This window comes from Cellulophaga sp. L1A9 (assembly GCF_009797025.1).
Classification (GTDB): Bacteria; Bacteroidota; Bacteroidia; order Flavobacteriales; family Flavobacteriaceae; genus Cellulophaga.
The window spans coordinates 1787816-1903158 of record NZ_CP047027.1 but is presented as its reverse complement, the minus strand read 5'-3'; the positions used below and the strand labels follow the sequence as shown (position 1 = coordinate 1903158).

Sequence of the window (115343 nt, the reverse complement as noted above, 5' to 3'; positions counted from 1 at the left end):
TGTGCTGATAATTCTAATGCAATAACTATTAATGCTCCGGAATTTCCTATTACGGCAATAGTTAGTGAACAGTCTAATGTAACTTGTGATGGCAATAGAGGAAGTATTTTAGTAGATCCTTCTGGAGGAAAAGGACCGTATACAATCACAATAGCTTCTGCTACACAAACATTCACACAAACAGATGTACAAGCTTATATTTTCACAGGCTTATCTGCTGGTAATTTTGCAATTACTATTACCGATGCCCTTGGTTGTGTGAATGATACCTATTCTCAAACACTAGTACAACCAGCACCTATAGTAGCAGCTATTTCTGCTGATATAGCTTTAGAGTGTTATGGTGATGATACTGGTTTTGTAACTGCAACAGTTACTTCTGGCGGACTTGGAACTTTACAATATAGATTAAATACATACGATTCTACAGGAACCGTAATTGTAACCACCTCAGCAGCGCAAACTTCAAATACATTCTCAGGTTTATTCTCTGGATTATATAGTATATCAATAGCTGATGATGTAAGATGCTCTACAGAAACACCTATTGCAACAATTACAGATCCAATAGATATTTTTGGTTCATTGACTATGACACAATCTATAACCTGTGTTAATGATTTAGAATTATTATTAACAGCAAATGGAGGAACCGCACCTTACAGTTTTAGTACAGACGGTACTACGTTTACCGCCTTTAATAATGGTAATGAACATATTTTTAATGCCCTACCTTCTGGTAACGCAGGAGCAGGAACGTATAGATATTATGTACAAGATTCATTTAATTGTACCTCTACACTTTCTAATGAAATACAAGCAGATGCTGTAGCACCAATTACTATCGCTGTAGATGAAACTGCTGCAACAATTAGTTGTAATGGTGATAGTTCTGCACAGTTAATTGCTAGAGCAAGTGGTGGACTAGGAAATTATTTCTATGAATTATTAGATAGTCCAGCAAGCACAACACCGCTACAAGGACCTAATACTACTGGAATCTTTAGAAACTTAGAAGCTGGTAATTACTACATAAAAGTAACTAGTGAAGATTGTGAAGAAACAACAACCGTAATTACTATAGCAGAACCAACGCCTTTAATATATACAGATGATTATACTGCGGTAATTTGTGCTGGTGATACGAACGGATATATTAATGTTTCCTTATCGGGTGGATCTGGTGATTATATCTATGCTATTTCTCCAAATTTAGCACAGTTTGATACCATCAATTCATTCACAGATTTAGCGCCAGGTACATATACCGTAATTGCGCAAGACAAAAATGGTTGTTTTGTACAAACAGAGTATACTATTACTGCGGCAACACCGATAGTGATAGATGCGACCCCTACAGGAGAAACTTGTTTAGGTAGTGATGACGGTACCATAGAGTTAATTATTTCTGGTGGTACTGCTCCGTATAGTACACGATTAGAAAATACAAGTTATGTTGCAGATATGATTCGTTATACTGATTTAGCTTCTGGCGTACATACCGTATATGTAGTAGATGATTTAGGATGTGAAACAACTATTGAGGTTACTATTACTGAAGGTGTAAACCTAAAAGCAAGCGTGGTGCCGGTTTATGAATGTACTGGAGATACACCAAATAATTATTTGGCAGTGACCCATGAAGATACGAGTGTAGAAGGTTTAGCCTTATATCAATTAGATGATGAAAATTCTGCTGATGTACGTTTAGAACCTAATTTCACGAATATTGCTCCTGGAACACATACCCTGATTATCTCTTTAAATGGTTGTTTAGAAATAATACCATTTACCATAGAAGATTTTGATCCATTAGTGTTGAGCTTAGAAAACAATAATATCAATGAAATTACAGCAATTGCTGCTGGTGGAGATGGCAATTATACTTTCTATTTTGGTGATAAAAACAATGAAGAAGACAATACAATGTACATCAACGAATCAGGTACATACACTGTAACTGTTGTAGATGGTAATGGTTGTGAGGCAATTGCAAGTATTGAAATGGAATTCATAGATATTGAAGTTCCAAACTTCTTTACACCAAATAATGATTCACAAAATGATACCTGGATTCCTGAAAATTTAGAAGGCTTCCCAAATATACTAATGATCATTTTTGACCGTTATGGTAGAGAGGTTTATAGACTGGGTGCAAACGACCCAGGATGGGATGGCCTTTACCAAAACACTGAGCTCCCAACAGGTGATTATTGGTACATAATAAAATTACAAGGTGAAAACGATGAAAGAGAATTTGTCGGACATTTTACACTGTATAGATAAAAAATTAACCTACAAGTGCAATGAAAAAAATTGGAATTACTTTAGTGCTCTGTTTGTGCAGCTTATTTGCAAAAAGCCAAGAGTTAAACTCACCTCAACTCTCGCAGTATTTAGCAGACAATCCGTTTGTGCTATCACCTACCTATGCAGGTATTGGTGATCACGTAAAAATACGTATCAACGGACTTACACAGTGGGTGGGTATTGAAGATGCCCCAGATACACAATCTTTAGCAGCAGATATGCGTATTGGTAATAGATCTGGTGTAGGTATCTTTTTATACAACGATAGAAATGGCTATACCAAGCAACAAGGTGCACGACTTTCTTTTGCGCATCACTTAACATTAGATAGATATGACGACGAATTTTTATCATTCGGTTTGTCGTATAATTTTAATCAATTTAGAATAGACATTCAAGAATTTGTTAATGCTGGTGGTGATCCTGGTGTTACGGATGATAGATCTACAGCAAACCATAACTTTGATGTTGGGGTTTTATATAGAAAAGATAAATTCTATGCTAGTTTAAATGCATCTAACATTTTAGATAAAGATTTATCTGGGTTCAATATTACCTATGAGCCTAATCGTTTAAGAAATTATTATTTATATACAGGATATAGATATAAGAAAAGTAAAAATAGTGATCTTGAAATAGAGCCTTCCATTTTATATAAAATGTTTGAAAGTGATGGCCGTTCTGAAACGGATATGAACTTAAAATTTAGATTTTATCAATATGAAGATTACTATTATGCAGGAATCAACTATCGTTTTTTAAATGATCAGATTGGTACCCCTCTATATATCGCTCCTATTGTTGGTCTTAAAAAGAATAATTTATACTTCGGATATTCGTACCAAATACAATTAAACGAAATTACAAACTATAGCACAGGAACGCATGTTATTACCTTAGGGGTAGATTTATTCCAAGGATTGAGTAATTGTAGATGTACATATTAACGTTTTAAAACGGTAATTTTAAAAATACATGCTTTAAATTTACCAAAATTGTAAGTACACGTGGGTAAAATTAGCGTTAGTAATATTAGAGTCTACGCCTATCATGGGTGTTTAAGAGAAGAAAGTATCAACGGTAGCGATTATCGGGTAGATGTAGAAGTAGAAGCAGATTTAGCTAAAGCATCAGTTTCCGATAATTTAAAGGATACGGTTAATTATGTGGTAATAAATTACATTGTTAAAGAAGAAATGGCAATAAAGTCAAAACTTTTAGAACATGTTGCGAAACGTATTTTAGACCGAATATTTAAAGAATGCCCTACTGTAAATTCTGGCAATGTTACGGTATCGAAAATTAACCCTCCAATTAACGGAGATGTTGAAATGGTTTCGATAAACTTACAATTAAGTCGATGAACTACACACTTAGCAGATAGGATAACGTGATAATTATTCAGACATTTGTACCACAATTATGGCATTGTGGTCGAATTGGATAGACAAAGTTCCGCAAGAACTTTCATAGTGGTTCGAGTCCACTCGATGCCTCCAGTATCAAGTCTAAAACATTATTTTTACGATTTACAAATAATGTTGAATTATAATAGTTTTGGTGTTTTAAAACAAGTTATTCGTTTGTTTTATACCCATTAGCTGAAAAAGAAAAATCGAAAAAGAAAGCTCTAAATTTTTTTAAAGAAAGATTTAGAGCTTTTTTGCATTAAAATTGAATAATCATTGCAATATTTAATTTCTATTTTAATTAATTATTGTAAATTTGCAATCCTAAATTGGCATTGTGGCCGAGTGGCTAGGCAGAGCTCTGCAAAAGCTTGTACAGCGGTTCGAATCCGCTCGATGCCTCTTCAAAATCCTCTTCTTTCATTAGAAGGGGATTTTTTGTTTTATAAATAGTGGACTATGCCTTTATTAAAAATACCAAATTAAAAGAAAATTGGTCCCTAATTCTCCCTAAGTATCAGGACACAAGATGATATTATAATATCAAAAACTAAGCTAATTAAGAGTATTCCTAGTTAGTCCAAACGCTTTAATTCGGCACTTAAATTTTCTCTCGCGGTAGCTTCAAACTGAGTTTTAAAGAAATCAGTTTTATAAATCCCTTCTAAATTCAACATATTCATCAATACTTTTTTTCTTCCTTTACGATACATAAAATCGGGATAGATATAATATTCCTTTAGTATAGCTTTGGCATAAATAAGATAATTTTCAGGCTTTTCTCCTAAAACTGCTAAATCTAAATCTAACAGCACATTTGTATCATGATCTTTAGATAACTTATGTTCTTTTGTAGCTTCAATAAGATCCATAACTTCCGTAATAGCATCAAAAGATGTTTTTGAAATCATTTTTTTAAAATACAAGGCACTTTGGTGCTCATTATCACTTTTGGTAATACTATAAATACTATCATGATAATAAATAGCAAATAACAACGCATCTAAATGCTCCACTTTAGATTTCACTGTTTCTAATAAAGCAAACATATATGCCAAATGTTCCAAATTATGGTAATGTCTAGAAGTAGCGCTATACTTAAGTTCTAGTGCTTTCCAACATGCGGTAGCATACAAATCATCGTTAGTATACTTTCTAAAAAGATTCAAAAAAATTTCTTCCATTAGGGCTAATTTTTATATTCTTCAAAATTGATTTAAGCAGTAGTACCAATCAACCTAAAAAATGCGTGTAAAAACATTTTAAGTCGTTCTTAGCTACTTTTAGTACTTATCTTACTACGTATTAGTTTCTTCTATTTATAATGAATTAGAACTACCTTAATGCATTACAAGTTTTTATGTGCTGCTTTAATTTCATCATAAATACGTTTGGTACATACGGTTGCACTATTTTCTAAAATACCATAGGTAATAACAGCCCCTGCAAACAATTCTAATTCTGTTTTATTCTTTCCAGAATGCACATCCAATTGTAAAGAAGTAGGTGTCGTTGGTGGAAAAGTACCTGCCTTTTCAAAAGTTTTCTGAATAATATCTTCTGCTAAAAGAATACCTTTTTTTGCCGCAATAGTTTTTATTTCAAGCATTATTTGGGTAGCTTCTTCTTTCTGAGAAGCCACAGTACATACCGCACCTATAGAAGAATTGTGTTTAGCAGTTACCAAACCAAAACTAGCAATAAATATAAATTTTGACCAGATAGCCGTTTGCGCATTCTCTTTTAATTCAAAATCAATTTTACTGTTTTCTAATAGGGCGACTATCCACTCTAAATTTTCTGAATTATGTGCTTCATCTTTGCCTAATATTAACTTTCCAGCTGCACCTTTGTGCGCAACAATACCTTTTTCTTTTATATGTGAAGCTACATAAACACAAGAAGGCAAAATAGTAGTATTTGGTGCTAATGCCCTAATACGATCATAAATATCTGCACCATTCATCATAGGCAATAAAATGGTATTGGGTGTAATAGTATTAGAAAGTTGTGTACAAACATCTTCTAAATCATATTCTTTCACACAAATCAATATTAAATCAGGATCTTTAATAGCTGAAATATGTTCATAAATAGCATCGGGATAGGTACTACTATTTTCATATTCAGAAGACAGTAGTGTTAAGCCTTTTTCTTTTACAGTAGCATAGGTATTAGCTCTAGCAACAAAGGATATCTTATATTGTTTATTTTTTTCATTGGCTTGGTTAATTTTAAATCCAAAATAACCACCAACACCACCAAGACCAATAATAACTATATGTTTTTTATTCATCATTACATTTGTTTTTCACAAAGATGAATAGGCATTTTTAAAAAGCCACTTGATAAATGACAAGAAATTACATTTTACTAATTTCTTTTCTAATTCTACTCAAAGTACTATCCGTAATCCCTAAATAGGACGCTATAATTTTAAGCGGTACATGTTGGAAAATATGCGGTTGTACTTTTAAAAGATTTAAATACCTAGTTTCTGCTTTCTGACTAGCCATTTCTATCAATCTATCATTTAATTTATAGTAATTTATAACAAACAGTAGCCTGCTAAATTCTCTAAATTCAGTGATGTTATGAAAGTTAGCCTGTACATTATCAAAATTAGTTTCCCAAAAAGAACAATCTGTTAAGGTTTGATACACTTCTTTGGTGGGTTGCTTTTTAAAAAAAGATAAAAAATCATTGACAAAGCAAGGAGCTGCATAAATGTTTGTAGTTACTTCCTCATTATCTTCATTTAAAATATAAGACCGTACATACCCTTGTTCTAAAAAATAAGTTTTAGTACTGATGGTATTTTTATCTAATAAAATGGTATTCTTTTCTAAAGTAAAAGGGCAGAATGTTGCTGTAATTTTTTCGACAACGGGTTCTGGAATAGGAAATAGAGAATGGAAATAGGTATTTATTTTGGATTTCTCCATACATTAATTTGTTTGTAAAACTACTTTACCTCATGTATTAACAACTGTGATTAGAGCCTACATTATAACAGGAATTTCTAATTTATAAACTACAATGCTATTGTTGCTCCGCCTCCCTAATTAATTCTATTCCTTCTTGAAGGTTTAATTTGTCTTTAGGTAAAAAGCCTTTCGTAATTAATACAAGACCACAGATAATTAAGATAATACCCAATACTTTTTTTACTAAAAAGATACGTTTTGGAGTTAATTTTTTACGTAACTGCTTTGCTAATAACATTTTAAAAATATCAGTTACAAAATAAGCACCTATCATAGCACCAAAAAATACGAGAATACGATCGCTATTATTATCTAAACTAGGACCAACAATAATGATAATTCCGAGCCAGAAAACCAGCACACCAATATTAATAAAATTAAGGAGAAAGCCTTTTACGAATAAACTTAGGTAATGACCGCTAGTTACTTTCACCGCTTCATCTCTAAGTTTTACTTGTTTGGTTTTAAAAGTAATAATACCATAAACCAATAATATAGCGCCACCAAAAACATAGAGTCCTGGCTGATTGCTCAAATTCTCAAGCAATTGAAAACTACTAAAATAAGCTGCTGTAATAAATAATATATCTGCTAAAATAACGCCTAAATCAAATATAAGCGCAGCTCTAAACCCTTTTGTAGCACTTGTTTCTAGTAATACAAAAAAAACAGGGCCAATCATAAAGCTTAAAAAAAAACCTAATGGAATGGCTGCCTGTATATCTTCAATCATAAATTTTTACATTCTGGTTATAGTCCCGCCAAAAACAGTTTTTTCGTCCATTTTTTTCGGATTGCCATACACTAAAACTTCTCCTCCTGCCTTAACACTTGCTTTCACATAGTTAATAGCATAAATTTCTGCTTTAGAACCTGCATTTACATTTACAGTAGTAAAATTTGTTTTAAAAGATTTTCCTTGATAAATACCACCGGTATTGATCATCACATCTTGATTATCAGAAAATCCTGTAGTCGTAATAATACCACCAGTAACAGTTTTAATAAGTAATTGTTCTACTTGAGTGTTAATAATTAACTCACCACCTTCCTGAGCTTTAAGCTCTAGTAAATCCTGTTTTATAACTTCTTTACTGGTAATACGTGCATCTTCATTAACATCGATAGTAATTAACTCATCAGTATAGTACAAATCTACGAAAGTTCTATAACCACTGAAAATTTTACCAATCTCCATTCGTAATTTTAATACACCATCATTATTAATAATAGCAACCTTACTGGTATTTGCACCGGTGATCACTGCTTTATTAACGGTAGATTTTATTAAATTAATAGACAACCCATCAAAGGCTTTGACCGTCGTAAATTTATCAAGATCTTGAGTAACCTTCTCGGTTTGTGCATGCCCATTAATTAGTACAAACACTAAGAAAGTTACTATAAAATATTGTTTCATTTTTTTTGTTTTTAGGTAATACTAAACATTACTAAACAAATTCTATTCCAAAATATAAAACTTCGTTATTCTGCTTTACCAATCAGTGTAAAATCTAAATGTCTTTTTACAAGATCTGTATTCTTCACCATTACTTTAACTTCATCCCCAAGTTGGTATACTTTCTTGGTACGTTCCCCAATAATTGCATATTCCTTTTCATCAAAATTATAATAATCGCCTTTTATATCACTAATACGAACCATTCCTTCGCATTTGTTTTCTATAATTTCTACATAGATACCCCATTCTGTTACTCCAGAAATAACACCAATAAATTCACGATCTTGATGATCTTCCATGAATTTAATTTGCATGTACTTAATAGAATCACGCTCTGCACTAGAGGCTAAACCTTCCATGTCAGAAGAATGTTTACATTTTTCTTCGTACACTTCTTTTTTAGCAGAGGCACCATGATCTAAATAATGCTGCAATAAACGGTGTACCATAACATCAGGATACCTACGTATTGGCGAGGTAAAATGTGTATAATAATCAAAAGCTAAACCATAGTGACCAATATTATCTGTGGTATAAATAGCCTTACTCATGGTTCGTATAGCAAGAGTATCTACCATATTTTGTTCGCCTTTGCCTTTTACATCTTCTAAAAGTTGATTTAAAGAGCTGCTTATGGTCTTTTTATTTTTGAAGTCTAACTTATGACCAAAACGAGATATGATTCCGTTTAATGCCATCAGTTTCTCTTCATTTGGCTCATCATGCACGCGATACACAAATGTTTTCTCTGGTTTTTGCTTCCCGATAAATTCTGCAACTTTTCTATTCGCTAAAAGCATAAACTCTTCAATAAGTTTATTAGCGTCCTTTGCTTCTTTAAAATAAACACTTTCTGGTTCACCTTCTGGTGTTAAATTAAATCGTACTTCTAATTTATCAAAAGAGATAGCCCCTGCATTCATTCTACGCGCACGCATAATTTTTGCAAGTTCATCTAATTTTAAAGTGGCATTAACAACAGCATCAGAAACTTCATAAGCAGCATCTCTAATAGAAATATCTTCAGGAATGCTATTTACTTTATTTTCAATAATATGCTGTGCTTCTTCGTAAGAAAAACGTTCGTTAGAATTTATAACCGTACGGCCAAACCATTCGTTGATAACATGTGCTTTTTTATCTATTTCAAAAATAGCAGAGAAGGTATATTTCTCTTCATGCGGACGTAAAGAACAGGCATTATTAGAAAGTACTTCTGGTAACATAGGTACTACTCTGTCTACTAAATATACCGATGTTGCTCTTTCATAAGCTTCATCATCCATCACGGTATCTGGTAAAAGATAATGTGAAACATCTGCAATATGAATTCCTATTTCAAAATTCCCATTATCCAATACTTCAAAAGACAAGGCATCATCAAAATCTTTAGCATCACGTGGATCAATTGTAAAGGTTAGCGTATCACGCATATCTCTACGCTTTGCAATTTCTTCTGGTTTAATAGACGTATCTAAATCATTAGCAAATTGTTCTACTTCTACCGGAAATTCATAGGGTAAACCATATTCTGCTAAAATGGAATGTATTTCTGTATTGTGTTCTCCTGGTTTTCCTAAAACTTGCGTAATTGTTCCGTAAGGAGAATCTGTTTTATCGGGCCATTCATTAAATTCTACAATAACTTTATCGCCGTCTTGTGCATTGTTAATTTTATCTTTCGGAATAAAGAAATCAGTATACATTCTAAAATCTCCAACACGAACAAAAGCAAAAGACTTTTGCATATCAAGAATCCCTACAAAACTAGTCTTAAAACGTTTTACAATTTTAGTGACTTCGCCTTCTAATTTCTTCCCTTTTCTACGTGGATAGATGTAAATTTCGACCGTATCCTTATGAAAAGCCTTGTTTATTTTGTTTACTGGAACGAAAACATCATCGTCCATACCATCAATAATAATGTAAGCATTACCTCTTCCTGTAATATCTACAGTACCAGTATGGTATGTTTTAGTATTCTCTATAGCCTTGTATTTTCCAGGGGAAGTTTCTACAATTCTACGTTTCTCTTTTAGTTGTACTAATCTCTTTATTAAGTCATTACGGTCGTTAGCATCACTAATTTGTATTTTAGCAGCAATCTCTTTGTAATTAAAACTTTTATTAGGTTCCTTTTCTAGGACAGTGAAAATACCTCTTGTAATTTCATTCTTTTTCTGTCCTGAAGACCTTTTCTTTTTCTTCGACATTCAATTCTTTAATTTATCGGAAAATTACAAATTATAATCCATAGGTAGCATTAAGCATTCGTAAAGTCACTTTTTTAAATCTTCTTAGTTATAAACATATATAATATATATACTTTTTCTTTTTTTTAAAATTTAAATAAAATGGTGATTATTATAGTGTGTTAATAACCGATATAAATTTAATTAAGTTTACTTGTTTTGCGTGTATAAATAACTTTATTGACAATTTATACAATTGATTATAAATTTAAAATCAGTCCTTTAAATACGTTATCAACTAATCTTAATAACTTCTGTTAACATCAATTTATTGATAAGTAGATGTAAATTTATTGTTAACTACTCGGTTTGAAGTGGTGATATCTTTCCTGTAGATTTTTAGAAGTTTATCGTTGAAATACCAATAAGTTTCGTAAACCAGAATTACTATTTAATATCAAAATTTACTAGTTAGTTTTTTTAAGTAGTTTATCAACAATTCCACATAATTACTAAAGAGCTAAGTAACAGCATCTTTTCGGTATGGTTAAAAAAATGTTGTTAATAAGCCAAAATCTGTGGTGAAACCATAGGTATTTGTACCTTTACGGTATAAATAACAGTGTATTATGAAGATAGCTATAGGCAATGACCATGCCGGTACAGATTACAAATTAGCCATAGTAGGCATGTTAAAATCTATGCATATAGAGGTTAAGAACTACGGAACTGATAGTTTTGATAGTGTAGACTATCCAGATTTTGTTCATCCGGTGGCGGAAGATGTTGCTTCAAATGCTGTAGATTTTGGTATCATTATATGTGGTAGTGGTAACGGCGCTTCTATTACAGCAAATAAACATCAACAAGTACGCTCTGCTTTATGTTGGACCAATGAGATTGTAGCATTAGCTAGGCAACATAATGATGCTAACATATTAAGTCTTCCTGCACGTTATATTTCTTTACCTCAAGCTTTAGAAATGGTAAAAACATTTTTAGATACCAAGTTTGAAGGGGGTAGACATGAAGGTAGAGTAGAAAAAATACCTTGTAAATAATTTAGGATATGGGTCACAATCACGCACATGGCCACCAACATAACCATCCAGATTTAAAAGGAAGAAACCTCCTTATTTCTATCTTATTAAATATCATCATCACCGTAGCGCAAGTTATTGGGGGTTTAGTTTCTGGTAGTTTATCTTTATTATCAGATGCGCTGCACAATTTTAGTGATGTCTTATCGCTTATTGTAAGTTATATAGCGACCTTATTTGCAAAGAAAGAAGCTTCTACCAATAAGACCTTTGGATACAAACGTGCAGAGATTATTGCAGCCTTTGTAAACGCTGCTTCCTTAATTGTAATAGCCATTATTTTAATCAAAGAAGCTGTAGAACGTTTTTTTGAAGCGCAGCCTATTATTCAATCAAATATTGTTATCTGGCTTTCCTTATTGGGTATTGTCGCTAATGGGTTGAGTGTCTTATTATTAAAGAAAGACGCTGATAGCAATATGAACATGAAATCTGCTTATCTGCATTTATTAACAGACATGTTAGCATCCGTAGCGGTATTAATAGGAGGTTTGGTCATGAAATTTTATGAATTGTATTGGGTAGATGCTCTACTTACCTTAATTATTGCGTTTTACCTTATTTATGTAGGCTATGATCTTTTAAAAAGTTCTACACGGGTACTTATGCTTTTTACTCCCAATACCATAGAAGTAAATAAAATTGTTGAAGCATTACAGAAGATAGATACGATTAAGAATGTGCACCATGTTCATATTTGGCAATTAAATGAAGACGAAATACATTTAGAAGCTCATATAGATTTTGATACGGATATTCGTTTATCAGAGTTTGATGTTATTCTAGAAAAAATAGAAGAAGAGGTGTTTCATAAATTCGGAATTAACCATGTAAATATTCAGCCGGAATATGATAAGATTGATAACAAACAAATTATTGTTCAAGATTAAGCTATGCTAAAGGTTCAAGTAAAAAAGTTCGAAGAATTATCTACAACAGAATTGTATGCTATTTTACAATTACGAAGTGAAGTTTTTGTGGTAGAACAAGATTGTGTATACCAAGATGTAGATGGTAAAGACTTTAAATCATTACATGTTATAGGGTACAAGGATGCTGATGTAGCTGCCTATACGCGTATTTTTAATGCAGGCGATTATTTTGATGAAGCCAGTATAGGTAGGGTAGTGGTTAGTCCCAAATACCGAAAAGATGGTTTTGGTAAAGAAATTATGAACGCTTCTATTGCAGCAGTTAAAAGAGCTTATGGAGAAGATACGATTCGTATTTCTGCACAGAAATACCTTTTAAAATTTTATACATCATTAGGCTTCAATGTGGTTGGTGAGGAGTATTTAGAAGATGGTATTCCGCATATGAATATGATTAAAAATTAGCCTGTTCATAACTTGTTAATTCATGAACGGTTGTTGAATTTTTAGTACCACAATAAATATCATTTCAAGGACGGTTGTTGATTATTTCATGAACGGTTGTTGAAACTGGGATGTCACTTCGAGTGAATGATTTTGTAGCGATAGCGGAGAAATCATTCCTATCGAGAAGCTTTTATCAGGCATGGGTTCTCGATACACTTTTCCTTTCGTTTCACTTCATGAAAAGCACTCGAACTGACAATTTCGTTTTTTCTTTTAGTTTTGGTTTTTCAATGATGGTTGTTGAAATAGAACTGTCACTTCGAGTGAATGGTTTTGGAGCGATAGCGGAGAAGTCATTTGTATCGAGAAGTTTTTTATCACGCATGAGTTCTCGATACACTTTTCCTTTCGTTTCACTTCATGAAAACCACTCGAACTGACAATTTCATTTTTTTTAGTCTTGATATTTCAATGACAGTTGTTGATTTTTCAACATCATAGCAAGTACAATTTCAAGGACAGTTGTTGATTATTTCATGAGCAGTTGTTGAAACAGGGATGTCACTTCGAGTGAATGATTTTGGAGCGATAGCGGAGAAGTCATTTGTATCGAGAAGCTTTTTATCAGGCATGGGTTCTCTATATATTTTTCTTTCCGTTTCACTTCATGAAAAGCACTCGAACTGACACTTTTGTTTTTTTTCAGGTTTTATTTTTCAATGACGGTTGTTGAATTCGTATTACTACTTCTAGTACAAGTTCAAGGACAGTTGTTGATTATTTCATGAACGGTTGTTGAAATTGTACTGTCACTTCGAGTGAATGATTTTGGAGCGATAGCGGAGAAGTCATTTGTATCGAGAAGTTTTTTGTAAGGCATGGGTTCTCGATATATTTTTCCTTTCGTTTCACTTCATGAAAAGCACTCGAACTGACAATTTCGTTTTTCTTTTAGACTTGATTTTTCAATGACGGTTGTTGATTTTCAATGACAGTCCTTGAATTCTATTGCCAGTTGTTCATTATTTCATGAACAGTTGTTGAAATTGTACTGTCATTCCTATCGAGAAGCTTTTTAGTAGGTATGGGTTCTCGATACACTTTTCCTTCCGCTTCACTTCATGAAAAGCACTCGAACTGACACTTACGTTTTTCTTTTAGGTTTTATTTTTCAATGACGGTTGTTGATTTTCAATGACAGTCCTTGAATTCCATTGCCAGTTGTTCATTATTTCATGAACAGTTGTTGAAATTGTACTGTCACTTCGAGTGAATGATTTTGGAGCGATAGCGGAGAAGTCATTTGTATCGAGAAGCTTTTTATCAGGCATGGGTTCTCGATACACTTTTCCTTTCGTTTCACTTCATGAAAAGCACTCGAACTGACACTTACGTTTTTCTTTTAGGTTTTATTTTTCAATGACGGTTGTTGATTTTCAATGACAGTCCTTGAATTCTATTGCCAGTTGTTCATTATTTCATGAACAGTTGTTGAAATTGTACTGTCATTCCTATCGAGTAGCTTTTTAGTAGGTATGTGTTCTCGATACACTTTTCCTTTCGCTTCACTTCATGAAAAGCACTCGAACTGACACTTACGTTTTTCTTTTAGGTTTTATTTTTTCAATGACGGTTGTTGATTTTTCAAGATCATAGCAAGTGCAATTTCAAGGACAGTTGTTCATTATTTCATGAGCAGTTGTTGAAATTGTCCTGTTACTTCGAGTGAATGATTTTGTAGTGATAGCGGAGGAGTCATTTGTATCGAGAAGCTTTTTGTCAGGCATGGGTTCTCGATACACTTTTCCTTTCGTTTCAATTCATGAAAACCACTCGAACTGACAATTTTATTTTTTTTAGGTTTTATTTTTCAATGACGGTTGTTGAATTTCAATGGCAGTCCTTGAATCCATTGCCAGTTGTTCATTATTTAATGAGCAGTTGTTGAAACTGGGATGTCACTTCGAGTGAATGACTTAGCAGCGCTAGCGGAGAAGTCATTTGTATCGAGAAGTTTTTTATCACGCATGGGTTCTCGATACACTTTTCCTTTCGTTTCACTTCATGAAAAGCACTCGAATTGACAATTTCGTTTTTCTTTGAGGTTTTATTTTTCAATGACGGTTGTTGATTTTTCAACATCATAGCAAGTACAATTTCAAGGACAGTTGTTGATTTTTTATGAGCAGTTGTTGAAATTGTACTGTTACTTTGAGTGAATGATTTTGTAGCGATAGCGGAGGAATTATTCCTATCGACAAGCTTTTTATCAGGTATGGGTTTTCGATACACTTTTCCCTCTGGTCAAAGCACTCGAACTGACAATTTTATTTTTTTTAGGCTTGATTTTTCAATGAAGGTTGTTGAATTTCAATGACAGTCCTTGAATTCCATTGCCAGTTGTTGAAGCTGGGATGTCACTTCGATTGAATGATTTTGTAGCGATAGCGGAGAAGTCATTTGTATCGAGAAGCTTTTTGTCAGGCATGGGTTCTCGATACACTTTTCCTTTCGCTTCACTTCATGAAAACCACTCGAACTGACAATTTAATTTTTTTTTAGTCTTGATATTTCAATGACAGTTGTTGATTTTTCAACATCACATCAGGTACAAGTTCAAGGACAGTTGTTGAAATTGTACTGTCACTTCGAGTGAATGATTTTGGAGCGATAGCGGAGAAGTCATTCGTATCGAGAAGCTTTTTATCAGGCATGAGTTCTCGATACACTTTTCCTTTCGTTTCACTTCATGAAAAGCACTCGAACTGACAATTTCGTTTTTTTTAGTCTTGATATTTCAATGACAGTTGTTGATTATTTCAATGACGGTTGTTTAAATAGAACTGTCACTTCGAGTGAATGATTTTGTAGCGATAGCGGGGGAGTGATTCGTATCGAGAAGCTTTTTATCAGGCATGGGTTCTCGATACACTTTTCCTTTCGTTTCACTTCATGAAAATCACTCGAACTGACAATTTCATTTTATAATATGCTTCATAGTTTCAACGACGGTTGTTGATTTTTCAACATCATAGCAAGTACAATTTCAATGACAGTTGTTGATTTTTCAATGACAGTTATTGATTTTTCAAGATCATAGCAAGTACAATTTCAAGGACAGTTCTTTATTATTTCATGAACGGTTGTTGAATTTTCAAAGACAACTTATGAAATCATTAGAATAGAGAAGCTATTAATGCTCTTAAAACTTATAGCCAAAGCAGAACATTCACTTTAAAACCTCAGCAGAAAATAATAGTTAAAGAGTGACGTTTATGTAGTAATTCGTCTTTATCATAATACATAGATGAAAGAGGCGATTCAATCCCAAGCCAGTACCTGATTAACCTAAAGACCAACATCAAAAAAAGATGAAAAAAATACTAATTATTTTAATACTACTAGCCATTTATCAGCCTGTAGTATCACAATCAACCCCATGTGTAAAAGGTGATTCTGCTTCTTGTTTATCTTTAAAAGACCGTGGAGAAATTGTCATTACGCCCTTAAACAAATTAAGCTGTAAAAAACAAAAAGCACATTTATATGCTAAGTTTCCCAAAGTAACGAGCTATGCTGGTTATCTATTTAAAAAGATCAATGCTTGCACGGCAACGGATATAGATCCATACCATGGGCAATTAAAATTTACCTATTGTTTGCCAGAAACTTGTCAAGAACTGCGCGTTACGATATTCGATTTTAATGATCCATATTTTAAGACAGAATCAGGAAGCATTCATAAAGAGATGTATCTCATGGCTTTTGATGCTACTCCGGCATCGGTAATTATCGGAGCACATCTGGCAACAAGCATTAATCATTTTGATAAAGAAATTATTATATCTCCACGTTTTGGATCTATGGGTGGTAGCTCAGATACGGTAGGCTATTTGGCTTATGATAGCAGCAGGTATTTAATAAGTATAGAAGTTGATGATGAGAACAAAAAATTTACAGCACCTAGCCAAGTAGAACAATTTATTGCGGACTATGTACAACAAATTAAAAAATAATACACAGGCTTATTATGCATAAAAAAAGCGCCCATAAGGCGCTTTTTCCATTGCTTTTTTAAAAATTAAAGTTTTATAGGTTGTTTGTTTGCTAGATTAATATCTTCTAGCATATCCTCTGTAAATTTATAATGCCCTTTAGTCGTAATAATCCTAAACCGTTCTGATCTCATACGGCTTATGGTATCTAAAAACAACCATTTGGTCTTCAATAACCTAGGTTTTTTAGATTTTAGACTAATATCAAAAAAGTACTTTCTACCATTTTTTATCGCAACAATATCTGGAGTTATTTTGGAATCATGCCCTTTTCTGGTGTATGATTTCGGAGTCTCGTAACCTTCAATATCAGCTTTAATGTGCTCAAATCCGGTAGCCTGCAAATGGGTCACCGATTTTTCAATTAAGTTCTTGTTTTCTAGTTTTTCAGATTCGATCATAATCTTGAAAGTACGTAATATCTACACCACTACAAAATAATAAGCATTGATTAACAGTGTGTTAAGGTTTTTAAGGCTTTAGATTTTACCCTTAATAACACCGTTAAGTTCTTGTTAGGAATACCGTGTAACTAAAAAAATAACCTTAATTTTAGGGCTGACCATTGCTATCAAATTTGTGTCCATGAAAAAAATTAGTTCTATTATTACCTTTCCCTTCCTACTATTCACTTTATTTTCTTGCTCTAGTGATGATAAAAATGATGCTGTTTTAGTGGATGATATTGCAACTATACGATCAGAATACGCCCCAGATAAGCGGGTAGCTTTATTTGATGTTTCTGCCTATAGAATAAAAAATAACTATACGCTATATGGAGAAAGTAACCTTCCTGAAGCTGTAACGGCATTAAGAGAACGTTTAACAGCAGAGGGAATAGAATTTGTAGACGATATAAAAATATTACCTGAAGAAGATTTAAAAGATAAAACTTTTGGTCTGGTTACCATATCTGTAGCCAATTTAAGAAGCAATCCTAAACATTCGGCAGAACTAGGCACACAAGCAACATTAGGGACGCCTGTAAAAATAATTAAGAAAGACGGGTCGTGGTCCTTGATTCAAACGCCAGACCAGTATTTATCATGGGTAGATGATGGCGGAATTGTAGCTATGAATGCAGCCGATTATCAGCATTGGAAAGATGCACAAAAGATAATCTATACTAAGATTAGTGGAAATACGTATACCATGCCAGATGAAAACTCTCAAGTAGTTTCTGATATTGTTGCAGGGGGAATTCTAGAATTGCTTGTAACGGATGAAGATGAAGAAAGTGATTTTTTTATGGTAAAGTACCCAGATGGGCGAGAAGCTTACGTTGCTAAAACCGAGGCTAGCTGGTACAGAGAATGGTTGGCAACTGCAGAACCAAGTCAAGAAAACTTAGTGGCTACTTCTAAACAATTAATGGGCGTACCGTATTTGTGGGGTGGCACTTCTACCAAAGGAGTAGATTGTAGCGGTTTTACAAAAACCATTTACTTTTTAAACGGAATGATTATTCCTCGTGATGCATCGCAACAAGTACATACGGGGGAACTGATTGATACCAAAGAAAATTTTAAAAAACTCCTTCCTGGAGATTTATTGTTTTTTGGGAAACCAGCTACGGATGATAAAACCGAAATAGTGGTGCATGTAGGGATGTGGATAGGCAATAATGAGTTTATACATTCCTCAGGGCAGGTACATATAAGTAGTATGGATAAAAAGGCCGATAATTATGATGAAGCCAATCACGATAGGTTTTTACGAGCAAAACGTGTGGCAAAAAGTACGGTGGGCGCGCTTGTAAATTTGAAGCAGACGCCTGTTTTTAATGACTAGCACCAGTTCAAATTATTCATAAAAAAAGGTCCTACAACAGTGTTATAGGACCTTTTTTTATGAGAGCAGTTACTTATTCGTTTTCTTTCTCAATCACTTGGTGTGTTTTTAACCACTCTTCGCCTTTGGCATCTAAAAAGAAATCCATCCATACATAATACATCACTTTTTCTTTAGCTACCGTTACAGAATGGCTAGAGCCTAACGGAATATGTAATAAAGCATATTCCTCTAAAGGCGTATGCTCATCATCTGCATAAACAATCACATCATTTTCAGAAAGTCCTAAAAATAGTTGTTCTAACATAGGATGCTCATGCGGGTCTACTTTATCTGGTCCTGTTGTTTGTACCGTTCCCATGGCAATTCTAGGAATAATCTTATTAGGCATTATTGTTCTACTCACCGTATTTGGGCTCTTTATAGGCTCCGTATACGGCTCGCAATCGGTAAACTTCTTATAATATACCTGTTGCGTATTCTCTTTAGGAAACGTCTCTAAATCAATAAGATCTTGCTTGCTTAGTTTGCTCGCTATTCTTAAATAATGAAGCGTATCATTTGCACTTGTTTTTAGTTGAATCTCTTCAATGGCATTAGGCAATAAAATAGTTTCAGGCACAATAGCATATTCTGTTCCTGCAGCGGTTACCGTCCCATTCCCTTTAAAAAATAAGTAGATTAATTTATTGCCATCTGCTGTAGCATCTAAGACGGTGTTTTTTCCTGTTAGCGCAATATGCTCTACATGGATGCCTTTAATTTCATCTGCTAATATGGTTTTAGCGTATTGCTGACTGTATTGTGGTAATAAAGTGTTTAGATTCTCTACTGGAATTTCTTGAGCAGTAAGGCCCATCATTGTGGTTACTAAAAATGCGCCTAGTAACACTGGAAAATTTTTTTTCATCATTTTCAAAATTAGGACGATAATATACAAACTTAAAAGACTGCCAAACATTTAAAAACCAACTTTTTAGGCAATTAGATCATTTTTTAACGAAATTCCAGTTTTCTATGTATTTCTATAGGGAATCAGTTGCAGAGAAAAAGAGGATGTATAGGTATTAATTAGGGTAATAATCAATCACTTCTAAGGCCTCATCTACTAAGTACACATAGTTGTAATGCAATTTATCATTCTTATCAAAATTACCGTCTTTATTGGTGTCTTCAATACTTTTTACATACAAACGGTCTATTTCTGGTATGATCTTCCACTCTAGTAATTCATGATTTTTTGGCATCAAACGTTTAAAACTAGAGCCGTCTATTTTGCTGATATATAGGGTTTTTATATCCATACCATCTAAGGCGCCATCGTTATTCGTATCAGCATCAATCACGTCATAAATAAATAGCTGTTTGCCTGTTTTCTCATACAAGTCCCATAGGAAATGAGCAGACGTAATCACCATATTTTTATCGGTAAGCGGTACAAGTTTGTTGGTGCCTGCTTCTTCAAACTTTATATTTTTTAGCGTTCCGTTTAGGGTATAATTGTTGTATTCTGCAATACTAAAGTTAGTGCCAGCGGCATAACTCCATGAACTCGATGATAGCTTACGATCCTTAGCATACAATTGTAATTCGCCTATAGGATGCATTAAAAAGTTAGTACTGTCTATCAGAATAGGTAAATCTGCCACAACAATCACAGACGTGTCTTTTACAAGCGTTTTAGCTTCTTGGTCCGTATAGACTACTTTTGGTTTTTTCTCTTGAGTACAAGAGGCTAGAAATGTTAGGCTTAATAGGGTGATAATAATGGCTTTCATGTGGATTAGTTTTTTAGATTGATGATTCAAAACTAAGTCCTTTTCATGAAGATGAATACAAGAAACGAGGGAAGTAGCACTTTCCTTGAGGGAACAGGTTTTTTTAGGGTGATGTTGTACATTTTTAATACAATCAATAGCAACTAATTATCAATTACTTAAATAAAATTAGGTTGCAGGAATACTATTTTATCAGAAGCTCCTTTATCAAACCTTGGAATGGTCTAACTATTGAAAATCAGCATCTAAAATTTCCACCATGGTTTTTTCTTTGGTTTTTCTAGCGTAATTTTTGTTTTTAAAAACTCAAAATATTTAGGGTCGTCATCCGCAAATAATTCCTCACCTTCTAGCGCATACGCTCTGGTAAGCTCGTCTGCGGCTCTATCTAAATTTCCGGTTTCAAACTGACATTGTCCAAGCCTTAAGTGTATAAAAGGATTGCCGATGCCATTAGGGCAATGCATGGCATTGCTGAGGTTCTCTACACCCGCCTGAAAATCTGCACCTAAAAAATTAGCATCGCCAATGGCCACCAAGATCCAAGTGGTAGCTTCCCAATCTGTTTTGGGCTCTGGTACTAGATCATAAGCATTCCAGTATGCGGTAAGGGCATCGCTATAATTACCCGTTTCAGCAAAGGCATCGCCTTGCTCAGATAATTTTTCTATTTCAAGATGTAGGTTTTCGTCTAATGTTTTCATTTTACTTTTATTTCAAGTGTTCTTTAAAAAAAGCGATAGTTCTGCTCCATGATAAATCGGCCGCTTCTTTATCAAATCTTGGGGTAGTGTTATTATGAAACCCGTGGTTTACTTTAGGGTATATATAAACTTGATACGGAATAGCATTAGCTTTTAATTCGGCTTCATAAGCAGGTATTCCTGCATTTACACGTTCGTCTAATTCGCCATATTGTAAGAGTAGCGGTGCTTTAATTTTGGCAACATCTTCTGCTTCGGGTTGTCTACCGTAATACGGTACCGCAGCGCCAAGCTCAGGAATACGTACCGCCATCATATTGGCAATCCACCCACCAAAGCAAAAACCAACAACGCCTATGTGCCCATTGCAGTCTTTGTGTGCTTTTAAGTATTCATAGGCCGCAATAAAATCTTCCAACATTTCTGCTTGGTTCCGTTCTTTTTGCAAGGCTCTTCCATCATCATCATTTCCAGGGTAGCCGCCAAGCGGAGTTAAGGCATCAGGAGCTAGACTTATAAAATCCGCTACGGCTACGCGTCTGCCTACATCTTCTATATACGGATTTAGACCTCTGTTTTCATGAACCACGATTACTCCAGGAAGTTTGGTTTTAATATCCTTAGGTTTAGAAAGTAAGCCTTTTATAGTACCACCACCTTTAGGAGAATCATAGGTAATATAGTCAGAATCTAAGCTAGGATCATTGGGTTGCACCAGTAAGGTATCTTTATAGTTGGGCGACATAAAGCTTAATAAAGAAGCTACCGTAAGACCACCCACCGCGTAGAGCGATAGTTTTTCTGCAAATTGCCTACGGTCTAATTTATTGTGCGCATAATCATCATACAAATCAAATACCTCTTGAGAAATAGCCTCCTTTTTTAAATCTTTCATAGCCCTATTGTTTGTGAGTAGGAAAGTTAAGAAATTTTTTATTGATGTTTTAATACAAAAAGGCACTATGTGTAAACGATAAACGAAAGGGCATACCGCTATAATAAAAACCAACGCCTACAGCTCACTACCGACCAAATGCACAGAGTTCCGCCAAGCGGAAAATAGTGTACGTGTCATTAATCGAGGTAGTTTTACCGCTTAGCGGATATTTTCCAAGACAACGAAAAACAGTGTCGTTGAGCGAATGAGAACCTAGTAAAACAAGAGGTACTGCGTTATACTAGTGTAACAAATTACAAGACATGAAAACTTTACTTATCACTATCTTTTTAATCTTTATCGGAGTAACTGCTCAAGCACAAGAGACTACTAAAGAAGTGAAAGTAGAAACGACAACAAAAACTATCGTTACAACAACAAACTACGAAACGTCTACGGCACGTTTATATATGCACAAAAATTCTAGAGTTAAAAAGGAATTGTCTTTCACTACAAAAGCGAACAAGACTAAATTGTCTTAATACGCCCAATCAATACAATTTTTCTTTAATTCCCATTAGATTTTTTCACCTCTTACATCAAACGGAAATAGAACAGCAAAGCAATTATCTTTAAATCTATTTTGAAGATAAACGCTTTAACTCAGCATCTAACTGGTTTATTCTAGCCTCTAACTTCGAAGCAAATTTTGGGTATTGTTTTAAAAATACATACGAAACCTTCCAGAAATACACAGAAACACTATAAGGTATTAATAGTGGCGGAATATTAATATGATCAGCTAACAAATTATACCCTGTATCTGAACTATCAAATCTTCTAATGAACAATTCTTCATCTAGCAATACAATTACTACATCTCCTTGAACAAGATCTTTTGGCGCTACATGTTCGCCAACAACAACATCGTTAAGAAACAATCCTTCACCATTCGATTCCATAAATAAATCTTGAACGGTATAGGCTAATAAATGAACGCTAGCTTCTACAGGTATTTTAATTTTAGGTAAGGAGCTATAACTTTGTGAACTTTTAAATTCTTCAATAAAAATTTTACGATTGAGAGCATTAACGAATGGTACCTCTGAAAAACCTGCTTTTACAATTTGATTTACATCTGTAGTTATATCACTATCAAAACGCAATAATTGGTTAACAGTTATATCTTTAGTTAGCATATCATCAATAGATATACTAAAATAATTAGCAACTTTTATAATCGTATCAATCTTAGGTTCGCTCCTGCCCTCTTCATAAGCACCTAAAGTTGCTCTTTTTAAATGGAATACATTTGCAAAAGCTTCTTGACTTAATCCTTTTATTCCTCTAATTTTTTTTATATTTTTCCCGAAGAACGACATAATTCAGCTAATTAAATTTGCAATTTAAGCGGCAATAGTTATATTTGAGACATCAAAAGTAACAATTTTTAGAGAAAACAAAGATAGTTCTAAAATAATTAGCAAAAACTTATAAGGATGAAAGCTCTGAAAAGTCAGAAAAATTCGTAAAAATCTATGAAAAAACAATTTAAAATTATTAAAAATTACTTGCTTGAGTTGAACTATAACATTACTCATGAAAACGAGAAAGATGGAATTTTAATGATTCAAAATGAGGATGAAGGCATCAACAATTTGATTATAGGAATTGCTAGCCCAATTTTAATAATTGAGCAGTATATTTTTAAAATTACAAAGCCAAGTGAAGATATCTTTAAACAATTATTACAAAAAAACAGAGACATTATACATGGTGCTTTTGTTTTAGATGAAACAGGAGAAAAAGTAATTTTTAGAGATACATTACAAATTGAAAACCTTGATTTAAACGAATTAGAAGGTTCTATAAACTCTCTAAGCTTATTGTTAAGTGAATATTCTGAAAACATAATTCAGTTTTCTAAAGCCTAATTACAAACTATTAATAAAAAAACATGAATATATTTAAAAGATTATTTAACGTAGGTAAAGCTGAAGCTCATTCTGCTATTGATAAAATGGAAGATCCTATTAAAATGACTGAACAAGGCATTAAGGACATGAAAGGTGATTTAGGCGAGGCTCTTGAAGGGCTTGCTCAGGTAAAAGCTATGCTAATTCGTTCTCAAAACGAAAAAGTACAGTTCGAAACAAAAGCTAAAGATTACCAAAATAAGGCTATGTTAATATTGCAAAAAGTAGGTAAAGAAGAACTTTCTAACGAAGATGGAGATCGTTTAGCGACTGAAGCTTTAGTTAAAAAAGAAGAAAACGCAGAACATGCAAACCGTTGTACTGTTGAAGTCGAAAAATTTTCTCAATCAGTTTCTCAATTAGAAACTAATGTAAATGTTTTAAGAAATAACATTAGCAAGTGGGAAAATGAACTAAAAACCCTTAAAGCTCGTGTAAAAGTTTCGAAAGCTACCAAAAACTTAAATAAGCAAATGGCAGCAATTGATAGTTCTAGCACTGTAAACATGTTAGAAAAAATGAAAGAGAAGGTTACTGAAGAAGAAGCCTTGGCTGAAGCTTATGGAGATATTGCAAACGAATCTAAAAGTATTGATGAAGAGCTTGATAAAGTTTTAGATGGCAAACAAATAAATGCCGAAAATGACCTTGAAGCCCTTAAGAAAAAAATGGGGTTATAATATTAGTTCAATACTATAACTTCGGTAAACAACAAGCTCTTCTTTAACCAAAGAAGAGCTTGTTGTTTATTTACAATACCAATATTTAAAAAAATAATACGTTAATAGTAAACCTTTCAAAATTAGTTTTTAACAGTTATAATATGCGTGTTAATTCGGCAACGAACTTTTTTAATTACTTTAAAGATTGTTATAAGCTAGACTATAAAGAGTTTACGGTAAATAACATATTAAATAATAAGTATAAATTTAAGTGGTTTGTAAAAGATAATGAGCAGCTGATAAATCAAAAATCACCTATAATTTATTATGACAATAAAGACCTTGAAAAGCTAGAGAAAGAACTACTCTTATACAAATTAGAAAAATCATTGTATTATGCTAGTTTTTATTTTATAGGAAAAGAAACACCAACAGGGCTTAGTACTGATCCTATAATTTGTAGCCCTTTAGTATTATACCCCTGTGATATTGTAGAAAAAGATGATGATAAATTCATTAGAATAAATCAAAACGACTTTTTATTAAATACTTCTTTTTTAAATAAAATTGCTAAAGATGATGTTTCAAAAGATAAGTTAGAAAACAGGCTAACAGAGCTATTTTCTGATAAAATTGAAGATGCATTCGAAATAGAAAAAGCTTTCAATTCATTTGCTCAAAATATAGATACTTCAGAGCTTACTTTTTTTCCTCAAAACTGGAATATTACAAAAATAAGGAAGCAACTTAAAGACCATACCACCGAAGAGCCTTTTAAAATTGTTCCGGCTAGCGGAACTGTATTTATCGAAAAATCGATTGCTTCTACAAAAATCATTAACGATTTAGAAAGTATTGCAAGTAATAACGAGTTTAACGCAGCTTTAAAAGAATTATTCAACCAAACAACAAGTACAAATAGCCCATCAGAAACTTACCTTGAAAACAGACTAAACCCAGAGCAGTTAAAAGCCCTTTACAATAGTCAAAAATATAATAACTCGGTAATTATTGGCCCACCTGGCACAGGAAAATCATATAGTATAAGTGCTATTGCTATAGATGCTATTCTTAAAAAAAAATCAGTACTTGTAGTCTCTAAAACTAAACAGGCTGTTGAAGTAATTAGAGAGAACCTGATAAAAGATTTTGAGTTAAAGGACTTACTTATTCACACCTCTGGTAATCGGTTTAAAATAAGTTTAAAATCTAAAATTAAGAAGAAAATTAGTGGCATTGTATCAAGAACTTATACTGACTCAAGCAACATACATTCTTTACATAAAAGATCAAAGACACTCATTACAAAGTATGAAAAGATAGTTGCTAAAGAATTAAAACTTTCGAACCTGACTTTTAAAGATAAATTGACTTTAAAGGAAAAAGTTCATCGAATACTATTACAGTTTATTAAAAACGAAAATCTCGATTTTTTAAATACAATACATTATGTAAATATAAACACAAGCCTCATTGTTAGTGAGCTTAAAACATATGTTAAAAACTTAAGCCTTGAGCAGAGTAATAAAAATGCTGCTAAAAATAGGCAAACACTAGTGCGCTATTACGATGCATTATCCGCATCTAGTTTTAGTGAATCAAAAAAAATAATTGAAGAACTAGATTTTACGAAAATCCTTGAAGTTTTTCCTCTTTGGCTGGCTCATTTATCAGAATTAAACACTGTCTTTCCATTAAAAAAAGAAATATTTGATTTAGTAATTATAGATGAAGCAACACAATGCGATATTGCTACTGCGCTACCTGCTATTTATAGAGCAAAACACGTTGTTATTTGCGGAGACCCAAATCAATTAAGGCATTATTCATTTATTGGTAAAGCACAACAGTTAACTTTACTAGACAAACATAAGCTACCTAAAGACCCTATTTTTGACTATAGAAATAGAAGCATTTTAGATATTTATATAAGTAAAGTTTCTAACCAAGATCAAGTTACTTTTTTAAGAGAACACTACAGATCTACACCTTCATTGATAGAGTTCAATAATCAAGAATTTTACGATCAACAATTAGAAATAATAAAATCGACAACTGAGTTCACTTCTAAAAAACAAATTGAAATAAATTATATTAATGGTGAGCGTAACATCCAAGGTGTTAATGTAAAAGAAGCAAATAAGGTAATTGAAAAACTTACCGAGCTTATTAAACTGCATGAGGGTAATGCTACAGTACCTTCTTTAGGTATTATTACGCCATTTGCAAACCAAGCAAAACACATCAATAAATTAATTGGTGATAAATTTGATATAACAATTATAAAACGCTTTGATTTGCTTTGTGGTACACCCTATAATTTTCAAGGTTCAGAAAGAGAAATTATTCTTATTTCTTTTACTGTTTGCAAAAACACACACCATTCTGCTTATAACCATTTAAATAAAAGCGAGGTCTTAAACGTAGGTACTACAAGAGCTAAATCATTTCAATACATATTTACATCTGTCGCTAAAAAAGATTTAAAACAAGATTCTCTATTTTTAAAGTATTTAAGTTTTATTGAAAATTATCAGTATCAGAAAAAGGAAAACGAATTATCTGAAGATGTTTTTCAAAAAGAAATTACATCTTATTTAAATAGTATTGAAATTAAAGAAATTAATTGCGGATACCCTTATGCGGGGTCTATTTTGGATGTATTTTTCACTCATAATGATGAAAATTACTTTATAGACCTTATAGGGTATCCTGGTCAATTTTATAATGCATTTACTATAGAACGTTACAAAACTTTTGCAAGAGTTGGTATTCATACAATACCATTACATTATCGATTTTGGAGTGAAAATAAAATACAAGCTAAAGCAAAACTAAAACAACTCATAAACAAATAACATATGGGAATATTTGATTTTTTAAAGAAAAAAAAGGAAGAAAGACATTACGACCCTACCAATATAACCGTTAGGGATTTGGGTAAAGGCTATATTTTTGAATATGGTATAGAAACTTGGACCGTTACTGCTTTGTTTGAATACGATTGGGGGAATAGTTACTTTACTCGTGAATTTGTTATCAAAAACGGTACTATTGAAAAGTTTTTACATATTGAAGATGATGGAGGTTTGGTTGTAACTTTATCGGAAAAAGTAAAATTAAGAAAACTAGGAGAAGATGTTTGTGATTATATGGAGTCTAACCAGAAGCCTCCAAAAAAAATAAATTACAAAGGTGTTATGTATTACCTAGACGAAAAAACACCTGGTTATTCTAAAGAAATTGATGCCGCAAATTGGGAAGAACTAGTCTCATATAATTACTTAGATGAAGAGGAAGAAAAAACACTTTCTATTGAGCAATATGACGACGAAGAATTTGAGGTGAGTAAGGGAATTATTATTAAAGAAATTGAAATTTCTAACATTTTACCGGTTGCAGACAATTATTAAACATTAAATTTGATTTTAAACCAACTACAATGAAACTATTTAAAACGATACTTTTTACAAGTATGCTTCTGCTAATTGTATCTTGTGGAGAAGAGCGTAAAAAGTACCTTAAATCTCCTCTAGACACCATTATTACAACACATATTGACACTCAGAATTACAGTGTAATTCTTGCTGATATGGATTACAAAGAAGATACTGATAAATATTATCATAAATATAAAATCATTATTGAAAAAGCTAAAAACACCACAGAAGCTGTTGAAGATGATTTTGATATAAAAACAACAGAATGGCAAGAAGTTTCTGCCATTACTTTTGAAGATTATCAGGAAGATTTAGGCATGACTATATTATCTAAAAAAGAGGGTGTTTTAGATAAACAATCTACTCCTGCAGGGTATAGCAATTATGTAGGTAACGAAAAATATGGGCATTGGCAAACACATAGCAATGGTAGTTCTTTCTGGGCTTTTTATGGACAATACCATTTTATGAGCTCTCTTTTTTATGGTCCTAGCCATAGATACTACAGAAACGATTATGATTATTACAGAACTAATCATTACAGAAGAAGTAGCTATTATGGTAGAAATAAAAATTTTGGTACTTCTACGTATAAAAATGCAAACTCGAACTGGAACTCAAAACCTAAAACATTTAAAGACAAGGTTAGAACTAATGTAACCAGAAGCTCTTCTGCTTTAAAATCTAAAGGCTACAGCTCAAGTAAAAGTTACAATGGCTCAAGCCAAACGTCAAGAAACACAAACAGGTATAGTAATTCAAGTTCTTCTCGCTCTCGAAGCGGAGGTTTCGGAAAATAATACGCACAAAACGCTAGAAAAACATGGACAAATACATAGATATTTTAGATTTATCACATTCATTGGGGTACATCTTAAGTGGATTTATCATTTTTATTATTGGTAAATTAGCTTATAAACTTTTACACCCAAGTATTAATATTCAGGAAGAACTGGTTGAGAAAGATAACTTTGCTTTCATCCTTTCTTATGTGGGTTATTTTGCTGCTTTAATTATCGCTATTGGTGGGGCTATTGTAGGGGAGAGTTTTGACTTTATTACTGATATTCAGCACATTTTCATTTATGGAATTTTTGCTATTTTATTGCTATTATTAGCTGCTTGGATTAGTAATAAAGTAATTCTAAATAAATTTGATTTAAAGAAAGAAATAATTACTGATAAAAATGAAGGTTCAGGGGTTATTGAAGCTGCTATTTATATTGCAAACGGACTTATTTTATATGGTGCGTTAGTCGGAGAATCTGAAACATTAATTGAAGGGCTTTCAACATTTTTTATATACTGGGTTATCGGTAATGTTGTTTTAATTATTGCTTCTAAAATATTTATCGCATGGATGGGTTATAGCATACATGACGAAGTAGAAAAGGATAATGTTGCGGCTGGAATAAGTTTTTCTGGAGCAATATTAGCCATTGGTATTATTACCATGAATGCTATTTTAGATCCTTTTGTAGATTGGACAACAACATTAATTGATATTACACTGCAAACTGTAATAGGTTGCATTCTACTACCTATAATGCGTATTTTCACTGATAAAGTTTTATTACCAGGAAGAAAACTTACGGATGAAATTATCAATCAAGAAAAACCAAATGTCGGTGCAGGGTTAATTGAAGCCTTTGCTTATGTTGCTTCTGCTATATTAATTACATGGAGTATCTAAAAAAAAACTCTTTCATATTAAAAGCAGCAATTTTTGCAACAGGCTTTGCAGGGATTGTAGCTGAATACACCCTATCTACATTAGCTACTTATTTTATTGGAAATTCAATTTTTCAATGGACAATGATTGTATCTCTTATGCTATTTTGCATGGGCTTAGGTAGTCGGTTAAGTAAGTTAATTACGAAAAATTTAATTCAGAATTTTCTAATTTTAGAAGCTTCATTATCTTTAATCGTAGCATTCTCGTCTGTACTGGTATATACACTTGCCGCTGTAAGTGAATATTACGGCATTGTTATTTATTCTTTATGTATGCTAATTGGGTTATTAATTGGATTAGAAATTCCGTTAGTAGTAAGAATTAATAAAGAGTACGAAGATTTAAAAAGTAACATTTCTTCTATATTAGAAAAAGACTATTACGGAAGCCTTATCGGAGGTGTATTTTTTGCATTTATAGGCTTGCCTATTTTAGGATTGTCTTATACCCCATTTGTCCTTGGAATTATCAATTTTTTAGTCGCGTTAATTGTTTTTTATCGTTTTAAAGATAAAATTAAAAAGCGACAGATAGTACAATTAAAAGCAGTGTTAACCATTGTATTCGGTATTTTAATTACCGGTATTGCTTTTACAGAACCTATCATACAATGGGGAGAGCAAAAAAAATATAAAGATAAAATTGTCTATTCCGAGCAAACTAAATATCAGAATATCGTTTTAACCGAATGGAAAGATGAACATTGGCTATATTTAAACGGTAACTTACAATTCTGTTCTATTGATGAAAAAATGTATCATGAACCTTTGGTGCACCCAATCATGCAATTACACCCAAATCCGCAACGTATACTAATACTTGGTGGTGGCGATGGTTGTGCGGTTAGAGAAATTTTAAAATACCCAAGTGTTGAAAAAATAGATATGGTTGATCTAGATCCGAAAATGACAGATTTAGGAACCAATCACCCTGTGTTAATAAATATCAACCAAGGTAGCATGAACAGTAAAAAATTACAGATTTACAATAAAGATGCCTACATACATTTAGAGCAAAATGTTACTGACTTTTATGATGTCATTATTGCCGATTTGCCTGACCCAAGAAACATAGAACTAGGTAGGTTGTACTCTCATGAGTTTTATTCGCTTTGTTACAGAAAACTTAGGCCTAATGGCTTAATTATTACACAAGCGGGCAGTCCATATTTTGCAACAAAAGCTTTTAGTTGTATTGATGAAACATTAAAATCTGCAGGTTTTACAACCGTAAGATTACACAACCAAGTAATTTCTATGGGAGAATGGGGTTGGGTTCTTGGAACAAAAAACACAACGATAACTTCTGAGCAATTAAAACAGAAAATTCAAAATATTCAATTTAAAAATGTTCAAACAAACTGGATAAATAATGAGGCTATGCAATTAATAACATCATTTGGTAAAGATTTTTTCAAATTAAATGATAGTATTGAAGTTAATAAAGTACACAACCCTGTTTTATATCAGTATTATTTAGATGGTAATTGGGATTTATACTAAATATGAATACAAATTATAAACATACAGAAGCAAATATATACAACCATAACTTTTGGTCTACTTGTACAGATCCCGAAGAGTTAAAAAAAGTATACAGCAAATTGCTAAAGCAAGCTGGTTTCACCATTATTCTTTTTAATGAGCACCACTTTCCTGAGCAAGGATATACTTGTTTTTGGCTACTAGCCGAAAGCCATTTAGCCGTTCACACCTTTCCTGAAAGCAATAAAAGTTATATTGAATTAAGTAGTTGTAACGAAGAAAAACTAATATCGTTTATTGATAAAATAGAGGATAAAGAAGTGTAAAACACTTTTTTTTAAAATATGTTTTACATAAAAACTTGAATAAAATGAAAAAAAAAGTAAGCGATTTTATTAATTACAATCAGTATTTCATCAAATTCATTTATGCGCTTATTGTATTAAACATACTCGCTTTAATACTTGAATCGTATGATGAACTGAGAACTAAATTTAGTCTCGCTTTTTATTTTTTTGAACTGTTTTCTGTTATTGTTTTTACTCTTGAATATTTTATACGAATTTGGGTTTCTGACAAAACAAAAGAAGATAAAAGAGAACGGCTTAATTTTGCCTTTTCTACCAGCGGAATTATTGATTTACTGGCTATTCTCCCTTTTTACTTGCCCTTTATTTTTCCTTTTGATTTAAGGGTTATTAGAATTCTTCGTTTATTTAGATTACTTAGAATTTTCAAACTTGGCAGGTATTCAAGTTCTTTAAAAACTATCCAATACATTTTTAAAGAAACAAAAGCCGAACTAACCATTACAATTTTTGTAACTTTTGTGTTGATGATTTTATCATCTACATTAATGTTTTATATAGAGCATGATGATCAACCAGAGCAATTTTCAAATATTGGAGATGCCTTTTGGTGGTCAATAGCTACATTAACTACGGTTGGTTATGGAGACGTTTACCCAGTTACAGGTTTGGGTAAATTACTAAGTGGTGTTATTGCCTTAATAGGTATTGGTTTTGTTGCGCTTCCTACAGGTATCATTAGTTCTGCCTTTATTAGCAGAATTCAAACTAAAAAGAAAAGCAAAGAGTGTAACTGCCCACATTGCGGGAAAAGTATTGATATATGATTCCGATTAAAAACAGTATCATATTTGTTCTATTTATTTACATCGTTTATGGGATTAGTCTTTTTACACCCATTGCTAATTTTGGTATCGTCCCCCGTACTGTAAATGGACTTATTGGTATTATTACATCGCCTTTTTTACATGGTGGTATTTCGCATTTAATTTCAAATACAGCACCCCTAATTATATTACTTACAACCCTAAATTATTTTTACCCTAAAAAAGCAACATCTGTAGTTTTATTTACAATTATAGTTGGCGGAATACTTGTTTGGATATTTGCAAGAAACGGAAATCATATTGGGGCTAGTGGCCTCATATATGGTCTTGTAGCATTTTTAATTGTAAATGGTTTTTTAGAAAAAAAATTCATACCTATCCTCGTCTCTATTGCTGTTACGTTAGTTTATTGGGGTTTAATTTGGGGAATATTTCCATCTTTAGAAAGTTACATATCATGGGAAGGTCATCTTTTTGGTGCTATATCAGGTGTTTTAATAGCATTTATACTTACAAAAAATAGACGCTGAAACGTTAGTAACCAACAACAAGGTTAAAGTGTCTTAAAAAATAATCAAGAATTTAAATTCAAAACATATTCTTTTTTTAGCGCCGCTAGGGTAGTGGCATCAATTAAAGTGTTTTGTAGTAATTGATACAGATGGTAGTTGTCTAAGCGATTAATTTTAGGGGTATCCATGACTTTAAAACGATGTCTTGTTCTTGTAAATGGTTTAGCAACCGTAAGACAAGGTAATATTTACGTATTTAATTTCTGTAGTACCATTGCTATGGTGTAATACTATCTTTAAAAGAGCATCAGCAATAAAATGCACTAAAGGTCTTCCTTGGTAGCTCATCGTCGCTGTAGTGCCTCCCATTTCTCCTGGGTAATGCACCAGCGTATCATTTAATTTTAAATTTACCTGCCTAGAGGTTTCAACTTCATCATACCCTATTTGAGGAAATAAGGCCATATTTCTTGTGAGTGGTAGTTCTTTAAAAGGGCCATACCCCTCCCAAGCATATTTTTCTTTTGATTTTGATGCATCAAAATTATATTCCCAAACCGATTCTTTAAACGTATAGAACAATTCAATTTTAGTGGTGTTTACCTTCGGTTCAATATAAAGTAACCGGTCTCCTAAATCATTAAATACCGCTTCATACATAAACAGGGTATCTTTCTTTATGGTAGTAGAAGTTTCAGAGCCCTTCTCCGTTTCATAAAAATAAAAGCTAAGATCAAAACTGTCAAATTTTAAGGTGGTTTTTTCCGTGGTAAGCGCATCAGAAGGGTTGTACGGTTTGTGTTCATTTTTTAATAAATACCCACTAAAGACATAACCGGTTAAGATGGGTTTGTTGTCCCAAGCATTACGCATCGTTTTTACTTTAAACCAGTTTCCGTTTACGGCTACGCCATGATCTGTAAGCGACAAATAGGTACCCGTATCTTCTAGCAATTCTACATATTCTCCAGGAGGGAATTTTCCTAATTTTTCACCACGAATAGAAGCTTCACTCCTAACCGTAAGGCCATTTTTAGCAGCAACGGTATAGATGGGATTGTCTTTGGGTTGGTGTTGAGACCGTAGCTTAAAAGGAGCACATAAAATAAAAACAAAGAGTAGTAGGTACAGGTTATTCATATAATGTGGGTTAAAATTTGGTGTCCTTTAGCGCATCATAAGATACAGTTTTCTGCTTTTATAGCGTGCGGAAGAGTAACAGGAAAGCAATAAACCCTAAAAAGTAGAGCGCAAGACCTAGATAGAGTTCTAGTAGGTGTTGCTTAGCTTCTTGTTTACGTCCATGCACTTTTAAGAAGGCGATGTACCTAAAATGCTTGTTATAGGCAAAGCCTGTTAAAATAGGGCTCCAAGGTTTTTTTTCTAAAGCCGTATTAACATCCGTATGGACAGCGGCATATTTTTGTGCCAATCGCTCTTGTTCATATCCCGATAATTTACGCGAAGCATATTCTTTTTTGAGTGCTGCTAGGGTACGGGTATCAATGGCTTGGTTTTGTAGCAATTGATAGAGCTGGTAGTTATCTAAAAGGGCTATTTTATGGGGTTTCATGATTTTAAAACGGAGTCTTTTACTTGTAATTGTTTGCCACTATAAGTTCTATTAAAAAAAAATGGGAGCTTCTCTAAAGCCCTATGATAAATCTGCTTGTACCCAATTGGGTATATGCAGACCATACTTTTTAAGCCTTTAGGTCCGTATTAGGTAAAGATCATGTGTATTAGAATTCTTTTTCGAACGCTCTTTTAAGTTCCCTTTTTTCAAGATAGAGATAACAGTTTTCTACAGGTCCGGCATTTGTTATCGCAATATATGTTTCGCCAAATTGCTTTTCTCTTTCGGCTCTAATATCTTTAGCACTAAATATTTTTTTTGCAATCGGGTCAATGATACTATCAAATTCCTCTTTTGAAATAGTCGGATTTTCAGAAAATATCTTGTAAATTTTTTCTGAAATGGTTTGTGTTCCTACGCCAATCATTTCAATAGGCTTATCTTTTCCTTCATTCATTTTCAGCAGATCAAAATAGGCTATTTGTCCAATTTCATCACCCTTAGCATTGAGGTTTACAATCTTAAAATTGCGATCAAGATTTTCATTTTCCGAATCAGGTTTTAAGATTATAATATTGTTGAAAACATTTAGAACCTCATATTTTTTAAGACCTATAGTAAATTTTTTGCCAATATCTTTTGGGGTGATTACTACTTTGTCATACCCAGAAAGAAAGCTTGCCCTTAATTGTATGGTTCCTGAAATACCAAGAGTATCTTTTTTTGATTCTATCTCGAAAGCGCTTCTAATGGTTCTGTAGTTGTATAAAAACTGTTGACCATTTTTGATTCCTGAATTAGATATAGCACCAAAATTAGTTCGTGCGCTTTCCTTTAGACGTATCGGGTTTTTATTTGCATCGAATAAGGTATAGTCCATTAATTCTATGGTAAAGATGTCGTCAAGATTTTCGATACCTTCTACTTTAGAGCTAAAGACCACATTAATTTCCTCAAAATGACCTTTCTCTACAACAATAGACCCATTAGAAATTATAGTATCTAAACCCGTAGCCAAATTTTCCATGCTGCTATTGGATAACTTATCCCAAGGAGCCATGTAGTCCTCTTTTATTTTATAGGAAAGTTCTCTTGTTTTAAAGAGATCATGCCCCATACCATAGGTTACTTTTTTAATAAATTCTAGTTGCTTTAAAGCGGTGGAATCTATTTCTTGCCCCATAATTGTTTGAGAAATACCAATGGATAAGGCTAAAAAAGATAAGAGTAGTAGTTTGGTCATTTTTTTTGAATTGTCACTAACGATTAGGCCTAGCTCATTTTCTGCCAACCTACTGAAAGGTGATTTTTTACTTTGAAGATAGATATTAAAGACTTAACGACTTCATAATCCACTTAAAAAATAGATAATTAGAAATTAAATCAAGACTAGTTTTAGAGTACTATTTTAAAAGGTTTCTTAATTCATTATTTTAGATAATCAAGCCCTTTTTGAGTAAATACGTAATGCACATTATTTTTATCTTTTTCTATGTACCCATAATCATCGCTCAATAAGTCAATAAGTATGCTTGAATTAACGACATCTTTGTATTTGAAGTTGTCGTTCTTTTTTACATATGAAAGAGCTTTGGATTCTATTATTGATAAATTAAATCTAGGGTCTTTAAACTCTAGAAAAAATAATTTAGCGTGCTTTCTTAATTCCTCGGAAGATATCATCATGATTTTATTTGTTTTGCAACCTTTACGTGTCTAGAAAGTTAGGTGTTTATGTGCAAGGAATACCCAAAAGGAAATTTAGATATAATAGAACAAGCAATAATCCTTATTTAATTTTAAAATCTACATTTTTTTGTAAATTTTTTTTTAGACTAGCGTTAAAAAATTTTATAAACACCAACTTTTAAATAAATATTTTCGTATTCTTTCTCAGTTTTAATTTTGAATTTTTTCATTACAATATCTCGGATTACATCATCGTCCATTCCAATATACTTTTCATCCATCATTTCGTTGTAAATTTCTAATTCTCTTTTTGTGGGCAAATCCTCTTTTTTAATATTACCAACTTTTTCTTTGATGATTATATCAAATCGATAATTCGTTCGAACATTTTTTAGGGCTATTTCAGGTGTTACATTTCCTATTTTAGCATTGGGCGCCCATAGTAATTTCCCGAATGTATAACCAGTTCCGATGTCCTTTTTATCATCATAAGCAAATATTAGAATTTCATCAATGTCATTATTTTTTTCTGTTTCCTCATGAACGATGGATTTAAGAGTATTTTCAAGATTCTTTTTCGAAATATCGAATGGTACGACAATAGACATTGTCAATCTGATGAAGTTTGGTAAGTCTTCTAGTTCTTGAGTAGAATAGTCAGATAATTTTTGTGTCAAAGCTTTTAGGCTGGAAAATTCAGTATTCTCAACCGTGAAGTTTAATATTTTTGTAGCGTCGAAATCTATTTTGTACTTCGGTTTAGCTTTCATAGGTTTTTCTAGTATTGTATCCTTTATAATTTCAGTTTTAGTTTTTGTAATTGATTCTTTATTTTCTTTACAACTTAATAAAATTAGAACAGGTAAAATCCACAGGGTTTTATTCATAATTTACTTTTTATAATGTGTTTTCTGACTTTTTCAAATTGCTGCTAATGGTAAGTATTTAACAAGTAGGAGATTTCGAAGCACTAAACTTTCAGTAAAGCACAAAGGTTAATCCTAACTAATGGCTTATATTTTAGCACTGAATCGTCTATTTTTTTTATACATGGTTAAGCACAGTTATTTATTCATCTTTATTTGTCAAACGACATTAAATCGGAGTCTTTACCCTCGTATATTGTATAATACGTATATTTATCAGCTCCTTTATACCATCTGTAGCGCGATTGGTTAAATCTAAACATTTTCAAAACTTCATTTACCTGTTCTTGAAATTCCTGTTTATTCTTGTTCGCTGCGAAAACTCCTCCCGAAAAATTTATATATCGATTCCCTCTACTGCTTGAAGTTACGTCAATATCATTTTCCCATATTTTTTTGGCAACTATTTTTGTATATTCTTTTCTTAAGATCGGAAATTCTCGCACTTGTAATTTTACAACTTTAGATTTTAATTGGGTGGCAAGATTTTTAATTCCTGTGTCATCTGAATTTTCTCCGTCTGCGATTGTTTTTGCCCAGGAAGTAAATAATATTAATTCTATTTGAAGAGATTCGACATTTTCTCTGTAACTTGAAAAGTCAATACCATCCGCAATAGATTTTAATTCACGGTTAAGTTGCTCTTTTTGCTTTATTTTTTCTTCCTCCTTTGTTTTTGCTATTTCCGCATTTTTGGCCAACAATTTTTCTTCTTCAGTTAGTTTGATTAAACTATCCGTTTTTTTAATAATTTGTTGAGCTTCTTGATACAGAGAATTGTCTTCTTTTACCTTTTTAAGATATGTCATTGCATTTTCATATTTCCCCTTCTCAATATATTTATTTGCAGATTCGATATTGGATATAGCCATTTCATCTTTATCTGTTGTCACGATTGAAATAATTACCATGCCAATAAATCCGATAATGCAAAATCCGAAAACTTTAAGTCTTGTTGGTTTTTTTGACCATCTTAAAATTATTGAGGGTTTAATAAGTCCTACGATTAAAGCAATGAAAAGTGCAAGAGCTAAAAAGCCAAAAAAAGCGTTCATAGTTGGTTTGTTTTGGTTAGTGTTTTTTTAAAAGTTTGCTAACGTATTTATATACGCAAGTATGTATTTATTAATTTTTGCTGTGTGGGGGAGAGTTGTAATTTCTTACAGATACTAATGTAGATTTAATAAAAACACCTATTCTGCGGTTTTCCGCAGAAACGGGATATTTTCTTTATAATAGTTTATTTAATCGTTGAACTACACTGTTTAGAATAATATAATCTTGTAGTTTATCTTCTGCAATTCTGGGCAATTCTACTTCATCATTTCATTCACTAGTTTTTGAGTCGCATCTTTTATAAAAACTTCTAGTTCATCGCGTTCTACGCCTTCATACGCTTCAGTCTTATACCGTTCTTGCTTACTGCGTTCCTTGCGCAATTGACTAGTAGATTTTGAGATAGAGCAGCCTTTGCCTTGAGAACAAGGAGTGTAGTTAAACTTATATACACCGGCAAATTCATTGCTTTTAATAAGTACTACTTTAAACTCAACCGCGGCGCCATACCTTTTATAGGTGTAGAAACTTTCAATACGTTCACGGTCATTTTTATCATAATACTTGTTAGTTTCATAAGTAACTTGTGGGTTTAGCTTTGTGAGTTCTAGAATTAGATCGGTATCAGATTTTTCTTTAAGCTTTTGATAATCAATATTATTTTCTTTGTTCCCAATAATTTGATTAAAAAGTTGGCGGTCTCTAACGATAAAACCACTAGCTAATAATTGGTTTTCAATGGCATTGTACAAATAATCATTGTTTTGGTCTTCGGTAACGTTTGCACTAACAGAGCCTTCATTAATTCGTAATACTACCTTCGGTTTTTTGTTGGAATCTAGAAATTCTTTTAATGATGTTGTAGTTACAATATCATCTGCTTTCTGTGAGAATTTTAAATTTTTTGTAGAGGAGCAACTTGTAAAAGTTACCGCTAGTAGTACTAATGGTATAAGTTTGGTTTTGGTCATAATAGTGTGTGTTTGATTAATATGATCTGTTATAAATGTTTAGCTTTTATTGTATTTTAGTTATGGTAAGGGCTGAGGTTCATTTTTTATGGTTTATTTATGTTAACATTTTCATCCCATTTAATTATTGGCTTCATAAAATGAATCCAAATCATTGCTAAAATTGGAGATACAAAGCCAAAAAAGCCCCACCCTCCGGTACTTCTATTTAGTTCTCCTGCTTTATTTACGCAAACAAAAAGGCCTACAATTCTTAATACTAGTTGGATAATTACTACTGCTCCATCGTCCATATTTTATTTATTTAAAGTTGATATTTAGATTAGTTATTGCTATTTGTTTTAAAGCGTTTAATTTTTCATAGTCTCTCCTGTTCTTAGAAATTTCTTGAAAAAGATCTTCAGCCATTTTTTGCTTGTCTGTGTTTATGAAACGATCTGGGTGGCATGCTCTGCTTAATTCTTTGTACAAATCCTTTGAACCATTTATGCTATTCATTAGATTATCCATATCTATATTTGAATTTTTAGCATTTCTTACTTTATCCTTCGATAAATTGGCAAATTGTAATTCATTTTTTTTCTTATTTGATCTTAGGAGTAGATAAGTGATGATTACTAACTCTACAGTTGCAATCCAAAACCAAATTGAAAGTGAATATGTATCTTGATTAGTTAGTTCGGTAACTGTAATACTATCTTTAGCACCTTGTAATAGAATATTTTTCATGTTTATTAATTTATAAAGCCTCCTATTTTGGCGTGGTCTTTTAGTGCCCACTTTGCTCCATTGTATCCTTCATTTGCATGGACTTCTAAAGTGTCCCAACCAAGTGAAATCATTTTTCTAGTAAGAATTTCATTATCTAATACCACGCGACCTATTTCTACAAGTTCATTTTTTTCTAAAGCACGTCCAGAAAGAGCTTTAATTCTAAAACCCCCGCCCATCCACTTTGAAAATGCATGGCGATAATTGCTATCTCCTTTAGTTATTTTTGCTTCTAGCAGTGTTGGAGCAACCCCTACTATAAATGAATTTTTTGCAGCTCGATTAAAATCTTTAACTAGTCGGTATCGCTCGGACATTTCACCAAACCATTCCGTTACTTCCATAATTTTATACCACATGTTTTCCTCTTTTTATTTTGAAAATTTTCGTTAAATCGAAGGTAATAGGAGTGCAAATGGTATACTTGCGGTTTTCCACAGAGGTAACAGAGTTTTCTTTAAAGTGTTCCTATTAATCGTTGAAATGCATGATTTAAGGGAAAATAACAGGGTATTTTCAATACTAAAACAGTTTTAAGAGATAAAGACAAGTATGTGAGCTAAATGGTAAGAACCCGTAGGAGGTAAGCTTAGGGTTGAGCGCAGGGAGTGTAGTAACTGGAGTTTATTTTTATAAGTTTTGGGTACATGTTCATTTTTTTCTTGATAAAAAAACGAACCAAACCTGCCTGCCGGCAGGCGGGAAAATCAAGGCTTGCCCCTTCGGATATATTTCACATCCTTATTCGCTAAATCAAATGAACTCGCTATCGCTCAAACAGCATTTGATTTTTAACGCTCTTTACGTTGGAAATAATAATCCTGCCAGGGATCTAGGCCAACCTACTGACTTTGCAATCTCTGTTAGCTACTATAGTAAAATAAAAAGAATTGGCTACACTACAGTTTTTAGTAAAAGCGGTAAATAATATATATAATTAGTTGTTTAAAATACACTCTTTAAATCTTAATAATCGGGTATTTTCAGTATTAGAAAGGTTTTAAGAGACAAAGATAATCATTTGGATTATTAGGTAAGATCCTGTAGGAGCTAAGCTTAGGGTGGAGCGCTGTGAGTGTAGTAACTAGATAAGTAGGAAATAAATTGAATAAAAAAAGCTCAGAGATCCTGATTTTAGAATCTATGAGCCTAGAGTAGTATTGCCTCAGATTAAGGAAGAGTTTGTTTGTTTTTTAGATCAGTTCTTTGATGCCATTCGTTGTCTATTGGAATTTCATTAGTACATCAATACCTATCCCTAACATTACCACAAGAAAATAAAATGTAATCATTCCTAAAATATAGGCTACTATGCCTTTCAAATAATTCATTTTTTTCTTTTTGTCAAAAAACTGTCCTATTGCCCAAGAAGTATATATAAACCCTAAAATCGCACCAAACTGTAATATTCTTATTTTAATAATACTTTCAATCATGCCAAATGCTGTATAAATCAACATTCCTATACCCATTACAAAACTCAATAGGATTATAATTTCGAAAAAATTGTAATTATATTTTTTAAAAAAAAGTTTAATCCAAAACGCGATGAAAATTGACATTAGAATATTTGCATAGCCGTAGTTTTTTTTTATCCATTCGTAAACATTTGTAATTGCTGAATCTCCAAAACCACTAGCATTAACATAACCATCCTCAAATTTTAGAAGTTGTTGTGTTAAACTGTAAATAAACGAGCAAACTATTAGAAATATAATAGGTTTTACAAGTCTTTTCCTATCGCTATGAATAAATTTATGAACGTTTTCTCCTGGTCTTATAAGTAGTTCTTTTACCGTATAGAAAATTCCTTTATCAAAGTTTAACACACTAACTACTTCTGAAATAACATATTTTCCATTAATTTTTGGTAAAGTCTTAGGGCTTCCACATCTACAGCAAAAGGCATCGGTCAATTCTGTTCCGCATTTCTTACATTGTTTATAATGTATTTCTTCATTCATTTTAGTTGTTCACTTTGATTGAGTAATTAATTAGAAATCATTGGCCATAAAAATTCTCTAATCACAGCCCATAAAATAAAGCCAACAATGAGACCAGTATAGAAATTTCCTTTACTTTTTTTTGGTTTTTCTTTTTCCATATTTGATTAGTTTAAGTTTTTCTTTTTTCACCATGAATGCCAACGTATCAATATACGTAAGTATATAATTTTTTTTTAAAAGTTGGGGAGCGTTGCAATCACTTGTAGCTACTAAAGTAAAATAAAAAGAATTGGCTACACTACAGTTTTTAGTAAAAGCGGTAAATATTATATATAATTCGTTGTTTAATCATTAAAATACACTTTTTAGGACTACATAATCGGGTATTTTCAATATTAGAACGTTTTTAAGAGACAATGGTAAGTATCTTGGTGTAATAGGTAAGAATTTATAAGAGCTAAACTTAGGGTGGAGCGCTATGCGTGTAGTAACTGGAGTTTATTTTTATAAGTTTTGGGTACCTGTTCATTTTTTTCTTGATAAAAAAACGAACCAAACCTGCCTGCCGGCAGGCGGGAAAATCAAGGCTTGCCCCTTCGGATATATTTCATATCCTTATTCGCTAAATCAAATGAACTCGCTATCGCTCAAACAGCATTTGATTTTTAACGCTCTTTTCGGTGGAAATAACAATCCTGCCAGGAATCTAGGCCAACCTACTGACTTTGCAATTTACTGTGCAGCTTAAACCTATTGTAGGGAATGTGTGGGAACGTACAGCTGGGTATAAGTTAATGTATAATGATACGTATGTAGATTATTATTAAGAATATATAGAAGCTAAGTTTAGGGTTGAGCGGTGAGCGTATAGGGCCTGGATAAATAGCAGATTCATTGCATAAAAAAAGCTCAAGAATCTGAATTTAGAGTCTATGAGCGTAGAGTAGTCTTGTCTTAGATTAAGGAAGAGTTTGTTTGTTTTTTAGCTCAGTTCTTTTTTGGCAACTGGCTTTTCTATTCAACATTATTAATTCTAGAAATTAATCTGGGTTTTTATCTTTTCTATGGTTCTCAAACATTTCGATTGCAGCTTTTAAAAAACCAAACATCCCTAAACTTAATACGATAAGTCCTACCGCTAAATTTTTTAAAATTCCATTATTAGCATTTAAGAAACCAATCAATCCCAAGATGAGAAATAGCAATATAGTTACGGACATTGTTATGATAGTAATTTTTCCTTTTTTTGGGCTCTCCCATATTTTTTTTGAAAAATTATTTTGTGTTTTAGTAGTATCTTGCAAAGAGGAAAAACTTACTCCAAGTCCCATAAATATTAGTAAATTATTTAGGTTTTCAAAAATTACATCAGGGTTTTCTCTTAATTTTTCCATTCCAATCAGATATGGACTTAACGCAAAATAAAAACCAATTAGCATTAGCGGATATTGCAAATAACTTATATAGTGAAATGTTGTTTTAAAGTTCATTTTTTAAATTTAATTCTTTAATTTTCTCAAATTCAGTTCCGATTTAATTTTCTTCATATTAATATAGTGTAACAGAAGAATTGCACAACAAGAGATTCCAACTGTAAGTAAAGAAATAAATGTAGATTTATCTTCTTTCGTTAATAATCCATAAACTGTAACTCCAATTAAAAGGGTTATCGCAAAAATAAGTGTGATCGTAATTCCTTTAATCGTATTTAGGTTCGATTTTAATTGTTCGGTCGTTTTATTTTTCATCTGTTCGTTTTCAGTTTGTTGGAAACGTATAAATATATGTGAGAATATTATTTTTTAAAAAAGTGGGGGAGCTTTGCAATCGCTTGCAAGTACTAAAGTAAAATAAAAAGAATTGGCTTTGCAACTGTTTTTCGAAGAAGCGGTACATATTATATATAATTGGTTATTTAGACAATGAAATACACGCTGCAGGACTAAATAAGTTGGGTATTTCAATGCCAGAAAAGTTTTAAAAGATCACTGCGAACTTATTAGGGGCTAAACTAGGATATACACAAGTAGGTTTTTTTCATCTTTATTTTTATAAAAGCCAAATTTAGAAATTTTGCCAATTTTGTAGATGAGCGATAACCTTTCAATTTAGCATTAATTAATTACGTTTTATACACTGTGTTGAACTACAGTTCTCATTCGTCTGCTAATTAACTTGTCAATTCGTCTTTTATTTTCTTGTTGTAATAAGGAAGGATATAAATTCATTAAAGTATTCGGAATCATCATTGATATTCCGACTATTGAGCTTTTAGCAAAACTTAAATATACTGCAACTATTGCCACAAAAATAAACCCAATTAAGTGACTTATTTCTGATAGGGTCATTTCGTGTCGTATTTCGGTTAAATCTGTTTTTTTATTTTCCACCTTTATTTTTTGATTAAAGAATTTGAAGAAAGTATTTTTCACAATCCACTTGAAGTATTTAATTCCGATATTTTTATTTATAATTTCACTGTTTATAAAATTAAAATTGGATAATTTTTGATAATATTCAGTTTTAGAAAGAATAGCGTTAATTATCATTCCTACTATCCACGATAGCAATGACATTGTTATTCCAAATATGAATCCTGCAATTAAGTGTTTCGGCATCATTTTTTTAATTGTTGCTAACGTAAAGGCTATAGCCATTTTTAGCTTTAGTATTTATTTGGTCAATTTACCAATTTTGTATTCATTCTTCTTTTCCTGATATTCATTTTCACTGATGAATTTGTTATTGAGCAACCAATTCATTTGGTTCATAAACGTTTCCTCTGGTAGGTCGGAATCAATTCTTGAATATTTTTCCTTTATTTTTTCTTTCGATAGGTATATCAGTTTTGCAACAAAAGTTTCTACTTCTTCTTTCGAGGGTGAATCCAGAAAAAAAATTAGGTTGATATGACCACCACTTAAAGTTAGGGTATTGTCCATTGGCGCTTTAAAACAAGTAAAAGCTAGAACAGTCATGAATAAACCGCCCCAAATCAATACGTCAAGTTTCTCGCTCTGGTTTTCAGTAAAAAAAGGCGTAATCCAACATACTGTTGCGATTATTATAAAAAAATAACCAATAATATTTACTGATTTTCTAGAATGTGTTTTTATTGTTTTCTGATGGCCAATATATTCTATGTCAACGGTCCGCTCCTTCGTGCTTAATAGGTATTTCTCTTTAATGACCAGTTCAGTTTCGTTAATTAGTTCAAACTCTTTTTTTTGAGAACCAATAGTCTGTTTTAGTTTCATTTAAATTAAGTGTTTCTTCATATTAAAGCTAACGTATGGTAATACGCAAGTTTTCAGTTCATAATTGTGGGGGAAAGCGTCGCAATCTCCTGCGGTTACTAAAGTAAAATAAAAATAATTGGCTATGCAACTGTTTTTTGTAAAAGCGGAATTTTTTTCAGAAGTCTGTTTAATCGTTAAAAGACTCAATTTGCCGCTAGATAATCCGGTATTTTCAATGCCAGAGCGGTTTTAGGAGATAATGATACGTATGTGGGTTATTAGGTGAGAAGCTATAGGAGCTAAGCCTAGAGTTGAGCGGTGAGCGTGTAGGGCTTGGAGTTTATTTTTATAAGTTTTGAATACCTGTTCATTTTTTTCTTGATAAAAAAACGAACCAAACCTGCCTGCCGGCAGGCGGGAAAATCAAGGCTTGCCCCTTCGGATATATTTCACATTCTTATTCGCTACATCAAATGAACTCGCTATCGCTCAAACAGCCTTTGATTTTTAACGCTCTTTACGGTGGAAATAATAATCCTGCCAGGGATCTAGGCCAACCTACTGACGTTGCTATTTACCGTGCAGCTTAAATCTATTGTAGGCAATGTGTGGCAACGTTTAGTATAAACGGTCGTTTTAATGCCGTTTACATTTTGTGTGTGCCCAGCATGGGCATCTTTTGATTTACTGAAAGGTAAATAATTAATCTAGAGGGTGCAAGTCCCTTATGTGCAAGAGTAACGTCTTGAACCATTAGTAAGCTGCAAGGTTGCTAGTTGTGAGACTAGGACTGAAGAAAGCAGGACTACAAAACTCGGTACTGACGAACACTTTTTTGTGCTGTTTTACGTAGTAAAACCAAATGTCTGGTAGACATTTGAACAAATAAAGCGGTGATGTGGCTGGGAGATAGGAGGCATAATTATCTGGGTAAGCAACCACATCATTGTAACGCCCTAAAGAATACCAAAAAGATAATTATGTAGATACGGCAGTTATTGAGAGAAAGAAGATGTTCTTACCTGGGGAGATCTCTATAACCACGAGTTGGTATAGTAGAGAAGTCAGCAGAGGTCATAGTACTCACGAGAAACGAGTTGCAGCATATCTGCATAGGTCTCACAAGTGAGGAAGGTCTGAAAGTAATCCTTTCTGAAATGCCAGATGGAGCATTAATTTTCGTTATTGGGTGACCGATTCCCTAGAAAATTTGTGGTCATTTGATAAAGTAAGAAATAGTTTTGATTGGTGTAAAGAGCAATTGGAAAGATGGGTTACTAACCGCCGTATACGAGACCCGTATGTACGGTGGTGTGAGAGGCGCACTCCGTTTCTAATTAAGGGCGGAGCCGTCTACTCGATTACCTACTGTATTTCTAGTTTCTCGATTATTTCTTTTTTCCATACTTTTATTTCTCTATATTTTTGATTGTATTCGTTTAAAGAAATGTCAAGCAATTTATAAAGAGGTTCAGATTTATCAAATCCTAGTTTGTTTCCAACTTTTTTAAATGTTTCTATGTTAAGTATTTCATCAATATCATCTTCATAGTATTGAAACATAATATCAAATAGAAGTAATTCCCAATTTGTTTCATAGTCAGTATATATTTCGTCATTTTCCAATTCAAAGTGAAATATCTTTTGGATTGAGTCATTATATCCAAACACACGAAAAGAATTTCCTTCATCGTATATTGGAATTATATTAAGTCCACTCAATATTTTATAATTAGTGATTTTTGGAAAATAAAAATAAGCAGCATCTACATTTTCAACTCGAAATTTTATTTCAGGGATATTTCCTATGCTTTGAATAAATTTTTTAGGCGCTCCAAACTCTATAAGTTTAGATTCTCTTTCTTCTATTGATATTAATTTTTTCATATTGTAGGTAACGTTTAATATATGGCATGTTGGGCAGAAAACAAGTGATTATTTTCGAGCTAGCCACAAGCCAAATCTTTTGTATTTTGTTTTAATTTTTCTCTTTTAATACCAAATCAAAAGATTTGGCGACTTTGCAAATAAACAACAACCTTTGGATTAAGCAATAATCGCCCAATTTGCTATATATAGTGTTGTATGGCGTTTTAATTTTTCAGTACAAGCACATAACCTTTTAATTCAATTGCATATTTTAAAAACTTTTTAACTTCAATAAATACATTTTGTAATTCTTCAATATTTTCATTCACTTGTTCAATTTTATAGACTCCTTCATCAATCATTTTTCTAAAATCATAGAATGTATAGAGTTTTTCAAATGATAAAGAATCTAAAATTTTCTTTTTCTTTTGTAGAATATTTAAATCCCAATATATTAAACTAAACCCTTGACCAGATTTGCAATTTTCAAATTTAATCCCATCATAAAAAAAGGAATTCGAATCATTAATATCTACATTTTCTCTTTGAGCAATTAAATAATCAAGAACTCCATACGTTCTATTTGTATCAATATAGAACTTAGAGTCAAATTTTCCTTCAGGGTAATTTTTAACTAAATCTTGAGCGTCATTTTTAAATTCAATCCAGTCAGAATGTCCAAAATCCTGAAAATCATCTTGAAAAGCTCTTGGAAGATGAAAAATTATATCTGAATACTCCGAATCTAATTTACGTTCAGCTTTTTTTAGAATATTTTCAACTTCTTCCGGTACTGCTAATAAAGCTATGTTTTGACCCCTATAAAACAAGAGTAATCTTTTAAATTTCGATTATAGCTTAAGCTGTTATTTTTTTCATTAGAATTAGGTGTTTATCAGCGTTCCATTTTTCCATTGGTGTAATACGCCCTAAGAGCCCATGTAACCTAGTATTGTTGTAAAAAGTCACATACCTTTTTAAGATTTGTTCAATTTGCCCAAAACATGTGTAATCCACTCTTTTAAAAATTTCTTTTTTTAGTATTCCATGATAGGCTTCTATATGCGCATTTTCTTCTGGTGTGGCTATATGTGTAAATTCTTGCTGAACCCCAATTAGTCCAAGGTATTCACGTACATTATTTGCAATAAACTGACTACCGTTGTCACTTCTAATAACAACGTTATCAGGGTATTGGTATTCTGCAAACAACTCTGATAAAAACGCTATCACCTTATCCTGTTTAATAGAAAAAGAAAAATAGTCTTTTAATATTCTACGAGTATGTACGTCTATGATGGATAATAAATAAGCGTTTTTACCCACATTAGGAATCCATACCATCTTTATATCCATCTCTAAACATTCCATTGGTCTTGAGGTATTTACTTTTCTGAATTTTACAAATTTACGCCCAGAACCACTCCTGTTTATCCGATTCTCTAGTTTTAGCATTCCCTGTTCTTTCATAATTCTGTAGAGCTTTTTATGATTAATCAGGTATGCTTCTTTTTTTAAGTAAGAAGTCATTAATCGGTAACCACAATCTATAAATTCATGACTTAAAATCTCTTTTATAGAAGCAATAACAGCGTCTTGATTAACCCAACCTCTAGATTTATGATAGGTGAGTTTACTAGGAGTATTACCCTTTTTACCAAAACTGGGAGTACGGTAATAGCTACTATGAACCATCCCTACCATATTAATTATGTTGGTTTTACTAATTTTATGCTTGCTATAAACAGCATTCACTAAATCTTTCTTGGATCGGACGTTCCAAACTTTTTTTTTAAAAGTTCTCGTTGTACTTCTAATTCAATTTCCTTATTGCTTAGAAGCTTACGTAGTATTCGGTTTTCTTCTTCTGCCTGCTTGTGTTCTTTACTTTTAGTATCATAGATGACTTTTAAGCCTGCTTCTCCTTGACTCTCATGTTTCGTCTTCCAACTATAAAAAGTACCTGTACTAACTCCGTATTTACGACAGGCTTCTATGATGCCGATCTCTTCTGAAATAGAGAGAATTTCTAACTTCTGATCTAAGGTCCATTTCTTGTATTTCATATCTCAAATATATTAAGTTTGAAATTTAAAAGATCACTCCGAACTTATTAGGGGCTAAACTAAGCTAAATCTAATCCCATAATTTGATTTTCACAATGACATACAACGTACGGATATACGCAAGTAGGTTTTATCTTTTTCTTTTTAATTGCCAAATTAAGAGATTTGGCGGTGTTTGTAAATGGCTCTGAACTTTCGGAAACCACTGAATGCCCAATTTGCTATATATAGTGTTACCACGCGTTTTTAAGCTAATTCCTCTGAGACTATTTCTATTTTATTTCCATTTTTATTAATAGTCCAGATTTGTAAAGTGTCAAATCCGTTCCGTTTTACTTTTTCAAAGTCAACTTTTTGTCCGTTAATTAATTCTATTTCTCCATTTGAGTCAACTTCGTCTCTATATTCGTCTTCATAATCAATTCCGTTATAAGTTGAAATAATCAATTCGAATTTGCTATTTCCTTTTTCGTCATTGTATATTTTGTCGGGAATTCTATTATTTATTTGTTCGTCAGAATATTTGTCACAAAACATAGCATTATATCCGTGTTTGCATCCGTCAAATAATAAGTATTCACTTTTGTTACTTATATTAACCGCAATAATTTTAGCAGGAGCAAAGTCAGTTCCTACGATTAAGTTTTTATAGTCAGAGTGAAGTTGTCCATAATACTTAATTTCGAAAAATGTTTCACCATTTTTTGATTTAAGTTTACGTCTCCACTCGTGAGAATGTAATTCCCTTGGGTTAGAAATATGTTCAATATTTTCTTCAAGAAAAGTCGGTCCTAAAATTCCATTTTCAGTTGTAGAGTTTGAGTTTGATTTCTCTTTTTTGAAGATGTCAAATATTCCCATTTTTTCTTTTTTGTAATGTGTGGTAACGACTGAGCTAAGCGTAGTGCGGGAGTACGGAAACTTTTCGTTTCCGTCTGCGCACGAAGCTAAAGCTTATTGTTTAGTTTTATTTTTCTTGTCCAAAGCTAAATCCATAAGATTTAGCGACATTATAAATATACACAGACCTTTGGTTATAGCCCTAAAGTCCGCATTACGTTTAGGTTTTGTTGTAAAAAGTGTTTCTCTAGAATACTGCTTACATACCGATAGTATTTTCACCCACCACTTACGTTCAATTTAGAATACCATCTACACAAGGCTTGGTAATTCCATCTATGTCACGGTTACGTTTGAGTGAGAATTTCATCTGGTTATAGCTTGTAAATCTATCTTGTGAAACAGTTTTTCACGCAACCATTTTAAATTCTGTCTTTGGACTAATTTTAAGAATAAAACTAGCCATCTATTTTTTTCTTTTGAGAGATACTCCATACAATGCCAATAATTACTATTGCAACAACTATGTAAAAAGCAATGTTTTCATATTCTTCGCTCATATAATTATTCGGAATATAAGAAAGGGCGAACCCTCCAAGAATAGCTAGGTATGGTTTTACTGATTTCATAAGGTTTTTATCTTTTTAAATATTCTATAATCTTGTTTAGCATTTTTTACAACGTACGGATATACGCAAGTATATACTTTTAATTTTTCATATGGCGGAGAATAGCAATCTCCCGTAGCTACTAAAATAGCATAAAAAGAATTGGTTCTGTTGCAGTTTTCTGCAGAAATGAGGATATTTTACTTATCATAGGTTGTCTAATCGTTGAAATGCACATATTAGCACTACGTAATCGGGTATTTTCAACACTAAAACGTTTTTAAGAGATAATGATAATCATTTGGATTATATTAGGTAAAACCCATGGAGGATAAGCTTAGGGTTGTGCGCTACGAGTGTAGTGACTGGAGTTTATTTTTACAAGTTCTGGGTACCTGTTCATTTTTTTCTTGATAAAAAAACGAACCAAACCTGCCTGCCGGCAGGCGGGAAAATCAAGGCTTGCCCCTTCGGATATATTTCACATCCTTATTCGCTAAATCAAATGAACTCGCTATCGCTCAAACAGCATTTGATTTTTAACGCTCTTTTCGGTGGAAATAATAATCCTGCCAGGGATCTAGGCCAACCTACTGACTTTGCAATTTACCGTGCAGCTTAAACCTATTGTAGGCAATGTGTGGCAACGGTCTTGTATAACTGTCAGTTACGGTTAAGCAAGCGGTAAATATCGTTCGGCACTGGCTAAAGCAAGTACCAGTGGATTCGGACGTAGTCGAATCCGCATAATTGCTGTTATACTTTGTTAACTTTTGTTGTTTTATCCACAACGATTAAAATATGCATACTCTTCACCATTCCAATATATAATTCCACAACCGCATGCAGTTTTAATGAAAATTGACGGTACATCTATTATTAACTCACCATTTTCTCCATTACCAGAATATTCTTCAACTCCAGGATAATGAATTTTAGATTTACTAATATTCCAGCTTTTGACTGAATTATCACTACAGATTTCTTCACGATTTTTTAATCCTTTTCCATCAAAAATCTTAAAACTTTCATTACTATTTCCATGTATTATAAGCCACCCCTTTTTTTTAGATTCTATATTTTTGATAGTTATTATTATATCTAAAACACCATCATTATTAAAATCTTCCTCTAGATAGTAGGGATTCGACGTTTCGTTAATCTGGTATTTAGTTTCAAATTTGACATGACTAATTGAGTTAGGATTGTAATATCTTTTTGGTATTCTATTGTTGTTGTTTTGATGTGTAGAATCCAATCTAATAATTTTAGCTATTTTAATTGTGTCTATAACTCTTTCAAAAATTTCAATCGTATCCACAACTGTATCATAGTTTCTAATAGTGTCATAGATTTTAATTGTGTCATAGACTTTAATGGTATTTTGTATTGTAGGTTCATTTAAAACTTTATCACTTTTAAATGAGCATGAATATGTCAAGAATATTAATATTATATATATATATATATATATATATTGCTTCATTTGTTTATAAATAAAAGTTAACGTTAAATATATGGCAAGTAGGTTTTATCTTTTTCTACTATAAACGCCGTATGTTTTTTATACCTTGTTGCCTTTCGTTTTTTTGTTTCCTGTTCAGGAGTTTTGATATATTTTTTAGAAAACGGATAAAAATAAGATAGTGCTCTGTTAGTTTTTCTAATATTATATTCTAAAATCCTTTTTCTTAGTATATTTAGCGTAAAGTCCCTGTGTGTTATTTTTGTTTTTCAAAATTTAACAAATTACTCAAAGTAATTCAATGGTTAATGTTCAATTTTAAACTTTTGCCTTTTGAAGAAATAATATCCTAAATAAATTGATATAATAACTAATTCAGTGGAAGATATTATTATCATTGATATTGTATTTCTAAAAAACCTCTCTCCCATAACTAAAGGAAAAAAAATAACGTGCATAAAAAACATTCCCCAAAAGAAAATTCTAAAAATTTTATGTGTTTTAAATCTAAATGTAAATACTATGCTAAGTATTATACTTATAAACATTAATAGAAACCCTGTATTTAAATCTGCTTGTTGAATTTTTATATATGAATTTGCTAATATGAATAATAAAACACCTGTAAAAATTATAAATAAAATTATTTCAATTATATAATTAAGGTCATTTTCTGATTTTTTTTTCATAGTTTATTTTTAATGAATGCCAACCTACGGGTATACGTAAGTATGTCTTTTTATTTTTTTGTGGGTGGAAAGTTGCAATCTCTTACAGATACTAAAGTAGTGTAAAAGAATTGACTATGGTACCGTTTTTCTTAGAAGCGGTATATTTTATCTGTAATTGGTTGTTTAATCGTTCTATTACACACTTTAGCACAATATAAGCGGGTATTTTCAATATTTTAATGATTTTATTCGCTAATGGTGAGAATGGTTTTGTTGGGTAAAAACCCATAGGGCTAAGCTTAGATTTAAGTGCTACAAGTATAGCGCTTGGGGTTTTTATTTTGCCTGCCTACCAGCGAGGCAGGTTTTATTTTTTGATTTGAACCCACATTAAGAGATTCGGCGACTTTGCAAATAGACAATGACCTTTTGATTAAAGACTAATCGCCCAATTTGCTATATATAGAGTTGTGGTGTCGTTCTTTTTATTTCCTCAAGATTCTTCACATCGATTTTCCCTTTTGTCGGTATCATATTTTTCCAAACCCAATTATAATGTTCTATCACTTTTTTAGCCGTTAAATGTGGTCTTTCTCCTGTTGTGTGTCCATCAGAAACGATAGTAATATTATAGTCTTTTGTCAAAGCAGACTGAATTGTAGACTCCACACAAAAATCCGTTGCACATCCTGTAATAAACAATTCGGTAACATTTAGTTCCGTCAATTTTGATTTAAGTTCTGAATTATAAAATACATCATTTACATATTTGTCTATCAGAATATCTGTGGGTTTAACATTTAGAGAGTCCAATAATTCCCATTCCATTGTGTTTTTTTCAAATTCTCCAGTCCCAGTTCCATCGTGCTGGATATAAATTACAGGTGATTCCGCTTTACGAAATAATTCAGCAAGTTCGTTCATCCGCTTGACAACTCCATCAACATCAAATCGAGGTGTTTTAGGTGTAAAAGAACCTTTTTGCATATCAATTATTAAAAGGGCTTTTTTGTTTTTCATTTATTCACAATGTTTTTTTCGAATGCACCACAACGTACGGATATACGCAAGAACGTTTTATCTTTTTAATTGCCAAATCCAACAGATTTGGGGGACTTAGTAACTAAGACTAAACCATTAAAATTACACTTTTTTGTCCTATTTGCTATGGGCATTGGTGGCAACTGGCTTTTCTCCGTTTAGCTTGTTCCCGTAAGTGTTCATAGCACTCCAAATCTCTTTGAATTGAGGTATAACCTTATCATCAAAATCCGAGTCCGTGTTTAATATTAAAATTCGCCCAAGTCCAGTATTAGGATTGAAAAACATTCCCGTAACAACTCCTGGGTCACCTCCACTATGTCCAATTGTTTCAAAATTGTCTCCCATGAACCCTTTTGAAAAATCTAAAAATATGCCAAAATTAGCTTCTGTACCTTCAGGCATTTGACTTTCAGAGAGTTGATTTTCAAACAGTTTTTTGTAGCTTTCTTTACTTAATAGTGTTCCTTTTCCAGCATATCCTTTTATAAATTCGGTTAGGAGTTTACTCAAATCACTACTTGATGTTAAGAGTCCACCGTCGGGATATGTTAGTATAGAATAATCTGCCAATACACTTTCATAGTTCGCATATAATTTTGAAATTTTTGTCGAATCTACAGCTCTAATTGACCATCCTGAATTGTTCATTTCGAGAGGTTTTAAAATATTCTCTTGCGTGAACTTGTCGTATGATGTATTTGTTGCAGATTGTATAACCAACGCACATAGTGTGGCACCAAGATTTGAATAACTGAATTTTTCACCGGGTTTTTCTTTTGAAAAGTTATCGGGAATATATAATTCACCATTGTCAGTCAATAAACTTTTAAGAAAGTCTGCTAATGGTATTTTAGAATCAGGGGGTTTCATATATCCAAAAACACTTACACTTTTAGAATGGTCCGTTTTCTTGAGAATGTATGTGTTTTCCCAAAAATTGTCCGAGTCCATTATGGTTGATGTATGAGTGGCCAAATGCCTAATTGTGATAGGAATGTTTGGATAAGTTGGGTTAACTATTTTGAATGGCAGATAATTGTTCACTGGGTCATCAAGATTTAATTTCCCCATTTCTTGGGCTTTGAATAATGAAATGCCAATTAATGTCTTTGAAATAGAAGCAATATTCTGAATTGTACTTTCTGTATATTCTTTTTGATTTCCAATTTCTGAATACCCAAAACCTTTGTTGTAAAGTATTCCGTCTTGATTAATTATCGCTGTTGAAAATCCGGCAATGTTCTTTCTATCTTTTAATATATTCAAATCGGATGTTAGCGAGTCCTTTAAAGACGAATAATCTTTTGGTTTCTCTGATATCGTATTGGTTTTTTGTTTGCAGGAAATGAGTAATGCAATTATTAGAAGCAGAGGTAGAAGGTTTTTCATTTATTTTATTTTTTTAAACTTGTTGCCGACGTTTACGTACAAGAATAGTTGCGGGTTTGTGTGCGCGAATTTTCCAAAGGTAAATCAGACGTAGCAAACGTGCAACGGCCTTTAAATTTAGACCAAACTAGCAATTTTTTATATAAGGTGCTACCTGCTGGCTTTATTTCATATATTCTTCCAAATATCCGCTGTCTTTTAAAAACCGGTCATAATCTTCAATATTTAAAATATGATTCACAGCTAATTTCTTGTCTTTTGATTTATTGAAATATGCCTTCACAATTTCGTAGCCTATCCAATATCCCAAATCATTGGGTCTATCATCTTTTTTACTAGTTCCATAAAGCCAATCCTGCATATCGTTTCCATTCATTTTTTCCACAAACTCATTGCATAACTCTTCATTGTGCTCATTTCCGTAGTTGTTTGCTTCTTTATTTCCCTTTTGCCCTGTGACTAGTTCTGCGATAAAATCTGCCGCCCCTTCAATGATAGACAGTTGCAGTAAATTTGTTTCTCCACCTTTGAGCCTTTTTTGTTGGAAATGTATGGATTCGTGAATTATCAATCCAGGAAGATGGTCTAAAGTTGTAAGTTTTTCGGCTCCAATTAGTAAACCGTCTTTGGATCTAGTTCCTGCACTATTAAAGCGCCCTATAACAAAATAAACTGGTGGATAAACAGCATCTGGATACCAATATTCCAATGCATAAAAGTATGGTTTAATCTTTCTTTCTTCTTCTTTAATTTTTACAGCAATACCTCTGATTTTTTCATAATCTTGTCTGCGTTTATTTACCATATTTAGTAAAGAGTCTGCGCTAATTATTCTATAGGGAATAAAATCTTGAAGTCCAATTGTTCCGTTTTGGATATAAGTCTTGAAAGGGTTTTCATCTGAGCTTTCTATAGTATCAAAAGCTTTCCAAAAATTTTGAATATCTAAAGTCTCAAATATCGCTTCTTGTGGATCTTTTGGGAAATTTATCTCTTGTCCAACTACTTTTGTCAGACTTAATACTGTGAAAAGTAATATTACTGTTTTATACATTGCAATTGTGTTTTCAAGCTTGCTGGTAACGGTTTAGTTATGAACAGCACGGAAGCAAACTAGCGTTTACTTTCCGCCACTCACATAGCGAAATCTTTTTATTTTGCCTGCCTGCCGGCGAGGCGGGTTTTTTCTTAGTCAATTCCTAAATCATTTGTAATCGAATGTTTTAATTCAATTTCGCTTATGGGAATCCCCATATTTTCACTTATTATTCCCGAAATAATTCTTTCTATTTCATATTTGTCGGTAATACTTTGAATGTCAATTATAGCATCAAAGTTCAATGATATAGTCCAATCGATTAACTGTCTAATTGTTCCTTTCGATATGGGTAAAGTTCGTTTTATGGTTCTAATTCCCAAAATTTTGACATGAGAATCTAAATTTGGATTAAAATCAAGAGCAACTAATTCCGGTAATTTTAGCCCGAGTTCAGTTTCTATTTTTTTCCAATTTGTTTTTAGTTCCAACTGAGTGAATAATTCCGATATTTTAGTATCAGGTTGTATAATTACTTTCTCAAAATCTAACGTTTGGTATGCTTTTCTAATACGATAAAATATTAGTTGCTTTAGACACTTTTCGGTCGGATTTATTGAAATCCTTTTAAAAACAGAATCGGCGAAATCTTGAACAGTAAAAATTTTTTCGCATTCATCATCAGGAATTCTAATTCCAAATTTGTCTTCTACTGACACAACTAATTCGACTGAATCTAATCCCATTCTCGGTTTTGCTAAATGTTCATTAAGAGCATGAAACGTAGGGCAGGTGATAAGGACTATCGCTTCGGTTTATTGCTTAGTTAAATATAAATATTTGCTTTTATATTTTTTGTGCCGTATTAACTGCTTTTCTTCCTCAATGTTAGATTATATGCATCCAAAAAATATTGATGTTCATCACCTTCAAAATTTACATCTACTATAGCCCAATCATTTCCTAATTCCGTAAAATCAACTTTTCCATCTACAGCGTTTCCTTTTAATGTTGTGTATGACTTGTCAAAGTCTAAATTCAAATAGTTACATTTTAATAGAAACGTAAATTGTCCAAATTGAAATGCAAAAACCTCACCGCTATCTGAATTTATTAATAGGTTAGAAGTACTTAATGTCACTTTTGTTTTTTCAGGTAGTAATTTACCATATTCGTAAAAAAAAGTTTGACTGCCAGAATCAAATCCACTTCCAGCATCTTTTCCTGTTTTGAAATACATTTCTTTTTCAATGTTTAATTTCAATACATTCAAGACTCTTTTATTTTCTTTAAAATTGAATATTCTCTTTTTAATATCATTTTTATCTGAACATTTACATTCAAAAGGCTGATTCTTATTAAGCCAAATATCAAATTCATTTTTGTCTTTGATAACTTGATGTTTATTAAATTGCAAATCGGATATTTTTATTGGAAATCCTGTCATACATACTTTATCACAAACATTTTTTAATCTAGTTTGATGAGAATTCCAAAAAGTGCTTTTATCACCAAAATAGTCTTGGCCAAACAACTCTATAGTGTAGGAATCTTGAAATTCAATTTTGTGTTTAAATTCGAACATTTTTAGTAATTTCAGTTAACGTCTCGACTCGTATGTTTGATACGGGAATTAAAAGTAGTGAACTTTAGATTAAGCACTTAGCCAAAACTTTTAATTTTGCCTGCCTGCCTTCCGGTAGGAAGGTAAGCCCGAAGCCCATATTGTTTATAAGTGTTGTTAGCTTTAGTATTTATCGCATCAGTTTAGATGTTTTATATTCGTTTTTCTTTTCATAATATTCACTTTCGCTAATTAATTTATTGATGAGCAACCAATTTAATTGGTTCATAAATGTATCTTCAGGTATGTCCGTGTCAATTCTTGAATATTTTTCTTTTATTTTTTCTTTTGATATCTTTATCAGATTGTCCACAAATATTTCTACTTCTTTTTTTGAAGGGGAATCCAAGAAGAAATTTAAGTGGACATATCCACCGCTCAATGTTAATTTATTGTCCATTGGGGCTTTAAAACAAATTAAGCTAAGAACCATCATAAATAATCCACCCCAAATAAATCCATCTAAATCCTCGTTAGGATTCTCTGGAAAAAGAAATAAGTACAAGCAAAGTATTGTTATTAGGATGAAAAAACCGCCAATAATTTTTAATCCTTTTCTAGAATGCGTTTCTATTGTTTTTTGATGACCAATGGTTTCTATGTCAACAGTTCTCTCCTTTGAACTCAGTAAAAACTTTTCTTTAATCCGTAATTCGGTATCGTTAATTAGCTCAAATTCTTTTTTTTGAGAACCAATAGTTTGTGTTAATTTCATTGAAGTCAGCAAGGTTTTTTTAATATTAAAGCTAACGTACGGAGATACGTAAGTAACTATTTTTAATAAATGGGGAGCTTTGCAATCTCTTGCAGTTACTAAAGTAGAAAAAATAGTAATGGCTACACTATTGTTTCTTGGAGAAGCGGTATATTATCTGTATGATAGCTAGTGCTATAAGATCTGTTCTTTTACTCCAAAAGTCGGTAATGCATTTTTTTGTCATTTTCTACCCACAAGATTTCAATATATAATTTATTATTTTCTTTAATTCTACCAATGGTAAGTTTAGGTTTGACTTTAGAAGATTTACCTGAAACATCAGACCACCATTGATACCCATTCCATTCACTTTCGAATACATTGGTTGTATTTTTTACAGAAACTTCCTTTACATCCTTTAAGATATAGTCATTGATAAATACAGTTGTTGATTTTAAGTCTATTTTAATTAATGGGCAGTAACTATTCTCCATTGGTCTTATTATGAATAATGAATCTTTGGACTCAATTTTTAGTTTAATAGCACCTGCGGACTTGAATTCCAAGATTGGTTCGTCTTCCTTTTGATCCATATTAAATTTGGAATCCAGTATTTTCCCGTTTTCATCTACCAACAGAGGTTCTGCATATTGTCTTGGATTTTTCTGGTTGGTCATCATTTTAAATATATGGTCCCCAGTATTTAATTCGGTTTGAATAAAATTTATTACGTCACTTTTAGACGCTTGAGCAAATCCAATATGAATGTTGCATGCACATATTAAAAGCAGGGTAAATATTTTTTTCATAACTTAATAGTATAACGTTTACGTACAAGAATAGTTGCGGGTTTGTGTGCGAGGATTTTCCTAAGGAAAATTAGAAGCTAGAAACAAAGCAACTGCCATTGGTTGTCCTAAAAATAGCAATTTTTTATATAGGGTGTTGCCTTTAGTTTTTATTCCAATTGCTTACTTATTTCGCGCTTGTAAAATGAATCCCAAAAAGCTTTATCATAGTTAACCCTATTTAATGAATTTTCTTTTTTATTGTTATTTTCATAATATTCAATTTCTTCTACATTCTTTAACTCAAAGTCAAACAAATAGGAATCGCGTTCATAAACGTTATTTTTAGTTTTACCATGATTATACGTGTATTCCTCGTAGGACCTATTAAAATATCTTGTAGCATACAATTTGCCAGTATCTAAAATAGCTGTATAATCACAAATATTTTCTTCCTTAATGGTCATTTGAACAATATTTTTATAATTTTCATATCCTTTATAATATTTTTCAATCTCTACCTTGTTTAGTCTAGTTTCCCAGTTTTCAATCACTTTTACAATAGCAAAATTTTCTTTATCAATATAAACTCTTCCAGAATATTTTGTAGGATATCCTCGGTTCGTATAATTCCATTTATTCCTTGCTGTTTCGAATGCTATTATATATACTCCGTCGTCATTACTGTTATTGGACTTTACAAATTTTAGTTCAAATTTCTTATACTTTCGCTTATCTAGAATATTGGAGTAACGAATCGCATTTTGTCTATATGAGAAAAATTGAGATGATAATTTATACTTTTTAGGAGTACTATTTTTATTCCATTTAATTTGTTCTACTCTTTGTGATATAACAAAAGGAGATAAATAACCAGCATCATAGTCTTTAGTTATTAACTCTAAATCCAATTTGGTAGTGTCATTTTTATTTACTAAAACATTACCATACCTGTGAAAATTAAATGGTGCTGTGGGGTGATTTAGTTTCTTGTTTAAAACCGCTTTCTTCAATACGGTCTTCGGCAATAAATATCCAGTTATGACAACTTCAGATAATTCTTCAAACTTCGGTTTTAAATAACTTTTATCCTTTAATTCTTTTACGGTAATTGTATTTGAATCATAACCCATTGATGAAATAACAACCGATGAGTTTTGTAGCATTGTTTTTTTTACTGGTAATTCATAAAATCCATTTTCGTCTGCTACACGATAAATTTCTTCCTTTTTTAAAATTATGGTTGCAAATGGTATTGGTTCGTTGCTTTCCTTGTCTAGTACCTGACCTTTAAGTATAACATTTGCATCTACTTCAATTTGCGCAATACTTTTAGCTAATTCTGCTTGTTCATCAGAAACTATTAAGCTATCTGTTGTGGCTTGTCGTTTGGGTAGGGTTGCGTTTTGAAAAAAGATATAACCATCATGTAATTGATCTAACCGTGCTGTTGTGAAATCGATAAAATTTAATAATCTGGTTTCCTGTAAGGAATGCATTTTCTCTTGGTTTGAGCTTATAAATAGATACGGCTTACCTAAACCACTTAATTCACTTTCAAAAGAATTGCTTTTTATTGGGGTTAATGCCCATTTTTTTATTCTGGATTCAAATAGTGAATCATTTGCGTGTATGGTTGCTAAACTATATGACTTGTCTTTTAACGCTGTATGAATGTAGGAACCCATAGAAATAAAATCTTTTGCAATCGGTTTTGTTATGCTTGAATTATCATTTATAATATGGATGTTATCTGCCCAGCAAATAATTTTTTCATTCGGATTCCTTTTTATATAGCTCAACAAATTATCGGCCATTTGCTTATCTCGGATATTATGATCTTTGTTACCAAGATCTGTTGCCATAATTTGCTCTTTATTATAATATGCGTCTTGCGAACTGGCTAAAAGATTTTTTGTAAATTGTTTCCAATAGTAATTAGTTTGGTTGTCTTTTAACTTTTCTATTTGCGCTAGAATTCTAGTAAGCTCTTTTTCGTAATTTTCATATGTAATGTCATCTTCCTCAACAGTATAATTTTCTAAAATACCTTCTATTACAATACCTAAATCATCCTCATCTAATTTAAAAGGTATATGTTGACTTTCGCAATACTCATAAAAGTCTTCTATAAATTGAGAAGGACTAATTACTTGAGAATCAAAACCAATTACCTTTAAATTATTTTTATCGATGTAATTTACCAATCTCTGAAACTCAAGTGCACTAGACCAAACTCCATAAATAGCGTTATTAAATTCATCGGGATTAAATTCACTTTTATTCATTTTCCAAATGTCATACATAGAAGATTCCATCGCTATGGTGGTAAACCCTAGCTCTTGATGAAGATATTCTACTATTCTTGCTTTCATCTCAAAAATATTTCCATACATGTGCGTTTGTTCGCCTAGCATTATCAGTTGTTTTTCCTTTAATTCATCTTTTAGAAATGATAAATCTTTAAGTTCTGTTGATTCTGGCGGAAGAAGTTCTAGTGTCTTTAATTTTTGTGAAGAGCCGATTGTCAAAAAAAGACAAAAAATTAGAGTTAAAATGTTTTTCATTTGTAGGGTGCTATTAAAATTTTAATTAATTCTTAGATGCTTGGTTACATTATTGGTAACAATAAATGCTGGGCAGGTTAATCAGAGCATGAGTTATTTTTAGATTATTTAAAGTAATTCTGTTTTTATTAATTCAAACCTAAGTTCTTTACCATCTCTAAAGATTGTAATGAATAATGGGCCTGTTTGGTTATTAAAATCGTCATTAGCTAAATCACAATATTGATTTTCTGTAATGTTTGCATAATTGGTATCATTTATACGCAATATTTTATCCCCATTCTTTAAAAATTTAGATGCACTAGAAGTCTCAACAATTGCATTTACGCGAACGTTTTCTTCAAAAAGTGTTGAAAATCCATAGGTTTTAAAAACGTCATTACCTGCCTTGGTAATTTCTATCATTTTCATTTTTTTCTTTTTCCAGTTTAAGATTACTCTATAGTTTTGAAAGAACGCTAACCCTAAGTTATTGGCAGATCCATTACGTACCCGAGTAAATATATTATTGACAGTATGATTACCTATTTTTAATTCCTCGATAATTGTATGATGAAACGTTTGTGTTTCAGTAAGACCAAATCCGCCAGAAGCTTTTTGACTACCCTTTACATACTTTTTTATTAGATTAGCATCTAATTGCTCTTGAAAAATCTTTGTTCTCAATAGATTTGCTCCACCATTTCCAAAATCGACCGTATGATTTAGTACTTTCTCCCCATTAATTTCCAAGGTAACCGCAGGTACTCCTGCCGCTCCAATATAGAGTTTAGAATCTATAGTTTCAGTCGGAATATCTAATTGCTTTTCGCTATTTGCTATTGTTATTAACTGATTTTTAAAATCAAAATCCCAAACTGCTTTTCTCATTAAATTGGAACCAATTAGTCCGTCAATATCACTACAACGTACTGATTTCATATTACTATTGAGATCAACTATGGACGAAATAGTATTTTGAAAATCAATATTGCCTATTTTGATATTATCAATTTTCGTATACTTGGTTGTATTCTGGGTATTGTTAACATCGCTCATTTTTTCAGTACCTAGAACCTTACTATTGAGTTCTGCTGCTAATTCTGTGGTTATTAAGTTTGAATGACCTGTGTCTAAAATAAAATTATACGCTTTATTTTCAATTTCCACTTCTATAACAATCCAACCATTTACGTATGTAAAGGGTATGGTAGTTTTGAAATCTTCTTGTAGTACCTTCCCTTGCTTTAATACTTTGTCAATATTTGAACCTGCGCAGCTTGATAATAATAGTATGATTGCGATAAGGGGATAAATAATTTTTTTTAATTTCATAAGGAGTGTTTATTTATGTCTTGGTTTTTTAGTAATGGGCAGATATAGTTTTGTACCGCTAATTAGATAGACGTAAATTTTTTTGAGATGGTTGCCTGAAGGTTGAATTTTTTTTCGCTATGGTTTATAACGTATAGCGATACTTAAGTATGTACTATTTTTTTTATGGGAGGAGTGTTGCAAGCTTTCGTAGCTACTAGCGTAGAATACTAGGTGCTGGCTATGCAACTGTTTTTGGTAGAAGTAGGTATTTTATTATAGTAGTTTATTTAATTGTTGAACTACATACATTAAGACTCAACAATCGGGTATTTTCGGTATTAGAAGGGTTTTACATGCATTGATTAATAAGTATAGTAACGATTCAATAAGCTCACATGTAAGTACTTTAAAATTACCTTATCATTTACTAAGCTAAAAAAAATAACCGCCTTTTTAAGGCGGTTATTGTAGTCGTTATTTTGCGAATTATAGACTTGTGCATCGGTTACCATTGTTGTAGGTAGTTAATTTCACTCTAAATAATCACTAAAACTAAAACAACAATGACAACAAAAGCAATTGAAATATAGATATATTCTTTTTTTCTATCAGCTTTCAATTTTTTACGAATATCACTTTTTACTTTTTCCAATTCTTTTTCTGTCAATTCTGGAAAGTTATATTCTGGTTTTTCATCAGAATCTTTATAGTCTGAATTTCTAACAGCTCTCGATTGTCTCTTTTGGTCGCGTTCAATTTTTCTTGCTAAAGTCGCTTTAAATTGCGACAAACTTCCATGTGCCATTATTGTGAGCGTTTAGTTAAATATTTCATTTTTTTCTCAAGTTTTTCTTACAAAGAGATGAGTAGTTAATTTATCTTATCTTCAAGAAAGTTTAATATTTTTTAAAAATCATTCTTGTCCACTTCAGATTCGCTAATTACAAAAATATCTTCCTTAAATAATTTTGGAACTAACAATAAGTTGGCATTCTTAACTTTATATTTTTTGAAGTCTTTCCAAAAAAGCCAAGTACAAGAATAGTCATTTGAAAACCTCAGACAATTATTTGCAAGCTTAAAAATCCCAAATGATATTATTTCACCATTTTCCGTTAATTCCCGGGTCGCTCTTATGTGTCTATTTTTTATAATTTTCTTGTTTAGAATAAATATCCTAAATATTCCAACGGTAAAGAATAGAGTATTTAATTCACTTCCAAAATGGAGAATAATTATTCCTGCACTTAAAAATGACAATGTAAAAATTGCCGTGTTTTTAATTTTTTTATATTCAATTGAATAAATATATGGCAAACTCAGTTTCGTCTGCTCAATGAAAATTTTTTTCTCGAATGGTATTTTATATTTAAGCAGGAGATTCTCTTTTAATTACTTAGAACGTATGGATATACGTGAGTATATAGTTTTAATTTTTCATATGGCGGTGATTTGTAATCTCGCATAGCTACTAAAGTAGCATAAAAAGAATTGGTTGCGCTGCGGTTTTCTGTAGAAGTGCGAGTATTTTGCTTAGTATAGATTATTTAATCGTTGAAATACGCACTTTAGAGCTACATAATCAGGTATTTTAAATACTATAGTGGTTCTAAGAGATAATGACAAGAATGTGTGTTATAGCTAAGATCCCTTAGGAGGTAAGCTTAGGTTTAAGCGCCAAGAGTATAGTAACTGGAGTTTTTCTTTTGCCTGTCTGCCGGCGATGCAGGTTTTCTTTATTCTATTAAAGCTAAGTCTGAGATTTTGTGACCTTATAAAAACACAATAACCTTTCGGTTTTGCCCGAAGCTCGTATTGTTTATAGGTTTTAATACCTGCAGTTATTTTTTAGATTTAAGTGTTTTTTCGATGTGCCGTATTGCTTTCTCTTTACCAATATTAATTTGAGTAATATTTAATTCATCCAATGAGGTTTGAGAAATTCCGAGTTTCGTTTTTCCTATAGTCCTTATTGCATTTAAAATTACGGAAATAACAAAAGGGTCTGTTTCACTTAGTAGGGCTTTTTCAAATGCTCGATAAGCTTTAGTTTTTACGCTTTTTCTATTAAACCACATTTGCATAAAAGATGAAGCACTCCATGCTCTACATTTTTCATTTTTATCTTCAAGTAGATGTTTTTCTAAAATTTTAGTTTCAGCACTCTTTCCAATCCAACCTAAAACAATAATTGCTTTTTCACGAGTGTAACTATTTTGGTCTTCAGCTAATTTTTTTGCATACTCCAAAATTTTGGCTTTGTGCTTTTTGTTTATTTTACCTAACAAATAAATTATTTCGGAATGAAATTCTATATCTTGATTATTTATTAATTTTCCAATAAGAAAGTCTTCTGCTTCTATATGTTCATTAAATCTAGATTTTAAATCACGACTGAATTCGTTATTTAATCCGTTATCTATAATTAGAGAATAGTGAAATTCAATGAAAGGACTTCTCATAAGTTCCCAAACAAATTCAAGATGGTCTAATTCATTATTACGTTGAATTTTTTTTAACCAAATTTTATATTCCTCTAATGTTTTCATTACTAAATGCTAGTTTTTTTATTAGGATAGTAAGTTAGTTAACTTATTTCAGGACGATGCATTTTTCTAATTGCTGGAAATGTACAGCTATACGTAAGTATATAGTTTTAATTTTCATATGGGAGAGATTTGCAATCTCCCGTAGCTACTAAAATAAAAAGAATTGGCTACACTACAGTTTTTCGCAGAAGTAGGTATTTTATTATAGTAGTTTATTTAATTGTTGAACTACATACTTTAAAACCACCTAATCGTGTGTGTTCAATATTATAACTGTTTTGTTCTGAATTGCTCAAAGTCGGATGCACTACTACATAGTAATTAGTCTTTAATTTTCTATGCGAACAGTTTCAGAATCAAGTAATATGTCAGAATTAGGATCAACATATTTAGCCGTGGCGGATTGACGATCTAAATAAAAGATGCTTCTTTTATACGCTACACCATTGATATCTAAATTTGGATAGGCCTCCAAAATTTCATCGGGCAATTGATAACTAAAAGGGTAATGATCACCCCTATGAATTACAGCCCAATGTACTTCAGAATAGTCCACATCTTTAGTCCCGGAACTTGTTTGCCAATGATGGCTTTGCGTGTAAAATAAATTAGTTGAAGGGCCACTAAATTGAAAATTATGTATGGATTCATTTGTTACCTCTACATTCCATTCTTCAGGATATCCGATATAGATTCTTGTTGGGATTTCGCCATATTTTTTATAGCTATAGTTAAACTTATCCTTAGTATAGTTAAACGTTGTGATATACCGATCTAAAGTATTTAAATATCCTAGATTTAGAGTCCCAGAGGTTATTTTTTCATTGTCAAAAGGAAAAATCAAATTTAAAATATATCCATTTCCTTGGCTATATTCCTGCCCTTGATTATAGCCAAATACGGATGAGTAATATTCACCTCCTTCAGGAATATATACGGGTACCGTTTGGTCAAATGTTTTTAGTTGTGTATTGTCAAGAGTAACAATTTGGCCATCTGTTAAATCATCTAAAAACATATATTTCCCTTCGCCATTAGCGTCAAAAAGAGAAAGTAAATAACGATTATCATTAAAAAGAAGGACATTATCAAAAGATAGAGCGGTTTGTTGGTCTACTGTAGAGATACTCGCGCCTCCTGAAAGCGTGGGTCCAAAGGAATTGGATACATTATAGGAAGCCGGTGAAATTAAATTGTTTGCTTTGATCACTAGTGCTCCAGTTGGATTTTCTCTAGGTGTAAATTCCGGTGCGGTAGGACTGTCTAAGGTCCATTCTGTACCATTGTCAATAAGAGTATAGGTAGAAATATAGAGGCTAGTATTGCCGTTGTCTGTTGCTATGCTTAATAAACTAATATTGGAAGCAATAAAGAAATCGGATTTGAGTTTTTCAAAAGTGTAGGTGGTTCCATTTGTTAAACGCTGGTAATCCAAAACATTATTGTTATTGGGATCATGAAGTACAACCCAAGCTTCAGTGGTATCAGAAAATTTAGTTTCAGGAACGTTTAAGGTAAAGTAGGTCTCATTTTCTTGTGTTATAATTTCTTCCTCGATGGGTTCCTCTACTTCCGAAGATTTTTTTGAACAGGCAAATACGAGGAATAGCAAAGGAAGAAAAACAAAAACTAATTTTTTCATGGTATCAAAAGGTTGGTTAAAGGTATGGTTAGGAGCAGAAACGTAAGGCAGGTGATAAGCATTTTGTTTCAGTTTCTTATTTCCCTAAATATAAATATTTTGATTAGAAAAGCTGAAAAATTTAGAATTGCCAGGCTTGGTTAATAAGTATAGAAATTTCAGTTTGCTCATGCAATGTACTATGATTTAAACCTATTTTCGAAGCTTAGTTTTTGCGTCCACTTTTCAAAGGCATCTATAAATAGGTTCAATTCTTCTTCTGTTTGCTTATCCATTATTTTTCCATCTTTACTAACTTTTCCTTTCACTCCTTGAATGAGGAGCGTTGTTTGGTCTATAAATTTTGTTTGGATTGTCTCCATGATTAATTTAAGCTCTGCGTGCCCTTTTAAGCCACTTGCAGAAGCAGTGATAAGTCCAACAGGCTTATCTATGAAAACAGTTGTTGAAACGCACCATTCTATCATGTTTTTTAAACCACTAGGAATACTGAAGATATATTCTGGGGTACAAATAATAATTCCGTCTGCATGAGCAATTTTAGCCCGAAAGGCCACAATCTGTTCCGGTACATTTTCGTCGGTCAGTGCTGTATTAAAATGTGGTAATTGGGTTAAATCTTCTACTAGCTCCAGATTAAAATTTGCCTTTTCAGCATTTGCTATCCAGTTGAGGATTGATAGGTTGGCAGAACTTGGACTCGCACTTCCACAAATTCCGATTATGTTTTTCTTTTTAGTCATTCAAGTAGTCTTAAAATAGTTTGTTTAAAAGGTTTGTTTGCTAGTAATGCTATGAGCGGGCAATTGGGAGCAAACTTCAAGGGGCAAAACTCTTATAGTTATTAGAACCACTAAATTATACACTTATTCATCAACTTTTCTCAACACCAGCTTATTCCAATTTAAATACATGATTGCTGCGATTAATAAACATGCAACCGCAAAAACAGAATACCCAATACCGATGGTTTTATGAAAGCAAAAAGAAGTTATAAACAACAGAAAAAGGATGCGCAATAATCTAAAAGGAGATGCATATAAAACCTTAGACATCTTCGTAATTTCAAGATGAAATTGGCCTTTATTCATGTTTTTATTCCAGACAACAGTATGCCATAAGCAAGTACCAAACCAGCGCTGCATAATATAAATTTCCCTGATTTATAATTTCGGGAAATAATTGACCAATTAAAAAGGAAAATAAATACAGGCAAGAAAAAAGGATAATAGTCATAACTAGATTTTAAGTCTATTCCAAAACCATCAAACCTTAGGGGCGTGTTGAAGGTTAAAAATTTTGTAAAAACAAAAAGAACTAACATAAATACGAAAATGGAATTTGCATTTGCAATCCTATTTTTAAAGGTTGCTTTTCTATTTTCATAGGTTGGCTTACTCGTCCAAAAATACATGGTATAACAAAAACCAAGAGACGATGATGTCAAGGCTATTAAAAAATTAGTATAGCTATTTGCAGAAAATTGTGCCATTGAAGTGACATTGTTAGTTGTCAAATCCAACACTAAAAATAATCCCTTATCTAAAAGTCTAAACCAAAAATTTACCAAAAGGCCATATCCAATGCCTAGAGCGATACCTCCATAGCATCTAAAAGTTCCAATTTTATTAAGGGTAAGAACAGGTTTTATTTTTTTCAAAGCCTTTTGTTATAGTTAGAATGTGCGTTAGTCTTAGCGGGTTAGCCTCCTTGATTTATAAGATAAAAAGGTCTTTCAGTTCCATCATCGTGAGGCATTAATCCTTCAAAAAACACATTATCTTCATCTTCCATTTGCTCACAGATTTCATTATGAACTTTATAAAGAAATTCTTTTAAAGAAAACCCCTTACTATTAGTCGTCTTTACAACAAAGCTTTCTTCAAATTGGTCTTCCTCACCGTCTTCATCTTCTCCCCAAAACATATACCCAACCGTTATTTCTTTAGAGCGATTAAATATCCTATCAATGTCTATACTGCTATTTGGTTTTATACGGGTATTGTATTCAAGAAGTGCTTTAGAAAAGAGTTCTAGGCTATCAAATTTGTCGGTTCTAAAACTCCACAATACATCCGTTAATAAATCTTCAGGTTCAATTTTCATCGTTGTTGGATTATTTTTACGCCCTTGTTTTCGCAGTTCGGGCCTTATTAACGTAGGATCTATTTCATCTGTCAGTTGGATATATTTAGCTAAACTATCTTTTTGCATAAAATAGTTATAGGCACCGGCTAATTGCGCATAAATGGTTGCATTTTTAGGATTAATAGTCAAGGATTCTTGGTAACAACTGATTCCCTTTTCTAATGTTTCTACTTCTTTTGTTTTAAAAAATAGTTGACAATAACTTACGGCTCTCGATTCCCAAACTTTTGCGTTTTGGGAATTTAAATGGATAGACGCATCAAAAAAAGCGAGAGACTCCTCAAAGTGTCCACGTTGTCCTGTTAAATTTCCATAGCCCCAGTATATATCGGCATTGCTTTTATCTAATAACCAAGCCTGATTAAAACGTTTCATAGCTTCATCTCTCTGCTTAGCATCATATAAGTCCCAAGCCAAATCAATATGATGTACGGCAGCAACGGCTCTGCTTGGATAAATTTGGTCACATTCTTGTAGAAATTGAGCGTCGATACGCAGCTGTTCTGCGCATTTTTTAACGTTCCCATATTTAGGTAAGATATTGAGGTCTTCGGGACAATCTGTACCAGCGCAGCTATTAAAAAAGATGCTTACAAAAAGAAATAGGATAGGCTTCATGATGATTTTTAATTATGGATTTGGGTTAATTAGTATGGTTATAGTTTATGTCAACCGCTCCGGTATTTTATGGTTTCTTCAATTCAATTAACCTCAAGCTACGTTTTATTTTTTTAATGTAGAGTGGCTGTGCACTAATTTAAATTAAGCGCGTTAGTTTTCTGTAAATCTTTAATTACGGGTATAGGAAGCATACCCAAGACCTACTGACACCCGAGTGCTATCAATTGTTTCATTCGTTTATTGGGTGATGCCACGGTAAACAACATAGCATTGCTTCGTTTTTTTATAAACTTAGTCGTCCCGTCTGCCGCTATGCATTTTATGAGGTCTATTTTATTTTCTCCTATGCGTATGGTGTCTCCAATTTTATACCCATCATGATGGTCTGCAAAAATGGCTACATCGCCTTTTATGACACAAAAATTTACGCCTAAAGGGCTTGGTTTGCTATAGTTCCTAGTATTTAGGGTAATAAGGTATTTGTGAGTATCCGTTTGTTCTTCCACAGCACAAATTGTTCCGCTCACTTCTAACTCCAAATTTGTAAAATAGACTTTCGTTATGCTATCAGTATTTGAAATTGAGGTATTTATCGTTAGGTTTATTATGATGATCATAATTACCATAATGCCTAGCATTAAAAAAAATAGTTTTTTTGCGGCCATAAAGCTGTTTAATGTAGCTCGTATAAATGCTTACTATGCTTTTGTTGCTACAAATTAAAGATAAACTATTCAACTTTAAAAAAAAGTAGCCTAAGAGGCATGTCACTTAGGCGCCGAACTTGTGGGTAAATCGTATGCCTCCAAAATAGAAAAGTAAGATCCAATAAAAGAGTTGAAAAGACAAGGAAATAAAAAAGTGTTTCCATACTATTTGTGTCTTAGATAATAAAACAATACCAACGACTAAAGCCACTACTTCTAGAATACAAAATAGGGTGAATAATTCCGTTTCAAATTTCTTTGGGGTAAGTGGTGAGCAAACTGTTAATACTACAAACAGCAAGAACATAATAGCTGAAGGCAATAAAATAGTAACATCTAATTTGAATATGTACTTTAACAAGAACCCCATGATAACCAATGGTAAAGCAAAATAAGTGATTTCTAGAAGGCTTGTGTTCATTTTAGATCTATTTATAGGGGTTAAACTACTTTTTGTATGCCTGTTTTATGTAGTAGCCATAGCTTAGATTACCTACAAATTTCCATCTATTAATGTTTAAGTACTACCCCTTTTACAGGGAAATGGATAGTACATTTATTAGGGTATTAGTTTTCATATCGGTAATGACCAATAATTTTATAATCAAAAAGACAATCTTGTAACACTTGTCCTCTGCCAATATTATGAACGATTAAATTACGCTTTCCGTCTTTTGATTTTTTATCCACTACAATTCCGATATGAGTTAGTGAACCACTTAGATTCCAACAAACAATATCACCAGCTACATAGTCATCTGCTTTGTCCGAAATTGGCTTTTCGGCACCTTTTCTTTTAAAGTAGGTCATTAAATTAGGAACTCTACGGTGGTCAATATTTCTATCGGTGGTTTTTAATCCCCATAGTTTTGGATAAGCGCTAAAATTAGATTTCATATCTACATGAACTTCTTTCTGCAAATCTACTCCAACTTTTCTATACGCACGAATAATTACATCTGTACAAACTCCTTTATCACTTGGTACATCTCCATTTGGATAATCAATAGAGAAGTAACTTGGGTCATACGTTACCTCTTGTTTTGTTAATTCAATAGCAGCCTCAGATAGCTCAATTTTCTTAATTAATGCTTGAGATAAACAAAGATTGAAACTAAAAAATAATAGGACTAGAAATATTTTTTTCATAGAGGAGCTAAGGTTTCAGCTAAATATAGTGCCAGAGGTAAGGAAATTTTTTGGTTACGTCTTTGTGCGCAGCTGAAGCTTGTTTCCTGTTTACAGCTTAGTTTCTTTTTTCTTGTTTAAAGCTAAATCTAGTAGCTGTAACGTCATCATAGAAGTACATAGCCCTTTAAATTTAGTAAAAAGTTTTTAGTTTTAGCGCTCCTATTTTAGTTTCATCTTTTTGTTTTCTGAATTCAGTTCATAATTTTCATTTAAAGTAACCTTTGAAAAGGCAATACTATCTGCGCTAATCCAAGAAGCTTTTTGAATACCCCAACCTTCTAACGTTACCGTTTTTAGAGTATTAAAACCTAATGAATCTACTGTTATTAATTGATACCCATTGTCATCATAACCAATTTCTAGGTCAACATTTGAGGTAAAGATGTACTTGCCATTATTAGAAAACATTGGTTGTCCGTATGAAAAAATGGTGTCTCCTGTATTTAAGTCGGCTAAAATATGATAGGAGTATTCGTATGCCGTAGCTTGTAATTCAACAATATTATAGTTGGGGTAAACATGCGCAACAGAAAAACTTGAAGCCCCGTAATTTTCTTTAAGCTCATCATAATACTCATTCACTAATAAAATGATAGTATCTCTGGCAGTTAATCTTAGCGTATCATTTTTTCTATTTAAAAAACTATATGGAGCTAGATCTATTTCATCAATTTTCCAATCAGAAAAGTCGGTATCATAATTCACAGTTGCTTTTTCGTTCTCTAAAATTATTGGAGCTATTTTACTACCTATTTTGTTTTCAGTTAAAGTATCTATAGGAGTTTTATTTTTTTCTTGTGTGCTTTTTTGGTGGTCTTTGCACCCTATCAAAAAAAGCATAAAAAATGTAAGTAGACTGGTTTTCATTTGATGGCTTTAGGGTTCTTAAATTAGTATGCTGTTATTTTTTAGCGTTTGACAAAAAGAACAAAAATAGCAACGTAAGAATATTTTAGCACATTAATTATTCCTTTAGAGGCTAGGGTCTATCTATTTCATAAAGGAAAGTGCTGTTTTTTGCCTCAGTTCTTTAAAACTATTGGTTATTAATCCGTTGTTGTTTTAACGGGTACTAAAAATGTATGAGTAAAATCCTTTCCGTTTTCAATGCGCTCAACTACTTTAATTTCTAAATTTCCTTCTACAAGAGATTTCTTAATTGGTGTTATTGTAAATCGGAAATCACCTTTGTGGGCACTATTTGCCATAATTCCGGGTCCAATAATCATAAATTTTTGGTCATCAATATTTTCAGTATTAAAATTTGCTCCTGTCGGTTTTCCAACAATTAAAAATTCCGCACCGTTTTCTAAAACCATCTCTACTTTTTTGTTAGCGTTTGAGTCATACAAGAGTTTTCCATTTTCATGAAATTCTTTCCATAAACCTTCTTTTTTACCTTGAATATTTTGTCCTTCTTCTTTTATTTGTCCATTTCCATAATAATCTTTTTTAGGTGTTTGAGCGCATGTTGAGAATACAGTACATAAGAGTAATGGGTAAAGTTTTGTGGTAAACTTTTTTAGCATATTAATTTTGTTTTTTAATATATATAGTACGTTAATTTATTTTTTGCAATTGGCTTAACATACTGATATCAGTATGTCAAAGTTAATTAATTCGTGGCCTTTTTATTCGTAGCACCTTTATTCTCAATTAGTGTCCAAAATACACAATTATAGCGCTTGTTTTACGCAATAATTGCAGGGCAACTAGTGAGGAGCATCAATTTATGCCGTTTACTATGTATTATTGAATTAGAATTTCATCGTCTTTAAAAATAATATACCAAGAATATGAGGAGGTCACATAAGCTTCATTATCACTACTATAGGAGGGTTCAACGTTGGTAAGCGAAGCGATAACCGTTTTACATATTTCGGGTAGTTCAGGGTTGGTACTTTTGGTTCTGAATAATGATGGGACGCCCTCTTGGTTTACCCGAACACCAATAATAAGAGTGTCTGCTACTAAGGCTACCCCTTTTTGTTTAGCGAGTGCCAACACTTTATTATTTATGGTAGTTAAAAAGCAGTCTTCTGTGGGCGTGTTTATACATCCAGGCAGTAAGGGTATTGTAGTGGTGTTGCTAAATTTTGGTGTTTTTGAAGCTTGATTTTTCACTTCCTTACGGCCAATAAGGCTGCTCTTCGGCATGGTGTTGTGCTCTGATACTAGTTGGTAGGTGACATGAACTTTATGGTTGGGGTAGGTGTTTGTTTCTGGTTGTAGAGTGTTAGACATTTGCAAGACTAGTGTGGTGTTTACACGCTCTTCTGTCCAGTAGATTGCTTTGTAATAGTCATCAGCATCATTAATAGTGGTTTGAGCGTCAAATGTGCCATGCTCCGCTTTCTTTGTATTGGTGGCACTTGTTATTTCCGCTACGTTTAAAAAATGAGCTGCAAGCGCTTTCCGGAATGCTAGGCTTTTCTTTTGATGCGTATCGTCTGTATCCAATTCATACCTGATTTCTGCAACCACCGAGTCTTTTTTTGCATATACATAACGTACAATGAGATCTAAATCTGGGACCGTGTTGTCTTTTCTGATAAATGAGATGATATCATAATCTTCCGAAAGCGCATAGACGCTAGGGTCTATAATTTCTCCGCCAGTATACTGTTCTTCAATGGTTCTAAAATGTGATAAGCTATACCCGTTACGGTCTATATCTATTCGTCGCGCACACGATTGTATCACCAATAAGAGCAATAGAATAAGGAGTAGGCTATTTTTTTTCATAAAAAGGGAGTGTTCTAAAGGTTTTCTTCTAGGCTATGATATATAAAAGTACGCTTATCTATAACTATAGAAACACCTTCATCTTATATTTTACGCATGCAATGTAATGAATATAGTATACATGAGCTTGTTGTCACTACCGCTGTAATTGTAGCTGTAGTTCTCGTTTGATGTGCTTGGTATTTTCATGTACGCTTATTAAAATATTCATGAACCCTTGTTGAAATCGTGATGTCACTTCGAGTGAATTATTTTGGAGCCTTAGCGAAAAAGTAATTAGTATCGAGAAGTCTTTGTGTGTTCAAAGGTTCTCGATACAACGCTTATTTCGTTAGCACTACACAAGCGCCACTCGAACTGACAATTTCATTTTCTGATAACCCCGATGTTTTCATGTACGCTTATTAAAATATTCATGAACCCTTGTTGAAATCATGATGTCACTTCGAGTGAATTATTTTGGAGCCTTAGCGAAAAAGTAATTAGTATCGAGAAGCCTTTGTATGTCCACGGGTTCTCGATACAACGCTTATTTCGTTAGCACTACACAAGCGCCACTCGAACTGACAATTTCATTTTCTGATAACCCCGATGTTTTCATGAACGGTTGTTGAATTTTCAAGGACAGTTGTTGAAATCATGATGTCACTTCGAGTGAATTATTTTGGAGCTTTTGCGAAAAAGTAATTAGTATCGAGAAGTCTTTTTGTGTCCATGGGTTCTCAATACAACGCTTATTTCGTTAGCACTACACAAGCGCCACTCGAACTGACAGTTTCGTTTTTGGATAACCCCGATGTTTTCATGAACCGTTGTTATATTTTCAAGGACAGTTGTTGAAATCGTGATGGCACTTCGAGTGAATTATTTTGGAGCTTTTGCGAAAAAGTAATTAGTATCGAGAAGTCTTTCTGTGTCCACGGGTTCTCAATACACTTTTCTCGTTGGTCGAAGCACTCGAACTGACAGTTTCGTTTTTTGCGAGGCTTAGTAATTTCATGAACTTGCCGAATTATTTCGGGAATTGAACTATCCTGGTTTGCATCCACGATTCTAGACTTGTATTTATTGTATAAAGTGTATGCCTCTCTTAAAGTAGCTTTCTTGTAAAAAGCTATAAACTAAGTAGTACATCAGAAAGAATAACAAAGAGAGCATTAAGATTTCTTAGTTTTACTTTTTACTTTTTAGTTTGTGCGTTAGTATCAACCATAAATAGTTAAAAAAGACAGACCATCCACTTAACTTAGGATTGGGTTTTTTTCCTTTTCCTATTCGTTTTATTTGAGATTCGTACCATACGATATTCATCATACCATCAATTACTTTTACTCCCGTTTTTTTAATAGCTGTAGTAAAATTTAACCGAGTTTCATTGAGTATTTCATTTCCTATGTTTGGGAACACAGCAAAAGGTCTGGCAATTCCGATGATGTCTAATTGATTGGAAGCAACAGCATCTTTCATCACCGAAGTGGTACGAAACCCTCCTGTTAACATTAAAGGAGTATTTGTTATTGCTCTCACTTTCTCAATATAATCTATAAAATAAGCTTCCCTTTGTACGGTACTCTCTTTACGTTTCCCCATCATCGCAGGAGCTTCATAGGTTCCTCCTGATATTTCTATTAAATCTATTCCTTCTTTGGAAAGTATTTTAACAACTTCCATTGATTCTTCTTCTGAAAAGCCACCTTTTTGAAAGTCTGTAGAATTTAATTTAATTCCGATAGGAAAACTACCTCCAACGTATTCTCTAATCTTTCTATACACTTCTACAACAAATCTAGATCTATTTTCTAAGGTTCCTCCCCACTTATCTTCTCTAATATTTGTATAAGGCGATAAAAATTGGCTCACCAAATAACCGTGCGCACCGTGAATCTGAATTCCTGAAAATCCAGCTTCTTTTAATATAAGGGCTGTATTTCCAAAAGCTTCAATAATCTCTAAAATTTCTTTTTCGCTTAAAACCTCAGGCACTTTTTTTGTTGCATTTTTTCGCCCACCAGTTTTCAGAGGGATAGCAGAAGGTGCTTTTAAATGGCTATTAATTAGCTCCATAGCTTGTCTTCCTGGATGGTTTATCTGAGCCCATAAATGGGTGTTGGTACCTTTTACCGTTTGAGCCCATTCCTTAAGGATTTTAAGGTTTTTCCGGTTTTCTACAACTACATTTCTTGGTTCCCCGATAGCATTAGAATCAATCATGATGTTACCAGTAATCAATAATCCTGCACCACTTTTAGACCATACTTTATATGCGTTTAACAGAATAGGGGTTGGTTCATGATATCTGTTTGATAAATTTTCGCTCATTGCAGATTTAGCAATTCTATTACTCAGAATTACTCCATTAGGTAAAATCATTTCTTCTTGTAATGCATTCATCAGCGTCGTGGTAAAAAGTGTTTAAATAAAATTTAGTGTAGAAATAGGATGTATTCTGTTTTTTGTTTCCGCAGGGTCACGAAGGTATAGCTTTTTGCGTGCTCGCGGGTGAGGTATTACACGGATATTTTGCTTCTTCCTTCATGGCGGCACCTCGTTAAAATTTTGTTTTGTATTCAACCTTTTTATTCCGTTTTTATACTGCTATATATCTGACCGTTCCAAAAAAGGTTTTTGTTAGGTTCTAAAGTGTTTTCAAAATTAAAATTGAATACAGCTTTTAAAATTCCCTGTTCAAATAGATTTCTGTCAATTTTAATTGCTCCATTTTCAAGAGGAAAATTATGTTGCCCCAAATCTCTAATACTATTAAAGTCAACCCAAACAGCACAAGAATCATTTTGTATTTCTATAATTAAACTGCTGTTTGTTGAAACATTATTTGCCGATTTCCCTCTTATAATTCCGCCTTTAATTTTTTGAAAATCGATATAATCTGTTCCGGAATATTCATACATTTTGTTTTTAGAGCGTAAAGAGTGAAATACATGAGTGGTATCAATAATCGCATAAAATGCGTGCAATGAATCTTGATAAATTTTTCCAGATTCATCTTTCATTCGATCAATTTCTACTGGACAGCTTCCATCGCAACTTAACTGTCCATGTCTGTTTTTATATATAAATTCCTGATAACTCCATTTTTCTTTGAAAGAAAAATCCTCTTCCAAGTGCTCGGTCCACTCAATCTTAATTTTTCTATTTGAGTTCGTTTCCTTTACAGCTGTTGTATAAGAAAGCCCTATTAGGACTAAAATTAATAGCAATACAAATTTAATTTTCATGGGACTAAAAGATAGGTCATTTTTTGTGTTTGAAGCTATTTCTTGAATACGAAACGGCACAGGTTTCTAATTCATGGAATCTCAAATCTACACTTTTACACATTTAAAATAGCGCATACTAAAGCCCTTATCTTGCCCTTTTTTAAAAGTGTTTTAAGCGCGTAGCTATAGCTTAAGGTGTTGTGCGAATTAGCACTATTTTACTTCTTGCGTCCAACAAAGCGAATTACAGAGCCTATACCGTTGTGATATAATCCTTCATTCAGCGCAATTTCTTTTTCTACTAATTCAATAATTTCAAAATTCATGAAATCTGATTTTATTTCTTCAATGGAAAATAGAAAATCTATATTTTGGGGTCCTCCTACTTTTGGATTTGCTGCTCTATATTTCAAATGATTTTTGCTAAAAGCTTCTAAAATAACGAGTCCGCCTTTTTTTAATAGGTTACATAACTCCTTATGATACTCCGCCTTTAATTCAGGAAGAAAATGGGCATATATTAAGGCGATAGCGTCAAAAGATTCTTTAGCATAATTTAAACTTGGCAATTCGCCAACGCTATAATCAAGGGCTACATTATTTGCCTTGGCAAGTTTTAAGGCCTTCTCTTTCCCTTGTTCACTAATATCAAAGGCAGACACGTTCCACCCTAAAGTTGCTGCATAGACGGCATTTCTGCCTTCGCCTTCAGCGGCGAAAAGAAGCTTACCGGGAGTTATATTCTTTAACTGTTCTTTTAAATATTCATTTGGACCTTCTCCATACGCATATTCATCGGCGCTAAATACAGTATTCCATTTTTTATGATATTCCTCTTTCATAGTATTATTAGTATTTATTGGGTTGCAAACCTTTGTTCTTTTTGTAGCATTATTTTTTTCCTTTAGTCCGCTATACTATTATGTGGTAGGTTATAATATGATGTAGAATTCTCATAGGGTTTAAAAAAATATACGGTACCAAATTCAATCTTCCTAAAATCGGTAATTAACTTATGATCTTCAAGAAGCCCTATTCTAAACTTAGAGGAATGATATTCATTAATTAGTAATGCTGGTAGAATATACATTTTTCTGTTTTGTTCAAAATATCCGTTCTTAACGCGACCTCTAATGGTATAGGTTTTTAAAATACTGCCCTTAATTTTAACAGTGGCATTCACTTTCTTTTTATTTACTACTTTAAGTGTAACGACATATGGATTTTTCTCTTGAAAGACCTTTTTAGAAACGACTTTAAATTCCTTATTCTTAAGATAAGAGCCCCAGAAATAATCTAAATACGGTGGACTCATACGTTCATTATTTTCATAAGTTCCGTTGATTAAATGTAGGTTTTCATTCGTTAATTTAATCTGATGCTCCGCCATTTCATTTTTTTTTAAGGTAGCGCAGGAACCCATCAGTACCAAAAGGCACAGGCATAGCATTATTTTAGTTATAGGCATCAGTCTTTGCGTTTCGTTTTTTAGTTATCAATATCCTCAATTTTTAAGAGATGCATTAACCGATGGGCAAAAGGAGCAAAAAAGATGGCTACTGTGCTCAAAAAAATAACGCCACTAAAAATAGCATAGACAGAAGCAAATAGCTTTGCAGCATCGGTCTTCATTTCATCAACAGGACCCATGCCCGTTAAAATCATGGAAGCATTATAGATACTGTCTATCCAATGTAAGCCACCAATATAATGGTATCCTAAAACCCCAATCCCTAGAGAGAACGTTAAAAGAATGGTTGCAAAAACTGAATATTTTAATACTCGTTTTGCAAATTCTTTAGGAGGGAGCATGTTGCTACTATTTTTTTTAGTCATACTAAGTTGCTACGGTGTATATTCAATAGATTTCTAGTAAGAATTATATTTTAATAGTACACGTTCGTTCCTATTTAATTCCTTCAGGATAGGAAGTTACTTTAAAATCGGGAAATCGTTGCTTAAATTTAGAAGAATCAAAGATATTATCAATGGTATACCTAGGAAGTAGTTCTTGTGTTTCTCTCATGTTTTCATTAAAAAAAGCGCTGAGTTTTAATAAACCTCGAGAAAATTATAGCGTTCTGGGGTCTAAAGGGGTGTTTACTTCCGGAGCATTATTGGTAAATTTTTTAGCATAATATTGAGTAGCAATGGCGCTGCGGTTAAAGTAAATTGCATGCTCACTATCATTCTCACCCTAATTTCGCAATCACAATTTAGGGTTTCAGGTGCGCCATATACAGGCCTAATTCTCAAAAAAAATAGGACAAATTTTTAGATCCAATAGGCTATTGTGCTGCAGCCTTGAAATAGAAAGAACGGTCTAACTCTGAAAAATCTACGCTCATTAAATATTCTTCGATATAGGCTAGGGCGGTGGTACAGGAATGGATACTTTCTACACCTTTCATTTCAATTTTAAAAAGGTATTTATCCGCATAAGTAGCTTCAAAATATATTTCATGCTGTAAATTAGTATAGGTTATAAAGGGCTTTTCATAATTAGGGAGGTTAAGTTGCGGTACTAGAGCTCCCCCTTGTAGCTCTGCAGAATAATCTATACTAACCTCTTTTACTCTTTCATACATTTCACTATGCGTATTGAGGTAAAATTCGCGTTGTGGTTTATACTGCATTTGTGCTGTTGCAGCGGGTAAAGGAGTTCCGTTTTCTACTAGTAATTTTTCTAAATCTTGGCGGTCTGCATTGGTGTATTCTTGCATCACAATATCTAATAAATCCAAATCGGTAAGAAATACAATCATTCTAACGTGCTCTTTATAAGTAGGTATTTCTATACGCAGCTCATAGGCTTCATGCCGCACTATAGAATTACTATAAGCCTTATATAGCTTTTTATTTTGAAAATCTTTCTGAATATATTCATTGGAAGTTAGGTCATACTTGTAAATTATTAATTTGGGCAAGACATTAAATAAATGCTCTGCCCGCTGTGATGCTTCTAATAAACAATGCTGGCTGTCATTAGATCCATTTTCTATTTTATAACAACTTTTTTCCCAGTCTATATTTTGTGCTTTGAGAGGAGCATAGGCGATAAGAATAAAAATGAATATTATTTTTTTCATAAGGATATCGTTTAAGGAATTCTATTATTAAATGTACTCATGCGCATCTGTGGTCTAATGGTATTTTCCGAGGCTAAAATTGCTGTAATTTTAAAGAGAACGGAATATGGAATACCATGTGTTTTTGTTAAGTTGATTAAGATATTATTAAGCTTAAAGTGGTAGGACTCTCTATATTCATTTATACTAATCTGATAGTTATCATGATTGGCGTCAGTATAATTATTCGTGATATTCGTTACGTTAGCATTCGTAAAACTTTGATCATAGGATTGTGGTTCAGAACAACTACAATCGTCGATGTAGGAGTTTGCCAGAAATTGTATGAGGGATAAAATTACAAGAGCAATTATATTTTTACACATTGAAGTTTCCTTTAGCTCAAAAAAAAAAGAATATTCTAAAGTAGCATAAATTAGCATGTCATGTTGTTCTGAATTGTAAAGAAAAGATTAAGATTTGTCTGTCTTTGCGCCTCAATTTTTAAGAGATGCACTAACCGATGGGCAAAAGGAGCAAAAAAGAGGGCTACTGTGCTCAAAAAAATAACGCCACTAAAAATAGCATAGACAGAAGCAAACAGTTTTGCAGCATCGGTCTTCATTTCATCAATAGGACCCATGCCCGTTAAAATCATGGAAGCATTATAGATACTGTCTATCCAATGTAAGTCACCAATATAATGGTATCCTAAAACCCCGATCCCTAGAGAGAACGCTATAAGAATGGTTGCAAAAGCTGACTATTTTAATACTCGTTTTGCAAACTCTTTAGGAGGGAGCATGTTGCTACTATTTTTTTAGTCATACTAAGTTGCTACAGTGTAACTTCAATGGAGAACAAACGAGCATTACATTTCAGTATCAGACGTTCGTTCCTATTTTATTCCGAAATTTTTAATAATTTCCTTAATTCCTTCAGGATAGGAAGTTACTTTAAAATCGGGAAATCGTTGCTTAAATTTAGAAGAATCAAAGATATTATCAATGGTATACCTAGGAAGTAGTTCTTGTGTTTCTCTCATGTTCTCATTAAAAAAGGCGCTGAGTTTTAATACAAAAGAACTAAGTATATCATACTGAACCGTACGCCCTAATTGTTTTGAAATTTCATCTAGAATATCTTTGTAGGTGAGCCGATTATCATCACATGGGAGGTGCCAAGTCTGTCCGTAAGTATCTGGTGTATTTCCTAATAATGCCATGGCTTTACTGGCATCAGGGGTATAAATTAGCGTTCTTAGAACAGTGTCTTTTAGAAATACTTTTGGTTTTTTTCCTATTTTTAGTCGTTCAAAAATCAGAGAATTTGTAAGTCCTTTTGTTTTTCCAGGACCGTAGAATTCAGGGGCTCTACAAATTAGCGCATAGATTTCTTTTTCTTTAATAGCTTTTAGTAATAGTTCTGCAGCTATTTTTTTGGCGATTCCTTTTTTTCCTTCTGATTTAAAAGAGGTGTCTTCAGTCTGAATTTTACTGTCTTGGGCGTAGGCATACGTATTATCAAAATAAACAAGTTTACAGTTATGGGCTTTACAAGCTGTAATGACATTTTGCATAATTTTTGGCCAATCGCTTAACCAAACCGATGATTTGTAGGGAAGCCCAACAGTCATATATGCAATTTTAGCATTTTCTAAAGCTTTATGAACATCTTCAGATTTTAATAAATCGCCTTTAAATAAGTGATCTTCTGGGTGTACTTTTTTAGGGTTTCGGCCCACTAACCTAATATTATCTGTATACTTGGCACGTAATTCTTTTGCCAATTCTTCTCCTATAATTCCGTTTGCTCCTAAAATTACCTGCATGTTCTCTTTTTGTCTTTAGAATGTTATTCCCCACTGCAAAGATACTGGGGAATAGTGCTTATTAAATAGTATATAAATGTAAGTAAAACTTAGGATTGAGATGTTCTCGTTTCATGATTTTAAAACACTACCTGAGCCTTTCTTGTTAACCAAGCAATACTTTGCAAAACAAGCAACGTGCTCCACGCTCTGGAGCTGTAAATGTAGTGATGAGGTTTAAGCCAAGTTTTTGTAACACCTTTTTTGACGCTGTATTGTTTGGGTGTACCGTTGCTACAAGTTGTGGCAATTTTAGTTGGTTTCTAGCATGCTGCAACCAGAAATTCCCAATCTCGGTAGCGAAACCTTGACCCCAATAGTCATGGTGAAGAATAAACCCAAATTCGTGAGAATCTCGTTCTAGATAATGGCAAGGGTGAATACCTGAAATGCCCATAAGGGAACCGTCTTCTCGAGAGATAACACACCAAAACCCAAAGGAATCTTTTTCACTATGAATAAATTCGTCTTTGACCAAGGCTTTAAATTCTGCCTTAGTAAACACGCGACTTTTGAGGGTCGTCTTCATGACGAGCTCATTTTCGCAGCACAGGTTTTCTAAGGCAGCTTCATAGTTGCTATGAAAGGGTTTAAATTGAAGGCGGTCTGTTTGTAGCATATTCGAGGTATTGATCTAAACAATAAAGTTAAACTTTTGTTTCTCTAATAGGTCTCAATACAACACGAACGGACATGGGTGGTTTTATTAATGTTTAAGGTTTATGAGTAATGTAATTTTAGTCTTCTAACCCAAGAACTTTCCATTGGTTGTTTATTTTATAGGTGTTGAATTTTTGTGCCGATTTTCCGCCGTCAGGGTATTGACAAATTTCCGTTATAATACAGTTTTCTTCAGAGATGTTCTGCCTTTTAAAAGCTCTTTTAATGCCGTTAAATTTAGGCATGCCGTGTTCTTGCATATTTTTAATGTAGGACAGGCGCAGTAATTCTGATGTAGAGGCAATGAGCTCCTCATTAATTTCTATTTTAATGGTTTTCTTTAGCATAAACTCTGCTTCTTTATGAAAATCTTTACAGCTCATCGCTGTTTCTAAATCATCATGATCGTAAGCTTGCTCTAATGTTAAAATGGCTCCTTCTGGAGTTTCAAGATTCGGAATAAAATAGTCTTCTCCGTCATCTACTAACATCCCGCCAAGGTTTTTATCAAAGCTTGCTAATTCACTCCCTGTTAATCCGTCTCGAATAGCTCTTATTGTATAGCCACCAATCAGCCTGCCATTTTCAATAATCATCCAGTCAGAAACTTCATTTAACGTGATGCCTATTTTTTCATTGATCCTGACATTTGTTACATCTATAGGTTCATTTCCAACGACTCCAAAGATGTTGCCATCCCTATCAAAATTAGGCTCTAAAAGCCATATATGTTCTATTTTACCAGCATCTTCTATTCTCGCTTTTATAGAGAAATACTGTTGCTCCTCTTTCTGGTTGGACACACATTCTTCAAAATAATGTAAGGTAAGTTTGGCCTTTTCTATTGCCCAATTCATCCGATCATTATCGTTAGAAGTATCGTAGACATCAGGGTTTCCTTCACGCGTTCTTACCTTCTTTTTTTTACCAAATAATCTGTTTAATATTCCCATATAGCTTTGTTGTTGTGGCTAGTACACCTATTTCCCTCCTAAAATAGAGAAAAAAAGCGGTATTGCTAAGAGAATTAGATGAACTGCAGTATTTAGGTAAAAGCAAAGGCTACCAAAATGGGTAGCCTTTGCTTTATATGTTGTTAAGTACACAACGATTACTTCAATATACTCTTATATTTTGAAGCATCATTTAAAAGCTCTGTAGCGGTTAAAATAGCATCATCATGCGTTAAGTAATAATCATAAAGGCCTTGGCTATAGAAGTAACGAGTAATAATTTCATCTTCTAATTGTTTTTTAATTTCTTTCTTAGATTTATCTAAGCCTGTAATTTTCTTGGTATTTATTTCGGCTAATAATTCACGATATTTCTCTTGTACTTGTGTGTCTAATAAATCAGTATCGTTTAAACTCATGGCTTTATTCAATGCTTTTTCAGTCGCAGTTTCAAACGTAAACCCAGATGATTTTATATAGTTTTTAAAAGCTTCAAAATGGGCATCAGAAAACTCAAAAGCGGCTACATCTGTAATGGTGTTATTGTAATAGAAGTCTGTTGCGTAATTAAAAATCGCATTTTCACGAAGTAAAGCTGTTGTAAGAGTATTGGTTTTTAATGCCGTAATCTCTACATCAGGTAAAACCCCACCACCATCTTGCACTTTACGACCGTTACGGGTTTTAAAGTCGTGAATATCTGTTGTTTTCACAGCGTTACCAGCATTATCCCTATTCCAATAATCTAAGGATTGAATACACCTTCCAGAAGGCGTGTAATAGCGAGAAATGGTTACTTTTAATTGTGTACCATAAGTAAGTTTTAAAGGACGTTGTACTAATCCTTTCCCAAAACTACGAGCGCCAATAATTACGGCTCTATCTAAATCTTGTAAGCCACCAGAAACAATTTCACTTGCCGATGCACTGCTGCCATTCACTAACACCACTAAAGGAATTTCTGTGTCTACGGGAGAATTTTTTGTTTTGTATTCTGAGTTGAATTTTTTAACCTTAGATTTTGTGGTTACAATCAGTTCTCCTTTAGGTACAAATAGATTGGTAACATTTATGGCTTCCGAAAGTAGCCCGCCAGGATTACCTCTTAAATCTAAAATAATTTTTTGAGCGCCTTTATTTTTTAAATCAATTAAAGCTGCTTTGGTTTGTTCTGATGCTTTTTGGTTAAATTTTGCAAGGACGATATATCCTGTTTGCTCATTTACCATTTTGTAATAGGGTACTGCATCTACTTCAATGGCTTCTCTTGTAATGGTAGTTGTTTTTGTTTCGTCTTGCCTCTTATAGGTAACCGTTACACTAGTATTATTTGCACCTTTTAAAAGTTCAGTGGCATTGTCTTTAAAATCTTTAACATCAATGTCGCCAATTTTTATAATTTCATCACCTGCTTTTAGGCCAGCTTTGTCTGCCGGATTATCTTTATACGGTTCTACAATTACCAGTTTATCTTTATAGGCTCGTACAATAGCACCAATACCAGAGTATTCTCCAGCATTACTTATTTTGTAGGCTTCTACATCTTGTTCGTTTAGGAAACGGGTATAAGGGTCTAGGCCTTCCAACATGCTTTTAATAGCAGCATCCATCAACTCGGCAGGATTAGTTTCATCAACATAATTCATGTTGAGTTCCTTAAATAAAGTAGTGAAAATCTCTATCTGCTTTGCGATTTCGAAAAAATCACTTTTAAAACTACTCCCAACGATAATAAATACGAGAGCAAAAACAGGAATGATAACACGTTTTTTAATCAGCTTTTTCATGGATACTTTTATTTAGAATAGCTCAGTAAAACAACCACAAGTGGTGGAATTAGCTGACTTCTTTTGGAATTGATTTTATGGGCTCTTGGCTTATTTTTTTGACGAATTTTTCAAGCAGTACTTCCATTTTCTGGTGTATTGCGTGACTTTCGGGCATTTCTTTCCCTAGGTATAAGATTAACAACGCATACTTGTCTGTACTATTGTTAAGAACAATAGATTTATTAAGGCGGTATGCTTCACGTAAAATGCGTTTAATCCTATTCCGTTTTACAGCACTTTTAAAATTACGTTTGGAAACGGTAACACCAGCTTTTATGGCCACATTATCTTTGAAGTCCGTTTTTACATAAATAACACGTAGCGGAAAATTAGCTACGCTTTTTCCCTCTGTAAACATTATTTCAAAAAGCTTTTTGCTTTTTAATTTTTCTGCTCTTGAATAGCTAAAATTAGGCTTGTCTTCCACGGTTTTTATTGCTGTATGCTGCAAAGATACTGTTTCGAATGATATAGTTATTATTGAGAAGCAGTTGTGGGGAATTTTTTTGTATTCTTAGAAGTTCTGGATGCACTTGAACAGCCATTTACTTTTCTGTTTTACAATTAGTAATCATGGAAAACCAATAGGATAAAAACAAAAAAAGCGCTGCTTTCGCAACGCCTTTTCAATAGCATTCTCGTTTAGAGATTAGTTGCTTTCCCAAACACCATTTTCGGCATTTACATCAGCCATTAATTGTGAAGGATCAATAACAATTGCTTTAATCGTTGCCAAAGGTTTAGAAATCATAAAATCATAAGTTGGAAAAGCCCATGGCCAATCTTCTAAAACGGTGCGTTCTAAATTAGGGTAAGGGTTTTCTTTTTCGCCACGCATCATTCTAAGTGGTGCATAGAATGTTTCCTGAGTATCATCAGTATAAACCACCAATACATCAACAGGCATTGGCATTAAACCAATACGCTCTAAAGTTACTTTTGTTTGCTCACCTACGGCAACTACATCTTTGATTCCATAATCAATAGTATTTGTTGTTTGCGTCCAATCTGTCAAATACCAATCTAATTCCATTCCAGAAACCTTTTCAGCAGTTCTTTTGATGTCATTAGGCGTCGGGTGCTTGAATTTGAAATCTGTAAAATACTTCTTTAAGGTTTCCATCAATTTATCCTGACCAATGATATACCCTAATTGTGCTAAGAATATTTCTCCTTTACTATAGGCAGCAATACTATATGGCATGTTTTCAGCATAACGATCTGCATGTGTTGTTTGTGGTTGTTCCTTACCAGATTTTACTAAGTAGTTATACCCTTTGTAAGACCCTTCAAACGGATTTGTTTTTTTCTCGCCCATATATTCATTCATGTATAGGTGTGATATAAAACTTGTAAACCCTTCATCCATCCATTCATGTTTGGCTTCATTTGAGGCCAAAATATGTTGAAACCAAGAGTGTGCCATTTCATGGGCAGTAACCCCAACAAGGCTTCCAAATTTACGCTCTCCAGTAATTAAAGTAGCCATAGCATATTCCATTCCGCCATCACCACCTTGAATAATGGAGTATTGATCGTATGGGTATTGCCCTACATTTTTACTATAAAACTGCATCATTTCAGCAGCCTTAGGCTGTAATTTTTTCCAGTTCTCTTTAAGTTCCGCTTTGTCTTTGTATAAAAAGTGAAGCATTGGTCCGTTTTCAACTTGTAAGGTATCGTGAACATATTCAGGATCTGCAGCCCACATAAAGTCATGCACCATTGGAGCTTTAAAATGCCAAGTAAGGGTTTTTCCTTTTTGTTTTTTTACTTTGGTTCCAGGTGCTTCATAACCATGACCAATTTCTTGTGCATTCTGTAAATAGCCACTTCCACCTACAGTGTAGTTTTTATCTATCGTAAGTTTTACATCAAAATCTCCCCATACGCCTTGAAATTCACGTGCGATATACGGATCTGCATGCCATCCTTCAAAATCATACTCGGCTAGTTTTGGATACCACTGACTCATAGAAAGCGCAACACCTTCTTCGCTATCGCGACCAGAACGGCGAATTTGAATAGGAATTTGACCTTTAAAAACCATATCAAAAGTTGCTGTACCTCCTGCTGGTATAGCTTCTGCTAACGTAACAACAAGAACAGTACCTTCTTCTGAAAACGTAACAGACTTTCCGTTTTGGGTAAGTGAAGTAGGATGTAAGTATCCTATTTCATCAGGCTGTAACGTAGAAATTCTACTTTTTCCATCGGCCATCATTCGATCATCAGGATCTGCGATGCTTTGTAAACGCCGATCCATTTCACTCCCCGGTTGAAAGGCATTAAAATACAAGTGATAATATACTTTGTTTAATGCGTCTGGAGAATTGTTGGTGTATACTAATTTTTGAGTTCCTGTGTACTGGTGTGTCTTTACATCCATGTTTACATCCATAGTGTAATCTACATGTTGTTGCCAATACGAAGTGTTTTGGGCGAAACCACTAAGGCTCGTAACCAAAACCAAAAGGCTGAGAATTGTTTTTTTCATTGTCATTTATTTATTGGAGTATAATTAGTCAATTGCCTTAAAGATAAAAAGGTCATAGAAATTAAAAGCATCACTTAAAATTTCTATGACCTTTTTAGTTCTGCTAGGTCTTTTTAGCGAAATTCTTATAATTTTACTTTTCCTGAAGCGATTTGCTCAGCAAGCAGCAATGCATTGTATGCGTTTACCATTTTTCCTGATTTTGATAAAGCAGAAAATTCTTTAGCACCAGCATCTTCTCCCGGAACAGTTACTTGTGTTTTAGTGGTTAAACCAGATTGTAAGATAATTTTCTTTACTTGGCTTGCTTTTAATGATGGATATTGAGACCAAATTAATGCTGCAACCCCAGCAACTGCAGGAGATGCCATTGATGTACCACTATTGTATTCATATTTATTATTTGGCACTGTAGCATAAATATCGCTACCAGGAGCAAATACATCTACATTAATAGTTCCGTAGTTAGAAAAAGTAGAAACCAACCCTGAACCGTATTTAGCCGTTAATGACCCTACTGTAATTACATTATCTGCAATTTCTGCACCATTGTTTATTTGATCATTTGGGAAATTAGCATTGGTTGGGTCATCTAAATCTTCACCTTCATTACCGGCAGCATGTACAAATAATACATCTTTAGAAGCTGCATATTTGATAGCATCATAAACCCATTCTGCATTTGGAGAGAAGGCTTTACCAAAACTACCGTTGATGATTTTTGCGCCATTGTCTACGGCATAACGGATACCTAAAGCAATATCTTTATCGTACTCATCACCATTGGGTACTGCTCTAATGCTCATTATTGCCACATTATTAGCAACACCATCTACCCCTTTTCCATTTCCACGTTGTGCACCAATGATACCAGCAACGTGCGTACCATGACTTTCAGTGTCTACACTATTTTGAGGGTTTCCGTTTCCGTATCCTAAATCTTTAATATCGTATGGGTTATCACCAACTTCAGTTCTACCATTGAAATCAACATTTAAGTTATAGTTTAAACGTTCTATTAAGCCATCGATATCACCTTCTAATTGTGTTATCACTTCTGCCATAGAATCACCATAAGCAAACATTTGAGTTACAATAGATTTACTCTGTAATAAAGTAGCATCTTCTGTTGAAATAGCAGCAACTTCTTTTTTAGTGTAATCACTTTTACCTAAATGCGCTGTAATAGCTGCGTCCGCACTTTTAATAGCAGGAAGCATTTGGTCCAACTGATTTTTATAGGCTAAGTATTTTTGAGCATCGGCATCAATTACCTTTTTTGCTCTTGCTTGCATTTCAGCATCGCCTAAATTAAGACGTAAAATTCTAGCAGCCTCTAATTGTTCATTATAAGATGTTCCTAAAAAGTTATAGCCATGAATATCATCTATGTACCCATTATTGTCATCATCTTTGTTATTCCCAGCAATTTCTTTTGTATTGGTCCACAATACATTTACCAAGTCTTCATGTTCTAAATCCATTCCTGAATCTAACACAGCAACAATGATTTTTTCTCCTTTTTTTCCTTTTATGATGTCGCTATACGCTTTTTCAACAGCCATTCCAGGAATCGTATCTGTGGTAAGATCTAGGTGACCCCAGGTTTTCTTTTGAGCATCTGATAAATCTGCTATTTTTAGCGGAATGGCATCGATGTTTTCTATAGGGGTGCTAATAAGTACTGGTGCTGTAGTACCACAGCTTGATAAAAGTAAAGAGCAAATGGCGAGCCCTAAAATTGATTTGGAAAAATTAGTAGTCATACTTGAGTAGTTTTAAAAACTATATTGATTTTTGAGTTATAAATAATTGTGAATATGCTTATTCGAAAATGCTATTGAAGGTGTGAATGTCCTTTAAACGGATTCCTTTTTCTGTTTCTTGTACCGTGCAAATTTCATTGTGTGCATCATGTTCTAGATAAAGATAGAAGTCGTTAGCAGCAGCTTTATTTAGAAATTTTTCTTTCTCGGCTAATGTTAACAGAGGGCGGGTGTCATATCCCATGACAAAAGGTAAAGGAATATGCCCAACGGTAGGAAGCAAATCTGCCATAAAGACCAGTGTTTTTCCTTTATACTGCAGTTGAGGAATCATTTGCTTATCTGTGTGACCATCTACATATAGAATGTTAAATCCTAATTCTGATGAAATTTGAAAGTCTGTAGTATTGGTGCGTTCTATAAAATGAAGTTGTCCACTTTCTTCCATGGGAAGTAAATTTTCTTTTAAAAAAGAGGCTTTTTCACGGTTATTAGGTACTGTAGCCCATTGCCAATGTTCTTTATTGGTCCAGAACTTGGCATTTTTATAAGCAGGTTCATAACCAGTTCTGTCTTTATTCCACTGAACACTTCCTCCACAATGGTCAAAATGCAAATGCGTCATAAAAACATCCGTAATATCATCTTTATGAAAACCGTGGGATTTCAACGATTTTTCAAGGGTATGATCTCCCCACATGTCATAATACCCGAAGAATTTATCGGATTGTTTATTTCCCATTCCGGTATCAATAAGAATTAAGCGATTGCCTTCTTCAATTAATAAACTACGGGCAGCAAGATCTATTCTATTGGAGGCGTCTGCAGGGTTGGTTCTTGTCCATAGTGTTTTTGGCACTACGCCAAACATAGCACCGCCATCTAGCTTAAAATTGCCAGTTTCTATTGGGTATAATTTCATAGACGTCTAAAAAATAAGATGAATATGATTGAAATTTAGAAGCCGGAATTGTGATATTCTTCCTATTTCAATCAAATAATCGTGAAATTTAAGAAAATCGTTAAAAATAGAATGACTAATTAAGACTTTTTAACGCTCCTAAATGCGTATTATGCTCATATTAATTAGGAATGTACCTCTTTACCGAAGTATTTCTTTCGCAGCCAAAAGGAAACACGTACCAATAGAATTAATGCAGGAACTTCTACTAGAGGACCAATTACCCCTGTAAAAGCTTCTCCAGAATTGAGTCCGAATACTGCAATAGCTACCGCAATGGCTAATTCAAAATTATTACCTGCAGCTGTAAAGGCTACGGCGGCAGTCTTATCATAAGTGGCTCCCATAGCTTTAGTAAAGAAGAACCCTATAACAAACATTAAAGTGAAGTAGATGAGTAGGGGAATGGCAATCAATAAAACATCTCCAGGAATGGTCACAATTAATTCTCCTTTTAAGGAAAACATGATGACAATGGTAAAAAGCAGTGCAATTAAAGTTATGGGTGAAATGGTAGGAATAAATTTCTGTGTGTACCATTCTTCTCCTTTTAATTTTACTAAAATGATGCGGCTTAGAATACCCAATAAAAACGGAACTCCTAAGTAAATAGCCACGCTCTCGGCTATGGTAGCAATAGAGATGTCTACAATAGCACCTTCAAAACCAAAATACGGAGGTAATACGGTAATAAATAACCACGCATAGAAACTATAGGCAAATACTTGAAAAATGCTATTTAAAGCAACAAGGCCTGCGCCATATTCGCTACTACCTTCTGCAAGATCATTCCAAACTAAAACCATTGCGATACAACGAGCTAAGCCGATTAAAATGAGCCCAACCATATAATGAGGATGATCTTGTAAAAAGACAATGGCTAATATGAACATTAAAATAGGCCCAATAATCCAGTTTAAAATTAGGGATATGGATAGTATTTTTACGTTTTTAAACACCTTTGGTAGTAAGGCATAATTTACTTTGGCTAAAGGCGGGTACATCATTAAAATTAATCCAATAGCTATAGGAATATTGGTGGAGCCGCTACTGGCGCCATTTACAATAGCTGGAAAAGAAGGAAAAAAATTACCTATTAGCACGCCAATAATCATGGCAATAAAAATCCAGACGGTTAAATAATTATCTAAAAAACTTAGTTTTTTCATGGTCTTTGGAATTATGCTTTAATGTTTGAAAATACGTATAAAAGCTCTGTTGCTATTTGTAAGCTACGCTCTTTATATTTTTCTGCCTGTTGCGGTGTATTATCAAAAGCCTTAGGATCTTCAAAGGTGATAGGAATACGCTTTTCTGCGCCTGCAATAAAAGGACAACCCCCATCGGCTTGTGAGCATGTCATGATTGCTGCAAATTCAGATTCAGGATTAAAACTATCATCGTACTTTTTAGAAAAACCAATGATTGGAGCTTCATTTGGTGCATACTTAATACTATAAACAGGGTTAGTACCTTCAGAAAGCGTTTTAATTTGGAAACCAGCGCTTTTTAATGTTTCTGCAGCCATAGGAAAAAGAGCAGTAGCTTCTGTTCCTCCAGAATAAGCAGATACATTTTTAATGTTCAGGTAATTGGCAATTGCTTGGGCCCAAACTTGCGATAGGTGGCTTCTTCGTGAGTTATGAGTGCATATAAAGTTTAAACGAACAGACTGGTCAGTTTCTACTTTACTTTGGATATAATCTACCAAAGGTTGCAGCGTTTGTTTTCTTTCTTCAGTTACGGTGTTCGGTTGCAAGGAAGCAATAACGTTTTCAATAGGTGCAAATAAAGTTGTTGTTAGTGTCATTTTTAGGTTGTTTTATATTCCAATAATTGTACTTCTTCTTTCTAATAGGGTATTGTCTAGCCAGGTCTCTTTTAGTTTGCCAATGTTCTCGCGGTAGCCAATAATTCTAAAACCACAGGATGTATGCAGTTGTATGCTTGGTATGTTTGTGGTCATGATGCCGGCTTGCAAGGTCCAAATCGTATGGGCCTCACTAATCTTTATTAATTCTAAGAGCAACTTTTTTCCAACCCCATTTCCTCTGGCATTCTCCGCAACATAAACGCTTACTTCGGCTACGCCGCGGTAGACATATCTGTTAGAAACTGGAGCTAAAGAAGCCCAACCAAGCATTTTTTCCGCATCTATAATGGCAATTCTTCCAATATTTAAGTGGGCTTTTTCCCAGTTTCTCCAAGAGGGGACGGTAGTCTCAAAAGTAGCCATACCGGTACTAATGCCCTCTTGGTAAATCTTAGCAACCAGCGGATAATTAGTTTCGGTAATGGGTACAATTTTCATTTTAGCAGCATCCAGAGTTAGGAGTACAAGAATTTCCACTTTCTAGGGTAGCCATTTTTAATTTTGGTTTTGCTTCTGGAATACCACAATTATCTTTTGCCAAACAATCTGTTTGTTTGGTAGTTAGTAAAAAATTAGTTCCATTAAAGTCTAACCCAAATTTACCAATGGTTGTTCCTTGGTATTCTACTTCAATGTCTAAATCTGGAATAGCTAAGGTTTTCTCAGATAATTCAATAATATGAACTAGTTTTTCTGGATGTAGTCTGTGGTCATAATCATCTGCATTCCACAGTTGAAAATTAACGACTTCTTCATTGCGGACAGTACCACCACAATCAATAAAGTTTTTAGTTACTTTACCTACTTCTGTTACATGAAAGTGACTAGGTACTAAGGAGCCGTCTGGCAATTGAAAAGCAATAGTTTTTAAATTTTTTAAGTGCGATTTTATTTCTGATAGTTTCATAATGAAATTGTTTTATTGTGATATTACGATGAATAGATTCAAATTTTTTTAACAACAATCGTTTTCCTTCGGATGGTCTAGATGTAATAAGAGTTCCATTTTAGATTTCATTTTTTCCCAATTAACGGCATCAATACAGTAACAAACACTAGTACCGTCAATGGTGCCTTTGATTAGTCCTAAATGTTTTAACTCTTTTAAATGCTGAGAAATGGTGGGCTGTGCAAGACCAATTTCATTTACTAGATCACCACAAATACAAGAATTTATTTTAAATAGATGTTGTAAAATAGCCACTCTAGCAGGATGCCCAAAAGCCTTAGCAAAATTTGCTATTTCGTTTTGTTCTGCTGTAAATATTTCTGATTTAGCTAAGCCCATACTTAATTGTTATATTGCAATATTACGATTAAGTAATCAATTGTCAAATTATTAAAGAAGTATTTTAAAAATTATTTTAGAAGTATTTTTATTTGGTCAAGTGTTAAAGGCTTTGTGATGTGTTTTTTAACAACAGAATATTGTTTTGCTCTCTCCGCATCTTTAGGGTCTATAGAAGAACTTAGCATATAAATGGTACATCTATCTTTGATGTTTTCGGGTAGTAAATGACATTTTTCAAGAAACTCAAAACCATTCATCTCTGGCATTCTAATATCTAAAAATATAATATCCGGAAATTTATCTGGTGCACTAGCAAGCTCACGCAAGTAATTCAACGCTGCTACAGGCGAGGTTTCGGTAATAATACTTTCAGCAACGTTAGCTTTCGTTAAAACAGATTTATTTATAAAGTTGTCAATGTCAGAATCGTCTATTAACAAGATTTGTTTGAACTTCATGCTGTGTTACTTTTTTAGTTTGATTTGGGAGCGAAATTACAAATTTAGTACCCATGTTTAATTTTGATTTAACGTTTATTGTGCCATTTAATTTTGTAATAACCTCTTTTATTACGAACAATCCTATTCCCGTACCCATGACTTTTGAAGATACCCTGTAAAACATTTGGAAAATTTTATCTAAATGTGCTTCAGGAATACCTATTCCATTGTCCGCTATTTCTATAACTACTTCATCTTCTGAAGTGTTTACGGTTATTGTGATGTTTGGGTCTTTGGCGTTAATATTATGGTATTTAATAGCATTAGAAATAAGGTTATTGAATATAATTGAAATTCGTTTTTTATCGGAATAGAAGTTTTGTGCTTCGTTTATGTTAATCTCAAGTTCAATATGTTTTCTATTTTCTAAAAACCATAGCCCTTCAAGAGACTCATTAATTAATTCCTTGAAGTTTATAGCTTCCATAGCTATTTCTAAATGTTTATTTTGTGAATACAGTACAATATCTTTAATAAAGTCATCTAATCTCCGAACCGATTGCTGCATCATTTCTAATTTAAAGCTAAGATCCTCGTCATGATCTTCATTTAAAATAATGTCTATAAGTCCCATAAGGGATGCTAGAGGTGCTCGCAACTCATGAGAAGCGCTATACACAAACCGGTCTAATTCTGCATTTGTTTTAGAAAGCTCAAAATTTTGTTTGCTAAGCAAATGCTCTGCTTCTTTTCTTTTGGTATTGTCAATGGCGCTTACCAGATAATTTACTTTATTATTTAATTCTAGGGGCTCAATAGAAAGTAAAGCCGGAATTTTTTTTCCACTTTTTAAGCTATAAATAATTTCTTCGTCTCGGATGATGCCGTCACGCATTAATTTCTTCCATAGTACTTGTCTGTGGTCGGATTGTTCGTGGAGATCAAAATCAAGCACATCTGCATCAAGAAGTGTTTTTCCTATTAAATTTTCTCTTGTTGTTTCCAGTAATTTTGCAATAGTTTCGTTGGCTTCAAGGATTGTTCTATTTTCATCAACAATTACTTTCCCCACTAAGTTAGTATGGAATGATTTATAAAATTTTTCTTGACTCTCTTTTAATTCTTCTTTAACCTTTATCGTTTCTGTTATATCTATTATAGTTCCATGTAGTTTTATAACTTCATTTAGATCGTTTTTTTCAATTTCTGTTTCTACTAATAAAGTGTATACAGTTTTGTCCCTGTGTATAATTCTGTGGGTATATCTAATATTGTCTTTGTTATTAGAAATAAATAGATCTATTAAATCTCCTTGCTTCTTTATATCGTCAGGATGTATTCTTGATTGAATCATCTTATAGGTTAATGGGGTATTGGGGTCTACATCAAATATTTTATACATCTGTTCAGACCAATCAATGATTTCATTTTTATAGTCCCAACTCCAATAGCCTATTTTTCCAATACGTATGGCAGACTCTATTTTAGCTTTGGTGCGCAATATTTCTTCTTCTGCTTTTTTTATTTCTGTGATGTCTTTAAAATAAACTGAAATTCCTTCTGAGGAAGGGTACATTCTATATTCATACCATTTGTCAAAATCTTTTCTATATTGACTAATGTATTTATATTCCTGCGTTTGCATCGCTTCTAAAAGTACTTTATAGGCATTTGTTTCCTTAAAAAATGGGAGCGCATTCCAAGCACTGGTTCCAATTAAATCAGCATATGATTTGCCAATTACTTCGCATGCTTTGGCATTTACGTAATTAAAATTCCAATCTTTATCCAATGCCACAAATCCATCAGAAATACGTTCGGTAAGCTCTCTGTACTTAAGCGTAGTATTACGGAGTATGAGGGCCGTTTCTTCCCGAACTGTAACATCTTGAATAATGCCTTGATAATGATTATTAGGCATCTGTTTTACACTTGCTTGTGCCACGAATGTGGAACCATCTGCTCGGATCATTTTTCTTAACGTACGTATGATTTCTCCTTCGCTTACTTCTTTGAATTTTAAGGGTTTTTTTGCTAACTCATCAGGGGCTATAATATATTTAATATTTTTCCCGATAAATGTTTCTTTTGGACTTCTAAAAAAATTACAAAATTGAATGTTGATTTCTATAAAATTGAAATGTTCATCCAACACAAAAATACCATCAGATGCTTCTTCTATTGCAGTTCTATATTTTTCCTCACTTTCTTTTACTTTTTCGGCATTCTTTTTAGCGGTAAGCTCTAGGGTTATACGTTCGGTAACATCACGTACAATACCCTGAATTAGTCCATTTGGGAGGATATTAGCACTAATTTCTCCATAAAATTCAGAACCGTCTTTTCTTTTTAATTTACGCTGAGAAATCAAGGAATTCTCTTCAAGCAGTTTATGAATTCTATTAGGTATTTCACTTACCTGATCTAGACTTACCAATTCTGAGATGTTCAGTTTTAAAAGTTCTGTTTTTGAATACCCAAATAACTGACAAGCTTTAACATTAACTTCTACTAGGTTTCCAAGCTTATCTCCTAATATGATACCATCTGAAGCTTGTTCTACTAAGTTTCTGTATTTTTCTTCGCTTTCAACGAGTTGTGAATTTTTTTCATGAACCAAGCGGTCTAAACGCTTAGGTTGCTTTAATAGATACCACGCTATAATACCCGCTAGCAGTGCAATAAATACCCCAATAAAGCAGAATAAAAGGATACCAAATATTGGAGTATTTTCTTTGGCATATACATACAATTTCCATTCTCCATTTGGCATTTCTACTGTTGATGAAAAAGAGTTTGTAGTAACATTATCATAGGTAGAAAAGTATACTTCTTCAGTGTTATCCGGATTTAGCTTGGTGAGTCTGTATAAGAAAGGATTTTCCTTATTGTTTAATTTTGCAGCACTTAAAGCTTTTTTAAGCGGTATGATCGCAGAAGTAAAACCTTCAAATTCATTGTTTTTAAAAATAGGGGTCCTACCTACGAAACCTGCACCTCCTTGTTTTAGATAGATAGGACCTGTAACAAAATAATCTCCTCTTTTAATTGTTTTAAAAGCACCGATTTTACCTAATGAATCTTTTAAAATATTAAATCCTAACACATCATTACCTTCCAAAGGAAATACATGAGTGATAAAGCCTTCTTTATTTACGATTTCTAAAGCACTGACTTCTTTATTGGTAGCAATTAATAATTTTGAAATTGAATCGAAATTTCTCGGTACACCATAGTGCTCTACAATAAAGGCGAGCGTCTGCGTTGTTGAATATCCTTGATCTAGTGTTTTATGAATTTCATGCTCAACCCAATTAGCTTCTGTAACTAATTTTTTTTGACTAGTAGTCTCTAATAATAAATAGCGTTGGTAGCTAAGATATTGCGTTAAAACTAATGTGATCGCAAATACGGTTAGACCAAATGAAAGAGGGCTTTTAAAAAGCCCAAATATCTTTTCTGGTTTCATTATGTGGTCGGTATTTAATTGAATACTTGGTTTTAGCTACCCCGCATTGCTTTACTTCATGAAATTTGCAATTTTTATCGGGGGAGACAACTGTAAAGTACAAAAAAGGATAATTCCTACAAAAGAAACCGTATTTATTTATCTGTATTTCGCTATTAAATGAGAAAATACGGAGTATTATTTCAATAAAGTATGTAATTGTTCGCCAAAATAGATCATTGCTTTGACTTCTTGAACACTTAATAGTCGCTCTTTTTTAAATATTAACAAAGCAGTTCCGTTAGATTCTACATGATAATAAGGGTTACTTTCAAAAAATAGAATCAATTCATTGGTAAAGATGCTCTTGATCTCCGTTTCATTTTCACCTTTAAGATAAAAACGTTTATTAAAATCGGGCCTGTTCTCAATATTGATATCCTTTAAGCCTGCTATTTTATAAAGCATTTCTAATAAGCCTTCTTTATCTAAAGTAAAAACTGGAATAGTTTGATCTAGTTTTATGTAAAGGACTGTTGTTTTAACAATCTCTTTTGCGATAAAGGCTCCTTCGGTAAACTCTACATCAAAGACGCTTTTTCTTTTTTCTTTTTCGAATAACTTATTATATAAGAAATTGATTTCTTTAGTTCTAAAAAATATAAAATCAGACAAAAAATCTACATTCCTGCTTTTTTTAGGAATATATTCCCAGCCTAATTTATCCGCAGTTAATTCAATATTTTTTTGTCGTTTAGTGAAATAATTTTCAATAGGCTTAAGGGCTTTTAGTGGTAAGATTTTCCGAATAGCAAAAGGATGTTTGGAATCGGCCTCATGCTTATCTAATCCGATTAATTCTATACTACCGCCTTTTTTAAAGAAAGTTTGTACATAGTTTTCTACGCCTTCAAAAGACGTATGATCCACAAAACTGCACATAGAAAAATCTAAGATTACATGTTCATTTTCAGGAATTACATCGAGCTTATTTTTTAATTTATAAAAATTAATAAAACTGCAGAAATACTTGATGCTTACATAATAGGTGCCACCATCTAGCTCCTTAAACATAAGAATATTTGGCTTGAACAAATGTTTAAAAAACAAGCCAAAACTTTGATTTATAATGATGTGTATTAAAAGTGTTATTAAAATACCAACGCTAATCCCAGTCATTAAATTAGTAAATAGTGTAGTAAGTAAGGTGGCTAAGAATATTAATATTTGCTCTTTACCAATCTTCGCTATTTTCTTAAAGTTTTTCGGGGTAGCTAGTTTATATCCTGTAAATACTAATATTGCTGCTAGTGCAGCTAAAGGAATACTGCGCAATTGCTCTTGAAATAAGACAATAAACAATACTAGAAATAAGGCATGAAATAAGTTTGCCGAACGATTAGAAGCCTTGTTGTTAACATTTACAGAGCTTCGAGCAATAACAGTAACTACATTAAGTCCGCCTAAAAAACCACTAATGGTAGTCGCCAAGCCTAAGGCTTTTAAATCTTTATTTACGTTTGATCGTCTTGCTTGTGGGTCTAATTTATCTACGGCTTTAATACTCAATAAAGATTCAATACTAGAAATGAACGTAAGCGCAAAGACTACTGCAATGAATTTCTTAGAATAGACTAATGAGAAATCAGGAAAAGCCAAAGAGCTAAAAACATTATCGGGTATATTTACTAAAAACTTAGCATCCATAGGATAGGGGATATCCATCCCTTTGTACAGATAACTCAATCCTATGGTGAGGATCAAAATCCACATGGGTGCAGAAATTAATTGAAAGTATTTATTTCTAATTTTCGAATAAAAAATCATAATACAAAGACTTATAAGTCCTATTGCAGCAGCGAATAACTGACTCTGTGTACCTTCTGTAAAAAGGCGAATTAAGCCTTCAGGAATTTGTAGTAATAAGGAAATGATACTACCATGTTCATTGTTATGACCAATCATAATATGAAACTGTTTGGATAATATTCCTATACCTATTGCTGCTAGCATACCTTCAATAGCGGAAGCAGGGAAAAAATCGGCTAATCGCCCCATTTTTAAAAAGCCTAGAAGCATAAGGAATGCCCCAGAAATGACTATTGCTGCTAAAGTATATAAATACCCTTGGTACATATCTCCGCCTCCTAAGGTGGTTATAGCGCCTAGTACAACAATGACCAATCCGTTTCCTGGCCCTGTGATGGTCACGTTTGAACCTCCTAGAATAGAAACGACAATACCACCAACTACGGCTGCAATAATACCTGAAATTGGTGGAGCCTCACTTGCAATAGCTAATCCTAATCCTAAAGGAAGGGCTATTAAAGACACGACAAACCCGGCAAAGATATTTTTAGGGAGGTCTTTTATAAATAAGGCAGATTTTTTTTGTTTTTGTCTCAATTTGGTCTCCTTATTATTAATAAATCTGTAGGAAGGTCAGATAAAATATATTCAATATCATGCGTAAATAAACGGTCTATGAAACGTGTTTTTTTAGGCGCATTCATCACCAATAAATCGGCCCGAACTACTTCTGCATAATGACCAATGGAATACCCTTTTTCCCCGAAGATATCTTGTGTTTTTACTTTTATGTTTTTGGTGTAAGTGGCACATTGGTCACTAATAATTTTACGCACTCTAGAGTCTTCTCTATGCTTTAATCTTTCTTTCATAATATTCGCTTTTTTAAGCGACTTATCATCCTCTACTTTCACATGAATTTCTCGTTGTAAAATCTCTTCAACAATAGTAATTTGTTGTGCACCAAGTGCGTTGGCAACATAAAAAGAATCTTCTATTGCCAATGGAGTATCTGGAGCATCTAACCCATTCACCACAATATTTTTACAAGACACTCTTTCTTCCGAGGGTTTTATCAATAGTAAAACAGAACAGCATACTTTACGCGTTAATTTCCGCGCAATAGAACCTACATAAAATTGATATGCATTTTCATGTTGTAAAGCCCCAAGAATAAGCAAGTCTATTTTAGAAGTTTTGCAGGATTCTAAAATAACTTTGATAGGGTCTCCTGGAATCCATTGAATTTCGATAGTTAAATTATCTAAAGAGAGTTCGTTTAAAATAGCAGTTATTTTTCCTAACTTTTCATCAGTCTTTTCGCCAACATGAAGTAAAATTAATTTCGATTTGAAAAACGCCGCAATTCGTGTTGTTTCAATAATATTTATTCTAAGTTTTGGTGAAAAAGCAAATCCAAATAATAGGGTCTTAAATGGATGTATTTTTTCTTTCATAACGAATGCTTAGCCTTGTAATTCAATACAATAATACTGATATGTTATTTAGGATAATAATTTGAAAGCCTTAAAAATGAATTTTTATCATTAGAATTGGATGTTTAAAGGGTATTTATTTCATTTCTAAGAACAGTATTTATTAATGTTCGATTCTTAATTTTCAAATAAAAGCAGTATTTTTCCCATAAAAATAAGAATGGTAGAACTTGCTGGAATTATTGTTCTGGGGATATTAGCACAATGGGTTGCTTGGAGACTTAAACTCCCTGCTATATTGCCTCTTATATTAATAGGTTTATTAGTTGGACCAATATCTACTTTTTATACGGAAAACGGACAGAAATTAATAGAACCGATCTGGAATGGCGAAAAAGGATTGTTTCCAGGAGATAGTTTGTACTACTTTGTTTCTTTAGCCATTAGTATTATTTTATTTGAAGGGGGCTTGACCCTTAAAAGAAATGAAATAAAAAATGTAGGTCCTGTAATTACTAAATTAATCACGATTGGGAGTTTGGTTACGTTTTTTGGAGCGGGACTGGCTGCTTATTACATTTTTGGTTTAAACTGGCAAATATCCTTTTTGTTTTCTGCTTTAATCATTGTTACGGGACCAACCGTAATTACACCCATATTACGTAATATTCCCTTAAAGAAAGATGTTTCTACAGTACTGAAATGGGAAGGTATTTTAATTGATCCTATAGGAGCATTAGCTGCCGTTTTAGTATTTGAATTTATAAGTGTAGGAGAAGGGCAGGCTTATACCCAGACAGCATTGGTTGAGTTTGGTAAAATTTTACTTTTTGGTACAACCTTTGGTTTCACATTTGCGCATGCACTTACTTTTGCTATAAAGAAAAATTTTATTCCACATTACTTACTCAATGTAGTTTCTCTTTCTTTGGTCTTAATGGTTTTTGTTATGTCTGATGTGTTTGCACATGAGTCAGGACTTTTAGCTGTTGTTGTCATGGGTATGGTGTTAGGAAATATCAACTTACCAAACCTTAAAGAGTTGCTCTACTTTAAGGAGTCACTAAGTGTTTTATTAATTTCAATTTTATTCATATTATTGGCGGCTAATATTAACATTAGTGACCTAGCGCTTATCTATAATTGGAAAACAGCAGCACTTTTTGCCGTAATTGTTTTTGTTATTAGGCCTTTAGGAGTTTTCTTAAGTACTCAAGGTTCTACGCTAAAGTTCAATGAAAAATTATTCATTAGCTGGGTAGGCCCTAGAGGTATTGTTGCCGCAGGAATTGCCTCTTTATTTGGATCTAAATTATTGGCTAAGGGAGAAGCGGGTGCAGAATACATTACCCCTTTGGTTTTTATGATTGTTTTAGGAACCGTGATTTTAAATGCAACAACTGCCAGGTTTTTTGCTAAATTGGTAGGAGTCTTTTTGAAAAAATCTAATGGTATTCTAATTATCGGAGCATCAAAAGTATCAAGAATTATTGGCAGTTATTTACAAAAGAATAATAGACATGTCGTCCTTATTGACAACAACCAAACAAATGTAGATAAGGCTAAAAAAATGGGACTTGAAGCTATCGCTGCTAATATTTATTCAGATACCTTAAGCGATAATATTGAGTTAAATGATGTTGGATACTTAATGGCACTAACAGGAAATTCTGACATTAATAAATATGCTATAAATAAGTTTACAAAGCATTTTGGTGAGAATGGTGCGTTTAGATTGGTTACTGATGATGAAATGGGGAATCCTGACAATAACCCTAAAGAAGGGCTATTTTCACATACGGATGATTTTATCAAGCTAACAGAGGCCATTAGACAATACCCTGCTATTCATGAAATTGCGCTGAAATCTACGGAGCATTATAATAGTTTAATCGAAATTACAAAAGCAGACCCTAATATCATTCCTGTATTTTTGAAAACACCAGATGGAGATTTAAAGATTATATCCTCTTTTAGCGAGCAGTTTGAAGATATTACTGAAAAATTTAAATTGGTGTATGTAGGAAAACGTTTTGAAGACGACCAAGAAGCCTAACTAAAATTTAAACATATTAAAAAGCCCTTTGTATGAAATGTACAAAGGGCTTTTTAAATAGTGTTGTAGGAGTATTAGAGTGTAACTTCTTCAGTAGTTCCGTTCGGGTAAATGATGTTGGCTTTGTTATCACATGTGCCATCACCCATAGCTACAATAACGTCAATACCATTTTTAGATAATGTAAATAATCCATCAGAGAAATACTCACAATCTAATAATTTGGTTAATTTTTCAGTAACGGTTACCATATATGTATCTCCGTTTTCTACTAACGCCCAAGTGCCAGTAACTGCAACTACGATGTTGTCATCCGCAAAAATTATGCTTTCTGTTTTAGTACCAGCTTCTGTAATCAGTTCACCATCTTCTAGTGTAATTACCATATCGGAAGTTACTGTAAAATTTATTTCGTTTTCCTCGGCTGTAGTGCTTATGGTAAATGTTCTTGTGCCGTCTAATCGTATGGTTCCTACGTAAAAATCACTATAGGTTGCCGTAAACGTACTACTGGTTTCATTTATAGCGTAGGTTACAGCCAAGAGGCCATTTACCTTATCGGTTTCGTTGAAGGTGCAATTATTAAATGTCATTGTAAAGCCAGAATCTGCATAGGTTGTACTATAACAGTCACTATCTTTTTGAGTTAAAAATCTTTTTCCGGTGTTCTCTTTGCTAATAAAAGCTTCTGTAATGGCATTATCGATGATACCTGTATAATCATCTATGGCGAGTACTTTTTGAACTTCAAATTCAGAAATTTCTATGTCCTCAGAACTGTTACTATCTGTAGAGCAACTATTTAAGGCCAGCCCAAAAACTGCAATAAGTGCAAAAACGGAACGTTTAAATAAGTTTAGCTTTTTCATGAAAATCCACATCAGGTTCTATTTTCTAACGTAAAAAAGACTCAAATAGTATACCAAATCTTAAAATTTTCTAAAAAAAGATAGATTAGCCTCTTTTTAAGTAGAATTTGATTTGAACCAAAATGATAAAAAAATCAATTTTTTGGGAGAAACCTGCAATAACAGCGAAAATAACCTGTTATGAATTAAATAACCGAAACCAAAAACTATTAATTTTATGAAAAAATCAATTTTATTTGCCGCACTAATAGGAAGTGTTTTATTTTTTTCTTGCTCTAAAGATAATGATGATAAAGGCATCTGCGAAAGTTGCGAGCTTATAGGAGTTCCTATAACAGCTTGTGATAATGGTGATGGTACAGTATCTATTTCCTCTGGAGGAAATTCTGAAACTATTTCTGAAGAAGAATTGGGGGGCTTAAGCCCAGAGGACTATGTAAAAGGAATCTGCTCTGTTGGTGATCTTGATTTTGGGGAAGCTAATTAATTAGCTATGCTTATCCTATACAATATAAAAAAAGGCTACATTTTAATGTAGCCTTTTTTATTAATCATTTAGCTTTAAAACAGCCATAAATGCTTCTTGTGGTACTTCTACGTTACCAACCTGGCGCATACGTTTTTTACCTTTTTTCTGCTTTTCTAAAAGTTTACGCTTTCTAGAAATATCACCACCATAACATTTAGCAGTAACATCTTTACGAAGTGCTTTTGTTGTTTCCCTAGAAATAACTTTAGAGCCAATAGCGGCTTGAATAGGAATATCAAACTGCTGACGCGGGATTAGTTCCTTTAATTTTTCACACATTCTTTTACCAATATACACAGCGTTATCTGCGTGAATAAGTGCAGAAAGGGCATCAACAGGTTGTGCATTTAATAAAATATCTACACGTACAAGTTTAGAAGCACGCATTCCAATAGGCGTATAATCAAAAGAAGCATACCCTTTAGAAACAGTTTTTAATCGATCATAAAAATCGAAAACAATTTCCGCTAACGGCATATCAAAAGTAAGTTCAACACGTTCTGTTGTTAAATAGGTCTGATTGGTAATTTGTCCTCTTTTTTCAATACAGAGAGACATTACATTACCAACATAATCAGCCTTTGTAATAATCGTTGCTTTTATATACGGTTCCTCAACACGATCTATACTAGACGGGTCTGGTAAATCTGTTGGGTTATTTACAATTAAAGGTTCGTTAGGGTTTTTACGCGTGTACGCATGGTAACTAACGTTAGGTACCGTAGTAATCACTGTCATGTTAAACTCACGCTCTAGGCGCTCTTGAATAATCTCCATATGCAGCATTCCTAAGAAACCACAACGGAAACCAAAACCTAGGGCGGCACTACTTTCTGGTGCAAATACTAAAGAGGCATCATTAAGTTGTAACTTCTCCATAGAAGCTCTAAGTTCTTCAAATTCATCTGTATCTACTGGGTAAATACCTGCAAATACCATTGGTTTTACATCTTCAAAACCTTCTATCGGATTTTTTGTAGGGTTAGCTGCATCCGTAATTGTATCACCTACTTTTACCTCACGTGCATCTTTTATCCCTGTAATTAAGTACCCAACATCCCCCGTCTTTACACTTTGCTTTGGGTGTTGTGTTAACTTTAAAGTACCCACTTCATCCGCAAAATAATCACTGTCTGTAGCTACAAATTTTATTTTTTGACCTTTTTTAATTTCACCGTTAATAACTCTAAAATAAGTTTCTACACCCCTAAAAGGGTTATACACAGAGTCAAATACCAACGCTTGTAATGATTCATCAGGGTTTCCTTTTGGAGGAGGAATACGTTCAATAACAGCCGCTAAAATTTCTTCAATACCAATACCTGTTTTTGCACTAGCAGGAATTACATCGCTAGGATCACACCCTAATAAGTCTACGATATCATCCGTTACTTCTTCAGGGTTGGCACTTGGTAAATCTATTTTATTTAAAATAGGTATAATCTCTAGATCATTTTCTAGAGCAAGGTATAAGTTACTTATGGTTTGTGCTTGAATGCTTTGTGCAGCATCAACTATTAATAGTGCACCTTCACAAGCAGCAATAGATCTAGAAACTTCATAAGAGAAATCTACGTGGCCTGGAGTATCAATAAGGTTTAAAATATATTCTTCCCCTTTATAAGTATATTCCATTTGTATGGCGTGACTCTTAATGGTAATGCCACGTTCACGCTCTAAATCCATAGAATCGAGCAATTGTTCTTTTTTCTCTCGCTCCGTAACAGAACCAGTAAAATCTAACAATCTATCTGCCAAGGTACTTTTACCATGGTCAATATGCGCAATAATACAGAAGTTTCTAATGTTTTTCATGTAAGCTGAATAAGTTCAGTTGACTAAAATTTTGGTTTACCCAAAAAAATGGGATCAAAACCAATTGCAAATATAAGTGATTTGTTGAGCATTAAATATGACAAGAATAGAAATACGAACTAAATATTAAATAATAGAAAATAATTAACACAAAGATAGATTATTTATCTTTTTTGTATTAAAAAAATGTTAATTTTAGCTACTGATTCACTAAATCAATAAGAATTTGAAATTATATAAATACGTATTCCTCTACATTTTTCTTATTTGTAGCTCATCACTTATTGCGCAAACATTTAAGGTAGAAGGGAATGTCAAGGATGACTTAAGAAAAAGCATACCGTTTGCAAATGTATATTTACTAAAAGCGGCAGATACCACGCTAGTGTATGGAGCATCTTCAGAAGAGGATGGTTCTTTTGAAATTAGAGATATTGCACCAGATAATTATTTTTTACAAGCAAATTATATAGGACAAACATCAGAGTTGATGGCTATAGCGGTAACGAAAAATACAAGCGTTGGTGAATTAGTAATAGCAGAACATATTGAAGCCTTAAATGAGGTTGTTGTAAAACACAAAAATCCAACAATAGAACGTAAAGCAGATAGAATAATTTTTAACGTAGCAAATTCAGCTTTATCTCAAAAAAATTCTTGGGATATTTTAAAAAGTACTCCAGGAGTAATTATAATGCAAGGAGAAATAAAGTTAAAGAATAGAGCTGCAAATGTATATATCAATGACCGTAAAGTTTATTTGACTTCTGATGAATTACAACAATTATTACAAGGCTTAGACGGAGGAAATATAGCATCTGTAGAAGTCATTACCAACCCACCTTCAAAATATGATGCAGAAGGTAATTCCATACTCAACATCACAACCACTAAAAATCTTTCTATTGGGTACAAAGGGGCTATACATTCAGATTATGCAATCGCAATAAAACCTAAATACACTTTTGGTACCAATCATTATTATAAAAATGATTGGTTGAATAGTTATGTTTCATATTCTTTGAATACTAAGGAAGAGGTTAGAAATGGTACTACTGGTCTATTGTTTGCACAAGAAGGTGGAACGATAAACTCCTTTTGGGAATCAAGGTTTAAAAGAACTACCCATACGAACAGTCATACTATTAATAGCTTATTTGAATTTTATTTAAATGATAACAATACAATAAACTTAAGCGTTTCTTCAGTACTAAGTCCAAAAATAGATTCAGATCGTGATGAGCTAACCACGATGTTTGATGCAAATATGATGGTAGATTCTCTTTATGACACTAACAGTACTACTAATGACTACGAAAATACGCATCTATTTACAGTGCAGTATATATCAAAACTAGGAGAAAAAGGAACAGAGCTAACTACTCAGGGTAATTATATTTTTTTTGATAAAAACCAAGAGCAAAATTTAGATACAAAGTACCGTTTACCTGATAATACGCTGCTAAATGAGAATACAATTGTCACTTTAGCCCATCAGAAGACAAAAATTTATACGTTACAGTCAGATCTTATCTATCCTACAGAACATCTTGTTTTTGAAACAGGCTTAAAATATTCTGGAATAAACTCTATTAGTGAACAAGAATTTGAAAATTCTTCATCAAATACAACTAATGAATCGTTTAATGGGATTGTTGCAGATAATTTTGATTATAATGAAAATATTTTTGCAGGCTATATTAGTACATCCAAAGAATGGGATGCCTTTACAGTAAAAGGGGGGATTCGGGGTGAATACACAAATTCTGAAGGAAATTCTCTGGTATTGGCTGAAATAAATTCTAATTCTTATTTTAATCTATTTCCAACTATTTTTCTGCAATATCAGCACAATGAGAATCATCTTTTTGGATTAAACTTTAATAGAAGAATTACAAGACCACCTTTTCAACTGCTTAATCCATTTATAACTTTTATAAATGAAAATAATGTTGCTCAAGGAAATCCTAAAATTCAGCCGAGTATAACTAATAGAATCACGGCAAGTTATACGCTAAAGAATAAGCTTACTTTTGATTTTTATGTCGAGCGAATAAAAAATGATATTTATAGAATGCCTTTTCAAAATAATGAGCAACAAACTATAAGTACCATTACAGATAATTTAATAAACGGAGACCAAGTAAGTTTTGATGTTACGTATCAAGATTATATCACAGATAATTGGTATTTATATGCTTATAGCTCGTTTTTTTACTTAAAAAATCAATTTTATGCACGGGCAAACAATAATCAAATTCTAGATTTAGATGTAAAAAGTTGCTACATATTGGCGCAGAATTACATAAGTTTTTTAGAAGATAAATCTTTGAATGCGGTGATAACCGCCAGCTATATGCCAACATTTATTTCGGGCTCTTTTTACTATGATAAAGCTGTTGCAGATGTTTCTTTTAATGTACAGAAGCAGTTTTTTGATAAAAGTTTAATTGTTAGTTTGGGTGTGGATGACTTGTTAAATGCTACTAATATTCCAGTTTCATCAAACTATTTAGATCAGAATTATAGTTACTATTCAAGACCAGAAACAAGAATGTTTACATGTAAAGCAGTATACAAGTTCGGTAATTTCAAATTAAAAAATAGTAAAGCAGAGGCGGTAGAAGAACAAGAAAGGCTATTGAATAAGGATTAAGTATAACATTTTATGTGGAAAACATATTTATCGATTACTACTAAGACATTAGAATAATTTAAATCAAAATTGAAAATTTATGAAAAAAGTTTTAATTGTTGCGCTTTTATTATATGGAATGGGATTAAAGGCCCAGGAATTAACCGAATTGAAAAAGAAAATAGAACTATTGGGAGATCAAAATTCTAGATTACAAGAAAAAATTGATTTTTGTTCCATTTACGAAAAATCTAATGATATAGACATTAAAAGTTTCAATACAAATTTTGATTTAAAAATTTTACAATGCGTGGGGAATTCTAGTGACCAAACTGTAGAAGTGGTATTTACAATGAAACATGCCTTGGTTCATCAAGCTATGACACTTTATACAGGTTCAGACAAGCCAATGGCATATGGTGAAACTGGAAATTCTTATGTTTTTAAAGGGGCGGAATTTCCGGAATCGGGTTCTGGAATGTCTGGTTATCAAAGATTTAAATTGCCTACGGGCATATTGATTAAAGGGAAACTTATATTCCGGAATGTTTTGCCGCAAACTAAAAAATTCACATTAGTGAATGGAAAGGTGATTTTTGAAAATGAAGATGGTGGAAAAGATAGAGGGAAAGGTGTATTTGAAATTAGAAATCTAACTATTAACTGGGATTAAAATGAAAAACATAATTTATTCACTTTTTTTACTGACCACCATTACTTCTTGCTCGGACAAATTGACCAACTCAAAAGCTGAAAATATAATTGAAGAATGCTTAAATGATAATCCAAAATATGGTGAAATAGTGTTTAAAACAGGGGAACTAAGGTTTTACGAGAAGAAAGAGGATGACGCTAAGAGTTTGTTAGCATATAAAAAATTATCAACGGAAGGTTATATAAATATGGACTCCATTTCATTTTCGAGTAGATATAATTATTCAATTTATAAAGTGTCTTTTACTGACAAATCAAAAGATTTTGTCTTGGAAAATGAAACAGATGCATTTTATGGTGTTCTAAAGTCTACTGTAAGAACATTTGACTATAAAATTGATGAAGTAAAGGAAGTTCACGAAATACCTTCATTACATGCAGCAGAAGTTACTGTGGTATATTTAAAGAAAAACAAAACACCTTTTTTTGAATTTGAAAACGATAATACCGATTTTATTACTAAAAAACTTGGGTTTAGAAAGACATCAGATAATGGTTGGAAGCATTGTGACTAGAGGAGCTATTCGCGATAATATATAAAAAGAAGGTCGATGGCTCTCAAAAAACAGCTGTATTTGTGAGTAATTTAAATCTTTTGATTATTACCAACCCGAGTTTTTCGATACGTTAAAACAAATTTGAATTGTTGAAATACGTTGAGCCGATAGCCTTATTTACTAACCCGTGATATCTTCCTAAAAATTATGTAATTTTGCCCTTTACTAAAATCGATAATTTTGCCAAAAATAGGAGACATACAACTGCCAGAATTTCCATTATTACTTGCGCCGATGGAGGATGTAAGTGATCCACCTTTTCGTGCCTTATGTAAAGAGCAAGGAGCAGATGTGGTGTATACCGAGTTTATATCTTCTGAAGGTTTAATACGGGATGCTGCTAAAAGTGTCATGAAATTAGACATTTATGAAAAAGAAAGGCCTGTCGGTATTCAAATTTTTGGTGCTAATCTAGAATCGATGTTGCAGTCTGTTGCGATTGTAGAAAAATCTAATCCAGATATTATTGATATTAACTTTGGCTGTCCTGTAAAAAAGGTAGTGAGTAAAGGTGCTGGAGCAGGAATATTAAAAGATATCGATTTAATGGTTTCATTAACTGAGGCCATGGTTAAACACTCCAATTTACCTATTACTGTAAAAACACGTTTGGGTTGGGATGATGATTCTATAAAAATTGTTGAGGTTGCAGAGCGTTTACAAGATGTAGGCTGTAAGGCCATTGCTATTCATGGTAGAACGCGAGCACAGATGTATAAAGGTGATGCCAATTGGGCACCTATAGCAGCAGTAAAGAACAACCAAAGAATGCATATTCCCGTTTTTGGAAATGGTGATGTAAATACGCCAGAAGCAGCCATGAAAATGCGTGACGAATACGGATTAGATGGTGCTATGATTGGGAGAGCTAGTATTGGGTATCCTTGGTTTTTTAATGAAGTAAAACATTTCTTTAAAACAGGCGAACATTTAGCGCCACCTACCATTCAAGAACGTGTAACAGCTGCGCAGCGTCATTTGCAAATGGCAATAGATTGGAAAGGCGAGCAATTAGGAGTTTTTGAAACAAGAAGACATTATACCAATTACTTTAAAGGGATTCCTAATTTTAAAGAATATCGAATGAAAATGGTAACCAGTGATCATTCCGAAGATGTTTTTAAAGCTTTTGAGGAAGTATTAAATATTTTTGGTGATTATGAGTTTTCTTAATTAAGACAACAAGGTCTTATTAATTCTACTACTTGCAATTTTTGAAGCAATAATACCTAAAACAGAAATGGTAGCAAGAACAACAAGCACATTAGTTAAAAGATATTCTACGGGATAGGCTAAATCTCCACTAATTTTTAACCACTCAAAAAGGAGTTGTGACCAGATTAATAGCGATCCTAATACTACGCCTATAAGTCCGCCTGAAAAGGTAACAATTACCCCTTGAATAAAGTAGATTCTCCTTAATTCACGAATACTAGTTCCCAAACTGTATAGTGTCTTAGAATTTCCTTGTTGGTCTAGGATCATCATAATAAATGCACCAACTACATTAAACAAAGCAATAATTAATACAAGGGTAAAGATTAAATAGGTAGCCATGTTTTCCGTATTCAGCATACGGTAAAGGGTGCTGTTGAGTTCTTTTCTGTTTTTTAAAATAACATTTTTTCCTAAAATAGCCTGAATCTCTTTTCTGGTAGTTTCGGCAGTATCAGGATTCGTGTATTTAAAGTTTACTCCAGAAATTTGAGTGCTCTCTTTTTCCAATAATGCTTGTACTTGGGCAAGATTAGCAAATATATATTTACTATCAAGGTCTGCTTCAACAGCATAAACTCCGCTAATCACTACCGGAATTGTATTAAAAAATTTTGCATTAGGCCCTTGTTGTGTCAAGGATTGTGTTCCTGCTCTAGGAACTAAAATTTCTAAAGGACTACGGTAGTTGTTAATGGATAAGCTTAAAAGATTTGCAATACCAATACCGGCAACCACTTGCTGTTCATTAAACCAATTTCCAACATATAAGGTACTGTCTATGCCAGTTACCTTAGTATAATTTTGGTCGACACCTTTAATATAGGCAATATGGTCTTTTTGTTTATGGGTAAGATACACTCTGTCTTCTAGTTCTTTAGCGTATGCAGTTATGCCATTAAGCGCTTGTAGCTTTTGCTCTTGTTCTGGAGTGATATTAAAAAATTTACCTGTGGCAGGTAGCGCTTTTAAATCGGGGTCAAAAGAATTGGTATAGGAAAGACTATACGTTTTTAATCCAGAAAATCCGGATAGGACAATAAATAATGCTGCAGAGCCAATGACAATAACGCAAAAAGTAACCAAGTTGATGATATTAACGGCACTTTGTTTACTTTTTGACCTTACGTATCGCTTGGCGATGTACAGCGGAAAATTCAATGACTATGCTTTTTTTCTTTTTTCTAATAAATCAGGATTGTCAATTGGATTATCCTTTCCTTTTAATGATTTTTCTATTCCGTCTATATATTCCAACGAATCGTCTAAAAAGAACATAAGTTCAGGCATACGACGCAATTGATTTTTTGTACGCTGCGCTAGTTCATGTTTAATTAATGGCTGATTAGACTTCATGCCTTTTAATAACTCCTCAGCATCTTTTGTTGGAAAAATACTTACGTATACTTTTGCAATAGAAAGATCTGTAGTAACAAGAACTTTTGAAACGGAAATTAAAGTCCCTCTAAGTCCACCATCTGTTGCGGCTCTTTGTAAGACATCAGCGATATCTTTCTGTATGACGCCACCTATTTTTTTTTGTCTCTGTGTTTCCATGGGACAAAAATACGCAGATTATTGCGTATTTTAGTGCATTAGTACTATATAGTAGAAAAAATGAAAAAAATTGAGCATATTGGTATTGCTGTTAACAACTTAGAAACCTCTAATGACTTGTTCGAGAAGCTTTTGGGGGCGGCGCCTTATAAAGAAGAAGAAGTACAATCGGAAGGGGTAAAAACATCATTTTTCAAGAACGGGCCTAATAAAATAGAACTTTTAGAATCAACCAATATAGACGGACCTATTGCTAAGTTTTTAGCAAAAAAAGGAGAGGGCGTACATCATATAGCCTTTGCCGTAGATGATATAGTAGCAGAAATAGCGCGTTTAAAAGCAGAAGGTTTCACTATTTTAAATGAAGTTCCAAAAAGAGGAGCAGATAATAAATTAGTGGCCTTTGTACATCCTAAAACCACAAATGGCGTATTAATTGAACTTTGTCAAGAGGCTCCAGAGGAGGTCTAATTTTTTGTGTATCAGTACTATTAGAAATAAAATAGGGGTTTGTTGCATTTTTGTAAAAGAGAATGCTTGCAACGTATAAAAATAAATGGTAATATTGCATCCGCAAATTGCCGGTCCTATAGCTCAGTTGGTTAGAGCACCTGACTCATAATCAGGTGGTCCCTGGTTCGAGCCCAGGTGGGACCACTTTTACAGTTTGTTAAGCCTTTCGAGAAATCGAGAGGCTTTTTTTATTTCCACTCCCATCTTTGTACTATGAAGCTTATACTCCTTTTTAAAGGATTAAATCCTCAATAAGCCCCGCCAACGTTTACAAACTTCATTGGTGCTACTAAGCAATTTACAGTTCAAAAATCAGTACTTTAAATAAAATAATTTTGTATTATGTGTATCATATTGTTAGAATTATTGAAGTATAGGTATCATATCGATAAAATATGTGATAATAACTTGTTATTTTGTTTTTTTTCTTAAAAAATCAATATTAGTGTCTATGGCGGGACTATATATTACTTATTTAGTATGAAGGCATAAGCAGAACATAATATTAAATTTGAATATCATGCAGGAATATGGTGAGTTAGCATTGGCTTTAGCTACAGAAAAAAATTTAGATACAGATGAAAAAGTATTTGATCAACAACCAGAATTTAGTGGTACAGAATTTTTTGTTGATAAAAATGGGGAGCTTTTAATCTGGAAACGATTGGTAGATGGCGATAAGCTTGCTTTGGGCGAATTATATGACATATACATCAATATTCTTTTTACTTATGGGATGTATCATTCTAAAGATAAAAGCTATGTCTCAGATTGTATTCATGATTTGTTTGTAGACCTGTATAAGTATAGAAACAATTTATCGATGACGGATAATGTAAAATATTATTTGTTTAGATCTTTAAAGCGGAAAATTAATAAAAAATATAGGTCAAAGAACATCTCTGTATCATTAGATGATTTTCAATTTAAACCAGATTTCACCAATACAAACCACACTAATTCTTGTGAGAAATCTATTATCAATCAAGAAAATACGAGGGAGCGGAATGCAAAGTTAGCCAAGGCTCTTAGTACGCTGACTAAAAAGCAGCAAAAAATACTTTTTTTAAGATTTGATCAGGAAAAATCTTACGATGAA

The 115343-nt window shown here is 32.9% G+C and carries 114 protein-coding genes and 3 tRNA genes (2 of these 117 running past the window's edge); 30 read left to right on the top strand and 87 right to left on the bottom strand.

The genetic code is table 11. The features are described from left to right. From GQR94_RS08230 to GQR94_RS08210, 5 genes are all read left to right on the top strand, one after another. Positions 1–2286, top strand: partial view of a T9SS type B sorting domain-containing protein gene (locus GQR94_RS08230; RefSeq protein WP_158975037.1) — the 3' portion only. The gene continues 12273 nt to the left of window position 1, outside the view; 2286 of the gene's 14559 nt are visible here — the last part of the coding sequence; the start codon falls outside the window, past its left edge; its stop codon occupies positions 2284–2286. Between the two features lie 20 nt (positions 2287–2306). Next, a complete protein-coding gene (locus tag GQR94_RS08225; protein WP_158975036.1) occupies positions 2307–3257 on the top strand; it encodes a type IX secretion system membrane protein PorP/SprF in 951 nt (316 codons plus the stop codon). Positions 3258–3317: 60 nt separating this feature from the next. Beyond that, positions 3318–3674, top strand: coding sequence for a dihydroneopterin aldolase (gene folB / locus GQR94_RS08220; RefSeq protein ID WP_158975035.1), 357 nt, complete (start codon positions 3318–3320; stop codon positions 3672–3674). Positions 3675–3734: 60 nt separating this feature from the next. After that, a tRNA-Cys gene (locus GQR94_RS08215) sits at positions 3735–3809 on the top strand. 241 nt (positions 3810–4050) lie between these two features. Continuing rightward, a tRNA-Cys gene (locus GQR94_RS08210) sits at positions 4051–4121 on the top strand. Between the two features lie 173 nt (positions 4122–4294). Here the strand turns inward: GQR94_RS08210 and GQR94_RS08205 are convergent. The 6 genes from GQR94_RS08205 to rnr all read right to left on the bottom strand — a co-directional run bounded on the left by GQR94_RS08205 (position 4295) and on the right by rnr (position 10381). Further along, complete coding sequence (locus GQR94_RS08205) at positions 4295–4903, bottom strand: hypothetical protein (protein WP_158975034.1); 609 nt, start codon at positions 4901–4903, stop codon at positions 4295–4297. 164 nt (positions 4904–5067) lie between these two features. Next, positions 5068–6018 carry a ketopantoate reductase family protein gene (locus tag GQR94_RS08200; protein WP_233268659.1) on the bottom strand — a complete coding sequence of 317 codons (951 nt, stop codon included), beginning with the start codon at positions 6016–6018 and terminating at the stop codon, positions 5068–5070. Positions 6019–6082: 64 nt separating this feature from the next. After that, positions 6083–6664, bottom strand: a complete 582-nt coding sequence (locus GQR94_RS08195; protein WP_158975033.1) for a Crp/Fnr family transcriptional regulator — start codon at positions 6662–6664, stop codon at positions 6083–6085. Positions 6665–6761: 97 nt separating this feature from the next. Then, complete coding sequence (locus GQR94_RS08190; RefSeq protein WP_158975032.1) at positions 6762–7439, bottom strand: LysE family translocator; 678 nt, start codon at positions 7437–7439, stop codon at positions 6762–6764. 6 nt (positions 7440–7445) lie between these two features. Next, the gene (locus GQR94_RS08185) at positions 7446–8126 is read right to left on the bottom strand and encodes a head GIN domain-containing protein (protein WP_158975031.1); all 681 of its coding nucleotides are present in this window, start codon (positions 8124–8126) and stop codon (positions 7446–7448) included. Positions 8127–8191: 65 nt separating this feature from the next. Further along, positions 8192–10381: a ribonuclease R gene (gene rnr / locus GQR94_RS08180; RefSeq protein ID WP_158975030.1), complete on the bottom strand. Its 2190-nt coding sequence runs from the start codon at positions 10379–10381 to the stop codon at positions 8192–8194. Between the two features lie 608 nt (positions 10382–10989). On the opposite strand from rnr, the gene GQR94_RS08175 reads away from it, so the two are divergent. The 4 genes from GQR94_RS08175 (at position 10990) to GQR94_RS08160 (ending at position 16795) form a co-directional block, all read left to right on the top strand. Beyond that, positions 10990–11421, top strand: coding sequence for an RpiB/LacA/LacB family sugar-phosphate isomerase (locus GQR94_RS08175; protein ID WP_158975029.1), 432 nt, complete (start codon positions 10990–10992; stop codon positions 11419–11421). A gap of 8 nt (positions 11422–11429) precedes the next feature. Further along, the gene (locus GQR94_RS08170; protein WP_158975028.1) at positions 11430–12350 is read left to right on the top strand and encodes a cation diffusion facilitator family transporter; all 921 of its coding nucleotides are present in this window, start codon (positions 11430–11432) and stop codon (positions 12348–12350) included. A gap of 3 nt (positions 12351–12353) precedes the next feature. Then, positions 12354–12797 carry a GNAT family N-acetyltransferase gene (locus GQR94_RS08165; RefSeq protein ID WP_158975027.1) on the top strand — a complete coding sequence of 148 codons (444 nt, stop codon included), beginning with the start codon at positions 12354–12356 and terminating at the stop codon, positions 12795–12797. A gap of 3353 nt (positions 12798–16150) precedes the next feature. Next, positions 16151–16795: a hypothetical protein gene (locus tag GQR94_RS08160; protein WP_158975026.1), complete on the top strand. Its 645-nt coding sequence runs from the start codon at positions 16151–16153 to the stop codon at positions 16793–16795. A gap of 65 nt (positions 16796–16860) precedes the next feature. Here GQR94_RS08160 and GQR94_RS08155 read toward each other — a convergent pair whose 3' ends face one another. Continuing rightward, positions 16861–17235 carry a hypothetical protein gene (locus tag GQR94_RS08155; RefSeq protein ID WP_158975025.1) on the bottom strand — a complete coding sequence of 125 codons (375 nt, stop codon included), beginning with the start codon at positions 17233–17235 and terminating at the stop codon, positions 16861–16863. A 184-nt stretch (positions 17236–17419) separates the two neighbouring features. On the opposite strand from GQR94_RS08155, the gene GQR94_RS08150 reads away from it, so the two are divergent. Beyond that, positions 17420–18625 (top strand): SH3 domain-containing C40 family peptidase, encoded by a 1206-nt coding sequence (locus GQR94_RS08150; protein WP_158975024.1) that lies wholly within the window; start codon positions 17420–17422, stop codon positions 18623–18625. Between the two features lie 73 nt (positions 18626–18698). Here GQR94_RS08150 and GQR94_RS08145 read toward each other — a convergent pair whose 3' ends face one another. From GQR94_RS08145 to GQR94_RS08130, 4 genes are all read right to left on the bottom strand, one after another. After that, a complete protein-coding gene (locus tag GQR94_RS08145; RefSeq protein ID WP_233268658.1) occupies positions 18699–19538 on the bottom strand; it encodes a hypothetical protein in 840 nt (279 codons plus the stop codon). 154 nt (positions 19539–19692) lie between these two features. Then, a complete protein-coding gene (locus GQR94_RS08140; protein ID WP_158975023.1) occupies positions 19693–20403 on the bottom strand; it encodes a hypothetical protein in 711 nt (236 codons plus the stop codon). A 245-nt stretch (positions 20404–20648) separates the two neighbouring features. Continuing rightward, positions 20649–21107, bottom strand: a complete 459-nt coding sequence (locus GQR94_RS08135) for a hypothetical protein (RefSeq protein ID WP_158975022.1) — start codon at positions 21105–21107, stop codon at positions 20649–20651. Positions 21108–21114: 7 nt separating this feature from the next. Continuing rightward, entirely contained in the window at positions 21115–22002 is an 888-nt protein-coding gene (locus tag GQR94_RS08130; RefSeq protein WP_158975021.1) for a dienelactone hydrolase family protein, read from the bottom strand. A gap of 305 nt (positions 22003–22307) precedes the next feature. On the opposite strand from GQR94_RS08130, the gene GQR94_RS08125 reads away from it, so the two are divergent. Continuing rightward, positions 22308–22526 carry a hypothetical protein gene (locus GQR94_RS08125; protein ID WP_158975020.1) on the top strand — a complete coding sequence of 73 codons (219 nt, stop codon included), beginning with the start codon at positions 22308–22310 and terminating at the stop codon, positions 22524–22526. 96 nt (positions 22527–22622) lie between these two features. Here GQR94_RS08125 and GQR94_RS08120 read toward each other — a convergent pair whose 3' ends face one another. Next, positions 22623–23366 carry a helix-turn-helix domain-containing protein gene (locus GQR94_RS08120; protein WP_158975019.1) on the bottom strand — a complete coding sequence of 248 codons (744 nt, stop codon included), beginning with the start codon at positions 23364–23366 and terminating at the stop codon, positions 22623–22625. 156 nt (positions 23367–23522) lie between these two features. On the opposite strand from GQR94_RS08120, the gene GQR94_RS08115 reads away from it, so the two are divergent. The 10 genes from GQR94_RS08115 (at position 23523) to GQR94_RS08070 (ending at position 32946) form a co-directional block, all read left to right on the top strand. Further along, positions 23523–23918, top strand: coding sequence for a molecular chaperone Tir (locus tag GQR94_RS08115; RefSeq protein WP_158975018.1), 396 nt, complete (start codon positions 23523–23525; stop codon positions 23916–23918). 23 nt (positions 23919–23941) lie between these two features. Continuing rightward, positions 23942–24640, top strand: a complete 699-nt coding sequence (locus GQR94_RS08110) for a PspA/IM30 family protein (protein ID WP_158975017.1) — start codon at positions 23942–23944, stop codon at positions 24638–24640. A 143-nt stretch (positions 24641–24783) separates the two neighbouring features. Beyond that, complete coding sequence (locus GQR94_RS08105) at positions 24784–27480, top strand: DEAD/DEAH box helicase (protein ID WP_158975016.1); 2697 nt, start codon at positions 24784–24786, stop codon at positions 27478–27480. 3 nt (positions 27481–27483) lie between these two features. Further along, entirely contained in the window at positions 27484–28035 is a 552-nt protein-coding gene (locus GQR94_RS08100; protein WP_158975015.1) for a DUF4178 domain-containing protein, read from the top strand. Positions 28036–28064: 29 nt separating this feature from the next. Continuing rightward, positions 28065–28862 (top strand): hypothetical protein, encoded by a 798-nt coding sequence (locus GQR94_RS08095; RefSeq protein WP_158975014.1) that lies wholly within the window; start codon positions 28065–28067, stop codon positions 28860–28862. A gap of 23 nt (positions 28863–28885) precedes the next feature. Further along, positions 28886–29755 carry a DUF350 domain-containing protein gene (locus tag GQR94_RS08090; RefSeq protein WP_158975013.1) on the top strand — a complete coding sequence of 290 codons (870 nt, stop codon included), beginning with the start codon at positions 28886–28888 and terminating at the stop codon, positions 29753–29755. After that, positions 29743–31299: a polyamine aminopropyltransferase gene (locus GQR94_RS08085; RefSeq protein WP_158975012.1), complete on the top strand. Its 1557-nt coding sequence runs from the start codon at positions 29743–29745 to the stop codon at positions 31297–31299. The genes GQR94_RS08090 and GQR94_RS08085 overlap by 13 nt, the downstream gene beginning before the upstream one ends. Before the next feature lie 2 nt (positions 31300–31301). Then, positions 31302–31607, top strand: a complete 306-nt coding sequence (locus GQR94_RS08080; protein WP_199271550.1) for an S-adenosylmethionine decarboxylase family protein — start codon at positions 31302–31304, stop codon at positions 31605–31607. 44 nt (positions 31608–31651) lie between these two features. Then, positions 31652–32416, top strand: a complete 765-nt coding sequence (locus GQR94_RS08075) for an ion transporter (RefSeq protein ID WP_158975010.1) — start codon at positions 31652–31654, stop codon at positions 32414–32416. Next, positions 32413–32946 (top strand): rhomboid family intramembrane serine protease, encoded by a 534-nt coding sequence (locus GQR94_RS08070; RefSeq protein ID WP_158975009.1) that lies wholly within the window; start codon positions 32413–32415, stop codon positions 32944–32946. Before GQR94_RS08075 ends, GQR94_RS08070 begins: the two co-directional genes overlap by 4 nt. Positions 32947–33150: 204 nt before the next feature. On the opposite strand, the gene GQR94_RS08065 is transcribed toward GQR94_RS08070, so the two are convergent. From GQR94_RS08065 to GQR94_RS07710, 71 genes are all read right to left on the bottom strand, one after another. Then, positions 33151–34068, bottom strand: coding sequence for an SH3 domain-containing protein (locus GQR94_RS08065; RefSeq protein WP_158975008.1), 918 nt, complete (start codon positions 34066–34068; stop codon positions 33151–33153). Positions 34069–34126: 58 nt separating this feature from the next. Then, complete coding sequence (locus GQR94_RS08060) at positions 34127–34501, bottom strand: hypothetical protein (RefSeq protein ID WP_158975007.1); 375 nt, start codon at positions 34499–34501, stop codon at positions 34127–34129. A gap of 169 nt (positions 34502–34670) precedes the next feature. After that, positions 34671–35747 (bottom strand): hypothetical protein, encoded by a 1077-nt coding sequence (locus tag GQR94_RS08055; protein ID WP_158975006.1) that lies wholly within the window; start codon positions 35745–35747, stop codon positions 34671–34673. Positions 35748–35932: 185 nt separating this feature from the next. Continuing rightward, positions 35933–36190: a hypothetical protein gene (locus tag GQR94_RS08050; RefSeq protein WP_158975005.1), complete on the bottom strand. Its 258-nt coding sequence runs from the start codon at positions 36188–36190 to the stop codon at positions 35933–35935. A gap of 155 nt (positions 36191–36345) precedes the next feature. After that, a complete protein-coding gene (locus GQR94_RS08045; RefSeq protein ID WP_158975004.1) occupies positions 36346–37080 on the bottom strand; it encodes a hypothetical protein in 735 nt (244 codons plus the stop codon). 191 nt (positions 37081–37271) lie between these two features. After that, positions 37272–38174, bottom strand: a complete 903-nt coding sequence (locus tag GQR94_RS08040; protein ID WP_158975003.1) for a hypothetical protein — start codon at positions 38172–38174, stop codon at positions 37272–37274. 258 nt (positions 38175–38432) lie between these two features. Continuing rightward, positions 38433–39146 (bottom strand): hypothetical protein, encoded by a 714-nt coding sequence (locus GQR94_RS08035; RefSeq protein ID WP_158975002.1) that lies wholly within the window; start codon positions 39144–39146, stop codon positions 38433–38435. Between the two features lie 86 nt (positions 39147–39232). Further along, positions 39233–39439: a hypothetical protein gene (locus GQR94_RS08030; protein WP_158975001.1), complete on the bottom strand. Its 207-nt coding sequence runs from the start codon at positions 39437–39439 to the stop codon at positions 39233–39235. A 7-nt stretch (positions 39440–39446) separates the two neighbouring features. Beyond that, on the bottom strand, positions 39447–39875 hold the full coding sequence (locus GQR94_RS08025; RefSeq protein WP_158975000.1) for a hypothetical protein: 429 nt from the start codon (positions 39873–39875) through the stop codon (positions 39447–39449). 5 nt (positions 39876–39880) lie between these two features. Further along, positions 39881–40276, bottom strand: a complete 396-nt coding sequence (locus GQR94_RS08020) for a hypothetical protein (RefSeq protein ID WP_158974999.1) — start codon at positions 40274–40276, stop codon at positions 39881–39883. Positions 40277–41140: 864 nt separating this feature from the next. Continuing rightward, positions 41141–41881, bottom strand: coding sequence for a DUF3667 domain-containing protein (locus tag GQR94_RS08015; protein ID WP_158974998.1), 741 nt, complete (start codon positions 41879–41881; stop codon positions 41141–41143). A gap of 1022 nt (positions 41882–42903) precedes the next feature. Continuing rightward, a complete protein-coding gene (locus GQR94_RS08010; RefSeq protein WP_158974997.1) occupies positions 42904–43353 on the bottom strand; it encodes a hypothetical protein in 450 nt (149 codons plus the stop codon). A gap of 9 nt (positions 43354–43362) precedes the next feature. After that, entirely contained in the window at positions 43363–43611 is a 249-nt protein-coding gene (locus GQR94_RS08005; protein WP_158974996.1) for a hypothetical protein, read from the bottom strand. A 381-nt stretch (positions 43612–43992) separates the two neighbouring features. Continuing rightward, positions 43993–44520 (bottom strand): hypothetical protein, encoded by a 528-nt coding sequence (locus tag GQR94_RS08000; RefSeq protein WP_233268657.1) that lies wholly within the window; start codon positions 44518–44520, stop codon positions 43993–43995. A 15-nt stretch (positions 44521–44535) separates the two neighbouring features. Then, complete coding sequence (locus GQR94_RS07995) at positions 44536–45120, bottom strand: hypothetical protein (RefSeq protein WP_158974995.1); 585 nt, start codon at positions 45118–45120, stop codon at positions 44536–44538. Between the two features lie 1347 nt (positions 45121–46467). Beyond that, entirely contained in the window at positions 46468–46989 is a 522-nt protein-coding gene (locus GQR94_RS07990; protein ID WP_158974994.1) for a hypothetical protein, read from the bottom strand. A 206-nt stretch (positions 46990–47195) separates the two neighbouring features. Beyond that, positions 47196–47801: a DUF1877 family protein gene (locus GQR94_RS07985; protein ID WP_158974993.1), complete on the bottom strand. Its 606-nt coding sequence runs from the start codon at positions 47799–47801 to the stop codon at positions 47196–47198. Positions 47802–47829: 28 nt separating this feature from the next. Further along, on the bottom strand, positions 47830–48726 hold the full coding sequence (locus GQR94_RS07980) for an IS3 family transposase (protein ID WP_233268392.1): 897 nt from the start codon (positions 48724–48726) through the stop codon (positions 47830–47832). Further along, a complete protein-coding gene (locus GQR94_RS07975; protein WP_158974992.1) occupies positions 48726–49037 on the bottom strand; it encodes a transposase in 312 nt (103 codons plus the stop codon). The genes GQR94_RS07980 and GQR94_RS07975 overlap by 1 nt, the downstream gene beginning before the upstream one ends. Before the next feature lie 246 nt (positions 49038–49283). After that, on the bottom strand, positions 49284–49898 hold the full coding sequence (locus GQR94_RS07970; protein ID WP_158974991.1) for a hypothetical protein: 615 nt from the start codon (positions 49896–49898) through the stop codon (positions 49284–49286). A 437-nt stretch (positions 49899–50335) separates the two neighbouring features. Then, positions 50336–50506: a hypothetical protein gene (locus tag GQR94_RS07965; protein WP_158974990.1), complete on the bottom strand. Its 171-nt coding sequence runs from the start codon at positions 50504–50506 to the stop codon at positions 50336–50338. Positions 50507–51266: 760 nt separating this feature from the next. Continuing rightward, complete coding sequence (locus tag GQR94_RS07960; protein ID WP_158974989.1) at positions 51267–51971, bottom strand: hypothetical protein; 705 nt, start codon at positions 51969–51971, stop codon at positions 51267–51269. Between the two features lie 284 nt (positions 51972–52255). Beyond that, on the bottom strand, positions 52256–52639 hold the full coding sequence (locus GQR94_RS07955; protein ID WP_158974988.1) for a hypothetical protein: 384 nt from the start codon (positions 52637–52639) through the stop codon (positions 52256–52258). A 438-nt stretch (positions 52640–53077) separates the two neighbouring features. Next, a complete protein-coding gene (locus tag GQR94_RS07950; RefSeq protein WP_158974987.1) occupies positions 53078–53641 on the bottom strand; it encodes a cysteine hydrolase family protein in 564 nt (187 codons plus the stop codon). Between the two features lie 138 nt (positions 53642–53779). Next, on the bottom strand, positions 53780–55054 hold the full coding sequence (locus tag GQR94_RS07945; protein WP_158974986.1) for a serine hydrolase: 1275 nt from the start codon (positions 55052–55054) through the stop codon (positions 53780–53782). Between the two features lie 163 nt (positions 55055–55217). Beyond that, positions 55218–56108, bottom strand: a complete 891-nt coding sequence (locus tag GQR94_RS07940) for a DUF2268 domain-containing putative Zn-dependent protease (protein ID WP_158974985.1) — start codon at positions 56106–56108, stop codon at positions 55218–55220. A 134-nt stretch (positions 56109–56242) separates the two neighbouring features. Next, the gene (locus GQR94_RS22930) at positions 56243–56836 is read right to left on the bottom strand and encodes a phosphopantetheine-binding protein (RefSeq protein WP_158974984.1); all 594 of its coding nucleotides are present in this window, start codon (positions 56834–56836) and stop codon (positions 56243–56245) included. A gap of 119 nt (positions 56837–56955) precedes the next feature. Further along, positions 56956–57675, bottom strand: coding sequence for a hypothetical protein (locus GQR94_RS07930; RefSeq protein ID WP_158974983.1), 720 nt, complete (start codon positions 57673–57675; stop codon positions 56956–56958). Between the two features lie 169 nt (positions 57676–57844). Then, the gene (locus tag GQR94_RS07925; protein ID WP_158974982.1) at positions 57845–58429 is read right to left on the bottom strand and encodes a hypothetical protein; all 585 of its coding nucleotides are present in this window, start codon (positions 58427–58429) and stop codon (positions 57845–57847) included. A gap of 191 nt (positions 58430–58620) precedes the next feature. Beyond that, positions 58621–59220, bottom strand: coding sequence for a hypothetical protein (locus GQR94_RS07920; protein WP_158974981.1), 600 nt, complete (start codon positions 59218–59220; stop codon positions 58621–58623). A gap of 149 nt (positions 59221–59369) precedes the next feature. Beyond that, complete coding sequence (locus GQR94_RS07915) at positions 59370–61766, bottom strand: erythromycin esterase family protein (protein ID WP_158974980.1); 2397 nt, start codon at positions 61764–61766, stop codon at positions 59370–59372. A gap of 108 nt (positions 61767–61874) precedes the next feature. Further along, complete coding sequence (locus GQR94_RS07910; RefSeq protein ID WP_158974979.1) at positions 61875–63080, bottom strand: retropepsin-like aspartic protease; 1206 nt, start codon at positions 63078–63080, stop codon at positions 61875–61877. A 517-nt stretch (positions 63081–63597) separates the two neighbouring features. Beyond that, positions 63598–63867 carry a hypothetical protein gene (locus tag GQR94_RS07905; protein ID WP_158974978.1) on the bottom strand — a complete coding sequence of 90 codons (270 nt, stop codon included), beginning with the start codon at positions 63865–63867 and terminating at the stop codon, positions 63598–63600. 101 nt (positions 63868–63968) lie between these two features. Continuing rightward, positions 63969–64379 (bottom strand): hypothetical protein, encoded by a 411-nt coding sequence (locus GQR94_RS07900; protein WP_158974977.1) that lies wholly within the window; start codon positions 64377–64379, stop codon positions 63969–63971. Positions 64380–64903: 524 nt separating this feature from the next. Continuing rightward, the gene (locus tag GQR94_RS07895) at positions 64904–65611 is read right to left on the bottom strand and encodes a HEAT repeat domain-containing protein (protein WP_158974976.1); all 708 of its coding nucleotides are present in this window, start codon (positions 65609–65611) and stop codon (positions 64904–64906) included. A gap of 328 nt (positions 65612–65939) precedes the next feature. Then, positions 65940–67253: a hypothetical protein gene (locus GQR94_RS07890; RefSeq protein ID WP_158974975.1), complete on the bottom strand. Its 1314-nt coding sequence runs from the start codon at positions 67251–67253 to the stop codon at positions 65940–65942. A gap of 179 nt (positions 67254–67432) precedes the next feature. Then, positions 67433–67996: an NADPH-dependent FMN reductase gene (locus GQR94_RS07885; protein WP_158974974.1), complete on the bottom strand. Its 564-nt coding sequence runs from the start codon at positions 67994–67996 to the stop codon at positions 67433–67435. A gap of 123 nt (positions 67997–68119) precedes the next feature. Beyond that, a complete protein-coding gene (locus GQR94_RS07880) occupies positions 68120–68344 on the bottom strand; it encodes a hypothetical protein (protein ID WP_158974973.1) in 225 nt (74 codons plus the stop codon). Next, positions 68341–68913: a hypothetical protein gene (locus tag GQR94_RS07875; protein WP_158974972.1), complete on the bottom strand. Its 573-nt coding sequence runs from the start codon at positions 68911–68913 to the stop codon at positions 68341–68343. The genes GQR94_RS07880 and GQR94_RS07875 overlap by 4 nt, the downstream gene beginning before the upstream one ends. A gap of 41 nt (positions 68914–68954) precedes the next feature. Next, positions 68955–70019: a tetratricopeptide repeat protein gene (locus GQR94_RS22445; protein WP_199271549.1), complete on the bottom strand. Its 1065-nt coding sequence runs from the start codon at positions 70017–70019 to the stop codon at positions 68955–68957. A 203-nt stretch (positions 70020–70222) separates the two neighbouring features. Continuing rightward, on the bottom strand, positions 70223–70687 hold the full coding sequence (locus GQR94_RS07865; RefSeq protein WP_158974971.1) for a hypothetical protein: 465 nt from the start codon (positions 70685–70687) through the stop codon (positions 70223–70225). A gap of 106 nt (positions 70688–70793) precedes the next feature. Beyond that, positions 70794–71150, bottom strand: a complete 357-nt coding sequence (locus GQR94_RS07860; protein ID WP_158974970.1) for a hypothetical protein — start codon at positions 71148–71150, stop codon at positions 70794–70796. A gap of 146 nt (positions 71151–71296) precedes the next feature. Next, positions 71297–71878, bottom strand: coding sequence for a DUF1287 domain-containing protein (locus tag GQR94_RS07855; protein ID WP_158974969.1), 582 nt, complete (start codon positions 71876–71878; stop codon positions 71297–71299). A gap of 201 nt (positions 71879–72079) precedes the next feature. Then, complete coding sequence (locus GQR94_RS07850; protein WP_158974968.1) at positions 72080–72787, bottom strand: hypothetical protein; 708 nt, start codon at positions 72785–72787, stop codon at positions 72080–72082. A gap of 179 nt (positions 72788–72966) precedes the next feature. Then, positions 72967–73449 carry a hypothetical protein gene (locus tag GQR94_RS07845; protein WP_158974967.1) on the bottom strand — a complete coding sequence of 161 codons (483 nt, stop codon included), beginning with the start codon at positions 73447–73449 and terminating at the stop codon, positions 72967–72969. A gap of 220 nt (positions 73450–73669) precedes the next feature. After that, positions 73670–74665 carry a hypothetical protein gene (locus GQR94_RS07840; RefSeq protein WP_158974966.1) on the bottom strand — a complete coding sequence of 332 codons (996 nt, stop codon included), beginning with the start codon at positions 74663–74665 and terminating at the stop codon, positions 73670–73672. Positions 74666–75838: 1173 nt separating this feature from the next. Next, entirely contained in the window at positions 75839–77056 is a 1218-nt protein-coding gene (locus tag GQR94_RS07835; protein ID WP_158974965.1) for an NADH:flavin oxidoreductase/NADH oxidase family protein, read from the bottom strand. A 185-nt stretch (positions 77057–77241) separates the two neighbouring features. Continuing rightward, entirely contained in the window at positions 77242–77901 is a 660-nt protein-coding gene (locus GQR94_RS07830) for a hypothetical protein (protein ID WP_158974964.1), read from the bottom strand. A 200-nt stretch (positions 77902–78101) separates the two neighbouring features. Next, positions 78102–78725, bottom strand: a complete 624-nt coding sequence (locus tag GQR94_RS07825; RefSeq protein WP_158974963.1) for a bifunctional 2-polyprenyl-6-hydroxyphenol methylase/3-demethylubiquinol 3-O-methyltransferase UbiG — start codon at positions 78723–78725, stop codon at positions 78102–78104. A gap of 62 nt (positions 78726–78787) precedes the next feature. Then, complete coding sequence (locus GQR94_RS07820; protein WP_158974962.1) at positions 78788–79273, bottom strand: hypothetical protein; 486 nt, start codon at positions 79271–79273, stop codon at positions 78788–78790. A 98-nt stretch (positions 79274–79371) separates the two neighbouring features. Further along, complete coding sequence (locus GQR94_RS07815) at positions 79372–79719, bottom strand: hypothetical protein (protein ID WP_158974961.1); 348 nt, start codon at positions 79717–79719, stop codon at positions 79372–79374. 452 nt (positions 79720–80171) lie between these two features. Beyond that, positions 80172–80972 (bottom strand): hypothetical protein, encoded by an 801-nt coding sequence (locus GQR94_RS07805; protein WP_158974960.1) that lies wholly within the window; start codon positions 80970–80972, stop codon positions 80172–80174. 11 nt (positions 80973–80983) lie between these two features. Continuing rightward, positions 80984–81337, bottom strand: coding sequence for a hypothetical protein (locus tag GQR94_RS07800; protein WP_158974959.1), 354 nt, complete (start codon positions 81335–81337; stop codon positions 80984–80986). 50 nt (positions 81338–81387) lie between these two features. Continuing rightward, on the bottom strand, positions 81388–81609 hold the full coding sequence (locus GQR94_RS07795) for a hypothetical protein (RefSeq protein ID WP_158974958.1): 222 nt from the start codon (positions 81607–81609) through the stop codon (positions 81388–81390). A 240-nt stretch (positions 81610–81849) separates the two neighbouring features. Further along, on the bottom strand, positions 81850–82782 hold the full coding sequence (locus GQR94_RS07790) for an NAD-dependent epimerase/dehydratase family protein (protein ID WP_158974957.1): 933 nt from the start codon (positions 82780–82782) through the stop codon (positions 81850–81852). 145 nt (positions 82783–82927) lie between these two features. After that, complete coding sequence (locus GQR94_RS07785) at positions 82928–83440, bottom strand: GNAT family N-acetyltransferase (RefSeq protein WP_158974956.1); 513 nt, start codon at positions 83438–83440, stop codon at positions 82928–82930. Positions 83441–83558: 118 nt separating this feature from the next. Continuing rightward, on the bottom strand, positions 83559–84434 hold the full coding sequence (locus tag GQR94_RS07780; RefSeq protein WP_158974955.1) for a YegJ family protein: 876 nt from the start codon (positions 84432–84434) through the stop codon (positions 83559–83561). A 158-nt stretch (positions 84435–84592) separates the two neighbouring features. Continuing rightward, positions 84593–86221, bottom strand: a complete 1629-nt coding sequence (locus GQR94_RS07775) for a S41 family peptidase (RefSeq protein WP_158974954.1) — start codon at positions 86219–86221, stop codon at positions 84593–84595. A 49-nt stretch (positions 86222–86270) separates the two neighbouring features. After that, positions 86271–86714, bottom strand: coding sequence for a ribonuclease P protein component (gene rnpA, locus GQR94_RS07770; RefSeq protein WP_255451551.1), 444 nt, complete (start codon positions 86712–86714; stop codon positions 86271–86273). Positions 86715–86912: 198 nt separating this feature from the next. Continuing rightward, a complete protein-coding gene (locus tag GQR94_RS07765; RefSeq protein WP_158974953.1) occupies positions 86913–88760 on the bottom strand; it encodes a M1 family metallopeptidase in 1848 nt (615 codons plus the stop codon). A gap of 125 nt (positions 88761–88885) precedes the next feature. Beyond that, positions 88886–90526: a S8 family peptidase gene (locus tag GQR94_RS07760; protein ID WP_158974952.1), complete on the bottom strand. Its 1641-nt coding sequence runs from the start codon at positions 90524–90526 to the stop codon at positions 88886–88888. Between the two features lie 58 nt (positions 90527–90584). Next, positions 90585–91448, bottom strand: a complete 864-nt coding sequence (locus GQR94_RS07755; protein ID WP_158974951.1) for an MBL fold metallo-hydrolase — start codon at positions 91446–91448, stop codon at positions 90585–90587. Between the two features lie 164 nt (positions 91449–91612). Continuing rightward, positions 91613–92656 carry an ACR3 family arsenite efflux transporter gene (arsB, locus tag GQR94_RS07750; RefSeq protein WP_158974950.1) on the bottom strand — a complete coding sequence of 348 codons (1044 nt, stop codon included), beginning with the start codon at positions 92654–92656 and terminating at the stop codon, positions 91613–91615. 11 nt (positions 92657–92667) lie between these two features. Continuing rightward, the gene (locus tag GQR94_RS07745) at positions 92668–93297 is read right to left on the bottom strand and encodes a low molecular weight phosphatase family protein (protein WP_199271548.1); all 630 of its coding nucleotides are present in this window, start codon (positions 93295–93297) and stop codon (positions 92668–92670) included. A 12-nt stretch (positions 93298–93309) separates the two neighbouring features. After that, positions 93310–93798, bottom strand: a complete 489-nt coding sequence (locus GQR94_RS07740) for a GNAT family N-acetyltransferase (protein ID WP_158974949.1) — start codon at positions 93796–93798, stop codon at positions 93310–93312. Between the two features lies 1 nt (position 93799). Further along, positions 93800–94267: a DUF6428 family protein gene (locus tag GQR94_RS07735; RefSeq protein WP_158974948.1), complete on the bottom strand. Its 468-nt coding sequence runs from the start codon at positions 94265–94267 to the stop codon at positions 93800–93802. 48 nt (positions 94268–94315) lie between these two features. Further along, positions 94316–94648 (bottom strand): helix-turn-helix transcriptional regulator, encoded by a 333-nt coding sequence (locus GQR94_RS07730; RefSeq protein WP_158974947.1) that lies wholly within the window; start codon positions 94646–94648, stop codon positions 94316–94318. Between the two features lie 71 nt (positions 94649–94719). Next, positions 94720–95109 (bottom strand): response regulator, encoded by a 390-nt coding sequence (locus tag GQR94_RS07725; RefSeq protein WP_158974946.1) that lies wholly within the window; start codon positions 95107–95109, stop codon positions 94720–94722. After that, complete coding sequence (locus GQR94_RS07720) at positions 95072–98560, bottom strand: PAS domain S-box protein (RefSeq protein ID WP_158974945.1); 3489 nt, start codon at positions 98558–98560, stop codon at positions 95072–95074. Before GQR94_RS07720 ends, GQR94_RS07725 begins: the two co-directional genes overlap by 38 nt. Before the next feature lie 177 nt (positions 98561–98737). After that, positions 98738–100945, bottom strand: coding sequence for a SulP family inorganic anion transporter (locus GQR94_RS07715; RefSeq protein WP_158974944.1), 2208 nt, complete (start codon positions 100943–100945; stop codon positions 98738–98740). Continuing rightward, positions 100942–101805, bottom strand: coding sequence for a universal stress protein (locus GQR94_RS07710; protein WP_158974943.1), 864 nt, complete (start codon positions 101803–101805; stop codon positions 100942–100944). Before GQR94_RS07710 ends, GQR94_RS07715 begins: the two co-directional genes overlap by 4 nt. 199 nt (positions 101806–102004) lie before the next feature. Here GQR94_RS07710 and GQR94_RS07705 point away from each other — a divergent pair, with 199 nt between their 5' ends. Next, entirely contained in the window at positions 102005–103840 is a 1836-nt protein-coding gene (locus GQR94_RS07705) for a sodium:proton antiporter (protein ID WP_158974942.1), read from the top strand. Positions 103841–103914: 74 nt separating this feature from the next. On the opposite strand, the gene GQR94_RS07700 is transcribed toward GQR94_RS07705, so the two are convergent. Continuing rightward, positions 103915–104709: a hypothetical protein gene (locus GQR94_RS07700; protein ID WP_158974941.1), complete on the bottom strand. Its 795-nt coding sequence runs from the start codon at positions 104707–104709 to the stop codon at positions 103915–103917. 217 nt (positions 104710–104926) lie between these two features. Here GQR94_RS07700 and GQR94_RS07695 point away from each other — a divergent pair, with 217 nt between their 5' ends. Continuing rightward, the gene (locus tag GQR94_RS07695; protein WP_158974940.1) at positions 104927–105196 is read left to right on the top strand and encodes a hypothetical protein; all 270 of its coding nucleotides are present in this window, start codon (positions 104927–104929) and stop codon (positions 105194–105196) included. 60 nt (positions 105197–105256) lie between these two features. Here GQR94_RS07695 and lepA read toward each other — a convergent pair whose 3' ends face one another. Then, entirely contained in the window at positions 105257–107053 is a 1797-nt protein-coding gene (lepA, locus tag GQR94_RS07690) for a translation elongation factor 4 (RefSeq protein WP_158974939.1), read from the bottom strand. A gap of 226 nt (positions 107054–107279) precedes the next feature. On the opposite strand from lepA, the gene GQR94_RS07685 reads away from it, so the two are divergent. The 4 genes from GQR94_RS07685 to dusB all read left to right on the top strand — a co-directional run bounded on the left by GQR94_RS07685 (position 107280) and on the right by dusB (position 112132). Beyond that, positions 107280–109709 carry an outer membrane beta-barrel family protein gene (locus GQR94_RS07685; RefSeq protein WP_158974938.1) on the top strand — a complete coding sequence of 810 codons (2430 nt, stop codon included), beginning with the start codon at positions 107280–107282 and terminating at the stop codon, positions 109707–109709. Positions 109710–109788: 79 nt separating this feature from the next. After that, entirely contained in the window at positions 109789–110361 is a 573-nt protein-coding gene (locus GQR94_RS07680; RefSeq protein WP_158974937.1) for a hypothetical protein, read from the top strand. A gap of 1 nt (position 110362) precedes the next feature. Beyond that, the gene (locus tag GQR94_RS07675; protein ID WP_158974936.1) at positions 110363–110917 is read left to right on the top strand and encodes a hypothetical protein; all 555 of its coding nucleotides are present in this window, start codon (positions 110363–110365) and stop codon (positions 110915–110917) included. 222 nt (positions 110918–111139) lie between these two features. Next, positions 111140–112132 carry a tRNA dihydrouridine synthase DusB gene (gene dusB, locus GQR94_RS07670; protein WP_158974935.1) on the top strand — a complete coding sequence of 331 codons (993 nt, stop codon included), beginning with the start codon at positions 111140–111142 and terminating at the stop codon, positions 112130–112132. Here the strand turns inward: dusB and GQR94_RS07665 are convergent, their stop codons facing one another. Together GQR94_RS07665 and rbfA are read right to left on the bottom strand one after the other, a co-directional pair. Beyond that, positions 112133–113335 (bottom strand): ABC transporter permease, encoded by a 1203-nt coding sequence (locus GQR94_RS07665; RefSeq protein ID WP_158974934.1) that lies wholly within the window; start codon positions 113333–113335, stop codon positions 112133–112135. Between the two features lie 3 nt (positions 113336–113338). After that, a complete protein-coding gene (rbfA, locus tag GQR94_RS07660) occupies positions 113339–113731 on the bottom strand; it encodes a 30S ribosome-binding factor RbfA (RefSeq protein ID WP_025616337.1) in 393 nt (130 codons plus the stop codon). A 60-nt stretch (positions 113732–113791) separates the two neighbouring features. On the opposite strand from rbfA, the gene mce reads away from it, so the two are divergent. The 3 genes from mce to GQR94_RS07645 form a co-directional block, all read left to right on the top strand. Then, entirely contained in the window at positions 113792–114202 is a 411-nt protein-coding gene (gene mce / locus GQR94_RS07655) for a methylmalonyl-CoA epimerase (protein ID WP_025616338.1), read from the top strand. 112 nt (positions 114203–114314) lie between these two features. Further along, positions 114315–114388 (top strand) — tRNA-Ile (locus GQR94_RS07650). Positions 114389–114764: 376 nt separating this feature from the next. Next, positions 114765–115343: the 5' portion of an RNA polymerase sigma factor gene (locus GQR94_RS07645; RefSeq protein ID WP_158974933.1), read on the top strand. Its footprint extends 90 nt past the window's final position; 579 of the gene's 669 nt are visible here — the first part of the coding sequence; its start codon is at positions 114765–114767; the stop codon falls past the right edge of the window.

Excerpts from the sequence above, each read along its gene's own strand:
- arsB (WP_158974950.1), bottom strand. The coding sequence starts at position 92,656 with ATGAAAAAACTAAGTTTTTTAGATAATTATTTAACCGTCTGGATTTTT.
- GQR94_RS07785 (WP_158974956.1), bottom strand. The coding sequence starts at position 83,440 with ATGCTACAAACAGACCGCCTTCAATTTAAACCCTTTCATAGCAACTAT.
- GQR94_RS08175 (WP_158975029.1), top strand. The coding sequence starts at position 10,990 with ATGAAGATAGCTATAGGCAATGACCATGCCGGTACAGATTACAAATTA.
- GQR94_RS08155 (WP_158975025.1), bottom strand. The coding sequence starts at position 17,235 with ATGATCGAATCTGAAAAACTAGAAAACAAGAACTTAATTGAAAAATCG.
- GQR94_RS07905 (WP_158974978.1), bottom strand. The coding sequence starts at position 63,867 with ATGGCACATGGAAGTTTGTCGCAATTTAAAGCGACTTTAGCAAGAAAA.
- GQR94_RS22930 (WP_158974984.1), bottom strand. The coding sequence starts at position 56,836 with ATGGGATTAGATTCAGTCGAATTAGTTGTGTCAGTAGAAGACAAATTT.
- GQR94_RS08025 (WP_158975000.1), bottom strand. The coding sequence starts at position 39,875 with ATGAAAAATATTCTATTACAAGGTGCTAAAGATAGTATTACAGTTACC.
- GQR94_RS07965 (WP_158974990.1), bottom strand. The coding sequence starts at position 50,506 with ATGAAATCAGTAAAACCATACCTAGCTATTCTTGGAGGGTTCGCCCTT.
- GQR94_RS07680 (WP_158974937.1), top strand. The coding sequence starts at position 109,789 with ATGAAAAAAGTTTTAATTGTTGCGCTTTTATTATATGGAATGGGATTA.
- GQR94_RS08010 (WP_158974997.1), bottom strand. The coding sequence starts at position 43,353 with ATGAACTTTAAAACAACATTTCACTATATAAGTTATTTGCAATATCCG.
- GQR94_RS07975 (WP_158974992.1), bottom strand. The coding sequence starts at position 49,037 with ATGAAATACAAGAAATGGACCTTAGATCAGAAGTTAGAAATTCTCTCT.
- GQR94_RS07860 (WP_158974970.1), bottom strand. The coding sequence starts at position 71,150 with ATGAACACAAGCCTTCTAGAAATCACTTATTTTGCTTTACCATTGGTT.
- lepA (WP_158974939.1), bottom strand. The coding sequence starts at position 107,053 with ATGAAAAACATTAGAAACTTCTGTATTATTGCGCATATTGACCATGGT.
- GQR94_RS07970 (WP_158974991.1), bottom strand. The coding sequence starts at position 49,898 with ATGGGAATATTTGACATCTTCAAAAAAGAGAAATCAAACTCAAACTCT.
- GQR94_RS07760 (WP_158974952.1), bottom strand. The coding sequence starts at position 90,526 with ATGACTACTAATTTTTCCAAATCAATTTTAGGGCTCGCCATTTGCTCT.
- GQR94_RS07775 (WP_158974954.1), bottom strand. The coding sequence starts at position 86,221 with ATGAAAAAGCTGATTAAAAAACGTGTTATCATTCCTGTTTTTGCTCTC.
- GQR94_RS08225 (WP_158975036.1), top strand. The coding sequence starts at position 2,307 with ATGAAAAAAATTGGAATTACTTTAGTGCTCTGTTTGTGCAGCTTATTT.
- GQR94_RS08165 (WP_158975027.1), top strand. The coding sequence starts at position 12,354 with ATGCTAAAGGTTCAAGTAAAAAAGTTCGAAGAATTATCTACAACAGAA.
- GQR94_RS07790 (WP_158974957.1), bottom strand. The coding sequence starts at position 82,782 with ATGCAGGTAATTTTAGGAGCAAACGGAATTATAGGAGAAGAATTGGCA.
- GQR94_RS08070 (WP_158975009.1), top strand. The coding sequence starts at position 32,413 with ATGATTCCGATTAAAAACAGTATCATATTTGTTCTATTTATTTACATC.
- GQR94_RS08005 (WP_158974996.1), bottom strand. The coding sequence starts at position 43,611 with ATGAAAAATAAAACGACCGAACAATTAAAATCGAACCTAAATACGATT.
- GQR94_RS08195 (WP_158975033.1), bottom strand. The coding sequence starts at position 6,664 with ATGGAGAAATCCAAAATAAATACCTATTTCCATTCTCTATTTCCTATT.
- GQR94_RS07885 (WP_158974974.1), bottom strand. The coding sequence starts at position 67,996 with ATGACTAAAAAGAAAAACATAATCGGAATTTGTGGAAGTGCGAGTCCA.
- GQR94_RS07795 (WP_158974958.1), bottom strand. The coding sequence starts at position 81,609 with ATGATTTTAACGGGCATGGGTCCTATTGATGAAATGAAGACCGATGCT.
- GQR94_RS08205 (WP_158975034.1), bottom strand. The coding sequence starts at position 4,903 with ATGGAAGAAATTTTTTTGAATCTTTTTAGAAAGTATACTAACGATGAT.
- GQR94_RS07780 (WP_158974955.1), bottom strand. The coding sequence starts at position 84,434 with ATGGGAATATTAAACAGATTATTTGGTAAAAAAAAGAAGGTAAGAACG.
- GQR94_RS08100 (WP_158975015.1), top strand. The coding sequence starts at position 27,484 with ATGGGAATATTTGATTTTTTAAAGAAAAAAAAGGAAGAAAGACATTAC.
- GQR94_RS07720 (WP_158974945.1), bottom strand. The coding sequence starts at position 98,560 with ATGAAACCAGAAAAGATATTTGGGCTTTTTAAAAGCCCTCTTTCATTT.
- GQR94_RS08140 (WP_158975023.1), bottom strand. The coding sequence starts at position 20,403 with ATGAAAGCCATTATTATCACCCTATTAAGCCTAACATTTCTAGCCTCT.
- GQR94_RS07890 (WP_158974975.1), bottom strand. The coding sequence starts at position 67,253 with ATGAAAAAATTAGTTTTTGTTTTTCTTCCTTTGCTATTCCTCGTATTT.
- GQR94_RS08105 (WP_158975016.1), top strand. The coding sequence starts at position 24,784 with ATGCGTGTTAATTCGGCAACGAACTTTTTTAATTACTTTAAAGATTGT.
- GQR94_RS08040 (WP_158975003.1), bottom strand. The coding sequence starts at position 38,174 with ATGAACGCTTTTTTTGGCTTTTTAGCTCTTGCACTTTTCATTGCTTTA.
- GQR94_RS08060 (WP_158975007.1), bottom strand. The coding sequence starts at position 34,501 with ATGAAACCCCATAAAATAGCCCTTTTAGATAACTACCAGCTCTATCAA.
- GQR94_RS07850 (WP_158974968.1), bottom strand. The coding sequence starts at position 72,787 with ATGAAAACCAGTCTACTTACATTTTTTATGCTTTTTTTGATAGGGTGC.
- GQR94_RS07830 (WP_158974964.1), bottom strand. The coding sequence starts at position 77,901 with ATGAAAATTAAATTTGTATTGCTATTAATTTTAGTCCTAATAGGGCTT.
- GQR94_RS08150 (WP_158975024.1), top strand. The coding sequence starts at position 17,420 with ATGAAAAAAATTAGTTCTATTATTACCTTTCCCTTCCTACTATTCACT.
- GQR94_RS07675 (WP_158974936.1), top strand. The coding sequence starts at position 110,363 with ATGAAAAACATAATTTATTCACTTTTTTTACTGACCACCATTACTTCT.
- GQR94_RS08110 (WP_158975017.1), top strand. The coding sequence starts at position 23,942 with ATGAATATATTTAAAAGATTATTTAACGTAGGTAAAGCTGAAGCTCAT.
- GQR94_RS07765 (WP_158974953.1), bottom strand. The coding sequence starts at position 88,760 with ATGAAAAAAACAATTCTCAGCCTTTTGGTTTTGGTTACGAGCCTTAGT.
- GQR94_RS07995 (WP_158974995.1), bottom strand. The coding sequence starts at position 45,120 with ATGAAACTAAAACAGACTATTGGTTCTCAAAAAAAAGAGTTTGAACTA.
- GQR94_RS07855 (WP_158974969.1), bottom strand. The coding sequence starts at position 71,878 with ATGAAAAAAATATTTCTAGTCCTATTATTTTTTAGTTTCAATCTTTGT.
- GQR94_RS07955 (WP_158974988.1), bottom strand. The coding sequence starts at position 52,639 with ATGAAAAAAAAATCAGAAAATGACCTTAATTATATAATTGAAATAATT.
- GQR94_RS08045 (WP_158975004.1), bottom strand. The coding sequence starts at position 37,080 with ATGAATAAAACCCTGTGGATTTTACCTGTTCTAATTTTATTAAGTTGT.
- GQR94_RS08075 (WP_158975010.1), top strand. The coding sequence starts at position 31,652 with ATGAAAAAAAAAGTAAGCGATTTTATTAATTACAATCAGTATTTCATC.
- GQR94_RS07800 (WP_158974959.1), bottom strand. The coding sequence starts at position 81,337 with ATGTGTAAAAATATAATTGCTCTTGTAATTTTATCCCTCATACAATTT.
- GQR94_RS08120 (WP_158975019.1), bottom strand. The coding sequence starts at position 23,366 with ATGTCGTTCTTCGGGAAAAATATAAAAAAAATTAGAGGAATAAAAGGA.
- GQR94_RS07740 (WP_158974949.1), bottom strand. The coding sequence starts at position 93,798 with ATGAAAATTGTACCCATTACCGAAACTAATTATCCGCTGGTTGCTAAG.
- GQR94_RS07845 (WP_158974967.1), bottom strand. The coding sequence starts at position 73,449 with ATGCTAAAAAAGTTTACCACAAAACTTTACCCATTACTCTTATGTACT.
- GQR94_RS08030 (WP_158975001.1), bottom strand. The coding sequence starts at position 39,439 with ATGGACGATGGAGCAGTAGTAATTATCCAACTAGTATTAAGAATTGTA.
- GQR94_RS08125 (WP_158975020.1), top strand. The coding sequence starts at position 22,308 with ATGAAAACTTTACTTATCACTATCTTTTTAATCTTTATCGGAGTAACT.
- GQR94_RS07820 (WP_158974962.1), bottom strand. The coding sequence starts at position 79,273 with ATGGCGGAGCATCAGATTAAATTAACGAATGAAAACCTACATTTAATC.
- GQR94_RS07915 (WP_158974980.1), bottom strand. The coding sequence starts at position 61,766 with ATGAAAAACATTTTAACTCTAATTTTTTGTCTTTTTTTGACAATCGGC.
- GQR94_RS07880 (WP_158974973.1), bottom strand. The coding sequence starts at position 68,344 with ATGAATAAAGGCCAATTTCATCTTGAAATTACGAAGATGTCTAAGGTT.
- GQR94_RS07990 (WP_158974994.1), bottom strand. The coding sequence starts at position 46,989 with ATGAAAAAATTAATATCAATAGAAGAAAGAGAATCTAAACTTATAGAG.
- GQR94_RS07910 (WP_158974979.1), bottom strand. The coding sequence starts at position 63,080 with ATGAAATTAAAAAAAATTATTTATCCCCTTATCGCAATCATACTATTA.
- GQR94_RS07755 (WP_158974951.1), bottom strand. The coding sequence starts at position 91,448 with ATGAAATTATACCCAATAGAAACTGGCAATTTTAAGCTAGATGGCGGT.
- GQR94_RS08000 (WP_233268657.1), bottom strand. The coding sequence starts at position 44,520 with ATGGCTATAGCCTTTACGTTAGCAACAATTAAAAAAATGATGCCGAAA.
- GQR94_RS08170 (WP_158975028.1), top strand. The coding sequence starts at position 11,430 with ATGGGTCACAATCACGCACATGGCCACCAACATAACCATCCAGATTTA.
- GQR94_RS22445 (WP_199271549.1), bottom strand. The coding sequence starts at position 70,019 with ATGAAGCCTATCCTATTTCTTTTTGTAAGCATCTTTTTTAATAGCTGC.
- GQR94_RS08015 (WP_158974998.1), bottom strand. The coding sequence starts at position 41,881 with ATGAATGAAGAAATACATTATAAACAATGTAAGAAATGCGGAACAGAA.
- GQR94_RS08090 (WP_158975013.1), top strand. The coding sequence starts at position 28,886 with ATGGACAAATACATAGATATTTTAGATTTATCACATTCATTGGGGTAC.
- GQR94_RS07960 (WP_158974989.1), bottom strand. The coding sequence starts at position 51,971 with ATGAAGCAATATATATATATATATATATATATAATATTAATATTCTTG.
- GQR94_RS07895 (WP_158974976.1), bottom strand. The coding sequence starts at position 65,611 with ATGAAAACATTAGAGGAATATAAAATTTGGTTAAAAAAAATTCAACGT.
- rbfA (WP_025616337.1), bottom strand. The coding sequence starts at position 113,731 with ATGGAAACACAGAGACAAAAAAAAATAGGTGGCGTCATACAGAAAGAT.
- GQR94_RS07940 (WP_158974985.1), bottom strand. The coding sequence starts at position 56,108 with ATGTATAAAACAGTAATATTACTTTTCACAGTATTAAGTCTGACAAAA.
- GQR94_RS07835 (WP_158974965.1), bottom strand. The coding sequence starts at position 77,056 with ATGAATGCATTACAAGAAGAAATGATTTTACCTAATGGAGTAATTCTG.
- GQR94_RS08020 (WP_158974999.1), bottom strand. The coding sequence starts at position 40,276 with ATGTGGTATAAAATTATGGAAGTAACGGAATGGTTTGGTGAAATGTCC.
- GQR94_RS07695 (WP_158974940.1), top strand. The coding sequence starts at position 104,927 with ATGAAAAAATCAATTTTATTTGCCGCACTAATAGGAAGTGTTTTATTT.
- GQR94_RS08055 (WP_158975006.1), bottom strand. The coding sequence starts at position 35,747 with ATGACCAAACTACTACTCTTATCTTTTTTAGCCTTATCCATTGGTATT.
- GQR94_RS08135 (WP_158975022.1), bottom strand. The coding sequence starts at position 21,107 with ATGAAAACATTAGACGAAAACCTACATCTTGAAATAGAAAAATTATCT.
- GQR94_RS08200 (WP_233268659.1), bottom strand. The coding sequence starts at position 6,018 with ATGATGAATAAAAAACATATAGTTATTATTGGTCTTGGTGGTGTTGGT.
- GQR94_RS08145 (WP_233268658.1), bottom strand. The coding sequence starts at position 19,538 with ATGATGAAAAAAAATTTTCCAGTGTTACTAGGCGCATTTTTAGTAACC.
- GQR94_RS07730 (WP_158974947.1), bottom strand. The coding sequence starts at position 94,648 with ATGGGCTTAGCTAAATCAGAAATATTTACAGCAGAACAAAACGAAATA.
- rnr (WP_158975030.1), bottom strand. The coding sequence starts at position 10,381 with ATGTCGAAGAAAAAGAAAAGGTCTTCAGGACAGAAAAAGAATGAAATT.
- GQR94_RS08115 (WP_158975018.1), top strand. The coding sequence starts at position 23,523 with ATGAAAAAACAATTTAAAATTATTAAAAATTACTTGCTTGAGTTGAAC.
- GQR94_RS07920 (WP_158974981.1), bottom strand. The coding sequence starts at position 59,220 with ATGAAAAAAATATTTACCCTGCTTTTAATATGTGCATGCAACATTCAT.
- GQR94_RS07840 (WP_158974966.1), bottom strand. The coding sequence starts at position 74,665 with ATGAAAAAAAATAGCCTACTCCTTATTCTATTGCTCTTATTGGTGATA.
- GQR94_RS07865 (WP_158974971.1), bottom strand. The coding sequence starts at position 70,687 with ATGGCCGCAAAAAAACTATTTTTTTTAATGCTAGGCATTATGGTAATT.
- GQR94_RS07725 (WP_158974946.1), bottom strand. The coding sequence starts at position 95,109 with ATGAAGTTCAAACAAATCTTGTTAATAGACGATTCTGACATTGACAAC.
- GQR94_RS07815 (WP_158974961.1), bottom strand. The coding sequence starts at position 79,719 with ATGACTAAAAAAAATAGTAGCAACATGCTCCCTCCTAAAGAATTTGCA.
- GQR94_RS08085 (WP_158975012.1), top strand. The coding sequence starts at position 29,743 with ATGGAGTATCTAAAAAAAAACTCTTTCATATTAAAAGCAGCAATTTTT.
- GQR94_RS07950 (WP_158974987.1), bottom strand. The coding sequence starts at position 53,641 with ATGAAAAACAAAAAAGCCCTTTTAATAATTGATATGCAAAAAGGTTCT.
- GQR94_RS07825 (WP_158974963.1), bottom strand. The coding sequence starts at position 78,725 with ATGAAAGAGGAATATCATAAAAAATGGAATACTGTATTTAGCGCCGAT.
- GQR94_RS08095 (WP_158975014.1), top strand. The coding sequence starts at position 28,065 with ATGAAACTATTTAAAACGATACTTTTTACAAGTATGCTTCTGCTAATT.
- GQR94_RS07805 (WP_158974960.1), bottom strand. The coding sequence starts at position 80,972 with ATGAAAAAAATAATATTCATTTTTATTCTTATCGCCTATGCTCCTCTC.
- GQR94_RS07745 (WP_199271548.1), bottom strand. The coding sequence starts at position 93,297 with ATGACACTAACAACAACTTTATTTGCACCTATTGAAAACGTTATTGCT.
- GQR94_RS08130 (WP_158975021.1), bottom strand. The coding sequence starts at position 22,002 with ATGAAAGATTTAAAAAAGGAGGCTATTTCTCAAGAGGTATTTGATTTG.
- GQR94_RS08190 (WP_158975032.1), bottom strand. The coding sequence starts at position 7,439 with ATGATTGAAGATATACAGGCAGCCATTCCATTAGGTTTTTTTTTAAGC.
- GQR94_RS08185 (WP_158975031.1), bottom strand. The coding sequence starts at position 8,126 with ATGAAACAATATTTTATAGTAACTTTCTTAGTGTTTGTACTAATTAAT.
- GQR94_RS08065 (WP_158975008.1), bottom strand. The coding sequence starts at position 34,068 with ATGAATAACCTGTACCTACTACTCTTTGTTTTTATTTTATGTGCTCCT.
- GQR94_RS07710 (WP_158974943.1), bottom strand. The coding sequence starts at position 101,805 with ATGAAAGAAAAAATACATCCATTTAAGACCCTATTATTTGGATTTGCT.
- GQR94_RS08050 (WP_158975005.1), bottom strand. The coding sequence starts at position 36,190 with ATGATGATATCTTCCGAGGAATTAAGAAAGCACGCTAAATTATTTTTT.
- GQR94_RS07945 (WP_158974986.1), bottom strand. The coding sequence starts at position 55,054 with ATGAAAAACCTTCTACCTCTGCTTCTAATAATTGCATTACTCATTTCC.
- GQR94_RS08160 (WP_158975026.1), top strand. The coding sequence starts at position 16,151 with ATGAAAAAAATACTAATTATTTTAATACTACTAGCCATTTATCAGCCT.
- GQR94_RS07705 (WP_158974942.1), top strand. The coding sequence starts at position 102,005 with ATGGTAGAACTTGCTGGAATTATTGTTCTGGGGATATTAGCACAATGG.
- GQR94_RS07930 (WP_158974983.1), bottom strand. The coding sequence starts at position 57,675 with ATGTTCGAATTTAAACACAAAATTGAATTTCAAGATTCCTACACTATA.
- GQR94_RS08035 (WP_158975002.1), bottom strand. The coding sequence starts at position 39,146 with ATGACCAAAACCAAACTTATACCATTAGTACTACTAGCGGTAACTTTT.
- GQR94_RS07700 (WP_158974941.1), bottom strand. The coding sequence starts at position 104,709 with ATGAAAAAGCTAAACTTATTTAAACGTTCCGTTTTTGCACTTATTGCA.
- GQR94_RS07925 (WP_158974982.1), bottom strand. The coding sequence starts at position 58,429 with ATGAAATTAACACAAACTATTGGTTCTCAAAAAAAAGAATTTGAGCTA.
- GQR94_RS08080 (WP_199271550.1), top strand. The coding sequence starts at position 31,302 with ATGAATACAAATTATAAACATACAGAAGCAAATATATACAACCATAAC.
- GQR94_RS07735 (WP_158974948.1), bottom strand. The coding sequence starts at position 94,267 with ATGAAACTATCAGAAATAAAATCGCACTTAAAAAATTTAAAAACTATT.
- mce (WP_025616338.1), top strand. The coding sequence starts at position 113,792 with ATGAAAAAAATTGAGCATATTGGTATTGCTGTTAACAACTTAGAAACC.